The organism is Glaciecola sp. KUL10, assembly GCF_003203515.1.
Classification (GTDB): Bacteria; Pseudomonadota; Gammaproteobacteria; order Enterobacterales; family Alteromonadaceae; genus Glaciecola.
In genome coordinates this window covers 115,344-230,686 of sequence record NZ_BGNG01000005.1, presented here as the reverse complement: position 1 = coordinate 230,686, position 115,343 = coordinate 115,344, and the positions used below count along the sequence as shown (strand labels likewise).

At 42.0% G+C, this 115,343-nt stretch carries 104 protein-coding genes and 5 tRNA genes (1 of these 109 only partly in view); 60 read left to right on the top strand and 49 right to left on the bottom strand.

What is annotated here, in order from left to right; all coding sequences use genetic code 11:
* Both KUL10_RS10635 and KUL10_RS10630 read left to right on the top strand, forming a co-directional pair.
* Positions 1 to 1,287, top strand: partial view of a DUF1566 domain-containing protein gene (locus KUL10_RS10635; RefSeq protein WP_110428907.1) — the 3' portion only. The gene continues 444 nt to the left of window position 1, outside the view; 1,287 of the gene's 1,731 nt are visible here — the last part of the coding sequence; its start codon lies beyond the left edge, outside the window; the stop codon is at positions 1,285 to 1,287.
* Positions 1,284 to 1,823, top strand: a complete 540-nt coding sequence (locus KUL10_RS10630) for a DUF1566 domain-containing protein (RefSeq protein WP_110428906.1) — start codon at positions 1,284 to 1,286, stop codon at positions 1,821 to 1,823. Before KUL10_RS10635 ends, KUL10_RS10630 begins: the two co-directional genes overlap by 4 nt.
* Here KUL10_RS10630 and hemW read toward each other — a convergent pair.
* From hemW to srmB, 3 genes are read right to left on the bottom strand one after another with little or no spacing between them, the layout of a single operon-like run.
* Positions 1,820 to 2,977: a radical SAM family heme chaperone HemW gene (gene hemW, locus KUL10_RS10625; RefSeq protein ID WP_110428905.1), complete on the bottom strand. Its 1,158-nt coding sequence runs from the start codon at positions 2,975 to 2,977 to the stop codon at positions 1,820 to 1,822. The genes KUL10_RS10630 and hemW overlap by 4 nt on opposite strands.
* 15 nt (positions 2,978 to 2,992) lie before the next feature.
* A complete protein-coding gene (gene rdgB / locus KUL10_RS10620) occupies positions 2,993 to 3,595 on the bottom strand; it encodes an RdgB/HAM1 family non-canonical purine NTP pyrophosphatase (protein ID WP_110428904.1) in 603 nt (200 codons plus the stop codon).
* Positions 3,596 to 3,644: 49 nt separating this feature from the next.
* A complete protein-coding gene (gene srmB / locus KUL10_RS10615; protein WP_110429024.1) occupies positions 3,645 to 4,880 on the bottom strand; it encodes an ATP-dependent RNA helicase SrmB in 1,236 nt (411 codons plus the stop codon).
* A gap of 267 nt (positions 4,881 to 5,147) precedes the next feature.
* Between srmB and KUL10_RS10610 the strand changes: the two genes are divergently transcribed.
* Entirely contained in the window at positions 5,148 to 5,804 is a 657-nt protein-coding gene (locus KUL10_RS10610; RefSeq protein WP_110428903.1) for a hypothetical protein, read from the top strand.
* Between the two features lie 50 nt (positions 5,805 to 5,854).
* Here KUL10_RS10610 and KUL10_RS10605 read toward each other — a convergent pair whose 3' ends face one another.
* From KUL10_RS10605 to KUL10_RS10595, 3 genes are read right to left on the bottom strand one after another with little or no spacing between them, the layout of a single operon-like run.
* Positions 5,855 to 7,153 (bottom strand): hypothetical protein, encoded by a 1,299-nt coding sequence (locus tag KUL10_RS10605; RefSeq protein WP_110428902.1) that lies wholly within the window; start codon positions 7,151 to 7,153, stop codon positions 5,855 to 5,857.
* Between the two features lie 27 nt (positions 7,154 to 7,180).
* Positions 7,181 to 10,126: a DUF2339 domain-containing protein gene (locus KUL10_RS10600; protein WP_110428901.1), complete on the bottom strand. Its 2,946-nt coding sequence runs from the start codon at positions 10,124 to 10,126 to the stop codon at positions 7,181 to 7,183.
* Between the two features lie 25 nt (positions 10,127 to 10,151).
* Positions 10,152 to 11,381: a multifunctional CCA addition/repair protein gene (locus KUL10_RS10595; protein ID WP_110428900.1), complete on the bottom strand. Its 1,230-nt coding sequence runs from the start codon at positions 11,379 to 11,381 to the stop codon at positions 10,152 to 10,154.
* Positions 11,382 to 11,586: 205 nt separating this feature from the next.
* On the opposite strand from KUL10_RS10595, the gene KUL10_RS10590 reads away from it, so the two are divergent.
* Both KUL10_RS10590 and KUL10_RS10585 read left to right on the top strand, forming a co-directional pair.
* Positions 11,587 to 12,495 carry an ExeA family protein gene (locus KUL10_RS10590; RefSeq protein ID WP_110428899.1) on the top strand — a complete coding sequence of 303 codons (909 nt, stop codon included), beginning with the start codon at positions 11,587 to 11,589 and terminating at the stop codon, positions 12,493 to 12,495.
* Positions 12,496 to 13,644: a general secretion pathway protein GspB gene (locus KUL10_RS10585; RefSeq protein ID WP_110428898.1), complete on the top strand. Its 1,149-nt coding sequence runs from the start codon at positions 12,496 to 12,498 to the stop codon at positions 13,642 to 13,644.
* On the opposite strand, the gene KUL10_RS10580 is transcribed toward KUL10_RS10585, so the two are convergent.
* The 5 genes from KUL10_RS10580 to leuA form a co-directional block, all read right to left on the bottom strand.
* Entirely contained in the window at positions 13,630 to 14,931 is a 1,302-nt protein-coding gene (locus KUL10_RS10580; protein WP_233499786.1) for an HD domain-containing phosphohydrolase, read from the bottom strand. The two genes, KUL10_RS10585 and KUL10_RS10580, sit on opposite strands and share 15 nt — an antisense overlap.
* 69 nt (positions 14,932 to 15,000) lie before the next feature.
* On the bottom strand, positions 15,001 to 15,600 hold the full coding sequence (leuD, locus tag KUL10_RS10575) for a 3-isopropylmalate dehydratase small subunit (RefSeq protein WP_110428897.1): 600 nt from the start codon (positions 15,598 to 15,600) through the stop codon (positions 15,001 to 15,003).
* Positions 15,600 to 17,036: a 3-isopropylmalate dehydratase large subunit gene (gene leuC / locus KUL10_RS10570; protein WP_110428896.1), complete on the bottom strand. Its 1,437-nt coding sequence runs from the start codon at positions 17,034 to 17,036 to the stop codon at positions 15,600 to 15,602. Before leuC ends, leuD begins: the two co-directional genes overlap by 1 nt.
* An 11-nt stretch (positions 17,037 to 17,047) precedes the next feature.
* A complete protein-coding gene (leuB, locus tag KUL10_RS10565; RefSeq protein WP_110428895.1) occupies positions 17,048 to 18,142 on the bottom strand; it encodes a 3-isopropylmalate dehydrogenase in 1,095 nt (364 codons plus the stop codon).
* A 1-nt stretch (position 18,143) separates the two neighbouring features.
* Positions 18,144 to 19,700: a 2-isopropylmalate synthase gene (gene leuA, locus KUL10_RS10560; RefSeq protein WP_110428894.1), complete on the bottom strand. Its 1,557-nt coding sequence runs from the start codon at positions 19,698 to 19,700 to the stop codon at positions 18,144 to 18,146.
* A 402-nt stretch (positions 19,701 to 20,102) separates the two neighbouring features.
* Between leuA and KUL10_RS10555 the strand changes: the two genes are divergently transcribed.
* Genes KUL10_RS10555 through KUL10_RS10540 form a run of 4 tightly spaced genes read left to right on the top strand, consistent with a single transcriptional unit; the run spans position 20,103 to position 25,588 of the window.
* Positions 20,103 to 20,501 carry a GntR family transcriptional regulator gene (locus KUL10_RS10555; protein ID WP_110428893.1) on the top strand — a complete coding sequence of 133 codons (399 nt, stop codon included), beginning with the start codon at positions 20,103 to 20,105 and terminating at the stop codon, positions 20,499 to 20,501.
* A 2-nt stretch (positions 20,502 to 20,503) separates the two neighbouring features.
* Positions 20,504 to 21,454 (top strand): ABC transporter ATP-binding protein, encoded by a 951-nt coding sequence (locus KUL10_RS10550; protein ID WP_110428892.1) that lies wholly within the window; start codon positions 20,504 to 20,506, stop codon positions 21,452 to 21,454.
* Positions 21,455 to 21,501: 47 nt separating this feature from the next.
* Positions 21,502 to 23,373 (top strand): hypothetical protein, encoded by a 1,872-nt coding sequence (locus tag KUL10_RS10545; RefSeq protein ID WP_110428891.1) that lies wholly within the window; start codon positions 21,502 to 21,504, stop codon positions 23,371 to 23,373.
* A gap of 16 nt (positions 23,374 to 23,389) precedes the next feature.
* The gene (locus KUL10_RS10540) at positions 23,390 to 25,588 is read left to right on the top strand and encodes a S9 family peptidase (RefSeq protein ID WP_110428890.1); all 2,199 of its coding nucleotides are present in this window, start codon (positions 23,390 to 23,392) and stop codon (positions 25,586 to 25,588) included.
* A gap of 170 nt (positions 25,589 to 25,758) precedes the next feature.
* Here the strand turns inward: KUL10_RS10540 and KUL10_RS10535 are convergent, their stop codons facing one another.
* From KUL10_RS10535 to KUL10_RS10525, 3 genes are all read right to left on the bottom strand, one after another.
* Positions 25,759 to 27,978: a malate synthase G gene (locus KUL10_RS10535; protein WP_110428889.1), complete on the bottom strand. Its 2,220-nt coding sequence runs from the start codon at positions 27,976 to 27,978 to the stop codon at positions 25,759 to 25,761.
* Between the two features lie 359 nt (positions 27,979 to 28,337).
* On the bottom strand, positions 28,338 to 29,282 hold the full coding sequence (locus tag KUL10_RS10530; RefSeq protein WP_110429022.1) for a LysR family transcriptional regulator: 945 nt from the start codon (positions 29,280 to 29,282) through the stop codon (positions 28,338 to 28,340).
* Positions 29,283 to 29,595: 313 nt separating this feature from the next.
* A complete protein-coding gene (locus KUL10_RS10525; RefSeq protein ID WP_110428888.1) occupies positions 29,596 to 31,197 on the bottom strand; it encodes an isocitrate lyase in 1,602 nt (533 codons plus the stop codon).
* A 420-nt stretch (positions 31,198 to 31,617) separates the two neighbouring features.
* Between KUL10_RS10525 and KUL10_RS10520 the strand changes: the two genes are divergently transcribed.
* Positions 31,618 to 32,973, top strand: coding sequence for an alkaline phosphatase (locus KUL10_RS10520; protein ID WP_233499785.1), 1,356 nt, complete (start codon positions 31,618 to 31,620; stop codon positions 32,971 to 32,973).
* A 22-nt stretch (positions 32,974 to 32,995) separates the two neighbouring features.
* Complete coding sequence (locus KUL10_RS10515; RefSeq protein WP_110428887.1) at positions 32,996 to 33,424, top strand: DUF2177 family protein; 429 nt, start codon at positions 32,996 to 32,998, stop codon at positions 33,422 to 33,424.
* Between the two features lie 76 nt (positions 33,425 to 33,500).
* Here the strand turns inward: KUL10_RS10515 and KUL10_RS10510 are convergent, their stop codons facing one another.
* The 7 genes from KUL10_RS10510 to KUL10_RS10475 all read right to left on the bottom strand — a co-directional run bounded on the left by KUL10_RS10510 (position 33,501) and on the right by KUL10_RS10475 (position 41,351).
* A complete protein-coding gene (locus KUL10_RS10510; protein WP_110428886.1) occupies positions 33,501 to 34,031 on the bottom strand; it encodes a DUF1569 domain-containing protein in 531 nt (176 codons plus the stop codon).
* Between the two features lie 94 nt (positions 34,032 to 34,125).
* Positions 34,126 to 35,226 carry a lipocalin-like domain-containing protein gene (locus KUL10_RS10505; protein WP_110428885.1) on the bottom strand — a complete coding sequence of 367 codons (1,101 nt, stop codon included), beginning with the start codon at positions 35,224 to 35,226 and terminating at the stop codon, positions 34,126 to 34,128.
* Entirely contained in the window at positions 35,226 to 37,757 is a 2,532-nt protein-coding gene (locus KUL10_RS10500; protein WP_233499784.1) for an FtsX-like permease family protein, read from the bottom strand. Before KUL10_RS10500 ends, KUL10_RS10505 begins: the two co-directional genes overlap by 1 nt.
* Before the next feature lie 15 nt (positions 37,758 to 37,772).
* Complete coding sequence (locus KUL10_RS10495; RefSeq protein WP_110428884.1) at positions 37,773 to 38,477, bottom strand: ABC transporter ATP-binding protein; 705 nt, start codon at positions 38,475 to 38,477, stop codon at positions 37,773 to 37,775.
* Positions 38,478 to 38,494: 17 nt separating this feature from the next.
* Positions 38,495 to 39,247, bottom strand: coding sequence for a VC0807 family protein (locus KUL10_RS10490; RefSeq protein ID WP_233499783.1), 753 nt, complete (start codon positions 39,245 to 39,247; stop codon positions 38,495 to 38,497).
* A 757-nt stretch (positions 39,248 to 40,004) separates the two neighbouring features.
* A complete protein-coding gene (locus KUL10_RS10480) occupies positions 40,005 to 40,682 on the bottom strand; it encodes a hypothetical protein (protein ID WP_110428882.1) in 678 nt (225 codons plus the stop codon).
* 90 nt (positions 40,683 to 40,772) lie between these two features.
* Positions 40,773 to 41,351 carry a flavodoxin family protein gene (locus tag KUL10_RS10475; RefSeq protein ID WP_158525367.1) on the bottom strand — a complete coding sequence of 193 codons (579 nt, stop codon included), beginning with the start codon at positions 41,349 to 41,351 and terminating at the stop codon, positions 40,773 to 40,775.
* A gap of 99 nt (positions 41,352 to 41,450) precedes the next feature.
* Between KUL10_RS10475 and soxR the strand changes: the two genes are divergently transcribed.
* The 3 genes from soxR to KUL10_RS10455 all read left to right on the top strand — a co-directional run bounded on the left by soxR (position 41,451) and on the right by KUL10_RS10455 (position 43,725).
* On the top strand, positions 41,451 to 41,882 hold the full coding sequence (gene soxR / locus KUL10_RS10470) for a redox-sensitive transcriptional activator SoxR (protein WP_110428880.1): 432 nt from the start codon (positions 41,451 to 41,453) through the stop codon (positions 41,880 to 41,882).
* A 750-nt stretch (positions 41,883 to 42,632) separates the two neighbouring features.
* Positions 42,633 to 43,295: a hypothetical protein gene (locus tag KUL10_RS10460; protein WP_110428879.1), complete on the top strand. Its 663-nt coding sequence runs from the start codon at positions 42,633 to 42,635 to the stop codon at positions 43,293 to 43,295.
* Positions 43,285 to 43,725, top strand: a complete 441-nt coding sequence (locus KUL10_RS10455) for a hypothetical protein (RefSeq protein WP_110428878.1) — start codon at positions 43,285 to 43,287, stop codon at positions 43,723 to 43,725. Before KUL10_RS10460 ends, KUL10_RS10455 begins: the two co-directional genes overlap by 11 nt.
* A 338-nt stretch (positions 43,726 to 44,063) precedes the next feature.
* Here KUL10_RS10455 and KUL10_RS10450 read toward each other — a convergent pair whose 3' ends face one another.
* From KUL10_RS10450 to KUL10_RS10390, 13 genes are all read right to left on the bottom strand, one after another.
* A complete protein-coding gene (locus KUL10_RS10450; protein WP_110428877.1) occupies positions 44,064 to 44,555 on the bottom strand; it encodes a hypothetical protein in 492 nt (163 codons plus the stop codon).
* A gap of 570 nt (positions 44,556 to 45,125) precedes the next feature.
* Positions 45,126 to 46,556: an IS1182 family transposase gene (locus tag KUL10_RS10445; RefSeq protein ID WP_110428876.1), complete on the bottom strand. Its 1,431-nt coding sequence runs from the start codon at positions 46,554 to 46,556 to the stop codon at positions 45,126 to 45,128.
* Between the two features lie 194 nt (positions 46,557 to 46,750).
* A complete protein-coding gene (locus KUL10_RS10440) occupies positions 46,751 to 47,371 on the bottom strand; it encodes a LysE family translocator (RefSeq protein WP_110428875.1) in 621 nt (206 codons plus the stop codon).
* Positions 47,372 to 47,415: 44 nt separating this feature from the next.
* A complete protein-coding gene (locus KUL10_RS10435) occupies positions 47,416 to 47,715 on the bottom strand; it encodes a HigA family addiction module antitoxin (RefSeq protein WP_110428874.1) in 300 nt (99 codons plus the stop codon).
* 12 nt (positions 47,716 to 47,727) lie between these two features.
* Positions 47,728 to 48,015, bottom strand: a complete 288-nt coding sequence (locus KUL10_RS10430) for a type II toxin-antitoxin system RelE/ParE family toxin (RefSeq protein WP_146216775.1) — start codon at positions 48,013 to 48,015, stop codon at positions 47,728 to 47,730.
* A gap of 144 nt (positions 48,016 to 48,159) precedes the next feature.
* Entirely contained in the window at positions 48,160 to 48,714 is a 555-nt protein-coding gene (locus KUL10_RS10425; RefSeq protein ID WP_110428872.1) for a rhomboid family intramembrane serine protease, read from the bottom strand.
* Positions 48,715 to 48,750: 36 nt separating this feature from the next.
* Complete coding sequence (locus KUL10_RS10420) at positions 48,751 to 49,944, bottom strand: glutathionylspermidine synthase family protein (RefSeq protein ID WP_110428871.1); 1,194 nt, start codon at positions 49,942 to 49,944, stop codon at positions 48,751 to 48,753.
* Positions 49,945 to 50,550, bottom strand: coding sequence for a DUF1190 domain-containing protein (locus tag KUL10_RS10415; RefSeq protein WP_110428870.1), 606 nt, complete (start codon positions 50,548 to 50,550; stop codon positions 49,945 to 49,947).
* Between the two features lie 13 nt (positions 50,551 to 50,563).
* Positions 50,564 to 50,980 (bottom strand): DUF350 domain-containing protein, encoded by a 417-nt coding sequence (locus tag KUL10_RS10410; RefSeq protein ID WP_110428869.1) that lies wholly within the window; start codon positions 50,978 to 50,980, stop codon positions 50,564 to 50,566.
* A gap of 29 nt (positions 50,981 to 51,009) precedes the next feature.
* Entirely contained in the window at positions 51,010 to 51,660 is a 651-nt protein-coding gene (locus tag KUL10_RS10405) for a YjfK family protein (RefSeq protein ID WP_110428868.1), read from the bottom strand.
* Between the two features lie 47 nt (positions 51,661 to 51,707).
* Positions 51,708 to 52,769 (bottom strand): potassium channel family protein, encoded by a 1,062-nt coding sequence (locus tag KUL10_RS10400; RefSeq protein WP_110428867.1) that lies wholly within the window; start codon positions 52,767 to 52,769, stop codon positions 51,708 to 51,710.
* A gap of 48 nt (positions 52,770 to 52,817) precedes the next feature.
* Positions 52,818 to 53,498 carry a PspA/IM30 family protein gene (locus KUL10_RS10395; RefSeq protein WP_110428866.1) on the bottom strand — a complete coding sequence of 227 codons (681 nt, stop codon included), beginning with the start codon at positions 53,496 to 53,498 and terminating at the stop codon, positions 52,818 to 52,820.
* A 59-nt stretch (positions 53,499 to 53,557) separates the two neighbouring features.
* Complete coding sequence (locus tag KUL10_RS10390; RefSeq protein ID WP_110428865.1) at positions 53,558 to 53,950, bottom strand: YjfI family protein; 393 nt, start codon at positions 53,948 to 53,950, stop codon at positions 53,558 to 53,560.
* Positions 53,951 to 54,222: 272 nt separating this feature from the next.
* Between KUL10_RS10390 and KUL10_RS10385 the strand changes: the two genes are divergently transcribed.
* From KUL10_RS10385 to KUL10_RS10350, 8 genes are all read left to right on the top strand, one after another.
* Positions 54,223 to 54,486, top strand: coding sequence for a DUF6471 domain-containing protein (locus tag KUL10_RS10385; protein WP_110428864.1), 264 nt, complete (start codon positions 54,223 to 54,225; stop codon positions 54,484 to 54,486).
* Positions 54,487 to 54,598: 112 nt separating this feature from the next.
* On the top strand, positions 54,599 to 55,417 hold the full coding sequence (locus KUL10_RS10380) for an HAD family hydrolase (protein WP_110428863.1): 819 nt from the start codon (positions 54,599 to 54,601) through the stop codon (positions 55,415 to 55,417).
* Positions 55,418 to 55,762: 345 nt separating this feature from the next.
* Positions 55,763 to 56,794 carry a tRNA preQ1(34) S-adenosylmethionine ribosyltransferase-isomerase QueA gene (gene queA / locus KUL10_RS10375; RefSeq protein WP_110428862.1) on the top strand — a complete coding sequence of 344 codons (1,032 nt, stop codon included), beginning with the start codon at positions 55,763 to 55,765 and terminating at the stop codon, positions 56,792 to 56,794.
* Positions 56,795 to 56,986: 192 nt separating this feature from the next.
* The gene (tgt, locus tag KUL10_RS10370; RefSeq protein WP_110428861.1) at positions 56,987 to 58,114 is read left to right on the top strand and encodes a tRNA guanosine(34) transglycosylase Tgt; all 1,128 of its coding nucleotides are present in this window, start codon (positions 56,987 to 56,989) and stop codon (positions 58,112 to 58,114) included.
* A 35-nt stretch (positions 58,115 to 58,149) separates the two neighbouring features.
* Positions 58,150 to 58,488: a preprotein translocase subunit YajC gene (yajC, locus tag KUL10_RS10365; protein WP_110428860.1), complete on the top strand. Its 339-nt coding sequence runs from the start codon at positions 58,150 to 58,152 to the stop codon at positions 58,486 to 58,488.
* 49 nt (positions 58,489 to 58,537) lie between these two features.
* Positions 58,538 to 60,382, top strand: coding sequence for a protein translocase subunit SecD (secD, locus tag KUL10_RS10360; protein ID WP_110428859.1), 1,845 nt, complete (start codon positions 58,538 to 58,540; stop codon positions 60,380 to 60,382).
* Positions 60,383 to 60,391: 9 nt separating this feature from the next.
* Positions 60,392 to 61,336 carry a protein translocase subunit SecF gene (gene secF / locus KUL10_RS10355; protein ID WP_110428858.1) on the top strand — a complete coding sequence of 315 codons (945 nt, stop codon included), beginning with the start codon at positions 60,392 to 60,394 and terminating at the stop codon, positions 61,334 to 61,336.
* 368 nt (positions 61,337 to 61,704) lie between these two features.
* Positions 61,705 to 62,187, top strand: a complete 483-nt coding sequence (locus KUL10_RS10350) for a DUF3718 domain-containing protein (protein WP_110428857.1) — start codon at positions 61,705 to 61,707, stop codon at positions 62,185 to 62,187.
* A gap of 129 nt (positions 62,188 to 62,316) precedes the next feature.
* Here the strand turns inward: KUL10_RS10350 and KUL10_RS10345 are convergent, their stop codons facing one another.
* Together KUL10_RS10345 and KUL10_RS10340 are read right to left on the bottom strand one after the other, a co-directional pair.
* A complete protein-coding gene (locus tag KUL10_RS10345) occupies positions 62,317 to 64,086 on the bottom strand; it encodes a polysaccharide lyase family 7 protein (protein ID WP_110428856.1) in 1,770 nt (589 codons plus the stop codon).
* A 314-nt stretch (positions 64,087 to 64,400) separates the two neighbouring features.
* Complete coding sequence (locus KUL10_RS10340; RefSeq protein ID WP_110428855.1) at positions 64,401 to 65,150, bottom strand: class II aldolase/adducin family protein; 750 nt, start codon at positions 65,148 to 65,150, stop codon at positions 64,401 to 64,403.
* Positions 65,151 to 65,234: 84 nt separating this feature from the next.
* Between KUL10_RS10340 and KUL10_RS10335 the strand changes: the two genes are divergently transcribed.
* Complete coding sequence (locus KUL10_RS10335) at positions 65,235 to 65,933, top strand: Crp/Fnr family transcriptional regulator (RefSeq protein ID WP_110428854.1); 699 nt, start codon at positions 65,235 to 65,237, stop codon at positions 65,931 to 65,933.
* Here the strand turns inward: KUL10_RS10335 and KUL10_RS10330 are convergent, their stop codons facing one another.
* Positions 65,934 to 66,770: a crotonase/enoyl-CoA hydratase family protein gene (locus tag KUL10_RS10330; RefSeq protein WP_110428853.1), complete on the bottom strand. Its 837-nt coding sequence runs from the start codon at positions 66,768 to 66,770 to the stop codon at positions 65,934 to 65,936. It lies immediately after the preceding gene.
* 113 nt (positions 66,771 to 66,883) lie between these two features.
* Positions 66,884 to 67,807, bottom strand: a complete 924-nt coding sequence (locus KUL10_RS10325) for a hypothetical protein (RefSeq protein WP_233499782.1) — start codon at positions 67,805 to 67,807, stop codon at positions 66,884 to 66,886.
* A gap of 264 nt (positions 67,808 to 68,071) precedes the next feature.
* Between KUL10_RS10325 and KUL10_RS10320 the strand changes: the two genes are divergently transcribed.
* Complete coding sequence (locus tag KUL10_RS10320; protein ID WP_110428852.1) at positions 68,072 to 69,103, top strand: diguanylate cyclase; 1,032 nt, start codon at positions 68,072 to 68,074, stop codon at positions 69,101 to 69,103.
* A gap of 10 nt (positions 69,104 to 69,113) precedes the next feature.
* Here KUL10_RS10320 and suhB read toward each other — a convergent pair whose 3' ends face one another.
* Positions 69,114 to 69,890: an inositol-1-monophosphatase gene (gene suhB / locus KUL10_RS10315; protein ID WP_110428851.1), complete on the bottom strand. Its 777-nt coding sequence runs from the start codon at positions 69,888 to 69,890 to the stop codon at positions 69,114 to 69,116.
* Between the two features lie 165 nt (positions 69,891 to 70,055).
* Here suhB and trmJ point away from each other — a divergent pair, with 165 nt between their 5' ends.
* The 19 genes from trmJ to der all read left to right on the top strand — a co-directional run bounded on the left by trmJ (position 70,056) and on the right by der (position 88,033).
* Positions 70,056 to 70,847 (top strand): tRNA (cytosine(32)/uridine(32)-2'-O)-methyltransferase TrmJ, encoded by a 792-nt coding sequence (trmJ, locus tag KUL10_RS10310; protein WP_110428850.1) that lies wholly within the window; start codon positions 70,056 to 70,058, stop codon positions 70,845 to 70,847.
* Positions 70,847 to 71,659, top strand: a complete 813-nt coding sequence (cysE, locus tag KUL10_RS10305) for a serine O-acetyltransferase (RefSeq protein ID WP_110428849.1) — start codon at positions 70,847 to 70,849, stop codon at positions 71,657 to 71,659. The genes trmJ and cysE overlap by 1 nt, the downstream gene beginning before the upstream one ends.
* 44 nt (positions 71,660 to 71,703) lie before the next feature.
* Entirely contained in the window at positions 71,704 to 72,096 is a 393-nt protein-coding gene (locus tag KUL10_RS10300) for a DUF4174 domain-containing protein (RefSeq protein WP_158525366.1), read from the top strand.
* A 125-nt stretch (positions 72,097 to 72,221) separates the two neighbouring features.
* Positions 72,222 to 72,710, top strand: coding sequence for a Fe-S cluster assembly transcriptional regulator IscR (gene iscR, locus KUL10_RS10295; protein ID WP_110428847.1), 489 nt, complete (start codon positions 72,222 to 72,224; stop codon positions 72,708 to 72,710).
* Between the two features lie 12 nt (positions 72,711 to 72,722).
* Positions 72,723 to 73,946 (top strand): IscS subfamily cysteine desulfurase, encoded by a 1,224-nt coding sequence (locus KUL10_RS10290; RefSeq protein WP_110428846.1) that lies wholly within the window; start codon positions 72,723 to 72,725, stop codon positions 73,944 to 73,946.
* Positions 73,947 to 74,043: 97 nt separating this feature from the next.
* The gene (iscU, locus tag KUL10_RS10285) at positions 74,044 to 74,424 is read left to right on the top strand and encodes a Fe-S cluster assembly scaffold IscU (protein ID WP_110428845.1); all 381 of its coding nucleotides are present in this window, start codon (positions 74,044 to 74,046) and stop codon (positions 74,422 to 74,424) included.
* Positions 74,425 to 74,461: 37 nt separating this feature from the next.
* Positions 74,462 to 74,785 carry an iron-sulfur cluster assembly protein IscA gene (iscA, locus tag KUL10_RS10280; RefSeq protein ID WP_110428844.1) on the top strand — a complete coding sequence of 108 codons (324 nt, stop codon included), beginning with the start codon at positions 74,462 to 74,464 and terminating at the stop codon, positions 74,783 to 74,785.
* A 110-nt stretch (positions 74,786 to 74,895) separates the two neighbouring features.
* The gene (gene hscB, locus KUL10_RS10275) at positions 74,896 to 75,408 is read left to right on the top strand and encodes a Fe-S protein assembly co-chaperone HscB (RefSeq protein ID WP_110428843.1); all 513 of its coding nucleotides are present in this window, start codon (positions 74,896 to 74,898) and stop codon (positions 75,406 to 75,408) included.
* Positions 75,409 to 75,462: 54 nt separating this feature from the next.
* Positions 75,463 to 77,328 (top strand): Fe-S protein assembly chaperone HscA, encoded by a 1,866-nt coding sequence (gene hscA, locus KUL10_RS10270; protein WP_110428842.1) that lies wholly within the window; start codon positions 75,463 to 75,465, stop codon positions 77,326 to 77,328.
* A 15-nt stretch (positions 77,329 to 77,343) separates the two neighbouring features.
* Positions 77,344 to 77,682, top strand: a complete 339-nt coding sequence (gene fdx / locus KUL10_RS10265) for an ISC system 2Fe-2S type ferredoxin (RefSeq protein ID WP_110428841.1) — start codon at positions 77,344 to 77,346, stop codon at positions 77,680 to 77,682.
* Positions 77,683 to 77,832: 150 nt separating this feature from the next.
* A complete protein-coding gene (gene ndk, locus KUL10_RS10260; protein ID WP_110428840.1) occupies positions 77,833 to 78,264 on the top strand; it encodes a nucleoside-diphosphate kinase in 432 nt (143 codons plus the stop codon).
* Between the two features lie 86 nt (positions 78,265 to 78,350).
* Positions 78,351 to 79,502: a bifunctional tRNA (adenosine(37)-C2)-methyltransferase TrmG/ribosomal RNA large subunit methyltransferase RlmN gene (locus tag KUL10_RS10255; RefSeq protein ID WP_110428839.1), complete on the top strand. Its 1,152-nt coding sequence runs from the start codon at positions 78,351 to 78,353 to the stop codon at positions 79,500 to 79,502.
* Positions 79,503 to 79,615: 113 nt separating this feature from the next.
* Positions 79,616 to 80,815, top strand: coding sequence for a type IV pilus biogenesis/stability protein PilW (gene pilW / locus KUL10_RS10250; protein ID WP_110428838.1), 1,200 nt, complete (start codon positions 79,616 to 79,618; stop codon positions 80,813 to 80,815).
* A complete protein-coding gene (locus KUL10_RS10245; RefSeq protein WP_110428837.1) occupies positions 80,808 to 81,992 on the top strand; it encodes a RodZ domain-containing protein in 1,185 nt (394 codons plus the stop codon). Before pilW ends, KUL10_RS10245 begins: the two co-directional genes overlap by 8 nt.
* Complete coding sequence (gene ispG, locus KUL10_RS10240) at positions 81,992 to 83,107, top strand: flavodoxin-dependent (E)-4-hydroxy-3-methylbut-2-enyl-diphosphate synthase (protein ID WP_110428836.1); 1,116 nt, start codon at positions 81,992 to 81,994, stop codon at positions 83,105 to 83,107. The genes KUL10_RS10245 and ispG overlap by 1 nt, the downstream gene beginning before the upstream one ends.
* Before the next feature lie 106 nt (positions 83,108 to 83,213).
* On the top strand, positions 83,214 to 84,482 hold the full coding sequence (gene hisS, locus KUL10_RS10235) for a histidine--tRNA ligase (protein ID WP_110428835.1): 1,269 nt from the start codon (positions 83,214 to 83,216) through the stop codon (positions 84,480 to 84,482).
* Between the two features lie 82 nt (positions 84,483 to 84,564).
* The gene (locus tag KUL10_RS10230; protein ID WP_110428834.1) at positions 84,565 to 85,215 is read left to right on the top strand and encodes a tetratricopeptide repeat protein; all 651 of its coding nucleotides are present in this window, start codon (positions 84,565 to 84,567) and stop codon (positions 85,213 to 85,215) included.
* Positions 85,205 to 86,425, top strand: coding sequence for an outer membrane protein assembly factor BamB (gene bamB, locus KUL10_RS10225; RefSeq protein ID WP_233499781.1), 1,221 nt, complete (start codon positions 85,205 to 85,207; stop codon positions 86,423 to 86,425). The genes KUL10_RS10230 and bamB overlap by 11 nt, the downstream gene beginning before the upstream one ends.
* A 168-nt stretch (positions 86,426 to 86,593) precedes the next feature.
* Positions 86,594 to 88,033, top strand: a complete 1,440-nt coding sequence (der, locus tag KUL10_RS10220; protein ID WP_110428832.1) for a ribosome biogenesis GTPase Der — start codon at positions 86,594 to 86,596, stop codon at positions 88,031 to 88,033.
* Between the two features lie 71 nt (positions 88,034 to 88,104).
* Here the strand turns inward: der and KUL10_RS10215 are convergent, their stop codons facing one another.
* Both KUL10_RS10215 and xseA read right to left on the bottom strand, forming a co-directional pair.
* On the bottom strand, positions 88,105 to 89,190 hold the full coding sequence (locus tag KUL10_RS10215) for a hypothetical protein (RefSeq protein WP_110428831.1): 1,086 nt from the start codon (positions 89,188 to 89,190) through the stop codon (positions 88,105 to 88,107).
* 175 nt (positions 89,191 to 89,365) lie between these two features.
* Entirely contained in the window at positions 89,366 to 90,715 is a 1,350-nt protein-coding gene (gene xseA / locus KUL10_RS10210) for an exodeoxyribonuclease VII large subunit (protein WP_110429016.1), read from the bottom strand.
* A gap of 104 nt (positions 90,716 to 90,819) precedes the next feature.
* Between xseA and guaB the strand changes: the two genes are divergently transcribed.
* From guaB to KUL10_RS10195, 3 genes are all read left to right on the top strand, one after another.
* On the top strand, positions 90,820 to 92,289 hold the full coding sequence (gene guaB / locus KUL10_RS10205) for an IMP dehydrogenase (protein WP_110428830.1): 1,470 nt from the start codon (positions 90,820 to 90,822) through the stop codon (positions 92,287 to 92,289).
* Positions 92,290 to 92,430: 141 nt separating this feature from the next.
* The gene (gene guaA / locus KUL10_RS10200) at positions 92,431 to 94,008 is read left to right on the top strand and encodes a glutamine-hydrolyzing GMP synthase (protein WP_110428829.1); all 1,578 of its coding nucleotides are present in this window, start codon (positions 92,431 to 92,433) and stop codon (positions 94,006 to 94,008) included.
* A 176-nt stretch (positions 94,009 to 94,184) separates the two neighbouring features.
* The gene (locus KUL10_RS10195; protein ID WP_110428828.1) at positions 94,185 to 96,110 is read left to right on the top strand and encodes a diguanylate cyclase; all 1,926 of its coding nucleotides are present in this window, start codon (positions 94,185 to 94,187) and stop codon (positions 96,108 to 96,110) included.
* A 3-nt stretch (positions 96,111 to 96,113) separates the two neighbouring features.
* Here the strand turns inward: KUL10_RS10195 and KUL10_RS10190 are convergent, their stop codons facing one another.
* The 5 genes from KUL10_RS10190 to tsaA all read right to left on the bottom strand — a co-directional run bounded on the left by KUL10_RS10190 (position 96,114) and on the right by tsaA (position 101,051).
* Positions 96,114 to 96,617, bottom strand: a complete 504-nt coding sequence (locus tag KUL10_RS10190) for an RNA methyltransferase (protein ID WP_110428827.1) — start codon at positions 96,615 to 96,617, stop codon at positions 96,114 to 96,116.
* Positions 96,618 to 97,628 (bottom strand): phospholipase A, encoded by a 1,011-nt coding sequence (locus tag KUL10_RS10185; RefSeq protein ID WP_110428826.1) that lies wholly within the window; start codon positions 97,626 to 97,628, stop codon positions 96,618 to 96,620. It abuts the gene before it with no gap.
* Positions 97,629 to 97,675: 47 nt separating this feature from the next.
* Positions 97,676 to 98,515: an MBL fold metallo-hydrolase gene (locus KUL10_RS10180; RefSeq protein ID WP_110428825.1), complete on the bottom strand. Its 840-nt coding sequence runs from the start codon at positions 98,513 to 98,515 to the stop codon at positions 97,676 to 97,678.
* A complete protein-coding gene (locus KUL10_RS10175) occupies positions 98,512 to 100,218 on the bottom strand; it encodes a proline--tRNA ligase (protein ID WP_110428824.1) in 1,707 nt (568 codons plus the stop codon). Before KUL10_RS10175 ends, KUL10_RS10180 begins: the two co-directional genes overlap by 4 nt.
* A 131-nt stretch (positions 100,219 to 100,349) precedes the next feature.
* Positions 100,350 to 101,051, bottom strand: a complete 702-nt coding sequence (tsaA, locus tag KUL10_RS10170) for a tRNA (N6-threonylcarbamoyladenosine(37)-N6)-methyltransferase TrmO (RefSeq protein WP_110428823.1) — start codon at positions 101,049 to 101,051, stop codon at positions 100,350 to 100,352.
* 173 nt (positions 101,052 to 101,224) lie between these two features.
* Between tsaA and KUL10_RS10165 the strand changes: the two genes are divergently transcribed.
* From KUL10_RS10165 to KUL10_RS10150, 4 genes are read left to right on the top strand one after another with little or no spacing between them, the layout of a single operon-like run.
* Positions 101,225 to 102,217, top strand: coding sequence for an ABC transporter ATP-binding protein (locus KUL10_RS10165; protein ID WP_110428822.1), 993 nt, complete (start codon positions 101,225 to 101,227; stop codon positions 102,215 to 102,217).
* Entirely contained in the window at positions 102,214 to 102,948 is a 735-nt protein-coding gene (locus KUL10_RS10160) for an ABC transporter permease subunit (protein ID WP_110428821.1), read from the top strand. Before KUL10_RS10165 ends, KUL10_RS10160 begins: the two co-directional genes overlap by 4 nt.
* A 5-nt stretch (positions 102,949 to 102,953) precedes the next feature.
* Positions 102,954 to 103,442, top strand: coding sequence for a GldG family protein (locus KUL10_RS18940; RefSeq protein ID WP_110428820.1), 489 nt, complete (start codon positions 102,954 to 102,956; stop codon positions 103,440 to 103,442).
* Entirely contained in the window at positions 103,369 to 104,877 is a 1,509-nt protein-coding gene (locus tag KUL10_RS10150) for a Gldg family protein (RefSeq protein WP_158525365.1), read from the top strand. The genes KUL10_RS18940 and KUL10_RS10150 overlap by 74 nt, the downstream gene beginning before the upstream one ends.
* Here KUL10_RS10150 and KUL10_RS10145 read toward each other — a convergent pair.
* From KUL10_RS10145 to folD, 3 genes are all read right to left on the bottom strand, one after another.
* A complete protein-coding gene (locus KUL10_RS10145) occupies positions 104,874 to 105,542 on the bottom strand; it encodes a GDSL-type esterase/lipase family protein (RefSeq protein WP_110428818.1) in 669 nt (222 codons plus the stop codon). The genes KUL10_RS10150 and KUL10_RS10145 overlap by 4 nt on opposite strands.
* 77 nt (positions 105,543 to 105,619) lie before the next feature.
* On the bottom strand, positions 105,620 to 106,174 hold the full coding sequence (locus tag KUL10_RS10140; protein ID WP_233499780.1) for a DUF1415 family protein: 555 nt from the start codon (positions 106,172 to 106,174) through the stop codon (positions 105,620 to 105,622).
* 17 nt (positions 106,175 to 106,191) lie between these two features.
* Positions 106,192 to 107,046, bottom strand: a complete 855-nt coding sequence (gene folD / locus KUL10_RS10135) for a bifunctional methylenetetrahydrofolate dehydrogenase/methenyltetrahydrofolate cyclohydrolase FolD (protein WP_110428817.1) — start codon at positions 107,044 to 107,046, stop codon at positions 106,192 to 106,194.
* A 285-nt stretch (positions 107,047 to 107,331) separates the two neighbouring features.
* Here folD and KUL10_RS10130 point away from each other — a divergent pair.
* The 10 genes from KUL10_RS10130 (at position 107,332) to lon (ending at position 115,330) form a co-directional block, all read left to right on the top strand.
* A tRNA-Pro gene (locus KUL10_RS10130) sits at positions 107,332 to 107,408 on the top strand.
* A 20-nt stretch (positions 107,409 to 107,428) separates the two neighbouring features.
* Positions 107,429 to 107,505 (top strand) — tRNA-Arg (locus KUL10_RS10125).
* A gap of 48 nt (positions 107,506 to 107,553) precedes the next feature.
* Positions 107,554 to 107,629 (top strand) — tRNA-His (locus KUL10_RS10120).
* Between the two features lie 84 nt (positions 107,630 to 107,713).
* Positions 107,714 to 107,798: transfer RNA gene (locus KUL10_RS10115), tRNA-Leu, on the top strand.
* A gap of 39 nt (positions 107,799 to 107,837) precedes the next feature.
* Positions 107,838 to 107,914 (top strand) — tRNA-Pro (locus tag KUL10_RS10110).
* Positions 107,915 to 108,064: 150 nt separating this feature from the next.
* Positions 108,065 to 108,451 carry a 3-phosphoshikimate 1-carboxyvinyltransferase gene (locus KUL10_RS10105; protein WP_233499779.1) on the top strand — a complete coding sequence of 129 codons (387 nt, stop codon included), beginning with the start codon at positions 108,065 to 108,067 and terminating at the stop codon, positions 108,449 to 108,451.
* A gap of 1,012 nt (positions 108,452 to 109,463) precedes the next feature.
* Positions 109,464 to 110,768, top strand: coding sequence for a trigger factor (gene tig, locus KUL10_RS10100; protein ID WP_110428815.1), 1,305 nt, complete (start codon positions 109,464 to 109,466; stop codon positions 110,766 to 110,768).
* Positions 110,769 to 110,862: 94 nt separating this feature from the next.
* Positions 110,863 to 111,483 carry an ATP-dependent Clp endopeptidase proteolytic subunit ClpP gene (gene clpP / locus KUL10_RS10095; RefSeq protein WP_110428814.1) on the top strand — a complete coding sequence of 207 codons (621 nt, stop codon included), beginning with the start codon at positions 110,863 to 110,865 and terminating at the stop codon, positions 111,481 to 111,483.
* An 83-nt stretch (positions 111,484 to 111,566) separates the two neighbouring features.
* The gene (gene clpX, locus KUL10_RS10090; RefSeq protein WP_110428813.1) at positions 111,567 to 112,844 is read left to right on the top strand and encodes an ATP-dependent protease ATP-binding subunit ClpX; all 1,278 of its coding nucleotides are present in this window, start codon (positions 111,567 to 111,569) and stop codon (positions 112,842 to 112,844) included.
* Between the two features lie 131 nt (positions 112,845 to 112,975).
* On the top strand, positions 112,976 to 115,330 hold the full coding sequence (lon, locus tag KUL10_RS10085; RefSeq protein WP_110428812.1) for an endopeptidase La: 2,355 nt from the start codon (positions 112,976 to 112,978) through the stop codon (positions 115,328 to 115,330).
* Positions 115,331 to 115,343 lie beyond the last annotated feature (13 nt).

Here is a 115,343-nt window from a genome sequence, read left to right as displayed (position 1 = left end):
ACATTTCCAATTTTAAGTGAGATTACCTTAAGTGGAAGCGCAAGCACAGATTCAGATCCTCTTGATAGCGAGCAACCTAGTTTAACTTATCAATGGCAACAAGTGAGTGGCGAATCAGTGCTCAATGATGTAGACACCTCATCTGAAACATTGGTTTTTTCTGTTGGCGTAACGCAGTTTGATTATTCTGTCGTTCTTGAATTAATAGTCACTGATCAAGACGGTGCGACCGATACTACAGAAGTTAGTTTAACCATGCTTCAAGAGAGTAAATCGATACCTTTGGTTAGTATGGGACCTAACCTTGCTGTGTTAAGTGGTGAAAAGATCAATTTAGCTGCTTTTGCTCAAAGCATTGCCCCAAGTGCATCCCCTTTTTCTTTTCAATGGGCAGATGACTTTACAAGTGACATTGATTATCAGGATGCAACCAGCGCACGGACATTTGCTGTCGCACCAGATGTCGATGTGGCTACTGAGGTTATTTTTACTGTTGATGCCCAAGACCAATTTGGTAATGTGGCAACTAACAACATTTCGATGACTGTTTTACCTTTTACATTTGAAACCATCAACGATACCGGTGTCACCCTCGACGGCAGTGGAAATCGAAACACCGAAGCTTACCAAGCCGAGTACCCTGGGCAAGATGGCCATAGAGGAAAAGACACTGTTGCAAAATATGGCGTACTGAGAAAAGCGGGTACTGGCGCAAATGGTTTTGATTTTACTCGGTTAGATGTAAATGGTGCTGAGCTTAACGATGATACTGAGCCTTGGAATTGCGTCAGAGATAACATTACGGGCTTAGTTTGGCAAATCAAGAGCGAAGGCAGCGAAGAGAGCTTGCATAGCGCAGAACAGCAATTTACATGGTTCAGTGACAATGATAACGGTGGCTTTGAGGGAGTAGTTAATCCATCAAGCGATAGTTGTAACCTAGCCAGTGGCAACTGTAATACTCAAGCTTATATCCAAGCTGTTAATGAACAAGGTTTATGCAGCTTTTTTGATTGGCGGGTGCCATCACCTGATGAACTCATGTCGCTTTTGCATTTTGGTAAAACCTCAGCGCCACTCATTGACACCGATTTCTTTTTGAATTTAGAGACTAGTGATAGCAGTCCAATGTGGTTTTGGACGAATCAGCCTAATGCAGACGGTGTTACTGATAGTGGTGCGCAAAGTGTATGGGCAATCGATTTTGCGAGTGGTTTAGATGGTTTTTTAAATAAAGGGCAAACACATCGGTTGATGTTGGTACGCGCAGGGAGGGCAGTCGAATGAATATTGTCAAAACAATAAAATCTGTATTGTTCAGTAGTATGGTCTTAAGCGCCGTGGCTTTCGCAGAACAAGAATGTCTTACAACCGTACTAGAGACCGCTGCTGAAGATGAATTTGAAAAAATTGATGGCGGGCTCGTTTGGCACACCGAAACCAATCTAATTTGGATGCGATGTTCTTTGGGGCAAACCTGGGATGGAAGTGATTGTTTAGGGGAAGCTACCAAGTTCACATGGCAAGAAGCCCTGCAGATCAGCGTGGGCTATGAGTTTCTTGATTCAACTCAGTGGCGTTTACCGAATATTAAAGAATTGGTTTCAATTACGGAAAAATCTTGCGTACGTCCTTCTATCAATGATGGCAATTTCCCACAAACACCACCAGATGACTTTTGGACATCGACGCCTGTCTCAACCGATGGGGTTCGCGCGTGGGGCGTTGCCTTTTTTAATGCGAGTATTTCGCATAAAAGCAAAGAACGTTCGCTACATGTACGCCTTGTTAGAACGGCGCTACCCAGCGAACGAAATGATTAAACGAATGAGTCTAGTAGTGAGTTTAGGTAACGCCTTCCAAGCTCCGTGACTTGCCAGGTCGTGGGGGTTTCTGTAATTAAGCCCTGTTGAATAGCTTTGCTAATCGTTTGGGTATCTTGCTGTCCAAGTGTAGAGTAGGTCAGTCGTTCAAAATCATCTTTTGGACACGCTTCAACTAGACGGAAGCGATTCATGAAAAACTCAAATGTCAGGTCAGCTTTGTCCACAGTGGTCATTTGGTTTAAGTAGGGTTTACTCAAGTCCATATAACCCTTGGGATGTTTGATTTTAACACTACGATTTATTTCGCCAGTGTGCAGGTTAGTTATTTTGCCATGAGCGCCACAGCCGATTCCTAAGTAATCGCCATATCGCCAATAATTGAGGTTGTGTTGACATTGATGCTCAGGTTTCGAATAGCCTGAGATTTCATATTGATGATAGCCCGCTTGACTCAAGAGCGCATGACCTTGTTCTTGAATATCCCATAAAACATCATCGTCGGGTAAAGTAGGAGGCCTAGACGCAAACGAAGTGTTGGGTTCTATTGTAAGCTGGTACCAAGACAAATGAGGCGGTTGCAAACGAATGGCTGTTTTTAAGTCGTGTAATGCAAGGTTAAGGTCTTGTTGCGGTAAGCCATGCATTAGATCCAAGTTGTAGCTCGACAGCCCGATAGTTCCGGCTAACTCAACAGCCCGAAACGCCTGCTGGCTATCATGGATTCGACCCAGCAGGTCAAGGTGCTTTTCAGAAAAGCTTTGTACGCCTACCGAAATACGATTAACCCCAGCTTGGTAAAAGCCCTTAAATTTATCAGCCTCAACAGTGCCTGGGTTAGCTTCCATTGTTATCTCGGCATTTGCTGCAACAGGCAAGCGTCGCTTAATGCCCGCAATTAATGTGCGCATATCTTCAACTGGCAATAAACTAGGCGTGCCACCACCAATAAAAATAGAGCTCACTTCTCTAATATTTCCGCGGTAAGAAATAGTTTTTAAATCAGCACTTAAGTCGTCTAATAAATGCGCTACATATTCTTTACTTGGAATCTCACCTTTTAGATTGTGCGAATTAAAATCACAATACGGGCATTTTTGAACACACCATGGAATGTGAACATAAAGTCCAAGAGGAATGTCATTTATTTGCATGAGAGTGATGGACCGCTAAGCTAACATAGGGAGCATATGTTGCATTAATAATTTAAGCGCTTTACCTCGATGGCTTTGTGCATTTTTCGTATCTTTATCCAATTGAGCTGCGCTCAAGTTCTGTTCGGGCAGCCAAAACACAGGGTCATAGCCAAATCCGCCGGCACCGTGCCTTTGTGTGGCTATTTCGCCATGCCATTCGCCTTGGCAAATAATCGGTGTGGGATCGTCCTTGTGCTGCATAAAAACCAAGACACATAAAAAGCGAGCATTGCGATCTTGTTTGCCTTCAAGCGCGATAAGTAACTTATCAATGTTGTTGGCATCGTCAGAGGGCTCACCAGCATATCTTGATGAATAGATACCAGGCGCTCCACCGAGGGCATCGACCGCTAACCCGCTGTCATCAGCGATACTAGGAAGACCGGTGATGACAGCTGCATTTCTTGCTTTAATTATTGCGTTTTCAACAAAAGTGGTACCCGTTTCGGGCGCATCAGGCACATTAAACGCTGACTGAGGTTTGATATCTATATTGTAGCTATCAAACAGGCTCGCAAACTCAGCGACCTTGCCTTTGTTGCCGGTTGCTAAAACAATTTTACTAAACTGTGTCATTTAAGTTGCCTTTTGCTAATGAGTGTTACCAAGGATATTAACGCTTGTTTTATGACGTTTTCTTTGGTTTTGTTTTTGCTCGTTTTTTTGCTTTTGCTGCTGCTTGTTTTTTGGTTTTAGTTTTTTTCTTCTTTGTAAATGTCGGTGGTTTATTCTTCGGCTTTAAGCTATCGATCACTCTTGCTTTGAAAGGTTCGTTTGTATAGCGGGCGACTTTGCCAACCCAAACAAAATCGTGGGCTTCTATCAACGAAATAGCAACGCCTTTAGCGCCGGCTCTTCCTGTTCTGCCTATGCGATGTACGTACACATCAGCCCCTCGCGGCATATCATAGTTTATAACATGAGAAACATTAGGAACATCAATACCACGTGCGGCGACATCGGTCGCTACCAACACATTGGTTTCGCCAGATTTGAAACTTGCCAATGCTGCATTACGCTTATCTTGCGGCATTTCGCCTTGCAAGTAGCTGACTTTAAACCCTTTACTGTGCAGAAAATCTTTTAGGTTATGTAACCGCTCACGTGTCTTGACAAATGCAATGCATGAAGTGATTGATTCGCTTAAATGGTGAACTAGTAAATCGTTTTTATGGGTGAGATCGTCAGCAAGGTGATACCACTGTAAAATTTTGTTTTTCTCTTTGCGCGACGGGTTAGCCGAAAGGGTTTCTGGCTCTTTTAGTAGCTCTTTTGCAAAGTCTCTGACACCGCGACCTTCTAGCGTTGCCGAAAAAAGCATCGTCTGTTTGCGCCAGCGTGCTTCCCCTGCGATTTGATGAACAATAGATGCGAACCCCATGTCTAACATGCGATCAGCTTCATCTAAGATAAGTGATTCAATATCTCTACAATCAAAGCTTTCTTGTTCGATGTGTTCAAACAGCCGCCCAGGTGTGGCTACCATGATGTCGCAATGACCAGAGAGTGTTTCTCGGTCTGTGCCATAATTAATCCCACCAGTAATCACACCTACAGTTAACTTGGTATATTTGGTGATCGCCCGAGCTTGCTCAGCTACCTGATTAGCAAGCTCTCGGGTGGGAACCAATACTAAAGCACGTGTTGATGTTGCCTCTGTGCGATGGTAATCAAGAAGATATTGGCAAACGGGAAACAAAAAAGCGCCGGTTTTTCCGGTGCCAGTAGGTGCTTCTGCCAATACATCTTTGCCTTCCATTGCATGAGGGATTACCAATGATTGAATACTGGTTGGTTTTTCAAACCCCATATCTGCCGCTGCACGGCATAATTCATCATCTAACTCTAACTGTTCAAACATACGTACTCTGTCTTTGTAAGGAAAAATCAAGCAAATGCTTGAAATCAATGGAGCAGGGTACTTTATTTGCGAATAAATTGCATTCATTGTGATTTAATGTAAGCGCTTGCAAAGTGAGATTGATTTTGTGTAAAGTAAATGTAATCGTTATGTTAGCGATGATTAACTAAAGATTAGCGCTGCTTTTTTACCATGGAGACAACAACTATTGTGTCCATGTATTTCGCAATATATTGTTAGCGTTAACAATTTGATGGATCGAAGAAAATGAACCATAAAACCCTAAAGACTTGTGCAAACAACACGCTGAAAAGTTTGCTTTTATTAACTTCAATTGCGATAAGCAGTGCAAATAGCTATGCCGAAGATCGCAGCAGAGAGATAGATGTTGTTTACAGCAAGTTGATCTCTGCATTGCCTGATGAGGGAACCTTGATGGTCGCTCCCTTTGCCGAGAGCCTGCAAACCTTTGGTGACGATATCAAAGCAAAGTACAACAAAGAAAGCGACGCTTTAGGTGGCGTAGCGCTAGAGATAAAAACGAAACGTGGCAAAAATCCGTGGGATGCCGGTGTCTTTAATCCTTCTGGCGTGGCGATTGAAAAAGGCGACGTGCTGTATATGGCTTTTTTCGCTAAAGCTATTAAACAACCGATGGGCAATAAAACTGCAGTGATCAAAAATGTGGGTGTGCAAAAAGCAAGCGAGCCCTACACGACGATTATTGGTAGAGACTTTGAGCTGACATCAGATTGGCAAAGCTTTGCATTAGCGGGTGTGGCGAGCGATAGCTATGACGCTAATGAAGCTCAAGTCTCGATGCAAATCGCCACGGGGAAACAAGAAATTGCGATAGGTGCAGTATTTTTGTTTAACTTGGGCAAGAACGCTGATCCCACTAATCTGCCGTTTCTCACAAAATAAAGAAAGTCAAAGCTTGGTTGTTTTACCTTTAACAGCCAAGCTAACATGGTTTACTTTCTAAAGGGGATATACCATTCCCTGATTGGTTGCTCGTCTGCGACAAATTGTTTTGTCACCATTAGCGTATATGCACCTGGCGACTTATCGTGTATCGGGATATAGGCCAAAACACCAAATTGTTTAGTAATCGGATGATCATACTTGCGCATTTCCAACTTTAATTCTTCATCGTCTAAAAATATTTGATGGTAGCTTTGATAGCACTGTAGATAAGCATTTTGAATGTGTAAGCCATTTGTTTGTGAGTGTGCTGACTCTTCGTTTAGACCATCACAGTATTGCTTTTGTAGTGGCCTTTCACTTTTATATATTGGAATAAACAACTTCACATAGTTTTCTTGGATAATGTCCGAGGGGATTTCAGGGCTAATCAAGTAGGAAAAATTTTCTCTTTTTTCGTTTTCGCTTGCATACATTCCGTTGTATGTCTTGGTGCTATTAAAAAATATATCAGAATTGATTAAATATAAGATGTGGGTTTTAGTGATTTGACTGATAGAAACAAAGGTACCGACAAGTAAAAATACAATAATTAAAAAAGACAGTGCCTTGTCTTTTTTAAAATTAGTGGTAAACATCATGAAAACTTGCAGAATATTCTTGTGCATTGGGCCGTTTAAAAGCGGCCACGAGAGTTTTACGGCGATGTAGTAGTAATGTTGTACTCTTTCATTATGCTTAAAGCGTTTGAGGTTGGCTATACTCGAAATTAATATTTGAATGACAGAAATTGTTGCAATGATCGCTGCGGGAAAAAGTAAAACCCACCACGCAACAAAGGGCAGCAGCAAGTTGAACGCTAACAAGTATAACGTAGAAAAAATAACCAAGTAGACGAACATGAATAACACAGCAAATGCCGCTGAGAAAATCACACTGCACAATTGATCGACTTTTTGAATGGTGTCCAGCACTCGCGGTAATATTTTTACCAGCTTCTTAGTATAAATCGGTGAAAATAGACTATTGTCGAAATCATAATCTGGGAAAACTGAATTTAGTCCAACCAGCCCCACCCAATATGCACGCAACGAGAAGTGAATCACAAACATAGCGCACAACGTACTGACAGCAATGAGCGCGTAAAAAGTGATCATATATCCAATGTCATATTGATGCATGGGCAACACATTAATAAAGTAATTTGCTAACCAATCGATGATGCTAAAAAGTTGAAATGTACCGAATAGCGCAAGTGCGGATACTAAAAGCTCGGCTTCCCAACTCTCTTCTTTGAGGCGTTCTATCCAAGGCCTTTTTTCGGTTTTGTGAGTTATTTCTTCGTTCATAAATCCATTCAATCAATTGCTAAATAACTATGTTTCACTAGGCGAATGACCTAATGAGTGGCGCAGTATGTCTTTGGTAATGATTTTTTGGTACCAAAAGCTTGCAAACAGAATAAATACGCCTATGCCGATAAACAATACCACCTTTTGCCACAGAATAACTTGTGCTGTATCGATCACCGCAAGCTTCAAAATACCCATTGCAATCAGCACAAAACCATAACGAACTGTTGCAACACGTCTGTTTTTTAAAAACAATACAGCGGTTCCATGCGCTGCCAAGATTGGTGCAATCGCCAGATCGAAATTTAAATAACTTAGATGACCCAACATTAATAAATAAGTAATCACCGCGTAAGAGTGTACTAAGAGATCGGCGTTTTGCTTGTGTTTTTCGATTTGCTTTTTGGCCACTTGATGGAGTGAAGGCAATGATATTTTTTTGATCATAACATAAGCGGCTACTCCCAATATCATGCTCGGATAGATTGCAAAGTGAAGGTATGAGTGTGAACCTTCGCTAAGCAACAGCCAAGAAACTAATGTAGTGAGCACCAATACTATGAGGTGAAAAACAGCGTTTCTGGCAAAAACCTGAAAACGATTAGAATCGACCAGTACCCATAGCGAATAGCTTGTCACCAATAGCATGGCTAAAATTTCGGGTCGCATTAGGTCTAAATTCAGTCCCACGGTATTAGAGAGACTATTCACTATAAATAACCCTAATAAAATTGCCGCAACGTTAACGATTGCGCTTTGGATAAAGTAGTTATGATGCTGATTAGGGACCGGTTTTTTAGCAAAATAATGGGCCGTTGAAGCAATAACTACTAATCCAATCACCGCAACTAAACTGCTAATCAAGAGATTAATTTGATTGTTGTACGCATCAACTAACGTAAGTTTGATGGTCGTTATCAATACTAGCGCAAGGCTCAGTACTCTGCTTTGAATACCTATTAACTTCGAATTGATTAAGTGAGCAATTATTATGCTAAGAAAGGGCGATAACCACAAAACAAGTAAAATATCTTCCTGCAAATGACGAAAGGCGAAACCTATCCAGCAAATTGGCAATAAAAAGTAAAAGGCAAGTCTTGCAGTTTCTGCTATCTCAGACAACCTGCTCATAGGATAGAATTTTCGATAAAAAGCAGACCATAACCATAGCTGAGTAAAGGCTAAACCAAGTGAGAACTGTGCGAACATTGGGAGCAGTGAAAAGTGATAGGTTTGGACTTGATTTGCACCTAGCACTACATAGGCAAGTGGAAATAAAATCAAACTAACAGCCAGTAATTCCAATTGCGAAAGTTTAGTGTGACGCGCCCTAAACATCAATGCAGTTTGCACCGCGATAGCGCTTAAACCCGCCCATTCGTCAAGCCAAATATAGGCACAAGTGAGTAGGATAATCGCAACCCATGCTGATTCGAAAAAGATTAAAACAGGGTCTATTTGTTTTTCGATATAGCTATTGAGCTGATTTGTATTTGTTGCGGAGGCAATTAACCGTTGCCAAATCCCGATCGTGGCACCAATCACGATGACAATTAGCCAACCATCCAAACGCAACAACACGGGCTCGGGAAAGTATGGGAAAATTGCAATTATGCAGTAGGTAATTGCTAGTGCACATAACGCTTGACCGTGATGGATGAGCTTTATCAAGTCATAGCGTAGACTCATGTATATCAACAACAAGCCTTCAATTGCCCATGCGATTCCCCAATACGTAGGGGTCAGTAGAGCAACAATAGTAAGTGCTAGCCAAGCAGCACCAATTATCATGCCTAAATGGGAATAACGATGACGTTCTCGGTACAATATATAGCTTGCTAGTAACGAGATAACGGCGTTGATTAAAAACTGGAAAGCAAGTTCTTCAAAACCAAACTGTTCACTTTGTAACAATAATACAAGGCTTGCGCCAAAGTTGGCTGCTAAAGAGATTAGGAGGCGGCTCTTACTCGTTTCTTCTTTGTATAAAGAAACCATCAGATAGCAGAAGAATAACAAATAAAACGCGTTTATCATCCAAGCTGCCATTTCGACATTGCTATTTGATTCAACCCATCCAAGTGCAATAAAACTGAAGACAAACGTGATATTACTGAGCCAGTAGCCTACGTATCGATGCCCGATCATCAGACTGCTTAAACTGACTAACCAGACTGCGATTAAATAAAAAGTAGGGGCAATGTTACTTGCACCGGCGATCATTGGAATAACAGTAATGCCAACAATCCCCATAACAGCGACGACCTTAGTTTCTAAATACAGGGCTAAATAATGGCAAGCAAACGCTGTAAGGGCATACAAGCTTAAAGTTACAAGCGCAGGTAAGAAAGAATAAACACTGCCTACAAAATAGATAGTAATGAAGCAAAGCAGTAAGCCTAAACTAACGATAGCACTAGCATATTCAGAGTATGTGGTTTTGGCTTTTAGATACAAACCACCTGCAACGACCGCTAGTGCAGTGGTGCCAAGCAGTGCTGATTTTGCATCTGCGGCAAGTTCATCGATTACTAACTGTAATAGATATGCGAAGCCGAACAAAACCAATCCAACACCCGACACAGTCAGAATCGCAATGCCTAGCATGCCACGTGCTTTATAGCTCGAATAGATGTTAACAACAGGGGTGAAGCAATCAAAAACCATTGCTAAAAACTGAGCAATAAGTTGATTAATAAACGAAGAGCTTTTAGATGTAGACTCGGCTGGACTTGAAGCTGAACTTGAAGCTGAACTTGAACCTGAACTTGGTTTCGATGGAAACGGCATGCTTGTAGTAGGTTCAGCATTTACAGGCATTTGTTCGTTTGAGCTTGTTGCTTCTGAAGCCGAGACATCAATACGAGCTTCGAGCTCCGCAATTTTTTTGGAGAGAAGCATGCCTTTTAAAAGCATTTGGTTTTTTAGCTCCTCTAACTCTTCCTTAAGAGACTCGATTTCCTTATTCAATTCCTTCTCCAACTCTATATATAGGTTAGGCGCATCGCAAATAACCTGATTCTTTAATCCTTTGAAGCCTTTGCTCGTCAATTGCTTGTTTAATATCAGCGCCCTTCAGACCTGCACTTACAAATGGTTTGGCCGTTACTTTTTGGCAGCTATTCAATATATTAAGCCATTGTTCACGCTGTGGATATTCAAGCAACGCGAAATTTTTTCGCCCTGCAAAGTCAGCATAACAGGTATCGAGGAGTTGTTTAAATCGTTCAGGTTTGCGCCAAGCGTCAGTTTTATTCAATACATTTAACACTGATTCAGGACTTTGGTCTGACAGCCGATGGACTGCGCTGTGATGACTGCTCACCAATAATGCCAATTCTGCACAATCATTGGGTACTTTCAAGCGTTTGCTTAATTCTTTGATAGGTGGCAAGCCAAGATCATCGTGTCCTCGGTGTGATGGCCATTGGGTTGTATCCGTTAGGCCTTTACCAAAGTCATGTACAAGTGCTGCGAATCTGACACTGAGTTGGTCACTGATTCTACAAGCCTGTTTTAAAACCATCATAGTATGCAGGCCGGTGTCGATTTCGGGGTGCCAACGACTTGGGTTAGGAATGCCCCATAGTTTTTCTAACTCTGGAAACCAGTGACTTAAAGCATCGACTGATTTGAGTATTGAAAAGTAAATATCGGGGTGTTGTTCAAGCAAGCTTCTTGATGTCTCTTTCCAAACACGCTCGGCACTTAAATGAGCGAGCTCACCTGATTGACTGATGGTTTTCATTAAACTTAAGGTTTGATTGGCGACTGCAAAACCGTGGTCTTTATAGCGAGCTGCAAACCGAGCGACTCTAAATACACGCAGGGGATCTTCAATAAATGCGTCTGAAACATGCCGTAAAACACCCCGATTTAAGTCAACTTGACCTTGATATGGGTCGATTATGTTGCCATTTTCGTCCATTGCCATCGCGTTGACCGTTAAGTCTCGTCTCAGCAAATCTTGTTCAAGTGTCACTTCTGAGCTGGCATTGCATTCAAAGCCTTTGTAACCATGTCCGCGTTTTCGTTCGGTGCGTGCCAGCGCATATTCTTCTTTGGTTTTGGGGTGTAAAAATACCGGAAAGTCTGCGCCAACACGGGTGTAGCCTAAATCAAGCATTTGTTGTTCAGTGCCGCCAACGACTACCCAGTCACGTTCGATAATAGGGCGTTTTAATAGCGTGTCTCTGACCGCGCCGCCGACTAAATATACTTTCACTTACACTCCATCTCACGATACGATTTTTGAAGGTGCCGATTTATATTGAGTAAGCCTAAACCTTACGTTGACTTAGTTGTCTATACTGGTTAGTTTAATCGGCATTGCAATACGGCTTGCGGCACAAATGCCGGCTTAGTTACCCGAGCGTTTATACTAACGCCCTTAGAATATTACAGACATAATAATAACAAGTTGCGCGAATATGTACTTATCTTATTTTGGCCTGTCGGATAATCCTTTTTCGATAGCGCCCAATCCCGACTATTTGTTTATGAGTCCGCGCCACCGCGAGGCCTTATCCCATCTGACCTTTGGCTTAAAAGAATCTGGTGGCTTTGTGATGCTAACCGGTGAAGTCGGCACCGGTAAAACCACGGTGTCGCGCAAACTTATGCAAGATTTGTCAGAAGACACTCAAACCGCAGTGATTTTAAACCCTACCTTGTCGGCCTTAGAACTATTGGCAACGGTTTGTGATGAGTTGGGCATTCAATATGATGTGCGTACAAGTAGCTTAAAAACCTACACTGACTTAATCCTAAAGAAATTAGCCAGTAACCACGAAGCGGGCATCAATACTGTACTGATTATCGACGAAGCGCAGCACTTGCTCCCTGAAGTCTTAGAGCAACTGCGCTTACTCACTAATTTAGAAACTAATCGAGAAAAGTTGCTCAAAATCGTATTAATCGGGCAACCTGAATTGCAGCAGCTCTTGCGTCGAAACGAACTTCGTCAGTTGGCTCAACGCGTTACCGCCAGATATCATTTATTGCCCTTAACGGTTGATGAAGTGGGCTTATACGTCGTGCATCGCCTAAGTGTTGCCAATGGGTTACCCCAACTATTTTCAGCCTCAGCCCTTAAAGCTTTGTTTCAAATCAGCGGTGGGATCCCAAGAGTGATTAACCTTCTATGTGATCGCGCATTGACCCTTGCATACTCACTACAAAAGCCGATGGTCGATCATCAAATTATGATGGCCGCAAGTTACCAAGTGTTGGGGCAAGATATTGTTGAGCAACGAAACAGAGATAAACTTAAATGGCCATTTATTGTCAGTTTTGGCATCGCGCTTTTGTTGGGTTTTGTTGTGGGAGTGAATGCGTAAATGCTTAAACAAGTCATTATTGAAGAATTAACGCCAGGCATGATGGTGAGTCGTGTTGTCGAACAAAACGGTGCGGTGAAGATTCGTAAAGTGGGCATGATTCGCAGCCCTGAGATGATAAAAGGCCTCAAAGAAATGGGCGTTTTAAAGCTTGAAGTGGATCTTGAGCAAAGTGTTGGCCTTGAGAGTGATGTCGAATCTGAACAAGCTCTCGTTACTTCGCAACCTACACACAAAGATAAAGAATTAACACCTACTCAGCTATTAATGAATAGTGATAAAGCGGTGGCTTCTGCTGATAGAGGCTTGTCGCAGCAATTTCATCGCTCTATGTTTATGCCCAGTCCCGATACGCTGCCATCTAAATGGCATTTGTATGGGAGAACAGCTTCCATGTTTGTTGGACTAATTGTACTGGGAGGGCTTTTGGGCTTTTCACTCGCTAAAACGCCGAGCTGGTTGGCTGGATTATCAACGCCTACCGAATCGTCAATGCCTATTGCGGCTTTGAGTGATGATAAAAATGAGCTAGAAAATGCTAGTGTACATGATGAAAAACCAGCCGACACCGACGAACTTGAAAACGGGGTTGTCGCTGAAATTGATAGTGAAATTGATAGTGAAGCTACTGGTGAATCAGACAGCGGAGTTGTTAGCAGTGTTGATGAGAGTAACAACGCGACGAATGACGAGCAAGCGCCAATTGTGCTTGGTTATCAGCCAGAAAATGCGCAAGCACTCGTGCGACCAAATCAAGTTGTTGAGCCTGAAGATAGCAATACTCAGGTGGCTGCCGCGCCCGCTATTTCGCCTGAACTTTTAGCTAAGTTTAATGCGGCGATTGCTGAATTAGACAGTGAGAAACAACAAACTGAAGCACAAAGCCCTGCGCAAAATAATGAATATGATGATGTGCCTAGAGTTGATCAACTACCGGTGGCGGTGCTTACCGATTTACCTGCGATGACCTTTAGCGCTCACATGTACGCAAGCTTGCCAGAAAACCGCTGGGTAAGAGTGAATGGCTTGAGAATGGTTGAGGGTGACTATATTGATGATCAGCTTCAGATCGTTAACATTGAACCTCAACGCGTGATTCTTTCATTTCGAGAAAACGTGTTTTCAATGAACGCATTAACTGACTGGTAAAAACGCTTTTTTAAAGAAGCTGGATAGGCTAATAGAGAACTCTTCTGGCCTTATGCCGCTCACTATTTCGATGTCAGTTTGCGCAAGGTCGACACGCTCAATGTCAGTGTGTACGTGCCCTTGAATATGATAAAAAGACATGACGACTGGTTTGAGTGGATCATTGACGTTTCGTTTACTGACTACGGCTAAGCGATCGTTACTAAGCTTCACCAAAGAACCTAATGGGTGTAAGCCTATTGCGTTAATGAATTCCCTAACTAATAGAGTGTTCATCGAGGGATCTGATTGTAGTTTTTTGAGTGCATCCGTTGCATTATCGGAGCATTTGTAAACACGATTAGTGATCATCGCGTCATAACTGTCGACTATCGCTGCCATTTGAGCATAGTCGCTAAGTTGCTGTGCTGTTTTTCCTTTAGGATAACCAGAGCCATCTGCGCGTTCGTGGTGATTTTGAATCACATCGTAAACAATGGGGGGCACGTCAGCAAAACGCTCCACCAATTCGTAGCCTATATCGATGTGGCTTCTAATAACCGTCCAATCAGATGCAGAAAATCCGTCCTGTTTGGTCAGTAATTCAGCTGGAAGTGAAGCCATGCCAATATCCATCAGCAAACCCGCTTGCGTTAAGTCTTCTACTTCCGCTTGTGACATTTTTTTGTAAGTAGCGAACATCGCTAACAGAATCGAGCAGTTAAGTGCGTGTTCTACTAAATAATCATCAGCACCTTTCAACATCATCAAGCAAGCTAAAGATTCACTATTATCAAAAACTGAATCAATAATATCTTGGCTGAGGTGATTCAATTGGTTGAAATCGGGCGTGGCACCACTTCTAAGTTGCTTTACAAAGTCTTTTTGAATGTCTTTCGCTTGATCATACAATGCGCTGGCTTCTTCTAGTTTTTCGGGACAAACCTCACTACTAAAGGGCATATCAGGTACGGCTTGAATACGCTCAGCGGCAGTCTCTTTGGGTTTTTTAATGACTGTTGGTTCTGGCTTAACAGTCGGTTTTGGAGCAATAGTCGGTTCGGGAGAAACGGGTGGCTCAGGTGGAACATACTCGACTTTGCTTTTATTCAAATTAATTTCAATGCGCGTCACGCCTTTGCTTTCCAACACTTTAATGATGTTGTCGCTTTTAACGAGACCACTGCTTTTAACAAGCACATTACCAGTTTGCTCGACGACTCTCTCGACGAACATTCCGACTTTTAATTCTGATAAACTTATTTCTTGCAACATAAAGACGACAAATGCTTCCTGATTGGAACTCATAACAAACACGCCAAAACACTGTCTTACTAGTATTTTGGCTGCTTAACAATCGTATTTATCAGTAGGTAGTTATACCCAAGCTGACCTATTAGCTTCGAACGCAGAAATTTTTTCGTCAAATTCAAGTGTTTGACCAATCGCATCTAATCCTTTAATCAGATTATTTTTGTGATGCTCTGCGATCTCGAATCTAAAAGTGTTATCGGCAATGCTGACAGTTTGTGAAGGTAAATCTATGTCTATTTTTACGCGATTGTTTTTTGCAATAGCATCAAAGACTTGATCCATTTGCGCTGATGGCAAAGTGATGGGTAAGAGTTGATTATTGATGCAGTTTCCGTAAAAAATATCTGCAAAACTAGTTGCAATAATCACCTTGAAACCGAAATCTGCAAGTGCCCATGGCGCGTGCTCTCGACTTGAACCGCAGCCGAAGTTTTCACGAGTGACAAGTATACTAGCGCCCTTGAATTCCGGTTTGTTGAGTGCAAAGTCAGGGTTCGCCTCTTGTTCATGCAGATCTAAGTAGCGCCAATCGTGGAACAGGTGTTTACCGTATCCAGCACGAGTCACACCGGTTAAAAACTGTTTAGGAATAATCTGATCGGTATCCACATTAGCTTGGTCAAGTGGGGCAGCAGTGCCGGTATGTGTTGTGAATCCAGCCATTATGCTTGCTCCTGTAGTGCTCTAACGTCAGTGAATTTTCCAGTAAGTGCAGCAGCAACTGCCATTTCTGGGCTAACTAGATGTGTACGTGCACCTCGGCCTTGTCGACCTTCAAAGTTGCGGTTACTGGTCGATGCACAACGATCACCAGGTTGTAGAATGTCGTCGTTCATGCCTAAGCACATTGAACAGCCCGGAAGGCGCCATTCAAAGCCTGCGTCGATAAATATTTTATCAAGGGCCTCTTCTTCGGCTTGCTGCTTAACGGCAACAGAACCGGGTACAACAATCGCAGTTACATTGCCTTTGACCTTGCCTTTGCTCGCAACCTCGGCAGCTGCACGTAAGTCTTCGATGCGACTATTTGTACAAGAACCGATAAATACATGAGAAACCTCGACTTGATCCCACGTTTGCCCAGACGAGAGGCCCATATATTTCAAGGCTTTGACAGCAGATTCTTTTTCAATTGGATCATCAAAACTATCTGGCGAAGGAATGGCCTGATTGACTGCTACGACTTGACCGGGATTGGTTCCCCATGTGATCTGTGGGGCAATGTCTGCGGCGTTTAAGGTAACAACCGTATCAAATTCTGCATCATCATCTGAATAAAGTGTACGCCAGTATGCGACTGCTTGTTCCCAATGTTCGCCTTTGGGTGCAAACTCTCGTCCCTCTAGATAATCAAAGGTCTTTTGGTCGGGGGCAATCATACCTGCTTTGGCGCCTGCTTCGATACTCATATTACAAATGGTCATGCGCTCTTCCATTGATAGGTCAGAAATCGCTTGCCCGCAGTATTCAATCACATGTCCAGTAGCACCTGCGTGTCCAATGACGCCGATGATCGCGAGTATAATGTCTTTAGCTGTTACACCCACAGGTAGCTTGCCTTGCACATCAATCTTCATGCTTTTCGCTTTTGATTGTTTGAGTGTTTGGGTAGCAAGTACGTGCTCAACTTGAGAGGTACCAATGCCAAAAGCTAAGGCACCAAACGCGCCATGAGTGGCTGTATGTGAATCACCGCACACTACGGTCATACCTGGTTGAATAAGCCCTTGTTGAGGACCAATCACATGCACGATACCTTGGTTTTTATGACCAACAGGATATAGCTCGATATTATGTTTAGCGCAGTTAACCGCTAGGGTTTGCAGTTGCAATTTGTTTTGCGGTCCGCAAGCATCTAATGCTAATGAACGCGTTGAAATACTGTGATCCATGGTACCAAAGGTTAAGTCTGGACGACGCACCATGCGACCGGCTTCATCTAGACCGGCAAATGCTTGTGGAGATGTCACTTCGTGGATCAGGTGACGGTCGATGTATAGCAAGGTGTCTTCACCCAATTGCGCAACAATGTGCGCTTGCCATACTTTATCAAAAAGTGTTTTTGCCGCAGTTTGTTCTGCCGCTTTTCGTTCTGCCATGGTGTGTCTCCTTAGGCTTGGGCGATTAAGTTCGCGATGTAGCTACCTACTTCAGAGGTACTGCTGGCTTTATCTTTGTTGTCTTCGCTGAGTAATTCAGAAGTTAAAATACCGTCTGCTAGGGTTTTTACCACGGCTGCATCGATTGCATCAGCCGCTTCATTTTCGCCTAAACTAAAGCGCAATAACATTGACGCAGAAAGGATTTGAGCGATCGGATTAGCAATGCCTTTGCCTGCGATATCGGGCGCTGAGCCGCCAGCCGGTTCGTACATACCAAATCCATCACCGTTGATACTAGCGCTAGGTAATAGGCCCATTGAACCGGTTAACATGGCGCATTCGTCAGAAATAATATCGCCAAACAGGTTTGAACAAAGCATCACGTCGAATTGTGCAGGGTTGCACAGCAATTGCATGGTCGCGTTATCGATATAAATGTGTTCAAGTGTCACTTGCGGGTAGTCTTTTGCTACTTCTTCAACAACTTCACGCCATAAGCGGCTACAAACCAATACGTTGGCTTTGTCGACTGAAGTGACTTTTTTGCCACGTTTGCTTGCTGCTTCAAATGCGCTGATAGCAATACGTCTAATTTCTTTACGTGAATATCGCATGGTGTCGAAAGCATATTCTTCTTCGCCTTCACCAGACAGACCTTTGGGCTGCCCGAAGTAAATACCTGAAGTAAGTTCACGTACCACAAGCACGTCAACACCGCTGGCAGCGATATCAGCGCGCAAAGGTGATAAATGCGATAAGCCTTCGTATATTTTTGCAGGGCGTAGATTACTGAATAAATCAAAATGGCTGCGCAGGGTTAAAAGCGCGGCGCGCTCTGGGCGTTGCTCTAAAGGTAGGCTGTCCCACTTTGGACCGCCAATCGAACCAAATAAAATTGCGTCGGCTTGTTCACAACCTTTTAAGGTTTGCTCTGGAAGTGCCGTTTGATGATGATCGATTGCGTAACCGCCCACCGGGTAGGTGGTGCGGTTTAAGGTCAGCTCGAACTTTTCACAAACCACATCGAGCACTTTATTAGCCTCATCCATGACTTCTGGCCCAATACCGTCTCCGGGCAATACGGCTAATGTGTAAGCTGACATTTTATACTCCTGATACTTTTACTTGTTGTTTTTGCTCATCTATTTGATCAGCTAAATGTGTGTTGTTTAATACAAAGATTAGTGCGCGTACGCCTGATTCAACGATATCTGTGGCAAGGCCAATACCGTTAAATCGACGACCGTTGTATTCGGCGACAACGCTGACTTGGGCGAGGGCGTCTGCCCCTTCACCTTTTGAATCTAATTTAAAATCGACAATATCGATAGTGTGTCCTTCAAGAACGCGCATGATCGCGTTGTATGCCGCGTCGACTGGACCATTGCCAATAGCTGATTCAGTCTTACTCTCGCCACCTACGCTCAATTGAACGGTGGCACTTGGGATGATATTTCGACCACTTTGGGCCTGAAGGTGCTCAAGTTTGTAGTGGGCATGATCATGCTTTTGTTGATCGAAGAATAAGAGTGCTTCTAGGTCATAATCGAATACTTGGCCTTTTTTGTCTGCCAATTTCAAAAATGATTCGTAGATTGCATCTAAATTGTATTCGTCTTGTTGATAACCTAGTTCACCCAAGCGGTGTTTAATCACATGGCGACCTGAGCGCGATGTTAAGTTGAGGTTGTTTTTATTAATCCCCACGCTTTCAGGTGTCATGATCTCGTAGGTGTTTTGGCCTTTTAATACACCATCTTGGTGAATACCAGACGAATGGCTAAACGCATTTGCGCCAACAATGGCCTTGTTAGACTGAACGGGCATATTACACAAGTTACTGACTAGCTTAGACGCCTTTGAGATTTCTTGAGATTTGATATTTGTGTCTAAACCCAACAAGCCATAGCGTGTTTGCAAAATCATGGCGATTTCTTCAAGTGAGCAGTTACCCGCACGCTCGCCAATACCATTAACCGTACATTCAACTTGCCTTGCACCTTGTTCTACCGCTGCAAGCGAGTTTGCAACGGCTAAGCCCAAGTCATTATGGCAATGTACTGATATGGTTGCTTTATCGATGTTTGGTACACGGTTGAATAAGTTTTTAATGATGCCGCCAAACTCTGTTGGCGTTGTATATCCTACCGTATCTGGAATATTGACCGTTGTTGCACCAGCATTAATAGCCGATTCAACCATTCTGCACAAATAATCAATGTGTGTTCGACCCGCATCTTCACACGAAAATTCGACGTCGTTCGTGTATTTTCGTGCATGTTTAATCGCTTTTACTGCCATTTCGACGACTTCGTCTTGAGACTTTTTAAGCTTAGTATCAACGTGAATATCAGAAGTAGCGATAAAGGTGTGAATTCTAAATTGTTCAGCCACTGACAATGATTGACCACAGGCATCGATGTCTTTTTCTAATGCGCGAGATAAACCACAAACTGTTGCGTTTTTGATCTCACGCGCAATCAATCTAACTGATTCGAAATCACCAGGTGATGATACAGGGAATCCAGCTTCAATAATGTCCACGCCAAGTCGTTCGAGCATCAGTGCGATTTGTAATTTTTCTTTTTGATTCAAACTGGCGGCCAACGCTTGTTCGCCGTCTCGCAAAGTGGTGTCGAAAATTTTGACTTGTTTGCTCATTACTAAGCCCTTTAATTGTGTAGGGTGATTTTACCCTAGTTTAAAACAAAAAAACCCGTGCAATGCACGGGTTCTTAGAGAGTTTTGTTATTTACAATACTTACCCGTGCAAAAATTTTGCGTTAAGTAAGAGCAGCAGGAAAGAAGCGATAGATGAATCACTGAAAATGCGGGTTAATGATGATAAACCTTTCATATATCCTCCAAAAGTTGCTGGTTAATTGTAACTCGTTTGAGAGTAATGGCTAGGGTATTAAATGTAAAGCGCTTTCTTGGAAATTTGTTTTACTTTTTGTGCAATGTAGAAAATAAAAACTTGATTATTTTGCAAACTGTATTTACTGTACTAATACAAATAGTACAGTTGAGCTGTGCTTTTTAAATTATTTAATAGTTGGACTGATGAGCACAATCAATATCCAGATTACAACGGGTGACCCACGGCCTATTTTTAAACAAATAGTCGACGGTATCCGCATGCAAATTGCAGATGGCAGTTTAGTGGAGGGGGCAAAGTTACCAAGCGTCCGAGGCTTGGCTATGCAACTGACGATCAATCCTAATACGGTTGCTAAAGCTTACGGAGAATTGACTGCACAAGGTTTGCTGGAATCACGCCAAGGATTAGGACTATTTGTATCTGAACATCGCCAACAATTAAGTGAGCAAGAGCAAGAAAGTCGTTTACAAAAAGCAATAAACGCTTTTGTCAACGAGGTTGCTTACTTGGATTACACGCAGGCTGAAATCATTAAAGAAACGACGGCGGCCTTACAAAAAATCACAAAGAAAGGAAACTGATCATGTGCTCAGAATTTTGTATTGAAACCCATGACCTAGTAAAAACCTTTGGCGACAAAACTGCCATTAATCACTTAACGCTAGCGATTCCGAATAACGGTATACACGCCATCGTTGGCAGCAACGGTGCGGGCAAATCAACACTTTTTAGGCTGCTATTGGGTGTCGACACACCAAATTCTGGAAGCATCAAAGTATACGGCGAATCCGCGACTAATTTATCACCCACTACACGCGCAAAAGTCGCTTATGTCAACGAAGAACACACCTTACCAACATGGATGAAGATCAACGCTTTACTAAAAATGCAAAAACACTTTTATCCTAAATGGAGCGATACCATTTACAACAATGTCATTGGTTTTTTTGATGTCGATCCAAACCAAAAAATCGCGGGTTTATCAAGGGGCGAAAGAGCTGGCGTTAATCTAGCGATGGTGTTGGCACAACAAGCTAGCACACTTATCTTAGACGAACCCACACTTGGTTTAGATGTTGTGGCAAAACAGTCATTTTTGGAAGCCCTTTTATTTGCTGAAAGAGAGTCAGAATCAACGATTATATATTGCTCTCATCAAATGGAGGAAATTGAGCGTGTGGCCGAAAATCTGATTATATTAGAAAAAGGGCAGTTGACGAATTCAAGTACGCCCGAAGCCTTTGTTGAGCGTATTAAAAGTGTAATGGTTGAGGCCGAACACTTAGGTTTGTCAGCGAGCTCGCTCAAAGCCGAAGTGTTTGAAAAATTACCCGGTTTTATTAATACAAAATCCATTGACGAGTCATACCAATTGACGTTTGTCGACAGGACCCTTGAGCAAATAACAGCTGATTTAAACGCTCGCAGTATCAATATCTCTTTTGCTCAAAATGTGTCACTTAACCAAGCAGTCAATGCGTTTCTCTCGAAGCATCATAGCCGTCCTTCTCAAGCTAAACATACGCCTGCCTAGCCGCCAATTGTGAAGCTATAACGTATAACATAAGGAAAGAATTAGTCATGTTTGAATTAGCGAAAAGCGAATTTTATCGATATCAAAAATGGGCGTGCTTATGGGCTCTTGTAGTTTTAGGTGTTTTCCTTTTTTCACTGCGGTATCAACCCTTCCTATATCCTGATCAAGCAAAAAGTGCGCTTAACAACTTATTGATGTTGGGCGGGAGCTTTATGTTTGGTGCGCTACAAATCGTTTTGCACCGACGCAAGAATCACTGGACATTTTTGATCCACCGCCCATTACCCAGTTCTGGTATTTGCAATGCAATTTTACTGGCCGGAGCCGCGGTCATTTTAATTGCGGTAGGTGCGCCTTGGCTCGTTATGGTAGCGGGTACAGATGTATTCGGTAGCAGTTTAGTTGAGTTTAGGCACTACTCTTACATTGTCTATTTATGCTTAACCGCCTTGATGAGCTATCAGCTCGGTGTACTCATTGTCTTAAATGCGAGTCGTGGGATTGTTTTGTTAGTGGGCTTACTTGTGCTCGTACTTGCGCCGAAAGCTGACAGTCACCTTGCTCAGTTTGCACCTGTGATAGTATTTAATGGCATGCTCTATTATCTAAATAAATTGAGCTTTAAACCTGATCTATCAACGTATTTGCGCGGACCCATTGCACAGTCTTTATTAGCCGTTCCAATGAGTTTTAACCTAGTATATTTATTGATCCTCTCGACAGTCGTTTTTTATCACGGTCCTAAATGGGCGCTTGGCACACACCCTGATACAAACCCAGTAGACGGAAGTCTGTCTTATACCTATAGCTTAAACAAAGACGAACTCGTTTATTATACGCTAGAAAATGCAAAAGTGTTTGCACCAGACCTAGCGAATAGTATTCGTTTGCAAGCAGATGAAAGTAATTATCATTGGATAGCCGCATCTGTGCGCAGTCATCCGCGTTCACACCAGCTACACCTCGATGACACAAGTTACCAATTGGTCGATGAAAAAAACAATATCAATTATCAGTTTTCACATAAGCACATGGTTTTATTAGGCAAACACGCCCTTACTGGAGAGCCCGCTGGTGTAATTGGACAAGATGGCTTTTATCGCTCATTGAGTGAATTTAAGCAAAACAAGGAAAGTGCTGTATTTGACCGCGTTCCTTATTTGATAGAAAACCGTTATGCCGCTTTTGGCAACACGTTGCTTAGTATTAATTTTGAAGACCAAAGCGTGTCTGAGCGATTCCGCTTAAGAGATAATGAGTATCTTCAAAATATGCCTTATTACATGCGGGAAGGTGGGTTTATTTCGCTGTTTACCAATCAGCGTATTATTCTTTTTGATTCGCAGCGTTTTGCCTATGAATACGAAACCTTAGCTCCAAATTTTGCGTTTGATTTACCTGATACAATCGAACTTACGAATATTCTAGGCTTTGAACTAGCGGACGGCTTTGCATTTATTATTAAAGATAAAGGTCACTACAGTGGCGTTGGCGCAAAGACCCACTTAATTCACGTAGATTATGCGCAAAATGAAACGCTTGTTGCAAGTCGTGAATATACCGTCAACAGGCATCCGAATTGGATAGAAGAAATTGATTATATGCTTTCGCCACTGTTGTACGTGATGCGCGCAGAAATCATGAATGCACTTGATGAAGCATTAGCTATACCGAGTGACACAAGCGAGATGACAGTAAACCTGCAAGCCGTGATTGTGCATGTTATTAGCCTGATTTTACTTATTATATTAGGGCGAAAACATGAACTCAACAAAGCGCAGTGGGCTACATGGATCGTGCTCGTGAGCAGCTTGAGTTTTCCTGCGCTGTTAAGTTTTGTGCTCTTGCATCCCTTCAAAGGTGTGTATTTTAAAAAGCCGCAAAGATTGCTGTCTGCTAAACCGCAAGCAGTGTAAGACCTTAGGATTTGTTATGGTATTCACTCTTTTGGCCAATATTTTGGCCTGCTTAGTTGCGCTTGTTCTATTTATCCTGCCTGTTGAAACCTATGCTGATTTGCCGGGTGAACTAGATGGTGAACAGGGCGCTACACATACAGTTATCCAACCAAAACTAGTCAGCAGTATTGCTGAATTTAGTCAGCGCCATTTGCAAATGCCAACGATAGCTTTGGATAGGCTCGAAGCGATTAAAGGCTTTTCTATAAGTGATGTCACTCTTTCTCCTGATGGAAAGTGGATAGCTTTCATCAGTAAAGATAAACGTTCTGGCAAAAATGCAAATGAGCGAATTCCTTCATTGGTATTGATGAACATACAGACGGGAGAAAAAACGACGGCTTTCACTTCTCCTAAAATAAAACAGTTTTTTTGGTCGCAAGATGCAAAGCATATATTTATTCTATCCCCAAAATTCGTGAGTTTGGTCTCGCTGATACCTGAAGAAGTCGAAACCTCTAGCGCGTCTATTAACATCAGCCGAGCAAGGATCATCCATAAGCTCGACTCAAAACATGATGAATACGTGATGGATATTCACAAACAAGCACCTCATGCACTATTGGTCGCGAGCCGTCATCCTAAATCAAAAACATTTACCGTTAGTATGTTGGATCGCTCAGGAATAAAACACGCTATTTACAAAAGCAGACATGCGCTAATCGGCGTCATAAGCGATAACAATGACCCACTCAAGGCTGATTTCATTAAAAGAGTTAACGGTGGAAAAGTTGAGTTAGTGGATGTAAGAAAGCCTGAAAAAGCGGTAATAGCGCATTGTGAATTGCGGGATCCGTGCGCAATGATCGGATTAGAGGAGTCTCAAAGTAAGCAACCTCAATCTCAGCCCCAAGCGCTCGTCGTATTTGGGAGGCTCGGTCAAGACTTGATTGGTCTGTATCGTATTAATGTAGATTCAGATACGTATCCTTTTAGTCGTTTGCACCAAGATCCAAGTGCGTTCTTTGATGCTTATGATGTAAGCCTTAAATTGGGTTTACCCAATACTATCAGCTACCAAACTAAATCTATGCATCACTATGGCTTAAACGCAGCTGCAACTGACGCTTTAACGGAAATCGAAGCACTACTCAAACAAGAAAATCTCAAGCATCCGTTTGCACTCGTTGATAGTTTCTTTTCTATCCAAACGAATGCTGATGCAACATTGTGGTTGTTAAGACAAGAATCACCTCAAAACCCCAGTGTACGGTATTTTTTATATGATGCGACACGCGCGTCTTCACACGATCGCATCAAGGCACTTGATTCCATTTCCTATCAGAGTAAACGAGTTGCGAGCTACAAAAGCACCGTGGATTATGTTGTTTCGGATGGAATGCGCCAGTTTGCTCATATCACGGTGCCAAATGGCTTTGATCTTCAAACGCTTCCGCTAATTGTGATGCCCCATGGTGGTCCTTGGAGCCGGACTGACAATCATTATTCCTTTATTTCGGACTTTTTAGCGAGTCGAGGTTTTGTTGTATACGAACCCAACTTTCGCTCTTCCATCGGGATGGGCTTTCAATATATGGTGTCGGCAAATAAAGACTTTGGTGATGGTATTGTTCAACAAGATATTATTGATGGGTTGAATGCTTTGTTAAGCGCTGGCATTGGAGACCCCAAGCGACTTGCGATTGTGGGGCACTCCTTTGGCGGCTTTTCGGCCTTGTCAGGCCTGAGTTTTACACCTGAACTGTTTAAAATGGCGTTTGCGGGTGCACCACCAACCGACCTTACTTATTCGATAGAATTTTTAGATCGAAAAGACTTTCGAAACCTTTCAGACCGTCGCCAGCAAATGTTTTCTCAACTCGCTGTTGATATTTCTGATGAAAAAGACAAGCAACGACTTAGTGCTCAATCGCCCTTCATGCATTGGGAGAAGGTCAATAAACCAGTGTATGTGTGGGCAGGCGCAAGGGATGACAGAGTTGATATCAAAAAAGTAAAACAATATGTGGCAAAATTGCGAAGCGCTAATACGCCAAAACAAGCACGGTTTCTATTTGTTGACCCAGATGCAGGTCATAGTCCCAATCGTCAATTGTCTATGGAAGCATATTTGTACTTATTAGAGTGGTCACTCAACAAACATTTTGAATCTTTTTTCGATTCGCATCTTAGTAGTGATTTGGATGGCTTTTTGAAAAGCTATGAACGATAAAAAGGGTTTGTTATTGTACAAACGAATGCTTGTTTCATGATTGAAGTCCTTTTCAATAAACGTTAACAATATGCGCGTTTTCTAGGTGGTTTACGAGGTTCCCAATCGAGTTGGGAATGACCTTTCTTCGAGTTGGGAACGACGTTTATTTTAGTTGAACACTCTGTTTATTAACTAGCCTGCTTTCCTGCATGTTGACCAAGTTTATACGAAGCCATTAATGCCTTCATCTCTAAACGGCGTTGGTGTAATAGCGGTTCGGTATAGCCACTTGGTTGTTCTTTACCTAACAATATCAGGTCTCTTGCTGCCTGAAAGCCAATGGATTCGCCGGTATTTGGCGTCATTGGAATATATTCGCTGTCAGCTTTATTTTGTTCGTCAACCAATACCGCCATGCGCGCGAGTGAATCTTCAACTTGAGCTTGTGTAAGTAAACCGTGATGTAGCCAGTTTGCGATATGTTGGCTGGATATACGCAATGTTGCGCGGTCTTCCATTAAACCTACATTGTTGATATCGGGTACTTTTGAGCAGCCAATGCCTTGGTGAACCCAGCGTACAACATAACCTAAGATGCCTTGTACGTTGTTATCTAATTCGTTTTGAAGTTCTTGCTCGTTAAACGCACGTCCGTTTTCTAATAACGGCACCTGCAAAATAGTATCAATATAATCTGTTTGTGACGCGCGCGCTTGAATCTGAGCTTGTACATCAAATACATCAACTTGATGGTAATGCAGGGCATGCAAGGTAGCTGCGGTAGGTGAGGGTACCCAAGCGGTATTGGCACCCGCTTTTGGGTGCGCAATTTTTGCTTCCATCATATTTGCCATTTGGTCTGGAATTGGCCACATACCTTTACCGATTTGTGCTTTACCCGATAAACCAGCGTCTAAACCAGTGCTTACATTGGATGATTCATAAGCACCAATCCACTCGCGTGTTTTAAGCTCTGCTTTTGGCGCAAACGCACCGAGTTGCATAGAGGTATGGATTTCATCGCCCGTGCGGTCTAAAAATCCTGTATTGATAAACACAACACGAGATTTAGCGGCTTCGATACATGCTGACAAATTGATACTGGTACGGCGTTCTTCGTCCATGATCCCCATTTTGATGGTGTAGCGTTCAAGTTTGAGCATATCTTCGATACGTGCAAACAGGGTGTTTGTGAACGCAACTTCTTCTGGGCCATGCATTTTGGGTTTTACGATGTAAATACTGCCTTTTTGGCTGTTGCGAAGCGTATTTTGCTTCAATACATCTTGTTTGCTAATGAGTGACGTGATCACGCCGTCCATGATCCCTTCTGGTATTTCTTGATTGTCTAACAGTATCGCTGGGTTTGTCATTAAATGACCAACATTACGGACAAACATCAGGCTTCTGCCGTTAAGCGAAAGTTTTTCACCTGTTGGAGATTGATATTCACGATCAGGGTTCATGCTACGGGTAATAGTACTGCCGTTTTTATTCATCTGTATCGACAATTCACCTTTAATAAGCCCAAGCCAGTTTTGATACACCAAAGTTTTATCTTCGGCATCGACCGCCGCGACTGAATCTTCACAATCCATAATAGTGGTGAGCGCAGATTCGACATAAACATCTTTAATGTTGGCAGGATCTGTTTTGCCAATCGGGTGCTGGTCGTCAAACTGAATTTCAACATGAAGCTTGTTGTGTTTGAGTAATATTGCTTGAATATTGCCGTTAGCTGATTGAAATCCTATAAAAGCATTTTTATCCATAAGTTCGACAATTTCGCCATTTGTTAGCGTTATCTCTAGGTTTTTATTGTTGATGTTGTAAGCGACGGAATCATGATGAGAGCCGGTGGTGAGAGGTGCGATCACATCTAACCATTTACGCGCTTGGATAATAACTTGTTGGCCACGTTTAGGATTGTACTGCGCCGTTTTCTCTAATTCGCCTTCTTGAGGAATGATATCAGTGCCATATAGTGCATCATATAAACTGCCCCAGCGAGCATTTACAGCATTGAGTGCGTAGCGCGCATTGTTGATAGGCACCACTAGTTGAGGGCCAGCATATTCACTGATTTCTGGATCTATGTTTTGAGTATCGATACTAAAAGTATCAGGTTGCGCTTCTAAATAGCCGATGTCTTTTAAAAATGCTTTGTAATGTTCAAAATCAACGCGCGTTTGTTTGTTGGCAAGGTGGTAATTATCTATTTGAGTTTGCAGGTGGTCACGTTTTTTCAATAGCGCTTGGTTAATTGGGCTCAATTCGATTAATAAAGATTCGAATTCGCTCCAAAACGCGCTTTTTTCTATGCCCGAATCGACGAGTGCTTGATTGGCAATAAATTCATCTAATGTTGAATCAACTTTCAAACGACCGCGTGTGATGTATGTTGCCATGACTGTCTCCCGTTGAACTTAGCGTTTTGTAAATTTGCTGCATATGCAAAAAAGAAACGCTTATTTCTGTAAAATATTGAGCTAGGGTTATCAGTATAATGCCCTAGGCATGTTGTTTTTAATTTATGCTTTGCATTCTTGTCATAAATATCGTGAATGTTATGGTGTCGAAAGGTTTCAGTGTGACTTTCAGTTTTTGATTTTCGAGAGTTTGCTTGTTTTTATCATGTTGTAACGCTGGGATATAAGAGGTAAATAGCGCCCCTTACTTGTAAAGAAGGCTGCTATTGATTTAAACGCCACTTTTATTGGGCACTATTAGTGTTTTCTTCTTGATACAATGGGCAGTGCAAGCAGTGTTAAACATCACCAATCTGATTTGCAACATCACTTATTAGGCGTCTAAGCCAAATATGTCCTGCATCATGGTGCAGAAGTGCGCTCCAAGCCATTTTCAATGCAATGGGTGGAATATCAAAAGGGGTATCAACTACAGCAATATTGGGATCGTCTTTAAAAATTTTGGCAGCTTTAGTCGGTAAGGTGGCAATTAAATTTTGTGTCTTAGTCAATTGAAGTGCAGCATGATAGTGGCGCGTGAATACTCTAATGTCTCGTTGTTTGCCAAGTTTAGTTAACTCAGCGTCAACCCAACCTAATTTTTGCACTTCTGTTGGATCTATTCCGACGCCCACACCAAAACCAGTTTTGCTCACCCAGATATGCTGACCATTTAAATAAGCTTCTAAATCGAAGTTGTGACGTTGAGGATGGTCACTGCCGATGACACACGAAAAACTATCATACCAAACTACTTTTTGATGAAATGACAAGGGTAACTCATCGAAACGGTTAATCGCCATGTCGACCTTTCCTTGTTCAACATCATGAAAAGTCACATCTGATGGCGTAATCAAATCTAGTGTAATATTCGGTGCTAAATCAGCAAGTTGGCCAATCAACTCAAGCAATAGTGTTGACTCAGCATAATCGCTGGTCATTATCCTGAATGTGCGGTGACTTGTTTTAGGATTAAATTCTGTTTCGGGTTGAATAGATGATTCAAGCTTAGCGAGTACGTCGCGGATCACCGGCTGAAGCTCTAATGCTCTTTTTGTGGGTGTCATACCGTCGCTGGTGCGCACAAGAAGTGGATCTTTAAACAAATCTCGCAAACGTTTTAGACCATTGCTCATTGCAGGCTGAGTAATGCTTAGCTGGTTAGCTGCTTTGGTCACACTACCTTCACGCAAGAGAACATCTAAATAAACCAGTAAATTCAAATCAACTTTAGCAATATTCAACGCGCGACTTCCTTCCAAGCTATTCAGGCTGGTGATTATAATCATTAAAAATATAAAAAACAGGTACTTCTTTGGTATTACTTTTTAGCGCTATTGATACATATCAAATAAAATTCAAAGACTTATTGAATTCTTAAGTATTAATTTAATTACTATTTATTTTAAATCCATAAGTTTAATGAATGCGATTTAAGTCTTTGCAATGAAGTGCTTGGGTAAAATACTGGCTTTTGAATGGGGAGAGAAATAAAAAACGCCCCGAAGGGCGCTGAACAAGAGTCATTTAAAAACGATTTCAATGGTGCAATAGTGTTTAAGCGACCACGTCAAATTGATTCATTGTATTATCTTCGCCAGATGCTTTAAGTGCTTGCTCACCAGAGAAGTATTCTTTATGGGTATCCCCTAGATCTGAACCAGCCATCGCTTGGTGTTTCACACACGCAAGTCCTTGACGGAGTTCTTGACGTTGCACACCTTTCACGTAGGCAAGCATGCCTTCATCACCAAAGTATCCTTTAGCTAGATTATCAGTAGACAAGGCTGCAGTATGATAAGTCGGCAGTGTAATTAAGTGATGGAATATGCCCGCTTCTCTAGCTGCGTCTGCTTGGAACGTTCTCACTTTTTCATCAGCCTCAAGTGCTAAATCACTGTCATCATATATTGCAGACATCAATGCGGTGCGGTCGTAGCCACTGGTATCTTTCCCAGCCACCTCCCATGCATCAAACACTTGTTGACGGAAATTAAGTGTCCAGTTAAACGAAGGAGAGTTGTTATAAACCAACTTAGCATTGGGACAAGTCTTTCTGATTTCGTCAACCATTGCACCGATTTGGCCAACGTGCGGCTTTTCAGTTTCAATCCAAAGCAAGTCAGCGCCATTTTGCAGCGATGTGATACAGTCCAATACAACGCGATCAAAGCCTGTGTCATCTTTGAATTTGTACAATCCGTTTGGCAAGCGAACGGGTTTTACTAGTTGCCCGTCTAATTTCATCACTGTATCGCCCTCGGATAAATCACTAATGGAATCCACAGGAGTTGTTTCTAAAAACGCATTGTATTGTGCAGCTAAGTCGCTTTCAGATTGTGATACCGGAATCTTTTGTGTTAAACCTGCACCCAATGAGTCAGTGCGGGCAACGATAACCCCGTCATCAACTCCCAACTCTAAAAATGCATATCTAACAGCATTGATTTTGGCTAAAAAATCTTCATGAGGTACTGTTACCTTGCCGTCCTGGTGACCACATTGTTTTGCATCAGAAACCTGGTTTTCAATCTGGATACAACATGCGCCAGCTTCAATCATTTTTTTAGCTAACAAATAAGTGGCTTCTTCGTTTCCGAAGCCAGCATCGATATCCGCAATGATAGGCACTATATGGGTTTCGAAATTATCGATTTTGCTCTGAATGTCAGCGATGCTCTCGCCTTTTGATTTTGCTTCGTCTAGCTGACTGAAAAGGTTTCCTAATTCTCGAGCATCTGCTTGGCGTAAAAAAGTATAAAGCTCTTCAATTAGTGCGGGAACACTTGTTTTTTCGTGCATAGATTGATCAGGAAGAGGTCCAAACTCCGAACGCAAGGCTGCGACCATCCAACCAGACAAATACAAATAGCTTTTATTAGTTGTACCTTGATGCTTTTTAACCGCTAGCATTTTTTGTTGGCCGATAAAACCATGCCAGCACCCAAGAGACTGCGTGTATTGACTCGAATCACCATCGTAATCAGCCATGTCTTTGCGCATGATACCTGCAGTGTATTTTGCGATATCTAAACCTGTTTTAAAACGATTTTGCGCTTTCATACGCGCTGCGTACTCGGGGCTAATTGCATTCCAAGCAGAACCTTGAGCTGCTTTTAAATCACTGAACTGCTGAATGTCTTGTTGATATTGTGACATAGTTAATTTCCTCTTGTTACTTGCTGTGTGCTTGTAAGACATTTGTAAAGTTAATGTAATGCCTGTTGTCTGATTACAGATTAAGTAAACAAATTTAATAAATAAAGTGTATATAATGCATTTCAGGTATTCATGGCGTGAATGTTATGTTGGTATGGGTTTGATTTTTTGCTGCGGGCGCAGCAATTGCTTGGTTTTGCTTACAATTCATAAACACGCTAAAACTGGGAAATAAAAAATAACGCAATTGTTTAGTGTAAAAAACGTCTTGATAACCATAAAAAATCAATTGATATCGTTTTTGTTTGACGCCTAAATATGAAAATAAAACGTTTGTGTGGCGAACTTAATTTAATATCGCTTTTAGCGGTGTATACTTATGCTTTTAAATTTATCGAAAAGCTATACGGATTGATTTTCATGAATTCTCTCAAAATGTTTTTAAGGCATAAAATTGCCCTTGGTGTTATTGCATGCGGGTTTACCCTATCGGCATGTTCAAGTTCCAATGTGGTAGTCTCAAATACTCAAGCTGAAGCAAATAAGCCGCAAAATATTATTATGGTTGTAGCAGACGGCATGGGGCCAGCCTATACAACTGCCTATCGCTATTTTAAAGACGACCCAAATACCAGTATTATCGAAGAAACTGCACTGGACTCTATTTTGACTGGAACCGCTCGCACTTATCCTGCTTCTGTTTCTGGTTTGGTTACTGATTCAGCAGCTAGCGCAACCTCGCTTGCGGCGGGCGTTAAAACGTATAACGGTGCAATTGGTCTAGACGTCAATAAGAAACCTGTTGAAACAGTTTTACACCGAGCGAAAACGCAAGGGATGAAAACAGGTGTAGCGGTGACATCTCAAATTGTGCATGCTACCCCAGCTGCCTATATCGCTCACAATGAATCAAGACGGAATTACAATCAAATCGCCGACAGCTTCTTAGATGATCGCCTAAACGGCATGCCAAAAGCGGATGTTATGCTCGGTGGCGGTTGGGACTACTTTTTGAGGGAAGATCGAAATTTAGTTGAGGAGTTTAAATCTCTTGGATATCAATATGCTGACTCTTATGAAGCCTTGGATTCACTTGAAACAGGTAAGGCTACACTTGGTCTGTTTGCCAACATGGGTTTGCCACGAGCATTAGATGACAGTTCTCAGACTCGGTTATCAACGTTAACAAAGCATGCGCTAAAGCACTTGGAAAACCCAAATGGTTTTTTCCTGCTTGTTGAAGCAAGTCAGGTCGATTGGGCCGGTCACGGCAATGATATTGCTTCGGCAATGTATGAGATGGCTGACCTAGAGGCGAGTATTCTTTTGTTAAAGGAATATGTTAAAGAAAACCCTGACACCTTGGTCGTTTTGACCGCAGATCATAGTACGGGCGGCTTAACGATTGGTGCAAAAGGTGAGTACCGTTGGTCTCCTGAGTTCTTGCACAATATGACCGCTTCAACAAGTTACATTGCTTCAAAGTTGTTTGAGCAAGATGATCGAGTCGCATTCGTAGAGAGCAAGTTCGGTTTTGAACTCAACACAGATGAACAAAATCGAATTGCGGCGATTGAACAGGGCATGAAGAGTCGTGCCGTCGAGGCCGTATTAAAAACAATTATCGACGAACGTACAAATACTGGATGGACAACTTCTGGTCATACAGGCGTTGATGTGGAAGTATTTGCCTTTGGCAAAGGCGCTGATAACTTCCTAGGCAATATGGATAATATCGATATTGCCTCTAAGATTTTTGATTTGCTAGAGAAGTAATGCATCCTGATGTTTCGTCGCAATGATTAATAAAATTAAACGCCACTTCGGGCAAATTTGTTCTGCGTATCTATTCATTTTGCTATGTTTTGCCTTTTTGGACGCTATTTGGCTCGGTTGGTTAGCCGTGGATAGTTATCAAAGTGAAATGAAAGGAATGTTACGAGATGAGTTTATTACATGGCCGTGGCTCGTCTTTTATTTAATGTATGGTTTTGTGACGATGGTATTGGCCGTAATAGCAAATAAACAAAAGCCTTGGTTTTATGCCAGCTTAGATGGTGCATTACTGGGGCTAGCTGCTTATGGTGCTTATAATCTAACCAACTACAGCATCCTAGAAGGTTTTAGCTTAACGATTATGCTGACAGATTGGATATGGGGGACATTTTTAACAGCTTGTTCAGCCACAGCTGGCTGGTTTGGTTTTTGTCTCTTTAATCAACGGTGAATACAAACGTCGAGCGTATTGTTTTGTAAATAAGGTTAGAATCGGCGTGACTAAGATTAGTTACACCATAAAAAGCTTATAATAACATTTCAAGCATATGATTATTAAGGTGCATCGCATGTGCTTTTTCATAATCAGATTTACTTAACTTTCCGTACGCAAAATGGGGTAGCAATGGGCCATTGTGGGATTGAAAGCGAATAAGCGAAAGCCTGAAAGCTTCAATCGCAGCTTCCACATTTTGGTTCTTACTGATCTGAGGCGCACCTGGGATGGGCTCACTTAAATTGTGTTTCATTTGCCCTTTGGATTTAAATGCATGAAAGGCAATCGCGCCCGCGCTTGCCTTAAAAAAGTCTGATTTATGTTCTGGATACCCGTCTATTGAGTAGTCAACACTTTGTGCGCAGTGCATGAGTGTTTGAGCAAGGTTCCATTCTCCCGTCATATCAGGAAGTATCTTTTCTACGATAACGAGTTTTTCTAGGCTTTTACTAATGCTTAGCGGCTCATTCGCCACTGGAATCAATTGCCAAGCAATGGTAGTTGCCACACCAGTACAAGCAATCCCTATTGCAGATGTTTTCAAAAAGTTTCTTCTATTCACTGGTTATCCGTATCATTGTTGAACGTCTTCAGGGTACAAGAAAAGCAATCAAAATTAAATGCACAGCTTGCTCTACTCAATCATTAGCAAGTTATTAATAGCCCGTGAGTTCCATGAAGCCAATTCCCTTGTGCGAACCTGAGACTTGAATACTGCCCTCGTAGTATGAAAATCTCGCAGGGTTAAATTGGTCATCTTTGGTCGTCTTAGTGATGATGTCAATATTCTTAGAGGGTATCCTCAAAGACCATTCAAGCGGGATAGTTGTACCGTTAACTTTTTCTGATCGAATTGCGTTAATCGAAATTTCATGAGGCAACAATACACGTTGGTCACCATTTTGAGCAATATAAGTACCCGTTGCATAGTCCTGCTGCCCATCAAGCCTCATGACAAATGCCATGAGTTTATCTCCGTTATCTAAATGAATTGAAAACCAATCCCAGCCAACGGTTTGTTGGTCGATCAATTGAGAGGTCCATTCATGATCAAACCATGCATTGCCGCTCACTTCTATTTCGTTGTCTTCGAGCAAAAGCGACCCCGAGACTTTTATAAAAGGCTGACTATAATAATAAGAAGCATGCTGTTGGTTGCCCGATTTAATGCTGTAACCTTGCTCACCGTGAAGCACGTATGCTTGCTGACTATCTAGCATTAAATCAGCACTGGCAGATTGATTTACGTCATCGGTTGAAGCAGCTGAAAAGCGTAGTCGTGATGGAAACATATCATCTATTGGTTGAACATCAGCTTGCCAGAGCCAATCATCAATAAATGCAGTAAACGGTTTGGCGGTGACACCTGCATTCCCAACGCCGCCCTTGGCGAACTTTTCCGTAAACCAATGCTGGTCGCCTGCATGAATAGAGGCATGCCCCATATAAGCTTGCCCGTCGTCCCAATTATTCTCAGCTTGCCCTGTTCTAAATCTAAATAGGGTGAACTGCAAGGCGTATTGGTTGCCCTGGGTGTCTTCTAGATTAGAGGTTAAATACCACCATTCAATGTCAAAATCTGGATGGGCGTAATGGTCTTTGGGAAATGAAATTTGATAGTCTTCAGTGACTTTTTTACCGGATTGCGCGACCAAATTCGGATCGAGCATCGGTTGTTGTGCGCTCACTAGTTTAGCGCTTAACACAATGACTAATAAAGCTATTGATAAAACTAACTTACAGGCATTTCTCGTCATTAGTTCAACAGCCTTATATCTTCAATCAATGGGCGTTTAGCCATGCGAATAATTGGCAGTAAAATAACAAGGCTGACCACGAGCAGGCTAAGCCAATAGACATTTATTAATTTTAACCAATTGATCTGTAGAGGATAGGTCCATTGAAATGCTTGATAATTAATCTCATAGATCAGTACCCAGCTAAGCAAAATGCCAAATGGGGTGGCAAGTGCCAAGGCGACAATGCATAACACTAAATATTGAGAATAAGCTAAGAGCTGATTTTTAAATGTACTCACCCCAAAGCTTCGTAGCAACATCCGCTGAGGTCTCGAATCATCCATCAGCACTATGATTGCACAGGCCAATGATAATGCAGACACCAGTAGAGTCACGATATTTAAGCCATCGGTAATAATAAATGTGCGGTCGAAGGTTTCCATGGATAGGGTTAGCAGTGCTTGGGTTTCTAAAAGTTGGCGTTGTTCTTCGATATCATGACTGCTTAACCATGTTTTAAATTCACTTAGTGTTGAGGGTGTTTTATTTAAGCCATTAATAGCAAAAATTGTACTCTTGAATACTTGCTCTTGATAGCTTTCAAACACATTAAGTGAAAACAGAATTTGTGCACTGGGGTTGCCATAATCATAAATCACACCAAAGATGGTGTAATCGTCAACGAAAGGAAAATTTAAATTAATACTGTCGCCAACTTTCAATCCTTCTCGTATTGAAAATTGCTGATTGATGAAGACACCTTTGCCCAGTTCAAAGTCTTGCCAAACGTCAGTGCGTACCGATTCAAACACCAAAGCTTTTTGCATAGTAGGTGTACTTGGGTAGCTGAATGTAGGTATCTGTTGATTGTTAAATTCAATGCTATGTTCGTAACGAGGTATAATTTGAACACCATCGATCGTAGACTTTTTAAATTCGCCGACTAAATCAATATCGCCGTTGTAATACAAATAATGATCAGAAGCTAATCGCTGAGTTAACCAGTTATCAGTTGCCCCTCTGAAACTATCTACCATCAAGTTCATACCGATGTTACTCGTGGCGGCGATAAAAAATGCGCAGCAGGCAACCTTGGTTTTGGTTGAAAGGCTTAAACTTTGGCTGACACTGACTTTGAGCAGGATAAACCGTTCGGGAACCAATTTAGCGCACAGTGTTAGTACGTATGGGAAAATACCTAATAACACGCCACAACCCGCTAAAATTAGCGCCGCCGTTGCAATTAAAAGCACACTTAGTTGTGCTGAATATGTGAATAATAGGCCCGTAAAAATGATTAATGTAAACGCCAGTCCAACAAAAACTAGCATTTGCTTAAAGGGGTTGCGCCAAGAAATATCGACAATATTTTTTTGAGATAAGCGCTGATTCATTTGTTGAAGCGGGACTAAAAATGCTAATACCAAGCCGACTAAACTGATGCCGTAGACCTTTAAAAACAAGCTAATAAACGAAATGCTGCCAAAGCCCACTTGAACTTGATAAAGCCCTTCAATCGTTGCTTGCACTGCAGGTGAAACCAATAACGCGAGTTGTGCGCCAATAAATACACCAATGAAGCAAGCTAGTGCACCTAAACAGATGATTTCAAGCAGCTGATAACGAATCATCACCCAGCGGCCAATCCCGATTTGCCGGCACACTTTTAACCAAGGCATGCGTTTATTAAGCAATAGTTGTGCGGCATTCAAAACAATAAACAAGCACACCGCGAACATCAAAAGTGCCATGGCCAGCAAGTTTAGGTGAAACGACTTAGTCAACTCGCCTTGATCTGCTTGATTGATAGCCGATAAGGCCAAGTGGGCAGGTAGCAATTCAGTTAAGCGTGAGCGTGCTTGGTTGGATAACTCCCCCACCACAAGTAAGCGACTTAAGTTCGCTTGTGGAAAGGTGGTATAAAACACTGACATATCCATTACAACATCATTCCCTAAAAAGTCAGCTTCTAGGGCAATTAACTTGGGCAGTAACTCCTTTTCAGAGCCAACTAGTTGACCATCATAGTCAGAAGGAAGGTCTAACGATTCGATCAACGTTGGGTGAGCAAATGCGCTGAGTTCGTAGTTGATTAGGTTGTTTGCACCAAAACCAAAGCGCTCTGTACTTGCTTGGCTGTCACCATCTAACATAAGCGATGTGTTAGGCGTCAAGCTTATCAGCGCCGAACTATCGACACCTGTAAAATCGATTGCCCGTAAAGACTTACGCTCATCGTTCAAATAAACATGAGAGCGACGTTGAGCGATGGCAACCACTTGAGTGAAGCCATTTTGCCGCAACATCGAATAATCGGCTTTTGTGAGTGGACTTGCGTTGGTGCGTGCACTGATGTTGTGAGTCACATTGGGCACGAAGTATTGTTGATTACTTGAATAGCTCTGCTTAGCGCTTTGATTAATAATTAACACTGCACTGAGACCGGCGCATGCAACGACTAATGAACTAATCAACATGAAGACAGCAAAACCTTGCGAGCGATAGCTTTGCATTAATATATTCAAGAAAGGGTGTTGAGAAAAGCGCATTAACTGGCTCGTTCTCTATACTACTTTGAGGATTGCGCGTGTTGGGCAGTCTTCAAGTTTGCCTTTTTTAAGGACCATTTTATGTTGTGTTAAGGACGCAACTTCATCGCTATGGGTGACCATAATCAAGCTCGCGTTATTTTGTTTGCAAGTGTTTACTAACAAACGACTGACCTTTTCACTATTCGTAGCATCTAAATTACCAGTGGGTTCGTCGGCTAACACTAACATCGGTTTGTGTGAAAGCGCTCGCGCAATCGCAACACGCTGCTGTTCGCCACCCGACAAGTCTGTTGGCAGTTTATGAATTAATTTTTCAATACCCAACTGCTTAAGTAGCCCCTCGATAAATTCTTCATCAAGGCAATTGTTTAAACGTGCGGGGAGGGCAATATTGTCGTAAACGCTAATACAATCAATTAAATTAAATTTTTGAAAAATCAGTCCAAGCTGGCGTTTTCGGTAGGCATCTGCTTGCTTTTCGGTAAACGTAGAGATGTCATCGTAGTGCGTGTTGCCGTCAGTTTTTAAGAGAATTCGCCCCGAACCTGCTTTATCAAGCGCGCCAATTAAGTGAAGCAGAGTGGACTTTCCAGAGCCAGAAGCGCCAACGATAGACAAGCTATGACCTTGTTCTAGTTTGAAGTCAGCTTGGTCTAAAACCTGTTGAGTTTCACCGGCATCAATATAGCTTTTAGACAGTGACTCAATTACCAGCATTGGGCATCCTTTTGTGTTTATTGATTTAAGAAGTTCTCTACCGATTCACCCGTGACCGACGAGATTTGTTTAAATAAATATACGAGTGCGGTGACCAATAAGACCATGCTAGGAATGACAATTACAGGATAGCTAAGCGCTGTCATCCTACCCAACTCTTCGGTATAAGCAGTTGTGCCAGGTTCGGATACCAAAATCCATTTAGCTAAAAAGTAGTTTAAGCCTGATGATAGGAAAAACGAACTTGCAACGATATAAGATCCGATTTTAATTTTTTCATTGAAGGTTGCTTGTAAGCCTTTTTCTTCAAGTACTGCATTGAGTTTTGGCCAATTGATAAGTTGTTCATTAAGTACAAGCGCTTTTACCAGAGGTTTTTTGGTAAACTGCGTGCCCAGCACAGCAAGTCCAATGGCAAGCGGAATCGCCGCTTCTTTAATAGCAATATATTCTGCGGGAAGTTTAAGCAAACTAATGCCACCAGTTAGCAGAACACTAACAATCCCAAGGACTGAAAAGACATTTACCTTTTTGGTTTTTTGTAGGTCATACAAACCAAAGCAAAGTGGAAAGGCTAATGCTACCGCTATGCTCCACATCGGGCCCAAGTATTCTTCTGAGCTAGCGTAGCTCATAATGATCACTGGCAGCGCTATGTTAAATATGAGGTTTCCAAAAAAACCTTGTTGCTGAGGCGCCTGCTGAGCTTCACCCGCTTCAGCGCTATCGTTCTTTTTATCTTCAACGACGTTATTTTGTTCTTGTTGCATTAATACTACCAACTACTCGATTGAGTCTTGAATAATTTCGATGCGATATTGTACGGTAAATTGCGGATTTGGTGTATTTTTAATGTTCGCAGGTCGTGCTCCTTCGAAGAAACGTCATTCCCTTGAAAAAGGGAACCTCCTTGGAACACCGCAAAGCCTAAAATCAAACACCGCTCTTTGTAAGCCATATTCAGCTTTTGCCAGATAAGCCCTATGCATTCATAAAACCGCTGTTCGCCATCCTTGGCCGCTGCTGCCAATACGTCCTGTATTGGAAGCTTTTATGAATGCATAGGGCTTATCTGACGCGCTGAATGTTCTTTAGTAATGTTTGCTCGATAGTGTGATTCAATGCTTGTTGGTTTTGGAGATTCCTTCATTCGAAGCAATGACAGGTAATGTGGGTATGAACCGAGCATATAGGTAACAAATCAAACTCGCCACATTGGTAAAAGGTGCTATTCCGGTTTTAGTAAAAATGATTGAAGCCTCTTATCGCAGTGCGCTTTTTTAACCAATTGAAAAACAAAGGCTAAATATTCAAATGCGAAGACAGGAGTACAGACCCATTTAATCAGGCGTGTACTTCAAGGATGAAGTGCTTCGAGCCTGCACATGGATGTGCGTTTAGGCGACCCTGATTAAATGGGTCTGTACTCCTGTCGAAAGCATTTGATGCAATGCTAATCAATCCATGTCACCAATTTCGAAAGCTACAACAATGTTAAATCGAAGAAAAATGTGCTAGCAATGACACTTACTCAAGACCTTTCAAATCATCACCCACAACATCCAAGTTCAACAAAGCATCAATCTCAGCCGCTTCATTTTCACTAAACAATTTCTTAAAATTATCAGGCAGCACATTAATCCGCCGCCTAAGACTATCACTGATCGTAGAGTTCGCCCGTTCGAGCTGGTGGACAAATTGCTCGATAGAGATATTAGAATAGGTGAATACCCCTCTTTTGTCTGCCAACGATGGCGCGTTTAAAATATCGTTATGCTCCAAAAACTGTTCATGCTTGAATACAGCTTGTGAACGCCTAAAGTCACTTTGCGTTGAGCGCAACATTGCCGCTTCGGTGATCGCTTTAACTCTCGTGCCGTCTTCGTTTTCCTCCCACGTTACACCGCATAGGCTTATCACATAAGCATCTTTTTGTTCTGCGGTTTCTTTTTGTTTTAACGACTTGCTAGTCGAAGCTTCTAGATCACTTAGCAGTTTTGGAAGTGTTTCAAGATTTAGGTTTTCAAACGTGACTGGGCCATATTCAGTTTCGTAGCTCAGCTTTAGTGTATTAAGCATATAGTAAACTTGCCCAGTGTCTCGCCAGATTGATTGATGCGATTGTTCTTTTTCAATCAAGTTTGGACTGGCATTCTTTTGAGTTAGCCAGTTTATTATGGGTTGTATGATGGAATTTTTTGACACGTTAAATCGAACTTTATCAAATCATAGTGCTTTTTACGCAGCGTTAGCCCCTTAGGATTTCTTCAGTGCCAATGACCTGCCAATTCCTATCTACTTAAACTTAGACAAGCTCCGACTCTGCTCACCTAAAACCGTTTGCAATGAAGCTTCAGTCGAAGTGCTAAACAAACCTACCGCCATTAATTCTAATTGCTCACAAGCCTTATCGTGATCAAAACCTGATTCACATTTTACATGCTCCAATCCAGCGTATTGCCATTTAAAGTAGTTGAATGTGTCCTTAACAACATTTACAAATGCTTTAGGCGGTTGATCGTGGACCGAGGTCAAAAACAAGTAGAAAGACTTTTTGCGCAGCGCTTTGCCTTTGGCTTTAAGGTGAATCAATTCTGTTAAATCAGTGAACCTATCAAAGAATCGTTTAAAAGCGGGTGTCATTGAATACCAATAAACCGGTGATGCAAAAATGATGATGTCTGCGGCAAGCATTTTATCAATGAGCATTTCAAAGTCGTCGTGTTGATTTGTGTGTTGATAGTCATATTCACGCACATCTAAATCATCTAAGTAACATACTTCACTGGGTACTATATTGCTGAAAGCTTGCGTCATTTCAAAGGTATTGCCATTTTTTCTAGCGCTTGAGTATAGGGTAAATACATTTCTCATAGTGTTCTCCATTAAGCGATTCTATTGCTTTGTTTATTAATCTAGTGATAGTTTAAAACCTCAACTTAAGTTGAGGTCAATTGGGTTTTGGGAGAAATAATGGATACACATTTAAAAGTTGGTGACTTGGCTAAGCGCAGTGGAGTAGCCATATCAACACTTCATTTTTACGAAAAAAAAGGATTGATCCAAAGCTATAGAAGTGGCGGTAATCAACGAATTTATGCCCGCTCCATGCTTCGCCGAGTGGCCATCATCAAAGTAGCACAACAGTTGGGAATGCCTTTAAAAGACATCAAAGAGGCAATTTCTGTATTGCCGATGAACAAAACAGCTAGCAATGAAGATTGGAAAAACCTGTCTACGTTTTGGAAAACACAACTCGACAGTCGTATTTTAAAATTGACTAACTTAAGAGACGAGCTATCTAATTGTATTGGCTGTGGATGCTTGTCGATGAATGCCTGTGCATTGCGTAATCCAGATGACGAGCTAGCTGAGTTAGGCAGTGGGGCAACGCTTTTGAAATGAATCGGAGTTGAAAACTTGAGAATCAAAACGGTATTGCTGGTGCCCAACTAGGCAATGTAAATGACCGAGATTACTATGCAAATGGTAGCTTGGCTTCACTATTGGTGTTCAAGGTACCGAATCGGAAGTCGATGGAGAGCTTTCTTCGCCTGCTATGGGCCTATTTTTGATCGCTGGGTTTGGGTTATTGCTATACCGTAAAAAGTAGTGTTTTATTGGGGGATTTTTCAGTTAGTTCTTCCTTTCCCTGTTCCTTCTCAATTCTATCGAAAATAACTTCTATGCTCTTCGTCCCTAGCACTAAAAAAGCACGTTCAGTAGTTGTATCAAAACCCGCGATGTTTTGAGGTGAGCATTCTCAAACATTTCTTTTATAAAACCTCCAACTGCATAGATGGATTTTAATATAAGTAGAATTTGCAATGCACGAATTGATTAAGTTATGAGAGGACGCAAACAATAGCATAACTTAAACTGCAGGATTGTTCGCAAAGGAGACGCTGAGAATAGGAACAAAAGATAGACTTTTGGCAATTTAAATAAGTTTGGTTGGGTCCATTGGCTTGTGTAGAAACCGAATGACTCTGACCTATCCCCAAATTTAACATCATGACATTGATGAAATATCCTAGTATCTTCGACTCAATATTAAGTAAAAAATCATTTTCTTTTCAAAATACGACTAAAGTGTTACTTAGATTTCTTTCAGTTTTTTGTATATCCCAGTAATTCACTAAAGAGGACTACACAATGGAATTCAACCAATTTAATCACTTTGAGTTTGTCAAAGTAGGAACATTCCATCTTGGGAAATCAACATATCAACGAAGAGCTAGTACTTGGCAAAATCCAACGCAGGTAGTGATAAAAAACGAAAAGTTTTTAAATGCAGGCACGTCCGCTTACCTCGTGTGTTTAGGTAACGAATACCGCGATGAACATATTCTTTACGCAGGCGAATACAGCACAACACTGCAAACGCGTTGGCTAGAAAAGTATAATAAACAAGTAAACGAAGACGAACGGTGGGTTTCTTGGCATAGTGACAATCTTGATATCAACTTGAATCGACTTTTGACATGCCTTCGAGACGGAGGAGACTTATCACGAATTGTCTGGAAAGTTACAGGGAAAACTGAAAAAACCAGAGCTAGAAAACGAACGCAACTCAGTGGATGTATCAGCAATATGCTTGATGAAATAGATACGCGCGGTGCAACACCAGAAATTTCGCTATGGGTCATTGTAAATCCGTTGGTCTTACTTCCTCATGTCGGAGAGCTAAATATCAGTTCATCTATAGAAAAATACTTCTTGCTGTCAGATTTAGCACTTCCGTTTAATTCAAGGGGGAGAGGGCGTAGCCCGGGAAATGCACTCACCGTAGAGAAGATAGTCGCTGATGAAAAATGAACGTTATTTCGCCATAGATGAATTGAAGCCTTATTATGCATACGAGATTGATGCTCGTAATGCGCCAATTGGAATCTGGTCGGCTAAGAAGCGTTGCTTTATCATCTGTCGTTTTAAAGTAGGGCCAAATCCTTATTTGCATGTTGAACGCCACTATGATTATTGTCACGACGAATTACAATTATTAGGCACTGCAAAACCAATTCGATTAATTGCTCAGTTACCAAAGTGCCTACGTGAATTACTTATCTCAACTTATGATGAATTTGACCAGCGCAATGTAGAAATCAATTGCAAGACTTCAAAAGCGCTTCTTCTTTACCTTGAATCCTTAGAAAGTAAGATGAATGAAGAGCAGGGCACTAACACACTGGAGGAGCGACGAGAATCTGCAATGTCTTTTTTAAAGCATTTGCAGGGGACCCGGTAATTATCAAAACGACCTGTGCAATTCGCTGAAATTTTTGTAATTGGTTTTGTTAATACTCTTCTGGCCTTCAAACTGGAAACTTTCTTTGCCCTCAGATTCTATTAACACAATACAAGGGCGCGTAAAGTAAACTGCAGGGTGTCTTCTATCCCTGGCTCTGAAAAGTTCGCATTATAGTCATTCAACCAATTTAACTAATCACGCTAAACTGCAATATAAAAGGTGTCTGATCGTGCATCGCGGTCACTGGGCATTCGCCAAATTTGCCCTCACTTAACGCCCCCATCAAAGGCGATTGAACGCTGGCTATACTGAGTGAGGCGCAGCGAGAAAGCGTCCTATGCATTGGTTTGTTCGGTTTTAATCGCCTCTTTGAACAATTCTATAGCCTCATTAGAAGTGTCAACAGTCACCATATCTTTATTGTGGGAATGAACTGTATACCTCACTGTGCTGTCTTCATTTTTTTGAAAAACAGAAAGATATGAAGAACGTTTCCATGATTCGTGCTTGTAAGAAAAATAAAACTCAGCCAATAACTCCCCATTAAGCATTTCGCCTCCAGCTTTAATACCGTTACCTACTTTATTGCTCCGCCAATTTCCCCAGCCCTCGCTATTAGCAATTTCTTCTGCGATACTTTTGACTTTATCGCGTATAGGCTTAACAAACCGCTTTGAATATGATCTGGAATCGAGTTCTTTCAAACCTTCTTTAATAAACGGAATTAATTCTGTCCTTTCCAACCTTTCAGCATTTGAATATAGATTTTCTAATTGCTTCCTATCGTATTTTCCAGATTTAATTCCCTCTACGATCTTGTCAGACAAGTGCTTCTCCTTAAAACCTATTATGACGATCGCCTAGTGACAACGACGCTCTCTCATTACATTTCGACCACATAATTATTTCATATCAATAGTTTACTATCTTTTTAGTGACAAGTCCCAGCAGTTTTTCTCGCACTAATTTACAAGCAACGTATCCGCATTCCTATGTTATTTAGTGATTAAAAACACACGCTTAATAAAGAGTCGATTTAGTAATTACAGATTTAAAATACATGTATAGTAATCACAAGGTCAAAAAAACTTATAAACGCTTATCAATATTCCTCTACGGACCAGTTGTGCATTTTTTCGGGTGAGGTTGTTTGAACATCTCAAGCGCTATTAAATAAAAAAGTGGTCAATTTCCGCTTTGTCTCCAGGCTGTGTGAAAACTGCCAGAACAACAGCGTTTCTCTCTTATTCAGGTAGCATTTAACTTTACAGCTGGCTAATCGTTACTTTTTCTGCAAATACAGATATCTCAAGACTGTTGACTCATATTGCGATTGTAGTGGCGTTTAGCAAGATGTTAGATTTGTTTAGGCATTTTCGAGGATAAAAATGGCGTGATTACGCCTTAATTGCCGATATCAAGCTTGGTACGCCGAATATCGTTATCATTCGTCTCAGATTGTATGCCAATACATGCAGACTCATTTCTGTTTTGACGTTATCCAATCTGCGCATTAAGAAGTGCGTCGATCCCATCCACATTTTGATGCTGCCAAACGGGTGCTCAACCGTTTGTTTGCGCAAAACGGTTATTTCGGGAGTCGCATCCAATGTCGCTTGCATTGTGTCTATCAGTGTTTCGTGTACCCAACGCCTCATGCGTCTAGGGTCACGTTTCGCTGTCGTGCATTTTACTCGAATATTACAATCTCGACAGGCAATATTATTGAAGTAAAGATCTAGTTCTAGACCACTATCAAAGCCACGCATTCGATTTTGTAACTCTTCTCCTGCAGGGCATATATAGACATCTTTTTGTTTGTTGTACCTAAACAGTGATTTGTTAAAAATGCCTTTGCGCTTTGCACCCGATGTATCGATTTGAGGCACAAGCGCCGTTACACCTAAATCATCCAATGATTTAATATCGTTGCGACTAAAATAGCCTTTATCAGCGATGACAGTGATGTCCTGCTTGTTGATCGCTTGTTGTACCTGTTTCGCAATTAGAGTGAGATGTCCTCTGTCGGTCGATTGAACAATGTCATGACTGACTATTAGATGATGCTTGGTATCTACGGCACTTTGCACGTTGTAGCAAACTTGCCTGCTTAGGTGATGTACTTTCATTAAACGAGAATCAGGGTCGGTAAGTGATACTTGCTTGTCTGGGTGTTCTTGAACCGTTTTCTCCATGTCTTTAAGCTCAGCTAATCGTTCTCGTAGCCACCGTAATTTGGAGGATGACGCTTTTTCTTCCGCTTGCTGGCTTCCCTTATCGTGTTTATCCAATCCGTCGAGATACTCTTGAATGCTGTTTTCGATGCGCGAGATATGAAACTTCATTTTGCTAGGCGTGTAGTTTCTAGATTTATTGTTGACCGCTTTAAACTTGCTACCATCGATGGCAATCAATGAGTCAGAGAACATATTCATCTGACGGCATAATTCTATGAATTGTCGGCACACGCCTTTAATCGCTTTGCCGTTGTTCTTTCTAAAATCTGCTATGGTTTTAAAGTCTGGCATGAGGCGCTCAAGCAGCCACATAAGCTCGACATTCCGATGCGACTCTTTTTCTAATCTGCGTGATGATTGAATGCGATTGAGATAGCCGTAAATATATAGCTTAAGTAAGGTTGCAGGATGATAACCTGGACGGCCTGTTTGTTTTGCATATACTCGTTCAAATCCCAGCTCACTCAAATCGATTTCATCAACAAATATATCGATGACACGAACAGGGTTATCTTCAGAGACAAAATCGTCTAGCGCTTCGGGAAAAAGTGTCGTTTGTTGTCGCCCTTGGCCTTTAATGTGATGAGACATAGCAGTGCACTCGTCTTTTGTTCTGCTATCTATTTTACCTTATACAGACATCGTTGAGGCTGACTGACTAGATTGATTGATCATATAAAAATGTCGTTTAGACCAAAAGGTGATCAAAACCGAGTTTTCACACAGCCTGTCTCAAGAGTACCATTCGGTAATACCCAAATATCAGTTTTCAACCTTATCAACACTCACTTAACTTCCGACAAGTCCTTTATCCCCAAAAGACAAGCCGCGCCAATAAAAATGCCTCCAGAAATTTTGTTCAAATACCGCTCAAATTGGTTCAAGTAGCTACTTTTTATATATTCCGCAAACTTCCCGTAAAAAAGTAAAAAGCAACCGTCAATAAATAGATAGGTGACGCTTAAAATGATGAATTGCGGGAACAGGGCTAGTGTTGGATCTAAAAATTGAGGAAAGAGGGCAGCAAAAAATACAACGGCTTTAGGATTTGCTGCAGAGGTAATAAATCCCTGCCAATACAAATTACTAAGCGATTTTTGTGGGCTTTCCGAGAGTGTTTGCTTGTTTGATAAAATCAGCTTCAAACCCACCAACAATAGATAGCCAACGCCTAACCACTTTATGATCACGAGTGCATATTGATGTTGAATTAAGATTGCTGCTAAACCAAAAGAGGCTGCTAACATCTGCAATAAATTTGCGCTTAAATCGCCTACAGCAGTTGAACGAGCGCGCTTATATCCACAACTGATGCTGTTTGAAAGCATCAACAAGTGGCTTGGACCTGGCGTGATCATGAATAAAACGACGGTTGTCGCGTAAATAAGCCATGTATTCAGTTCCAAACGCTTTACCCCTTCGTCTATTTAGCCAATTTAACTATATTTGCCTAGCCATTAACTAACAGTGGCTCTGATTCTATTGGTAACTCTCGGTTGATGTACAAGTCATAAGTTTTTTGAAGATTCATCCAAAAGCCCGCACTGATTCCTGTTGAGGCTTCTAGCTTCATTGCAAGCGGGGCTGTCACTGCTACTTTACCTCGAGTAAAGTTATTTAGATGTGGTCTGTTTATCTTCATTTTTTTAGCCGCATCACTGATAGAGATTTTGTTTGCGTCTAATATTCTCATTTTAAATAAGATGCCTGGATGTTGTGCAGGTAATTTATTACTTCTAATCATACTCATGGTGCAATCGCCTTAGTCATATTCATTTAAGTCAACGGCTTCAGCATTATTTTTCTTGAACAAACAGGTAATATTGCCGATTGTTTCGAACCCATTGACGCTGATTGTCACACTCCATGTATGCTGTTTTATTTTTTCAATCCTAAAACCACCTAGCAATGCTAAATCATTTATATCTTCGGATGCGTCTAGCAAATCGAGTATAGCGATTACCTCATGCACATAGGCTGTTGGTAGGATGGTGATATCACCGCTAGTCCACAACGCTTCTAATGCGTTATGTTTAAAACTTAATATCAAGTTATTATACAACCTGTATCTTGTATGGTTACAGAATACAATTGAGTCGTTTAAATATCAATTGCGAGGACTGAGCATTTTCAAATGATTTAAAAACTTTTGGAACTGAACACTATTACGGTATTTGAATGCAATCTTCCAAAACTAGTGTGCTTTATCCTTAAACCGCCAAGCCAAAAACAAGCCCGCAATAAACCCAAACAAATGGGACTCCCAAGACACGAATGGCCCGCTTGGCAATACCCCCCAGATCATGCCGCCATAGAAAAAGGCGACTGCGAGTGAGATGAGAATCAAGCTGAATTTCTTGCTTAAAAACCCCGCGAGCAGTAGATAGCCAAAATAACCGTAAATGATACCACTGGCACCCACATGGCGGGCCTCTCGAGCAAGCCCCCAAACCATCAGGCCAATAATGATAAATAGCCAAAATGTGACGAGTAAAAAGCGTTTGTAACTAAACTGCATGAGTAAAAACGACAAAACCATCATCGGTAAGAAGTTAGCGCTAAAATGACCTAAGTTTGCATGTAAAAGCGGTGAACTGAAGATATAAGCAAGGTGACCTAAGTCGCGCGGAATGATGCTAAATTGATTCAACCATCTGCCCGTCAGTAGGTTGATGACTTCTATCGCGATAAGTAATAACGCAATAAAAGCGAGGGTTTTGTATTGATTGCTAGGTGTGTCTTTTATCATAAAAATCCTAGTGTTTTAAATGGTGTTAAGTCGCACTTAACCCACAATGACATGCGGTAAGTAGCGCGACATGTCTTGTGTGATCACTGATGTGTCTTCTCGTATCGAAATACCTGCGGCTTGGTCATTGACTAACCATGAACCAATCAATGTATGGTTTTGCGCAAACACCGGCAAGGGATGAAACTGCTGATACACAAAGCCTTCTTCACCATATGGTCCTTGTGAAGCAAGTTGAATTTGCCCGTTTTCAATAATGTCGATATTGGCGCCTTCGCGTGAAAATATTGGTTTTTTCACCCATTTTTGAGCCGCAAATTCTGCTTGATTCATCGATGCGATATCATTTTCAAAAAATGCAGGCAATAAATTGGGGTGATTGGGAAACAATTTCCATAGCATCGGAAGTAAAGCTTTATTAGATAGGATACTTTTCCATATTGGCTCGACCCAATTTTGCTGGTGCTCAGGCGTTTTTTGTATGGCGAAAGCACCGAATTCTTCTCGTTGCATAAACTCCCAAGGATAAAGCTTAAAGCAAGTGGAAATGACTTGGTCTGAAAGGTCAGTTAGTCTGTTTTGTTGGTCTATGCCAATGTCTTCAACAAACACAAAATAATCTGAGATCCCTGCTTCTTTCGCGCAGTCTTGAAGATACTGCACCGTGCCTCGGTCTTCTTCGGTGTCTTTGCAACAAGCGAAGTGCATATACTCAAGATCATAATAATCAGCGATAACTTTAAACTGATTAACAAGCTTCTCTTGCAAGGAATTAAACTGATCGGCTTGTTTAGGAAGGCGACCAGATTGAACGTTACTCTCTAACCAAAGCCATTGCCAAAAGCCCGATTCATATAAACTGGTAGGGGTATCGGCATTGTTTTCTAAGAATTTGGCGGCATTGTTACCATCATAAATAAAGTCAAAACGGGAGTACAAGCTGGGTTCTTTGTTAGTCCATGAGTCTAAAATCGCTTGCCAGTAGTCTTCTGGGATGGCGAACTTATTGAGTAATTCTTCATTTTTACTGACGACATCAACCACTTCTAAGCACATTTGATGTAGCTCTTCGGTAGGTGCCTCTAAGTCTTGTTCAATTTGTTTAAGGGTGAACTGGTAATATGCAGATTCGTCCCAATAAGGCTCGCCATACATCGTATGAAAATGAAATCCATATTCGCGAGCCAGTTGTTGCCAATTATTGCGTTGAGCAATGGGCAGTCGAAGCACTTAGCCTCCCCAGCCTTTACTGCTCTTGCTTCCCCAATTTGATTTTGCACGCACTGAACTACCAAACCCGCCTCGGCTGATTGTGCGTGTAACGGCTGGTTTTTTATCAAATGCACTGTCGCGGACTTTGAGACGTTTGCGTTTGCTATCTCCAAAATCGTAGCCGTCAGCACCAATCCAGTGATAGCGATACGGGCTGTAACGCGAGTAAGACGTAAACATGGGTTGATAGTATGGGCGCGGCGATAAAATGTTGGCGACCATATATCCGGCCATAAATGGCATGAAAAAAGAACCTGATTGCGTTTCTAGTTCTCGGCATTGATTGTTGCCAAACTCGTATTCGCAATCGTATTCTGAGTTGTATTTAGGCGCTGTGCGAGCCGCTTCTCTCAGTGCTTCTTCATATGCAAAGGTACATTGCTGGACGGCGTCGGGGTTTTCGTTTACACAATCTTGAACATCTGAGTAGACAACGGCATCTTGACGCTGTGAACCACAAGCCGCTAAAAATATGCTTGTTATACCTATGGCAATAGGTTTAAGCGCGAATGACTTGCGCATCCTGCTTAAGTCAATGTGTTGGGTACGTTTTTGCTGAGTCATATTAAGGCGCTCCTTAATAAGTCATGCAAGCAGCGTTAAGCATGCCCACAGCGACTGACATCGAACCTAAAATAATGCCTGCAGACACTTCATTATTATTGATACGTTCTGCAATTTTGGGCATGAATGTAAATCTTAGAAGGGCGAACGCAACTAACTGGGCAAGAAGAGCAACCGTGCCCCAGATAGCATAGTCTAAAAAGAATTCTGAATTGGTGATCGCGCCTGATAAGGCAATACTGAAACCGATCATTGCACCACCAAAACCAATGGCGGCCGCTGTGTTTTTATCTTCCTTTACTAGTTTCCATTCGTCATGTGGCGTGACAAATGCGTAGACAATCTTAAACACAAAGAATAATACAATTGACACTAAAAAATATAAGGCAAAGTTACCCAAGCCTGCGATTGAATTGATAACTGCGTCCATGATGTTTCCTTTTTATTTTGTTAAATAGTCTAGCCGTTAATTTGGATATCAGCCGGTGTTAAATTAAATCCAGTACTTATCACTAGGCATCGGTCGTGATTATTACCCACGATTTTTTCTTCTCCTGACACCAATAACGCTTCGACATCATCTTCTGAAATCGAGCGCTCGTAAAGCATAATGAACTGATCAGTTTTTGATACGTCACCATCTTCTTCAAATGTAGTTTCGGTCATCGCCACCGGTGGAGAGGTTTCACCCACTGCATCCCATACGCGATCATAACTATCGCCGTCTAGCTCATAAACTGGCTTTGAAATCCCGTTATTGATGAGGGTTTGCCATTGGGTTTGACTGCCAACGGTTGTGGTGTCATAAAAATACCAAAGTTTGACATCAGTGATATGGTTTTCAGATTCGCCACCATCGGTGACCACCTGCAAAAAGGCATCATCATCGGTGTAAAACCTGAACATGACACCTCCTGAATCAAGATCAACACGTCCGACCGCTTGAATAAGATGCTTTGATGCGGCTTTTTCTACTTTCAACTTGGGTTCGAGCAAGCGTAACTTAAGTGCATCAATTTCAAACGAACCACCCAAGTATAAGCCCATGATTTCAGGGCTTTGAGGCTTGCTCGGCTCTGGTTTTTTAGTTCCAAATAGTTTGCTAAACATGTTTTTTCCTTAAATCCTTATTAGATGCATTAATTCGATAACAAGATTTATGCACCGTCGTTGGCTAAAGAAGACCATTGAATGCCTCGTATACGCGTTTCTGCAATATAAAATAATTTGTCGCCAGCTTTTACAATTTCACTAAAATCAGGATTAACGTTGATATCTTGAGAGTTAGATAGTGATGAATAGCCAATAAACGTCGCGTTGTAGTGTTTTTTGAGACCAATGAAGAGTTTTTCAACGCTAATACTGGCAATAGAAGAGGGAAGGTCGACCGAGAATTGCGCTTGTCCTTCTTTGACGTCCAATAAGTCGTGGTGAAGTAGGCTTGAACCAGGATCAAATGCCGATTTAGCCAACATTTCAACTGCCACACTGGGCGTGCACTCTACTTCAGGACAATGTTGATTAAGTAAGCCAACTAAGCTTTCGTCATCAAAATAGGCAACTTTATGAGCCGTTGGATTGCGCTTGGAGCAATACAGCGCGGTTGTCATGGTCAGATCATCACTGACATTATTAATGAGAATAGTATCAGCAGTGGCAATGCAGGCTCGATCCATGTCATCGTCTTTATTGAACGAATCGACATGCACAAACTCAATATCTGAAGGCAAAGGATTTTCCATATCAACCCTGACACAAAGGACTATCTCTGGATCAGCTTCTAAGGTTTCACGTTCTTTCAGCAATAGCTTTAGTAGCTGTAATGTTCGTTTTTCGTCCCAACCGACAACCAAAATATGGCCAGATACATTTAGCGTCTTCAAACCTCTTGCTCCTTTTTTCCATTGATCGCCAACCCAAGCGGCGATGCGCCCAATGATTAAGGCAAATATACTTAAGCCAGCAGGGATCACCCAAAGTGCGACTATCCATTTGCCCGCTATAGTGGTGGGAGACATGTCGCCATAACCCACTGTTGAACCGGTGACTAACAACCAATATACAAAGTCGGTAAAACCAAGTAGGTCGCTTTCGCCAGCGATAAATAACAAAATCCATGAGCTAAATGAATAAAACAAAAACGCCAGTACAAGGGTGTACCAGCGCATGTCTGAAAAATACTTAAGGCAGAGCTTTTTTATTCTAAGCCAAGGGGTCATTATTGCTTATTCCATGCTTGTCATAAATAAGGATGCCTATTAAAACAATTACTTACCTAAAATGCGAGCAAGTTCGTCGTCAGCGCTTGATGAGCCACCTTTGATGCCTGCACCTGCTAGGCGTTTTTCCAAGTCATCCGAAGACTCGTCTTCCGCTAGCTCTTGTGCGGCTTCTAGCTCTGCGCTGCGCAAAGTTTGTTTTTCTTGAATACGAGACAATGATTCTGTTGCAGTTTTCATTTTACTATTCGCCCCTAAGTGGCTGGATGAAACAGCAACTTGCGCTTTTTGAACCGACTCAGTTGCTTTAACCATATCCACTTGTTGCTCTAAACGTCTAAGGTTGTTTTTAGCTTGTGAGATATTAGCCGCTAACTTTTTCTCAGAACCCGTGAACTGGTCAAGATAGGTTTGTTCAGTTTCTAATTGGCCTCTAAGCTCAGCCACTCGCTTTGCGCAATCAAGTGCTAAATCACGGTCAGTATCTGCTGCCTTTCTAGCGTGTTCTTCGTATTCAGCAATAGACTTATTGAGACCGTCTACTTTTTGCTGAGCAATTTTGCACTTTGCTAAAATTTGCGTGCGAGCGTGATCTGATTTTCTCAATTCGTCTTTAGCTTCTCTGATTTCTTGCTCCAAAATTTTAATCGCTTGACTGTCTACAACCGTCTGAGCTGCCTCAGTTGCTGTACCTTTAATCGCAGTAAATAATTTTTTCCAAACTGACATGGCAATCTCCAATCATCGTTAACTAATTACACTTTTTTTGGGCATCGCTGACGCGAAATTTATGCCTTTAAAAAGCCTTGGTAAGCGTCGATAAACGCTTCAACATTTTGAAATAAGGTTTCTATTTCAATCACAATACTTTCTTGCTTTGATTGCGAACTAAGCGCACCAAAAGCAACATAGTATTGCGACCCCGCAACGTTTGATATTCCAATGGTTGTTAATGGAAATACCATATGTGTGCGCAATATCTCTTCGTTTAACGCGGCGGTGTCCTTAACCTCGTCAATCGAAAACAGCAGAGATTCAACTAATATTTGTTCTCCACTGATTGCTAACCAAGCATCAATGCCATCTTCGTTAGCAATTAATAAACAATCTTCTTCGTGAGTGACCACATAGCCAGATTGTTCAGATATTAGTGTTGCAAGTTGTGAGAGTTCCCACGCCATTCCTTTTCTCCTAAAAATGTGTTTGCCATGTCTTGTTGTTATTTATACAGCACTTTGAATTGACAATGTGCTAGTTTACTTAGTTCAAACAGTGTTCAACGATTTAAATAACATAGTACGCTAATACTATAGAAACAAGACGACATACTTGCTAGTGACTTCAGTATAGTAACGAACAAAAATATAAGTCAACATTTATTTTGTTTAAATAGATAAAATAAGGTATAAATGTAGCTTATTTTTTACGAAAGTGAACAATCGATAGGTGCAAAATGCAGGCGAAAAGTACGCAATGGCGACACTTAGTACAACGCGTTATCAAAGCGGAGTTATCTAAAAAAGGTGTTAAATATCAAGACTTAAGCGATAAGTTATTAGCAATTGGTGTTGAGCAAAGTGCAGACAATCTGCGCAATAAGGTCAACAAAGGTATTTTGGGGGCCGACTTAATGTTACAAATTATGTACGTGTTACAGATCAAGCAGATCCGGTATGAAGATATTTGTGAAATGCTCGAAGATATTGTGGGTGGGTAGGTTACCTTAAACGATCCTGATAAAATCAGAGTTCGTAATACTCGTAATATAACTATCATTGCAAACCTGCTGCAAAATCACTGCACAACCACTAAACAAGAGTGACAAAACAATGGATATGATTTTCTTCGACCTAGATGGAACACTATTAAACGCGCAATCTGAAATTTCTCCTTTCACGCGCGAGACGCTTGGTCTGCTGAAAAAAAATAACATTGCCTACACTGTTGCAACCGGCAGGTCTATGCTCTCTGCAAAAAATATTATTGCAGGACACGACTTTCATCTTCCTCACATTTATAACAACGGTGTCACTGTTTGGGACCCTAGCAACGACTCGCTCAGTTTTGAAAACCTGTTAACGACTGATGAAATAAAAGTCATTACCCATGCTGCCATGACACGCGGCATCACGCCGTTTGTCAATACGGTTGATAAACATCAACATGTTATCTTTCACAGTGAGCCAAAACATCAAGTTGAAAAAGACTTGATTGCAAAGCATTTCAATCGCACTGACGCGAGCCTGCTAGCAATAGAAACCTTACCTGCACACAGCTCTGTTACGAATATAAGTATGATTGGTCAATCAGAAGACATTACTGAAATCTGGAATGAATTAAATCGACACGAACATCTGATTGCCTATTCAGGCCCAGCTCATGAGGGCGGTAATTATAGATGGATGGACGTGCATCATTGTTTGGCAAATAAGGGTTCGGCTGTTGAAGCGCTGACCAAGCAATTTGAAGCGAGTAATATCATTTGTTTTGGCGATAGCGATAACGATATGAGTATGTTTGAGCTAGCAAATGAGGCCTATGCGCCTGCCAATGCGAAGGCTCCTATAAAAGAAAAAGCAAATGCAATCATTGGTCATCACGATGAAGACGGTATTGCGAAGTTTCTACGTGAAAGGTTTAGTTTATAACCAAAGTAAAAACTGCTTTTCAGATTAGTCGTTAAACGTTACATTTCGCGGCAATTTGTAGCGTTGCATGCTTTTATCGAGAAAAAACTAACTAAAAAACGGTTACCCAAATTACATTTCCCCTAAATCGTAGGCAAAAAAAAGCCTAGCAGGCGCTAGGCGAGTAAGGAAGTCATGGGAGAACATCACTTAGTAATTTCGATGAATTTAGATTAGCGCACTAACTGACTTTAATGAACTGAATTAGGGTATAGAGCCTAAGTCTTAGTTATCACAAGATATACCAATTTTGAGCTAAACTTTAATCAAGCCTTTTATTCATCTAGGATCGAGCAAAACTATTTTATGAAACTATCTGACTTTTCTTTTGAATTACCCGAAAAATTGATTGCCAAGCATCCCGCAAAAGAAAGGACGGCGAGCCGAATGCTTTGCTTGAACGTCGATACTGGCGAGGTTGAGCACAAACAATTTGTTGATATTATTGATCTCATTGATGAAGGTGATCTGTTGATATTCAACAATACGCGAGTGATACCTGCACGCTTGTTCGGCCAAAAAGAAACAGGTGGAAAAGTTGAAGTATTGATTGAGCGTGTGCTCGAGGATCAAACAGCGATGGTACATATGCGTTCTAGTAAGTCGCCAAAGTCAGGTGCAATACTGACTTTAGAGGGTGGCTTAAAAGTAGAAGTCATCGGTCGAAAAGAAGCTTTGTTCCACATCAAGTTTATCGCCGAGGGAAATGTATTCGATCTATTGGAGCAATACGGTCATATGCCGTTACCGCCTTATATCGATAGACCTGACGAAGAACAAGACAAAGAACGTTATCAAACGGTGTATAACGAAAAGCCAGGCGCCGTTGCCGCCCCCACGGCAGGCTTGCATTTCGATGAAGCCATCTTACAAACTCTGTCACAAAAAGGTGTACAAACCGCATTTGTCACTTTGCACGTAGGTGCCGGCACCTTTCAGCCAGTACGTGTTGATAATATCGAAGAGCATCAGATGCATGCTGAATATGCTGAAGTTCCTCAGGATGTTGTAGATAAAGTACTGGCAACAAAAAAAGCAGGCAAGCGAGTGATTGCAGTAGGGACAACGTCAGTGCGTTCGCTTGAATCAGCAGCACAAGCATCAAACGAAACCATTGAAGCATTTATGTCAGATACCAATATTTTTATTTATCCTGGTTATGAATTTAAAGTAGTTGATGCAATGATCACAAACTTTCACCTACCCGAATCCACATTAATGATGCTTATCAGCGCGTTTGCTGATCGTGAAAAAGTCATGGCAGCATATGCAGCAGCGATTGAAGAGGAGTATCGCTTTTTCAGCTACGGTGATGCGATGTTTATTCACCACGAATAAGCGGTTTTATTAATTTTGTGTGCTTTTTAGCTACAGCATCTCTGCTTAAATTTGTTATACTTCGCGGCAATTTTTGAAACACGTTTTTGTGCCGAAGCCCGATTGTTAGAGGCACATCTAAAAAGACACTAGGTAAAGCTTTGTTTGGCACGGCATACAAGGCTTTATTCGATACGCTAGCGAAAATAAATAATGAAATTTAATCTGAAAAAAACTGACGGGCGAGCTCGCCGTGGGCAACTCGAATTTGACCGTGGTATTGTTGAAACGCCTGCTTTTATGCCAGTGGGTACTTACGGTACTGTTAAGGGCATGACACCTGAAGAACTCAAAGAGTCTGGTGCTCACATTTGTTTAGGTAACACTTTCCACTTAATGCTGCGCCCAGGCACGAGCATTATCAAACAGCATGGTGATCTGCACGATTTCATGCACTGGGATAAACCAATTCTAACCGACTCTGGTGGTTTTCAAGTGTTCTCCTTAGGCGCAATGCGCAAAATAACCGAAGAAGGCGTGACTTTTAAATCGCCTATCAACGGCGAAAAAATCTTACTAACCCCTGAAAAATCAATGGAAGTACAGCGCGATCTAGGCTCTGATATTGTCATGATTTTCGATGAATGTACGCCTTACCCAGCAACAGAAAAAGAAGCTGAAGATTCAATGCAGCTTTCGTTGCGTTGGGCGCAAAGAAGTAAAGATGCCCACGGTGATAACCCTTCTGCTTTATTTGGAATCATCCAAGGTGGTATGTACGAGCACTTACGCGATGTATCACTTGAGGGCTTAGAAAATATTGGCTTTGACGGCTACGCCATTGGCGGCTTGTCGGTCGGTGAGCCCAAAGAAGACATGATTCGAATCATCAACCATACGGCTCCCAAAATTCCGGAAAACAAGCCAAGGTATTTAATGGGGGTTGGTAAACCTGAAGACCTAGTCGAAGCGGTTAGACGCGGCATTGATATGTTTGATTGCGTAATGCCCACTCGCAATGCGCGCAACGGACATTTGTTTGTGACCGAAGGAATTGTCAAGATACGAAATGCAGTGCACAAGACCGATACGTCGCCTTTGGATGAAAATTGTGACTGTTACACTTGTAAAAACTATTCTCGGTCATATCTACATCACTTAGACAAGTGCAACGAGATACTGGGTTCGCGTTTAAATACCATTCACAATTTACGTTATTATCAACGTGTGATGCAGGGATTACGTGATGCCATTGATGCTGGTGAGCTAGAGACTTTCGTTGAGGAGTTCTATGCACAAAAGGGTAAGCTGATACCAGCACTAGAAGCTATTGACGAATAAAATTAAAACAACAAAAAGTGTAATACGAGGAAACTATGGACTTTTTAATTTCTAGCGCACATGCGCAAACAGCAGGTGGTGGTCAGCCAGGTGGCGAATTTGGCATGTTGATCATGCTTGCAATCTTCGGTCTGATTTTTTACTTCATGCTTTATCGCCCGCAAGCAAAGCGTGTAAAAGAGCACAAAAACCTAGTAACGTCTTTGTCAAAGGGTGATGAAATCCTAACGCAAGGCGGTTTGGTCGGTAAAATTACTAAAGTGTCTGAAGATAAAGACTTTATCGAAGTGGCACTTAACGAAGCTAACAACATCGTTGTGCAAAAGACTGCGGTCAGTGCAGTACTGCCAAAAGGCACAATGAAATCGCTGTAACATTTAAACACAAGCCTCGCCAGTCGAGGCTTTTTAGTAGGTATCCATAGTGTTAAATCAAACGCCTTTTTGGAAATATATTGTAGTGCTATTTGTGGTGGGACTGACCACCTTGTATGCACTGCCAAATTTGTACGGTGAAGATCACGCAGTACAGATTTCAGCTACGCGCAATACCACCGTGACTCAAAACATGACGAGTGACATTCAAGCATCGCTTGAAACTGCGGGTATAGATATCAAACGAGTTGAGTTTGCAGACGAGCGCATCTTAGTGCGCTTAAACGACTCAGACAGCCAATTACAAGCACGTGAGTTTTTGGATAAAAAGTACAAAGACGAATTTGTCGTGGCTATGAACTTAGCGCCTGACACACCCGCTTGGCTAGAAGCCATCAACGCTGCACCCATGAAGCTAGGACTTGACTTGCGCGGTGGCGTTCACTTCTTAATGGAAGTGGATATGAAAAGCGCCACAGATAAAGCTTTAGAAGACTTGGTTGGCGATTTCAGAACACAACTTCGCGAAGAAAAAATCCGTTATCGCTCAGTGCGTCAACTTAGCTCAAGCGTTGAGATCGTATTTAGAGACGACGAAACGCTTGAAAAAGCGCAATTCTTCTTACGCAACACTTACGGTAACCTGAGTTTTACTGAGCGTTCTGACTTGACCTTACGTGCAACTTTCTCAGAAGCCAGATTAGCTGAGATCAGAGACTACGCAGTCAAACAAAACATCACGATTATCCGAAACCGCGTTAACCAATTAGGTGTCGCTGAGCCACTGGTGCAAAAACAAGGTGCAGAACGCATCGTTGTTCAACTGCCAGGTATTCAAGACACAGCAAAAGCAAAAGAAATTTTGAACGCAACTGCTACGCTTGATTTTAGACTACTCGACCAGACTAATGACGTGCGTGATGCAGTAGGTGGTCGCGTACCAGCAGGTTCATCATTGGTATATCATCAAAATGGTCAGCCCTATTTGCTTAAAAACCGCGTTATGCTAACGGGTAATCATATTATTGATGCTAATAGCAGCACAGACGAATACGGTATTCCTCAAGTTAATATTTCTTTAGATTCAAAAGGCGGCACTAAAATGTCGCAAGCCACTAAAGACAATATAGGTAACCCAATGGCAACTGTCTTTATCGAATATAAGGCGACCGACCAGCGTGATGCCGAAGGCAAGCTTGTATTTGAAAAGAAAGAAGAGATTATTTCAGTCGCGACTATTCAGGCGCGCTTGGGTAATTCGTTTAGAATTACTGGTCTAGACTCTCCTAAAGAAGCAAGAGACCTTTCATTGCTATTAAGAGCGGGTGCATTGATTGCGCCTATTCAAATCGTAGAAGAGCGTACTGTTGGACCTAGCTTAGGTAAAGAGAACATTGAATTGGGTATGCAAGCCATCATTTACGGTTTGATCGCAGTGTTGGTGTTCATGCTTATTTATTATCGTGCTTTTGGCATCGTGGCGAATATTGCCTTGGTGGCTAACTTAGTAATGATCGTCGGAATTATGTCCATGATACCTGGTGCAACGCTCACATTACCTGGTATGGCGGGTATCGTGCTGACGGTCGGTATGGCGGTAGATGCCAACGTACTGATATTCGAGCGTATCCGCGAAGAAATTCGAGACGGCCGAAGCCCACAACAAGCCATTCATCATGGGTATGACAATGCATTTTCAACTATTTTAGATGCAAACATCACTACATTCTTAGCAGGCTTAATATTGTTTGCTGTAGGAACTGGCCCAATCAAAGGCTTCTCTATCACCTTAATGATAGGTATTGCCACATCTATGTTTACCGCCATTGTACTTACCCGCGTTGTGGTCAATGCCGTTTGGGGTGGTAAACGTGTCGATAAGTTGGCGATTTAGGAGAACGACATGCAATTTCAACTATTAAAATTAAATAAAACGGTAAAGTTCATGTCGTTGCGAGTGCCTGCATTGGTGCTTTCTACTATCCTGATTTTAGGTTCATTGTTTTCACTCGCCACCAACCAGCTTAATTGGGGTTTGGACTTTACAGGTGGAACCCTGATTGAAGTCGGTTATGAGCAAGGTGCGGATCTTGAACAGATTAGACTGACGCTAGAAGCAGCAGAATTCGGCGATGCGATTGTTCAAAACTTTGGTTCAAGCCAAGATGTACTGATCAGAATCGCACCTCGCGACGGTGTTAAAGCCGAAACGATTGGCGATCAAGTCATGGCTTCATTAAGAGCCGTAGACAGTGACGTCGACCAAAGACGTATCGAGTTTGTTGGACCTAACGTTGGTGAAGAATTAACAGAGCAGGGCGGTTTGGCTATGCTAGTCGCGTTAATCTGTATCCTTATCTATGTGGCAATGCGTTTCGAATACCGTTTTGCACTTGGTTCAGTAGCCGCCCTCGCGCACGATGTGATTTTAACCTTAGGTTTATTCTCAGTACTTCAATTAGAATTTGATTTGACGGTATTAGCGGCGGTGCTAGCGGTTATTGGTTATTCACTTAACGATACCATCGTTGTATCTGACCGTATCCGCGAGAACTTCAGAAAAATCCGTAAAGCGGAGCCAGAAGAAGTCATCAATATTTCGTTAACACAGACGCTTAATAGAACAATCATTACTTCATTGACGACCATCTTGGTATTGCTTGCTTTGTTCTATAAAGGCGGTGCCTTAATCCATGGTTTTGCAACGGCCTTGCTCTTTGGTGTCATTATCGGTACTTATTCTTCAGTATATATTGCAAGCGCAGTTGGGTTGGCGCTGGGCATCAGTAAAGAAGACTTAATGCCGCCAGAGATTGAGAAAGAGGGTGAGGATTTAGAGCCGCTATAAAATTACGGTAGGGTGGTGTTTAGGCCCCCTGTATTTTTCTAACTACTCAAAAACGCATGTATTGTTTACATGCGTTTTTTTATGCCCAACTCTCTTCATCCCAACTTGCCCTGAAATCTAAAAAGTAAAACAAGCCTTTCCTAGCAAAATAAATGTAAACAACAAGCAAACTATGTAAGCAAGTTGAACAAGATTTTCGTTAAGTTCTTTACAAAATGTAAAAATATTACATTTTATTGGTTAAAAAACACTAAAATCGAAAATAAATGAAATAAAATTACAAAAATGGCTTTATTTTTCTTCAAATATGACGATAATAATAATCAGACAGAACGAGATTGTACTTTTATTACATTTTGGAGAGCACCATGAAATTATCTACTTTATCAATCACTGCAGTTTTATCACTTGCTTGTGCAAGCACGTTTGCAAGCGAAGTAGTTTTCAAAGCAGCTAACAATAATATTGCAACACAAGCATGTGTATTAGCAGCTACAGACGGCATGGATGCTGCCAGAAAATTAGTTGAAGCGAATGACATCAACTTCAACCTATTCAAAGCAACGGTCAGTTGTAATGAGTTGTCTCTTACTAAGTTCGCAAAGAACTATGCTAAGCAAGACATTGTTGACTCAGATGAACAAAGCAATAAAACTGAAGTGGTTAAGCTAGTTGCAAAAACACAAACAGCTGAATCTCAGCTTTGCATGGACGCTGTGTTCATGGGTGTTGATAGAGCACGCGCAAAGCACAACATAAAAGGTTCAGTTATTTGTAATGACCAGCCTTTATCTCGCTTTGTAAGCAAATTTAGAAACAAAGAAGTGCGTTTAGCAGCTGCTGAAGACTAAGATTCTACGCGGGATATTGAATCCTTTATAGGTAGTATATAGATAGAGGATTTGAGATAACAAATCAAAAAGGAGCTCTTAAGAGCTCCTTTACTTATATGTATGGGAGTAACTTTTTAAACGTTTTGTTTAATGTGTAATTTCAACATTATAAAAAGTTGCTTGGACATAATCATCAGCATCACCAGTATTATTTTGGTTATAGACACCAGCTTTAAAATACATGTACTGCCCACTTTCATTATAGCCACTATTTGTCATATCGTAAGTCTCAGTCTTATCAGGGTAACCCTCACGTTCAATAGTCACTGACAAAATGTTACCAGTTACATTGATTGTATAGGAAAACACTTCACCTAGGGCGATACCATCTGTTGGGTTAGTCATCGAGCTTGAGCGACTATTTCCATATAGATAGATATAATCTTCATCCAAACCCGTTGATGTTTCTGGCTCGTGTGCAAAGTAAAGTGCGCCCAACTCATTTGACGGTGTTTTATGATAATACAAACGGATGGGTTCATCTTTTGGAGCATGGATTTGACCAATGATAACTCTTCCTCTTTGAGAGCTGCTGCCTGAAGTTGTGACATGGTCAACCTTCAACCTAGCTTTCAAAGTACCGTCAATTGCACCCACGTCAGCTAGAAAGTTACTGTCTTTGTTTGAACTAAATGCCCAGTTGTTTTCTAAGGCTTTCGTGTCGGTTGTGCCAGCCACCATTTCGCGAAGTTCAACACGGGTATAACTTGTGTTTGTTGAGGTTTTATAGCCATCAATTGGACACTTAAAGACCATACCACCATCGCTAGCAGTGTAGAAAAAGTCGCTATCTTGGTAGTTGGTAAGTGATGTGGTTTTTATACTGTCGGCTTTTCCGTTATTGTCGGTATCCGTAGGTACACTTAAATACCAATTGAATAAATCAAAGTTTTGTCCAGGTGCAAGGTTTGGGTTTAATCCGTTACCTGGCGTTTGCCCCGATTTCTTCAAATCTATCCAGTTTATATTAAAGTTACCGCCATTAATTTTTAAACGCAGGGTGTGATTACCGGATGATAAAGTGCCTAAATCTACGTTTGACGTTTCCCAAGATTGCCAGTTACCGGTATTAGTGGCATCAACGTTAGCTTTACTTATTCCATTGACTAGGATCTCTAGATTACCCGCGTCATTTCGCGAAGAGGCAAGGCGAACATCCGCGCTGTACATGCCGCTTTCAGAGACATAAATATCGTATTCAAGCCATTCTCCGTTTGCGGTCCAACCTACATTATATCCGCCACCAACGTCACCAGTATTTTGTAGATCGACGTCATCGCTGCGATAGGCTCTACCTGCATTGCCACTGCTGGTGTCAAAATAACTTACATAGTCTTCTGCTTGGATCTGAGCCGGTACGCTGATCGTACTTCCGGGATTCTGTGCTTCAATAAAATCAACATCGGTAAGACTGTTCCATGTGTTGCTGCTATTACCATAACCAACTATACGAAAGTAACGCGCGCTCTTTGTTTCATTAAAATTAAAGGTCTCAGGTGATGTAGAGTTTCCCGCGCTCACTGTTGAACCTAATACACTTGTCCAAGAGCTTCCATTGACGGATGATTCAACCGCAAAGTACGTGCTGCGCTGATTGCCCTTGAAAAACGCGATTTTTATGCCGTCTAGTTGTACTATTTGACCAAAATCGTAACGAATCCATTGAGAACCATCATTTCCTTTTGCAGACCATCTTGTTTCATAGTTTGGGTCGTTATCGAGTGTATTTGTAGCTACATTGCCATCATCAGCGCTAGCAATTACGCTCGGTGTATTGAGGGCATTCACAGATGTCGAAATAAACATACTGCTTAAAAAGCTATAGATAACAGCTTTTTTTATTTGTGTGTGAGTCATTGTTGTTCCTTGATTACATAGTGTGTTTGTTTTTTGGTTAACCAATTTAAAGTTTCAGTAATAAAAATTGGAATGTAAATTTAATGTTTAAATTTTGTGTAATCAAGTTTATTGTTTGTTAAATTGGTAATATCATGCCTTGGTATAGTTATTTTTATATTAATTTCTGTGTATTTTTGGTCGATATGGCGAGAAAGTGCTAGGTTTTTGTTTCTTTTATTGGTTGACCAATTTTGGGGTTTTGGCTTTTTGAAGTTTAATTTATGATGATGGGCTTGCTGTAAAGGCCCTTTGAAAAGGGCCTTGGAAGGAGTTTATGACTTGTAGTCAGGGCAATCACGATCTAGTTTTCTTAAAATTCCAGGCCACGCCAACGCGCCTCCAGCAGACTTTGTGACTTCATCGGCTTGAGCAAGTATGCCATCTAAAATCATTTTAGGTATGGGCCGAAGTTCAACACCCGTTGACTGCGCTTGGATCTGAATTTCACAGCTTCGTTGCAAAATAAACATTGCCAAAAAGGCATCCGCCACAGTTGGTGCGCATGTAAGCAGACCGTGGTTTCTTAGAATCATAAAGTTAGTCGTTCCTAAGTCAGCTACCAAGCGAGATTTTTCATCAGGGTTAAGAGCAACACCTTCATAATCATGATACGACAGGGAGGCTAATGCGAATAGAGACTGTTGACTGTAAGGTAATAGACCGTTTTCTTGCACCGAAACGGCAATGCCGGCGGTAGTATGTAGGTGTAAAACACATTTAGCATCGTCTCTGGCTTCATGCACAGCACTATGAATGGTGAAGCCAGCAGGATTGATATCAAATTCACTGTCCATCACTTTGTTGCCGTGCAAATCGACTTTGACCAAGCTAGATGCGGTGACTTCTTCGAATAGCATGCCATATGGGTTAATAAGAAAGTGGTGTTCGGGGCCTGGCACTCGAGCCGAAATGTGAGTGAACACTAAATCGTCCCAACCATGGTTAGCCACCATTCGGTAGCAGGCTGCCAAATCAACACGCAATTGCCATTCTTCTGCGCTCACTAACTCTTTCACACTCATAATATTGCACCTTACTAAGTTTAAAAATTTAGTTTACGATAGAATTTTTATAAAAACTGTCGCGCTTGCGACAATGTAAATTAAATGTTATCAAAAAATCAACAACACATAGTTAAATCGACCCCATGGTTCAATTCACTGTCACATGAGGTGCAATCTCATTTTTTAAGTGTACTTAAGCTTATCGAATTAAGTCGGGGCGAAAATTTGTATCGAAAAGGGGACCAAGGCTTAGGCTTTCATTGTGTATTAAGTGGTAGAGTATCAGTTAGCAATGTCGATAAAAATGGCAAAAAGCTCATACTTGCGCAGTTAGAGTCAGGGAGCTGGTTTGGTGAAATCTCTATGTTCGATGGCCTCGGAAGAACACATGACACCGATGCCGATTCAGACTCGACTCTGGCATTTATTCGACGGGATGATTTTCACCAATTACTGCAACAGTTCCCTTCTTCCTATTTATATTTTGCTCAGCTTTTATGTGAAAAAATACGCAGTGCTTTTTCGTACATCGATACTTACTCTACCTTAACGCTTAAGCAGCAGTTAGCCAAAAGGCTGGTTTTGTTAAGTACTAATTTTGGTCAGCAAAAATCGGCATATACGAATGTTGAGGTCAGCGCATCACAAGAATCATTGGCAATGATGATTAATTCATCTCGCCAAACTGTAAATAAGCTACTAAAAGAATTGGAAGCTCAAAGGCTTATAAAAACAATGTATCGTAAAATAACGATAACGGATATCACTGCATTAAAAGCCATATGTGAGTGGAAGGAGTAGCTATTTTTTGCGTAGGGGCTCAAATACGGGGTGGCGTTTTTCCTGCCCTGCCTGCATTGCTTCTTGTACATCTGGCATCTGAAGCATTCCGCTCTGCCAAGTGGCCATGTAATTCAAACTTTCACTTACCTTATTATCGCGAGCGTAATTTAGCATTTCTTTACACCCAGCCACTGCCATCGGGGAATTAATCGCAATGTGTGCAGCGATCTTAAATACACCTTTTAACATTGAATCATGATCGTCAAATACTTGATTGATAAAACCGTGACTAAGTGCTTCATCTGCGCTCATGTTTCGGCCAGTGTATGCAAGTTCACGAACAACGCCTTGCGACATTAAGTGCGGTAAACGTTGAAGTGTCCCAACATCTGCTGTCATTCCTAATGAGGTCTCTTTAATACAAAAGTAAGCATCTTTGGTACTGTATCGACAGTCACAAGCACATAGCATATCGACCGCGCCACCAATGGCACCGCCTTGTACGGCAGCTAAAACAGGTATCCGGCATTCTTCAAGTGCATTGAACGCATCTTGCAGTTTTAGTATGTGGCGTCTAGATGCCTCTGCTCTTCTAGCGGGCTCTCCATTAAATGAAGCACTCATGTTTTTAAATACGGACAAATCCATACCAGCCGAAAAGTGCTTACCGCTGGAGCTCAAAACAATTACTCTTGCGGCAGATTCAGCGTCAATTGCGCTGACACAAGCGGGGAGTTCCTCCCAGAATTCAGTAATCATACTATTAAGTTGTTCTGGTCTTGATAATGTGATGTGCGCAATATTATCTATAACTTCAAGTGTTAAGGTTTTGTAGATTGGGAAGTCTGATGCCATTTTTACCTCGGGAGTTTCACTACATTGTCGATTCTTTGCGTTAGAGTGTAAGTGGACTTTTGATTCAGTTACAAATTTTTGCTAGTGATAATCTTGCATTAACTAAGAGCGGGTTAAAAAAAGCGCACTAAGGATAAATCCCCAAAAGCGGTGTTAATGTGGCGGCCTTCTTGTTCCCAAGCGCGCAATAATACCAATGTTTTTTTATCTTGTGATGTCCACGATACTCCAACCCCGAACGCACTTGCTTTTTCTTCTCCAGACTGCTTTAAACCAATGTTTTTATTGTCGGAACGAATATGGCCTACACCATATTTATACTCAACAAATGCGCTGATATTGTGTTCAAAACTCAGTGATAGTAATGGCCCAAGGTTGGCACTAATAGAAGTGGAATTTAAGCGAGGCACCTCGGGTACGGGCTCACGCAAAAATGGCGCATCGAAAACGATAGACTGTGGGTTTTCCAGCGAAAGTCGTTTAATTGACCACCCACCGACAAGGCTCACAGAATAATCGAAACGATTACTCAAGTGCGGTCGATTTAGAAAAAAGTGTTCAAACAACGAGTCTTTACCCGCAAACGTATATAGATTGTGTTGACCGAAAAGCTCTAACTTCGTTGACTTAGTACTTGTAAAAAAGCGTTTATCTTTAACCCCATCGCTGACTTTTTCTGCTTCAGTATCGAGGCCTTCTAATATCTGATAGTTAAGCGTGATCTTTGCATTTTTTAGCTTGCGATAAGAAAACAACAGATTTTGTGTTTTTGTTTCGATGTCGTTTGCCAGTACATCGACTGCGTATCCAATTTCGATCCCATTAACATCAACAAACAATCCAATTCTTTCGTTATTAATTGGCGTTAGATTAAAAGCAGTTTTATCGTCGTTTTCAGGCGCGAAAATAAGTGAGTGGCTTGTACTGGGTCTAGAAAGCGTTGCTCTAACTGAAGTGATATCGAATTCGAATGCAAAGCTTGATAATGTGCTAAAGATTAAAAAGTTAGTGATCAGGAGTTTAAGTTGTACGGTCATAAGACTTTGTTCTTCGTTAAGACTATGTTGCTTTAATAATAGCTTCTGCAGTTAAATATAAATTCACAAATGCTTAACAAATTAATAGGTGCCCGTGATAAAACCGTGATGAATGATAGGCGCTGCCTAGCGTGTGTTTGATATCCCATTGGCGCTTAATCTTATACATAAGTCTAGTTATCACTTGAATACTGCACAAGGGCTAGTAAAAAGGTTATATTAAGGTGGTCAATTTAGCTTAGGTGAAGGATAAGTGGTCACATTATGCCAGTAGTCAACCAATCTAATGAGGTTAGACATTTACCTGACTCCTGTGTGGAAAATGCTCAGAAAGTATTGGTCGTCGACGACTCCCTCTCTGCTTTGCAACTTTTATCTGCTTTGTTGGGTAAGCAATACACGTTAAGCTTTGCACAGACAATCAGTGATGCTAAACGGCAAGTTGAAATTCATACGCCAGATATTATCTTGCTCGACGTTATGTTGGATAAGGAATACGGCTATGAATTACTAAGTTATCTAAAAAGTAATCCTTATACCCGAACAACGCCAGTGATCATGGTTTCTTCAATGGACCAATCCATTTATAAAAAGAAAGCCTTCGAGCTTGGTTGTGTCGATTATATTACTAAACCTTATGATGTTATTGAGCTTATTTTAAGGATAAAAGCACAGCTAGGCATAGCACGAAAGCTTTTGGATACGATTCAGTTAGCAAGTCAGGATGCATTAACAGGATTGGCGAATCGCAGGCGCTACGATGAACTATTTGCTGCAGAATGGCAACTTTGTTTGCAGTACAAACAGTCTTTGAGTTTAATGGTACTCGATATTGACTATTTTAAACTTTTTAATGACCGATATGGTCATGCAGCGGGTGATAAATGTTTGAAAAAGATTGGCTCCGCTTTGAAGGGCATGGGGGGGCGAAAATATGATTTGGTTGCCAGGTATGGTGGCGAAGAGTTCGTTATATTATTACCTGAATGTTCACCTGATGGATTAATTTCCAAGTCTCAAGACGTTTTGAATGCGGTTCGTGGTTTAAGAATTCAACATGAAGACTCAAAGGCGACATCGTTTGTAACTGTGAGTATTGGTGGCGCTACTGCATATCCCTGTTCCGCACTTGATCCTATTGAGCTTTTTTCTACTGCCGATGAGGCATTATACCGCGTGAAAAGTAATACAAAAAATGGATGTGATGTTGAAAACGTGATTGGCGAAACCGCTGGGAAGTCCAATCAGAGTTTGAGAAATTTGCCCATTGAAAACTTCAATGGGCAACATACTTAGGCCTCGTTTATTACTTTTTTAACTGTTTAACTAGTGCCTGAACCACTCGCGCAGAACCAGCTACAATCTCACCAGAATGCATCGGATCATTTCCGCCTTTAAAATCAGTCACAAGCGCGCCTGCTTCACGTGCGATTAATTCACCTGCAGCGATATCCCAAGGTTTAATGCCTTTTTCCCAATAACCATCAACGCGACCAGCAGCCACATACGCCAAATCGAGCGCAGCAGAACCACCACGGCGAATATCACCCGCTTGACTAAAGATTTCTTTGAAGCTTGCCATATAAATGTCAAGGTAGTCTCTGTCTTTAAACGGAAACGCAGTCGCCAAAACAGTATTAGACAGTTCTTTCGCTTGGCTCGCACGAATGCGTTTGCCATTAAGTTGAGCACCGTTGCCGCGGCTTGCAGTGAACAATTCGCCGCGAATAGGATCGAAAACAACTGCTTGATCTAGACGTCCTTTATATAGAAGCGCAATAGATACACAAAAATGTGGGATACCCTTGATGAAGTTGGTCGTGCCATCAAGTGGATCGATAACCCATTTGAAATCTGCATTACCTTCAACAACGCCGCCTTCTTCACCAACAAACATATGGTCAGGGTAGCTTTGTTGAATTTTACTGATGATGGCTTGTTCTGCTTCCTTGTCGACTTTAGTAACAAAGTCATTTGCGCCTTTTTGTTGAATTTCTAAGTCGTCGATATTTTCGAAACCACGAGCGATAACCGAACCAGCCGAGCGCGCAGCACGCACAGCAATATTGAGCATAGGATGCATAATAAACCACCAAATTTTGAAAAGAACATTAACCCGACGCCGTAAAATACATGCATCGGTCAAAAAACGAGCGCGAGTGTAGCAGAAACACTAGAGCGAGTAAAAACATTCGTGATATTATCTCGCGCTAAATTAACACCAAGGCCATCTGCCAAGGCAATTAACATGCTTGAAAATATTCGCATCGTCCTCGTTAACACTTCACATACTGGCAATATAGGTTCAGCTGCTCGTGCCATGAAAACAATGGGGTTGAGCTCTCTGTACCTCGTTGATCCTGTTTCGCCACCAGATGGAAAAAGCAGTGCCTTAGCAGCAGGTGCGGGTGATGTGTTAGCTGATGCAACGATTGTTTCAAGTCTTGAAGAAGCAGTCGCTGATTGTGGCTTAGTGGTGGGGACATCGGCACGATCAAGAACATTGCCTTGGCCGATGCTCGAGCCTAGAGAGTGCGGTGAAAAACTAGTCGTTGAAGCTAGCAAATATCCCGTTGCATTGGTCTTCGGTCGCGAAAATAACGGTTTGAGCAATGAAGAGTTGCAGCAGTGCCACTTCCATGTGTGCATTCCTGCTAATCCTGAATATAGCTCTTTGAATTTAGCCGCAGCTGTTCAAACTTTGTGTTACGAGATTCGCGTTAACTACCTTGACCAACAGGCGTCACAACAAGCACCGAGCGAGATCCCTGAATATCCGCTAAGTGAAGATTTAGAGCGGTTTTATGTGCATCTAGAGAAAACCTTGTCACAAACCAATTTTATTGTAAAAAATCACCCTGGTATGGTGATGACAAAACTAAGGCGTTTATTCAATCGTGCCCGACCAGAAAGTCAGGAGTTAAATATTTTGCGAGGTATACTCGCTTCAATTGATAAGGTGGCGTTGAAAGGGAATGCGGGTGACAAAAGCCAAATAAACGAGCGAGTAAACCAAGAAATGTCAGGAACTAAAGAATAGTGCTTAGCTACATAAAAGAAGATATAAAAAGCGTATTTAAGCGTGACCCAGCCGCGCGCAATACGCTTGAAGTTCTATTTAACTATCCTGGCTTGCACGCGGTGTGGATACACCGTTTTAGTCATAAATTATGGTCGTTAGGGTTGAAGTGGTTAGCAAGGTTTACTTCTAATTTAGGGAGATTTTTGACCGGAATTGAAATACACCCTGGTGCGACTTTAGGCAGACGCGTGTTCATTGATCACGGCATGGGCGTCGTGATTGGCGAAACGGCTATCGTGGGTGACGATGTGACGCTTTATCACGGAGTAACCTTGGGTGGAACAAGCTGGAAAGCCGGTAAACGGCACCCAACACTGCTCAATAATGTTGTGGTCGGCGCGGGTGCACAAGTGCTTGGGCCGATCGAAATAGGAGAGTCAGCTCGCATTGGATCAAACTCAGTTGTCGTGAAAGATGTGCCTGAAAATGCGACTTGTGTCGGGATCCCCGGTCGCGTTTTACTTCAAAAGCCGGTGGTTGACGAAGCACTTAGCGAGAACCGTAAGAAAATCGCGCAGCAATATGGCTTCGATGCTTATGCTGTATCAGTTGATAACCCAGACCCAGTGGCGAATGCATTGGGTATCATGCTAGAACACGTCCATCAAATGGACAGTAAAGTCGAAGAAATGTGCAAAGTCATTCAGTTATTGGGTGGCGATGTGTGCACTGAGTCTATTCCGAAGCTCAATGTTGCTGATTTTGCTGATACTGGGATCTCTCCAGTCCTAAAAAAGGCGCAAGTCGAAGCGTTTGATCCACATATTTAAGCATGCGCATATCAATCAAATACTTTTTCATACTGATAGCTGTTATGTCCATTGATGCAATGGCTTCATCAGTGGCGACGCTTAATGAATTGAAATGGGAATATCGCGTTTTACTAATTAGAAAACAAAGCGATGATACACTTTTAAAATCTCAACTAACGCAAAATGCTAGCGAGCTAAATGAACGAAAGCTGCTCGTTTTTATAATTGGCGAGAACACAACAAGTATTTATCAGCCAAATAACTCTCATTTTAACGCTATAAATATAGATACATCCGCCCTTAAAACCCGTATGGGCGATAAAAAAGCAATTTTGATTGGCTTGGACGGTGGCACCAAGTCATTTTATGAGTTTGAAAATGGCAGTATTGACCTAAAACAAGTATTTGCAGATGTCGATGGTATGCCAATGCGGAGAGCAGAACTGAGGAATTAGTACTCTTAAGCGTCTTTTTCCACCTATTTACAAATAACCTACTATTTTAGTCAGGTATATACTTGACAAAAATAGTCAAGTATATAAAATCTCGGCATCTTTAGTTCAGTAGAGTGATAGTTTAGATGAAATTGACTTCCAAAGGACGCTACGCTGTTACCGCAATGTTAGACGTTGCGCTGCATTCTCGTCGTGGGCCTGTTTCGCTTGCTGATATCTCTGAACGACAAGAAATATCTTTATCTTATCTCGAACAGTTATTTTCAAGATTGCGCAAACGCGAACTTGTTTCCAGTGTGCGCGGCCCAGGCGGCGGATACCAATTAGGTAAAGATGCTTCGTTAATAGCCATTGGAGAAGTGATCAGAGCGGTTGATGAAACCGTGGACGCCACTCGATGCCAAGGACAGTCAGATTGCCAAGGTGGTGAACGTTGCTTAACGCATTCACTGTGGCAGGATTTGAGCGATCGAATCACACAATTTTTAAATGGCATCACCATTGCTGAACTTATGCAGCAAAACGAAGTAAAAGAAGTAGCGGACAGGCAAGATGATAGCAAACTGAACGCCAAGAATTTAATTAGCGACATTGAAATAAGCATGCAGCTTTAATCGGAGCGAATAATGAGCGATATCCAATTACCCATTTATTTAGATTATTCTTCTACTACACCAGTAGACCCACGTGTCGCAGAAAAAATGAAAGAATGCCTGACCAATGAAGGCAATTTCGGAAATCCTGCATCACGCTCGCACAAATTTGGTTGGGTAGCAGAAGAAGCGGTTGATATAGCGCGTAATCAAATTGCCGAGCTAGTTAATGCCGACCCTCGTGAAATAGTATTCACATCGGGTGCGACTGAATCAAACAACCTTGCTATAAAAGGCGCAGCAACGTTTTACCAAAAACGCGGTAAGCACATCATCACGCTTAAAACAGAGCACAAAGCGGTATTAGACACCACGCGTCAGCTTGAGCGCGAAGGGTTTGAAGTTACTTACATGATGCCAGAGCCAAATGGCTTGGTAGATCTTGCTAAATTAGAAGCTGAAATGCGTGATGACACTGTGCTTGTGAGCATCATGCACGTGAATAACGAAATCGGTGTGATTCAAGACATCGAAGCTATCGGCAAACTATGCCGCGAACGTAAGGTATTATTCCACGTTGATGCAGCGCAAAGTACAGGCAAGGTGCCAATCGATCTTCAAGCCTTACCGGTTGATTTAATGTCATTTTCTGCGCACAAAACTTACGGTCCAAAAGGTATCGGCGCATTATATGTCAGCCGTAAACCTCGCGTTAGAATAGAAGCGCAAATCCACGGCGGCGGTCATGAGCGCGGCATGCGTTCAGGTACCTTAGCAACTCACCAAATTGTGGGTATGGGTGAGGCATTCAGACTTGCTAAAGAAGAAATGGCGACTGAAAACGAGCGCGTTAAAATGTTGCGTGACAAGCTTTGGAATGGCGTGAAAGACATTGAAGCTGTTTACTTAAATGGCGATATGGACAGCCGCGTTGCGCACAACTTAAACATCAGCTTTGCTTACGTTGAAGGTGAGTCATTGATTATGGCCCTTAAAGACATGGCAGTATCATCGGGTTCTGCATGTACATCAGCAAGTTTAGAGCCGTCTTATGTGCTTAGAGCACTTGGCCTCAATGACGAATTAGCACACAGCTCAATTCGTTTTAGTATTGGCCGATTTACAACAGAAGCCGAGATTGACTACGTTATCAATGTGATTCGCAATGCAATCGATAAACTTCGTGAAATGTCACCACTTTGGGATATGTACAAAGAAGGCATCGATTTAGACACAGTTGAGTGGGCTGCGCACTAATTAAGCGAGCGGAGCTAGTTTATCAATACGAATGTATTAGCGGCACTTAGCTAACAAACAGTTTATAATTTATAGAATATTTACCGAGGCAAATAACATGGCTTACAGCGAAAAAGTAATCGACCATTACGAAAACCCAAGAAACGTGGGCGGATTTGATAAAAATGATCCAAGCGTAGCGACTGGCATGGTCGGCGCACCTGCATGTGGTGACGTGATGAAGCTTCAATTAAAAGTCGGTGAAAACGGCATTATTGAAGACGCTAAGTTTAAAACATACGGTTGTGGTTCAGCTATCGCATCAAGCTCTTTGGTCACTGAGTGGGTGAAAGGTAAATCGATCGACGAAGCAACGTCTATTAAAAATACTGACATTGCCGAAGAACTAGCGCTACCACCGGTAAAGATTCACTGCTCAATTTTGGCTGAAGATGCCATCAAAGCAGCAGTTGAAGACTACAAAAGCAAGCACAAGTAAACGCTAGCTTTTGGTCGTTAGATAGGAGAGTTAAAAAGTGGGTATCAAAGTTTCAGATTCAGCAGCTCAGCGGGCTAAGTCATTTTTAGAAAACCGCGGGTCAGGGTTGGGTATTCGCTTAGGTGTAAAAACAACCGGCTGCTCGGGCTTAGCCTACGTACTGGAGTTTGTTGACGATCTCAATGAAGACGACGAAATGTTCACTGACAACGGTGTGAATATCATCATTGACGGTAAGAGCTTGGTATACTTAGACGGTACCGAGTTGGACTTTGCCAAAGAAGGCCTAAACGAAGGTTTTTTGTTTAACAACCCTAACGCCAACGGCGAATGTGGTTGTGGTGAAAGTTTCAACGTTTAAACGGTCGCACATCAGCTAAATTAAAACTGTTCGCAAGGATTCTTACGAACAGTTTTTTTACAATTAGCCCGATGTTTTCTTTATTTTAATGTGCAAAAAAGAGCTTATTAATGAATTATTTTTCATTGTATAACTTACCAGAGCAGTTTGAAGTCGACCTTGATAAGCTCAAGCAAAATTATCAAACCTTGCAAAAAATGACGCACCCAGACCGTTTTGCAAATGCCAGTGATCAGCAAAAGCGCCTTACCATGCAAAAAAATGCACAAGTCAACGATGCATATACGGTATTAAAGTCGCCCATTGCACGCGCCGAGCATTTGCTACAGCTACGTGGGCTTGAGCTTGCGAGTGAGCAAGAAACCGTCGGTAATGTCGAGTTTTTGATGCAGCAAATGGAATGGCGAGAATCGCTTGAAGATGCAAACGATGTGGCGAGTCTTCAATTATTAGCGAAACAAAGCGATGATGATATCCAAGCTCAAACGCAAGCACTGTCCGCCTTGTTAGCGACGCAAACCGATGAAGACAACAAAACAGCCGCTGAAAAACTCAGAGAAATGAAGTTTTTATTTAAGTTTAAATCAGAAATTGAAAGTAAGCTTGATGGGCTAGATGCCTGAACCATTTTTTCAATCAAGCATTAATCAAGCGCAACATAAAGGTAAACCAGTTAAATGGCATTATTGCAAATAGCAGAACCCGGACAAAGTGCAGCCCCTCATCAACGTAAGATAGGTGTGGGTATCGATCTGGGCACTACAAATTCATTAGTTTCGACTGTAAAAAGTGGTGAAGCAAACACCTTGGCTGATGAATTTGGGCAACACCTACTTCCCTCTGTTGTGCAATATTCAAAAGAATCTGTTGTGGTCGGAAGCAAAGCATTAGCCGCCTCTAATACTGACCCTGTCAATACCATTGTGTCAGTAAAACGCTTTATGGGACGGTCGCTTAAAGACGTTACTGCACATTGGCAAAACCTTCCTTATCAGTTTAAAGCAGATTCGCAAAACCCAATATTTCAAACAGCGGGTGGTGACGTTAATCCTGTTCAAGTGTCTTCGCAAATATTAAGTGCTTTAAAAGAACGAGCAGAAGCCAGTCTTGCTGACGAAATAACCGGTGCTGTCATAACAGTACCCGCATACTTCGACGATGCTCAGCGTCAAGGCACAAAAGATGCGGCTCAACTTGCTGGCATCAACGTACTGCGCCTACTAAACGAGCCTACTGCCGCGGCAATTGCATATGGTTTAGATAGCAAAGAAGAAGGTGTGATTGGTGTTTATGACTTAGGCGGCGGGACCTTTGATATCTCAGTTTTGCGCTTAAATAAAGGTGTGTTTGAAGTGCTAGCAACAGGAGGCAACTCTGCCTTAGGCGGCGATGATTTCGATCATGCGCTCGTTGAGTATGTAATTCGCGAACTCAATTTAGATATTGAGATTCAAAAGCGTTACCACCGCGATCTGATGAACGCAGCTAAACAAACAAAACAAAATCTAACTGATGCTGACTCAAGTGCATTTGTAGTCGATTTGTCAGACGGCCAGCAGCTAAATCTAAACATCACAAAAGACACCTTTAATCAAATCATTGAGTCCTTAGTCGCTAGCACCATTGCGGCTTGTAAGCGCACGCTCAAGGATGCAGATGTGACAATTGATGAAGTTAACAATATCGTCATGGTTGGCGGTTCAACGCGCGTGCCAGTAGTCAGAGAAAAAGTCGCGGCGTTTTTTAATAAAACACCGTTAACTTCAATTGACCCAGACAAAGTGGTCGCTGTTGGCGCAGGTATTCAAGCTGATATTTTGGTCGGTAATAATCCTGATAGCGACATGCTGTTGTTGGATGTCTTGCCATTGTCGCTCGGCCTTGAAACGATGGGCGGCCTTGTTGAAAAAATTATCCCTCGCAACACCACCATACCGGTTGCCAAAGCCCAAGAATTTACCACATTTAAAGATGGTCAAACGGCCATGATGGTGCATGTGCTTCAAGGCGAGCGCGAGCTGGTGGATGATTGCCGTTCTCTTGCCAAGTTTAGCTTGCAAGGCCTTCCGCCCATGACAGCAGGCGCTGCCCATATTCGCGTGACTTTTCAAGTAGATGCAGATGGACTACTAAACGTGACTGCGATGGAAAAATCGACGGGTGTGCAAGCTGAAATTCAAGTTAAACCTTCATATGGACTTGAAGAAACTGAAATCATGGAAATGCTCAAATCGAGCATGCAAAACGCGAAACAAGATATGCAAGCGCGCATGCATAAAGAACAACAGGTTGAAGCCAGTCGAGTGCTTGAAGCAATGTATTCAGCGCTAGCAGAAGACGGAAACGAGCTACTAAGCGAAGCCGAAAGAAAAGTCATTGATGACGCACTTAATCAGCTTGCGCAAGATGCACAAAACGCAGATACCGAAACTATTAAAAAGTCGATAGAAAACGTCGACCAGCTTACTCAAGACTTTGCCGCACGACGCATGGATAAATCTATTCAATTAGCTTTATCTGGGCAGTCGGTTGACGACATTTAACGACAGGAAATAAAAATGCCACAAGTAATATTTTTACCGCATGAAGAGCTTTGCCCAGGTGGTGCCGTTTTAGAAGGTGACAAAGGTACTTCTGTGCTCGACCTTGCTTTAAAAAATGGTATTGGCATCGAGCATGCCTGTGAAAAAGTCTGTGCATGTACCACATGTCACGTCATTATCAGAGAAGGCTTTGATTCACTAGACGAATCTGATGAGTTAGAAGATGACTTATTAGACAAAGCATGGGGACTTGAGCCTGACTCTCGCTTAGGCTGCCAAGCAATCATCAAAGATGAAGACTTGGTCGTTGAAATACCCAAGTACACCATTAATCATGCAAGCGAAGACCATTAATTTTAACGTTTGCAATGAGTTGCTTAGGAAAGCCTGTACACGAGTTATTCCAGTACATACCTTTGCAAGCTAAAAAGTGGTGGGAATTTAGCGCTATCTTCCTTATAATCGCGCAAATTTTTTTAAACTCTTTAAATGGAAATATTTAACATGGCTTTAGAGCGTACGTTTTCTATCATCAAACCAGACGCAGTTGCTAAAAATGTGATTGGTGCAATCTACAACCGTTTTGAATCTGCAGGTCTACGTATCGTAGCGTCTAAAATGGTTCACATGAGCAAAGAGCAAGCAGAAGGCTTTTATGCTGAGCACAAAGAGCGTCCATTTTTCGGTGCACTTGTTTCTTTTATGACATCTGGTCCAGTGATGGTTCAAGTGTTAGAAGGCGACAATGCTGTTGTTAAAAATCGTGAAATCATGGGTGCAACAAACCCAGCTGACGCTGCTGCAGGCACTTTGCGTTCAGATTACGCTGATTCAATTGACGAAAACGCAGTACACGGTTCTGACGCACCAGAATCAGCTGCTCGCGAAATCGCATACTTCTTCTCTGATGAAGAAATTTGCCCACGCACTCGTTAATTTAGCGAAGCATTTGAAAAAGGGAGCTTCGGCTCCCTTTTTGCACTTATTGACACCGTAGACTTAAGTAAACCAGAGGCACGCACATGACAGCCGTCGAGATACAACAAACTAGTGAAAGTAAAAAAGTTAATCTTTTAAACTTTGATCGCGAAGGTTTACGCGAGTATTTCGCTTCGATAAACGAAAAGCCGTTTAGAGCTGATCAACTCATGAAATGGATTTATCAAGCCGGTGAATCGGATTTTGAGAAGATGACTAATCTCAATAAAAATCTGCGTGCAAAATTAATCAACAACTGCGTGATTGAAGCGCCTCAGATTTCGCAACATCAACAAGCAAGTGACGGCACAATTAAGTTTGCTTTGCTGCTTGAAGGTGGGCAAGAAGTTGAAACTGTGTGGATCCCAGAAAGTGACCGCGCAACTTTATGTGTGTCTTCGCAAGTAGGTTGTGCCCTAGAGTGCACCTTTTGTTCAACGGCGCAACAAGGCTTTAACCGCAATCTATCGGTCGCTGAAATTATTGGTCAAGTTTGGCGGGTGGCGACATTTATCGGTCTTTCAAAAGATACTTCGCAGCGACCAATTACCAACGTTGTTATGATGGGCATGGGCGAGCCACTGCTGAATCTTAAAAACGTCGTGCCTGCAATGCGCATTATGCTTGATGATTTTGGTTTTGGCTTATCGAAAAGACGCGTGACCTTAAGCACCTCTGGCGTCGTACCTGCGCTAGATATGTTGGGTGACCAAATTGACGTTGCATTGGCGATTTCCTTACATGCGCCGGATGATGAGCTGCGCGATGAAATCGTGCCGGTCAATAAGAAGTACAATATAGAAACATTTTTGGCTGGCGTGCGTCGCTACTTGGCAAAGTCTAGAGCCAACCAAGGCAAAGTAACGGTTGAGTATGTCATGCTCAATAATATTAATGACAGTACCGACCAAGCTCACCAACTCGCAAAAGTACTTAAAGAAACGCCTTGTAAAATAAACTTGATCCCGTTTAATCCTTACCCGGGTTCGCCTTACACTTGTTCAAGTAACTCTAGAATTGACCGCTTTGCTAAGGTCTTAATGGGTTATGGGATCACCGTAGTTGTACGCAAAACACGCGGCGATGATATTGACGCTGCATGTGGTCAATTAGTAGGCGATGTGGTGGATAGAACTAAGCGTTTATTAAAAAAACAACTCAAAGGGCAACCTATTTCAGTCAAGGTTGCGGAGTAATCTAAAAAGCATCTGTAAATAATTAACGAATTTTTGACGAATAATAATGTAAACTCTTGTTATTAATGAGAGTCTTACTAATAATAAGAGAAGACATTATTTAAAGGCTGCACATGTTGAAATTCGGTATTGTTGCATTAATTGCGATTTCGCTTTTATCTGCTTGTTCGTCCTCTACACCAGAACAAAGATTAATTGGTTCAGGAAGCTTTAACGCTCAGGAAGCGTCTAAGACTCGAGTTAGCCTTGGCCTTACTTACTTGCAAAATGGTAATTTCACTCAGGCAAAGTTTAATCTAGATAAGGCACTTGAATTTGCCCCACGATCAGCTGATGCACATTACGCAATGGCTTACTACTATGAACAAGTCGAAGAAATTGAATTAGCAGAAGAATCTTATCAACAAGCCATTGATTACGCACCGAAAAATGCGGATATTCTCAACAGCTATGGCGCATTTTTGTGTAAGCAGAGTAAATATGAAGATGCGAAGTCATTTTTCTTAAAAGCAGTCAATAGTAAAAACTATATCTCAACAGCGGAAACCTATGAAAATCTCGCGATTTGTTCGCAGAGCCAAGGATTAAAAGATGATGCTTTAGACTACTTCCAAAGCGCCTTAAATCATCAACCAACACGCCCTCAATCTCTTTTCTTGCTCGCTAAGCTGCAAACTGAACTAAAGCAATTCGCCGACGCTAAAAAGACACTCTGGAAATTTGAGCGAAATGCTACGGTAACTGCTGAATCTCTTTTTCTCTCATATCAGATTGCAAGAGGAATGAGGGACACTAAAGCCGCTCTAGGTTTTGGTGAGTTGTTAAAGTCAATGTTTCCCAGCCACCAACATACTAAAACGTATATACAAGAAATGGGCAAGTTTCAGCCTGTAGCACAAATTCAGCGTAAGGAACTGACGATAAATCAACCGCAAGCACGTGAGCTTAGCTCTAAGCAGGCTGCTGTCAGCGACAAAGCTTCACTAACATTATCCCCCTTCGCGCAAGCTGAAAATACAATAGATACTAATGGAATGAATAGCGACGAGAGTACGGAAAATAGTACGGAAATAAACGGCACCGCATCTAAGTTACAAGTAGTGCAATCGAGTAGCAAAACTGAAAACAATATAACGACTGAAACAAATAATACCGATTATCACATTGTCAAACCTAAAGAAAACTTGTATCGAATATCGCTTCGATATAACGTTAAGATGAAACGATTGATGGAGTGGAACAATCTAGATGATCCCGCTTCGATTAGAATTGGCATGAAGTTGTGGGTGAAGGACCCAAATAAGAATGACTGACACTAAAACTGACCTAAAAGAAGAAACAGTACACACAGACACGCCAACTCAGGAATCTCCCGGCACGCAATTACGCAAAGCCAGAGAGGCAATGGGCTTAACTCAACAGCAGGTGGCCGACCGTTTGCACTTGCGGTTGAACAATGTTGAGGATATTGAGTCGGACACGCATCAAAAAAGTGTGTCGATCACCTTCACAAAAGGCTATGTGAGAATTTATGCGAAATTGTTAGGGATTCCTGCGGACCCTTTGCTCGAACAATTTGATCAACTTCACAGTGATGAAAAGACGCCCGCTAAACTACAAAGCTTTTCACAGCGAGTAGCTCAAGAGGCACACGATGAACGTTGGATGATGGTCACTTACCTTGTTATCTTCCTCGTCGTTGCGTCGGTGGTTATTTGGTGGTTCCAACAATCAGATAAATCAATAGGCACTCGTCTTGATGAATTTAGCTCTGGCGTGGTTGAACAGGTGAAGAACTTAGGCGGTGAATCATCTGACGTTGGCGAAACAACTGAAATCACGCAGTTACCGACGCCAAGGAATGCCGAGACTCAAAGCGACACAACCGAAACCCCAAGTTTTGAAGAAGATGCAGACGCGAGTGTTGTCACTTTAGACGAAGAAGACTTGATTGACGACACAGTATCTAACGTAGCGGAGCAGGCTGAGTCTCAAGTCGAAGCGAAAGCAGACCTTGCTCAGAGTGCGGTACAAGATGCGGTAGATGCAACTGAAGATAAGCTCTCAAATGACACATCAGAAATAGAGGAGGTAAGCGACTCAATTGCTGATGAAGTTAGTACTCAAACTGAAGACCTTGCTACTGTTGCTGAGGCTATTACCCCTGAAAGCAATGATTCTGAAGCTGCTGTCGCCGAAACGATCATTAGCGACGAAGGCTACAAAATCAACCCAGACGGCACAGTCGATGTCGTATTTACATTTAAAGATGATTGTTGGGTAAGTGTGCGAGACGTAAACAAAGAAACAATGGCCTATGGCGTTAAGAAAAAAGGCCGTATAATGACGGTCAGCGGTATTCCACCGATAAGAGTGATCCTTGGTGCGCCACAAAACGTTGAAATCGACTTTGGTGGGCAGCCTGTCGATATGACAGTTCATCCAGCAGGCCGCTCAGCTAATTTCAAACTTCCAGTAGTAGGTGAATAATGTTTGCAGAGTCTCCAATCAATCGTCGCAAGTCTACACGTATTTATGTAGGTGACGTGCCCATTGGTGATGGTGCGCCCATCGCAGTTCAATCGATGACCAATACTAATACCTGTGATGTTGCCGCAACTGTGGCACAGATCAAGCGTATTCAAGATGTTGGTGGGGACATTGTCAGAGTCTCTGTGCCGACAATGGACGCTGCCGAAGCGTTTAGGCAAATCAAACAGCAAGTCACTATTCCTTTGGTCGCCGATATTCATTTTGATTATCGCATTGCCTTGAAAGTCGCTGAATATGGCGTCGATTGCTTGCGAATTAACCCAGGCAATATTGGCAACATGGAGCGTGTTAAAGCTGTTGTGGATTGTGCAAAAGATAAAAATATTCCTATCAGAATCGGTGTGAATGGCGGTTCACTCGAAAAAGAAATTCAAGAGAAATATAAAGAGCCAACAGCTGAAGCCCTAGTCGAATCAGCGATGCGCCATGTCGATATTTTAGATAAGCTAAATTTTGACCAATTCAAAGTTAGCGTTAAAGCATCAGATGTGTTTTTAGCAGTGGGCTCATATCGTTTGCTAGCCAAGCAAATAGACCAACCTTTGCATTTAGGGATCACCGAAGCAGGGGGCTTACGCTCTGGTTCTGTGAAGAGTTCGGTTGGCTTGGGTATGTTATTAGCTGAAGGTATCGGCGATACTATTCGGATTTCACTTGCCGCCGACCCAGTCGAAGAAATCAAAGTCGGCTTTGATATCTTAAAATCATTGCGTATTCGTTCACGAGGCATCAACTTTATCGCTTGCCCGAGCTGCTCACGCCAAGAATTTGATGTAATTGGTACTGTTAACGCTTTGGAACAGCGCGTCGAAGATATTCTTACTCCAATGGATGTGTCGATCATCGGTTGCGTTGTCAACGGCCCGGGTGAGGCAGAAGTATCTGATTTAGGTTTAACAGGTGCGCGAAATATGTCTGGTTTTTATCTCGACGGCGAGCGTCAACGCGAACGTATTTCAAATGATGATTTAGTTGACCAACTAGAGAAAAAGATTCGCGCAAAAGCTGCCATGCTAGACGATAAAAATAGAATTGAGGTCAAAGAAGCGTAATCGCGAAAAAACCTGCAAGTTAATTTTACCCACAGCTGTAAAGTCACTATAATACTCCGCTGATTTGACCTAACTGCACACGCAAAACAAAAACAAGAGAACATTAGTGGCTAAAAATATTCAAGCGATTAGAGGTATGAACGATTGCCTGCCTAAACAAACACCAGCATGGCAGTTTGTCGAAAAGCACCTTAGGCAAACTATCGCCAGTTATGGTTATCAAGAAATACGCACCCCTATTGTTGAAAGTACCGATTTGTTCAAACGTTCAATCGGGGAAGTCACCGACATTGTTGAAAAAGAAATGTACACCTTTGATGATCGCAATGGTGACAGTTTAACGCTTCGTCCTGAAGGCACAGCGTGTGCGGTAAGAGCGGGCATCCAACACGGTCTCTTATACAATCAACAACAGCGCTTGTGGTATATGGGGCCCATGTTTAGGCATGAGCGTCCACAAAAAGGCCGGTACAGACAATTCCATCAATTTGGTGCTGAGGTATATGGCCTCGCAGGTCCAGACATCGATGTCGAAATGATCATGATAGGCGCGAGATTATGGAAAGCCTTTGGTATTGCAGACAAAGTGACCTTGCAGATTAACTCTTTAGGTTCAAGCGAAGCGCGAGCTGCTTATAAAGAAGTCTTGGTCGAATACCTGAAAGCGCGTTATGAGCAACTCGACGAAGATAGCCAGCGCCGTTTAAGTTCAAACCCTTTGCGTGTATTAGACAGCAAAAACCCTCAAGTTCAAGCCGCGATAGCTGACGCGCCAAAGCTGATTGACCACCTAGATGAAGACTCAAAAGCGCATTTTTCAATAATATGTGAACGATTAGACGCATTGGGTATCCAATATGAGGTTAACTCAAATTTAGTAAGAGGATTGGACTACTACAATCGCACCGTTTTTGAGTGGGTAACTGATTTGCTAGGCGCTCAAGGTACAATATGCGCCGGTGGGCGATACGATGGTCTTGTCAGTCAACTAGGTGGAAGTGAAACGCCATCAGTTGGATTTGCCATGGGAATAGAGCGACTGGTGTTACTTATTGAAGCGATAAATCCAGAAGTAAGTGAACAACCAGGTGCCGATATTTACGTGACTGCACTGGGCGACAAGGCACAGGCATCAGTCATGTCGATTTGTGAAAAATTAAGAACAGCGTTACCTGCACACAAAATACAAATGCACTGCGGTGGTGGAAATTTTAAAAAGCAAATGAAGCGGGCTGATGCGTCTGGTGCATCGATTGCTATTTTGTTGGGTGATGATGAAATTGACAGCGGAATGCTAAGTGTTAAATACCTCCGAGAAGCTAGAGAGCAGGAGAGTATGAGTATTGAAGCACTGGGTAGTATGCTAGCGGTATAAGTTTAATCAGATTTTTTCTGATGAACATCAAAAATTAAAGAGTAAATAGCGATTAATTCGCGCTACAAAATTGAGGATTTCAATGGAAAGGTACGAAACAGAAGAACAACAAGTCGAAGCCATCAAAGCGTTCTGGAAGACCAACGGCACGGCTATAATTTTGGGTGCTGTAATCGGTTTAGGTGGATTGTGGGGATGGCGATACTACAACGATGCTCAACTTGAAAATAAAGCTCAAGCTTCATTCGCGTACAATAAAATCGTTGAAAGTGTTTCTGCAGGTGAAACCCAAACGAATACTCAACTTCAATCGTTTATCAGTGAGCATAACGGCACTGGGTATGCTGCATTAGCCGCATTGATCGCAGCACAACAACTGGTCATTTCGGATGATTTGGAAGCAGCGCAAGCGAGTTTACAAGACGCAATTAATTTAGCAAAAAGTGATGCAATTTCGGATCTCGCTAAGTTGAGGCTTGCTCGAGTTCAAGCTGCTCGGGAGCAGTTTAGTGTTGCTCTAACAACCTTGGATAGTGTGATAAATACTTCATTCAAAGATCAAGTTGAAGAAATCAAAGGTGATATCTATCTTGCTCAAAAAGACTTTGATAGTGCCAAAATCGCCTATGCAAATGTGTTGACAAATAACGAAAATAATAGAGACGTCGCGATTAAAATGAGCAACCTTGCATATGCGGCAACTCAAGTGGTGGGTGATTCGAGTGAAGACTAAACTACTCACGGTGTTTTTTGCTCTGTCGTTGACAGGCTGCAGTACTATATCTGACTGGTTTGCTGATGATGAAGAGCTTCAGGTTCGCCGCCTGCCAGACATGCTAAACGAGTTTGAACCAAAGACTGAGTGGGGGACTACACTTGGTGATGGTGTAGATGAATACTTTTCAAGACTACGTCCTACGGTCGCATATGGGAAAGTGTTTGCTGCCAGCCGAGACGGTATTGTAGCCGCTTTTGAGCCTAAAACAGGTAAGCGCTTGTGGCAACAAGACTTTTCTCTAGATGTTAGCCAGAGCATGATAAGAACGCTGTTGTTTGTTAAAAACAGAGGGGCTTCCGCTCGTATTTCAGGAGGTTTAGTAGCGGCATACGAAACGATATTTTTTGGTACAGAAAACGGTGAAGTTTTTGCGTTAAACCAAGAAACTGGTGAGGTAAAATGGAAGAGCAAGGTTGCAGGTGAAGTATTAGCTGCACCGGCCATTGATGCTGGTATCGTGGTAGTCAATACATCGGCGGGTAACTTAATTGGTTTAGATTCAGATGATGGTAAGCAGTTGTGGAGCAACCAATCTGATGTGCCCCCTTTGTCGCTTCGTGGCGTATCAGCACCAAACGCGAGTAATGGCGGTGCATTAGTCGGTACACCTGGTGGTAAACTCCAAGTCAGTATTCTAGAGTCAGGATTGACTGCATGGGAAGCCCCGATTGCTTCTCCTACTGGAGCCACTGAGCTAGAGCGTATCGTCGATGTGGATTCTTATCCTGTTATCTTTGGCGGCACCATTTATGTTATTTCCTACAATGGTACGCTTGCTGCAGTCGAGCTTCGTTCTGGTCGCGTGATTTGGAGTCGTGAATATGGATCTTATCGCAACCTGACGCTGGCAGGTAATGCATTGTTTGTTGTTGATACCAACAGTAACTTATATGCGGTAGACAGACGAAACGGTGTTGAGTTATGGTCAAATACGGCTTTACGCGGTCGTTCATTAACTGAAGCAACGCCTAGTGGTGATTACATAGTTGCAGGCGACAAATACGGTTTTTTGCACTGGTTTGAACAAGACGAAGGTAAGTTAGTCGCGCGCTATTCAGTTGGAAGCGACGACGAAGAAGATGCTATATTTTCTGCACCGGTCGCTGACGGGGACATGATTTATGTGCAAACCAGGGATGGAGAATTAGTGGCGATTGGTCGTTAACTAGTTTATCCGCACTCGTATAAAACGCCAATGGTGCTAGCCATTGGCGTTTTTATTTTTTTATCAGACTCAATAACGAGTATACTCTAACCTGAGTTTGATCAGACAAGGTGCAGAGCCAACATCTCTCGTGCACTTTGTATCGTTTACAGTATTTTAAGGATAACTATGTTACCTGTCGTTGCACTAGTAGGGCGCCCCAATGTTGGCAAATCTACATTATTTAACCGTTTAACCAATACAAGAGACGCGCTGGTTGCAGATTATCCAGGTCTAACGCGTGATCGTAAGTACGGCCAAGCGAGTTATGAAAAACGACAGTTTATCGTAGTAGATACAGGCGGAATAACCGGAGACGAAGAAGGCATAGACGCAGCAATGGCCGAGCAGTCTTTGCTTGCAATAGACGAAGCGGATGTCGTGTTGTTTTTAGTTGATGCACGCGCTGGTCTTACACCTGCAGATATCGGAATTGCTGAACATTTGCGCAAACAAGACAAAGCGATGTTTTTGGTTGCCAACAAAGTCGATGGTATCGACGCGGACAGCGAAGCAGCTGATTTTTATCGTTTAGGATTTGCTGAAGTACTGCAAATCGCAGCAGCCCATGGTCGCGGTGTCTCACAATTAATGACTCACGTGCTTGAACCGCTTGCAGAAAACTTCCCCGATATGGAAGTTATCGAACCAGAAGATGATTTAGAACAAGACGCCGAACAGCAGCTAAAAGACCTGCAAAGCCGACCGATTAAGCTGGCAATCGTCGGTAAACCTAATGTCGGCAAATCAACACTGACCAATCGTATATTGGGTGAAGATAGAGTCGTTGTTTACGATCAACCCGGCACTACTCGCGATAGTATTTATATACCGATGGAGCGCGATGAACGTGAATACATCTTGATTGATACCGCGGGTGTGCGCAAACGCAAAAAAGTATCAGAAGCGATTGAGAAGTTTTCTATTGTAAAAACCCTGCAAGCCATCGAAGAATCAAATGTTGTATTGTTAATCATTGATGCGCGAGAAGGTATTTCAGACCAAGATTTAAGTCTGTTGGGCTTTGTGCTTAATTCAGGGCGCTCTTTAGTATTGGCTGTCAATAAATGGGATGGCCTTGATTCATACGTCAAAGACGAAATAAAACGCGAACTAGACCGTCGACTAGGTTTTGTTGATTTTGCACGTCTACACTTTATCTCTGCCTTACATGGCACAGGCGTTGGGCACTTATTCGAATCTGTTCAAGAAGCATATAACTCAGCAACTCAGCGTATCAACACCTCAATGCTTACTCAGATCATGGAGATGGCACAAGACGACCATCAACCCCCGTTGATCAGAGGCAGACGCGTTAAAATGAAATACGCCCACGCGGGCGGATACAACCCACCAGTGATTGTTATTCACGGCAACCAAGTCTCTGACTTACCCGATTCTTATAAGCGTTATCTGATGAATTATTATAGAAAAGCGCTTAAGACGATGGGCACGCCAATTAAGATTGAATTCAGAGAGGGCGCGAATCCGTTTGAAGGCAAGCGTAACAAGTTAACACTTGCTCAAGAGCGCAAACGAAAGCGTTTGATGACTTTTCATAAAAAGTAATTTGGTATAAAAAAGAGAAAAAAAACCTAGCAATTGCTAGGTTTTTTCTTTTATTCAGTTAGGTATTCAAATCACAAAGCTGCCGTAACAGCCACTTCAGCTGTATCTTCAGTATTCGACTCATCTGCATATTCTTGTGCAGGTGTGGTCGAAAATGCACGGTCAACATCGCGAAAAGCATTCATAATCTCAGAAGGTGGCGGCACGGCAATGCTGCTCATCACTTCTTGAACCATTACATCAGAGAATTGAGCAGGCATGTTCGCACTGAATTTTATGAATTTGTCTTCTTGAACAAAAATATACTGCGAGGTGTACATTTCTTCAACGCCGTCATCTGCTTGCACCTCAAACACCATACCATTCTCAATACTGCTTATTTCACCAATATTGATAGACTGGATATCTCTATGTTCCGATATAGCTTCAATGACTTGAAGATCTTTCGAAAGCTCAAGGTACATTAGCTCTTGCTGCTTGTCTTGATAGTCATGTTTTACGATTGGATAAACATAAACATCAATAATAGCGCTTGGGAATTGCTCGTGCTCATACCTTACTAAAGTGCCGCGCGTTGGGTCTTGTTGCAACTGCATTTGCTGACGGTAAAATCCAGCAACATTTTCTGGCATGCTAAGCTCGTTGAAGTAATCACTGGCTTCAACTTGTTGAAATAGAAATTGAGGGTGAAGTACATGCTGTGCCTCGATTTCTTCAACTAGCGTTTTCACACTACTTAGCACCGCATCCTCTAAAGACAAACCATTTTGAAGTGTAGTTATTTCAAAAATTGGAATGCCTCTCCAATTGAGTGTGTATTCAATTTGGCTCACATCAGTATCACCGGCATTAAATTTTGCAGATCCAGCTAACAGCTCGTACTCACCGCTTTGAAGTGTTGCTAACAGATGAGCAGGAGTACCATCGTCAGTTAGCCTTTGTTGTTCATCAAGATAACTGACGATAATAGATTCGAATTGAGCTTGTTCAAGAAGATTGAGTTCACAGTTGTCAAAACTAAGACAAGCGTCTTCGATTTCTTCGTTAACGTAGGCGGCGTAAATGGAGTAGTTCGAAGATAATGCGCTAGCACTGAAGCCAAAAAGTGAGGCCAATACTAGCGTTCGACAAGACTGAGCGATTTTTAAAATGTTCATATACTGCTTCCTTACTTCATCATCGTACACAATGGGGAATGCGTCGTTTAATGACGCGAATGCTGTGTAAAATGGCTCCATTCGAATATTATGTTTTAAAAGATGTTATCAAATACGTCAAAGAATTGACACAAATTTAACAGTAAAGTGACACTTTAGTGCTATTTTTTATTTATCAATTTGATTTTACAGCAGTTATTTTTGAAATGACCTCACCATCATGAAATTTCGTGGTTAAAATTTGGTCGTTATTTAGTTGTTTTACACTTTTTACAATGTCTTTTTCAGCAAAACTAATGCTGTAGCCTCTACTCAAGGTCGCGAGCGGGCTGACTGAATTCATCACCTGCGACAAGTTTGCTAAGCGAACTTGACTGCTTTCAAGTTTATCTTTTTGTGCCCTGACAATACGTTCACTCAAACTCGAAAGGCGGTTTTTATGCTCTGCGATGGCTCGTAAAGGAGTTTGGTTTTGCAGTTGAATATGGCGAGTATTTAATTGATTGCTTGCATCTTGAATGCGTCTTTTTATCAGCGTATTTAATTCACCCGTTAGACGGTCGACCGATTGCTGCGCTTGAACGATTTTAGCTTGTGGGTGATTAATACTTAGAGCCGTACTGACTTGCCTGACCAATGAGTGGCGATGTTGAAGAATATTTTTGATGGCGTAGCTGAGTCGGTTTTTTAAGCTCAGCAACTGCTTGCCTGTTTCATCCTGATCCTGACTGACAAGCTCAGCTGCTGCAGAAGGTGTTGGTGCTCTTACATCAGCCACATAATCAGCAATAGTTACATCGACTTCATGGCCTACCGCAGAAATAATCGGGATTGCAGAGTTATAAATTGCATGAGCAACGGGCTCTTCATTAAACGCCCACAGATCTTCTAGCGAACCTCCACCGCGCCCAACGATTAACACATCTACTTCCTTGCGTTGATTAGCAAGTTCAATCTGCTGAACAATATTCCGTGCAGCTAACTCACCTTGCACTAAACTCGGGTAAATCACAACTTCTATACTCGGGTTTCGGCGCGCCATGACAGTTAGAATATCGTGAACCGCTGCGCCTGTTGACGAGGTAACCAAGCCAACACGTGTAATGGTTTTCGGCAATGGCTGCTTATCGTCAACCGAAAACATGCCCATTTGAGAAAGTTGAGCTTTTAGGGCCTCATAAGCCTGCTTTAACTGGCCTTGTCCCTCAGGCTCCATATGCTCAGCAATTAACTGATAGTCCCCACGTGCTTCATAAATACTGAGGTTTGCCCTAACCACTACTTTATCTCCCGCTTTGGGTCTGAATTTCAAATAGCGGTTTGAACCTTTAAACATGGCTGTTTTTACTTGAGCCTTGTTATCTTTGAGTGTGAAGTACCAATGGCCAGATGCGGCAGCGACAAAATTAGAAATTTCACCACTCACCCAGACTTGGCCAATTTCAGATTCTAAGATCTGGCGAGCAAGGCGATTAAGACGAGTGACAGAGACAATTTGTGCTTGTTTGGGAGAGTCGTTAAACATTTTTCTCATTTATTAGTAAATACACTGCAATTGTAGTTTACCTAAATATTAAAAAATACTATAATCGCGCCGCAATTAACCACTACCCATTAGGTGTTACTTGCATGTTACGAATCGCTAAAGAAGCGCTCACGTTTGATGACGTTTTACTCGTTCCTGGTCACTCGACCGTTTTACCTCATACTGCTGACTTAAAGACCAAGTTGACGCGCGGCGTAGGCTTGAACATGCCTTTTATTTCGGCTGCCATGGATACTGTTACCGAGGCTAGACTTGCTATTGCACTTGCTCAAGAGGGCGGTATTGGCTTTATCCATAAAAATATGACAGCAGAGCAGCAAGCCGCACATGTACTAGAAGTTAAAAAGTACGAGAGCGGTGTCGTTTCTGATCCTGTTACGGTGAGTAAAGATGCAACAATAGGGGATACCAAGCACCTGTCTAAAAAGTTAGGCTATTCAGGCTTTCCAGTCGTTGATGGCGAAAACAACTTAATAGGCTTAGTGACTGGACGCGACCTTCGTTTTGAAAACCGTCTAGACCAACCAATCAGCAAAGTCATGACACCAAAAGACAAACTTGTCACGGTGAAAGAAGATACCAACCCTGATATCGTCATGGATTTAATGCACGAGCACCGTATCGAAAAAATCTTAGTGGTAGACGATGCGTTTAAGCTCAAAGGCTTGATAACAGTAAAAGATTTCCAAAAAGCCAAAAGTAAACCCAATGCGTGTAAAGACCAAAAAGGTCGCCTTCGCGTCGGCGCTGCAGTCAGCGTTGGCCCAGGTACAGATGAACGCATCGAATTGCTAGTAGCAGCGGGCGTGGATGTATTACTCATTGATACTTCGCATGGCCACTCACAAGGTGTTATCGACAGAGTTACTGCAGTAAGAGATAAGTATCCAAATCTACAACTTATCGCCGGTAATGTCGCAACTGCTGAAGGTGCTAAAGCGCTAGCTGATGCAGGCGTCGATGCTGTTAAAGTGGGAATTGGTCCTGGCTCTATTTGTACAACGCGTATTGTAACAGGTTGTGGTGTACCACAAATCACCGCTATCGCAGATGCTGTTGAAGCGCTTAAAGAAACGGATGTGCCAGTTATCGCTGACGGCGGTATTCGCTTCTCTGGTGATGTTGCTAAAGCGTTAGCTGCGGGCGCGAGTTGCGTCATGGTAGGCAGCATGCTCGCAGGTACAGAAGAAGCGCCGGGTGAAGTAGAGTTATATCAAGGTCGCTATTACAAATCATACCGCGGCATGGGCTCTCTTGGTGCGATGAACCAGAGCAATGGTTCTTCTGATCGCTACTTCCAAGACAGCAGCAACGCTGAAAAATTAGTCCCTGAAGGTATTGAAGGACGTGTTGCCTATAAAGGCCCAATCGCAAATATCATTCATCAGCAGCTTGGCGGTTTGCGCTCTGCAATGGGGCTGACCGGTTGCGCCACAATTGAAGAGCTTCGCACTAAACCTCAATTTGTCAAAGTCACTGCTGCGGGTATGGGCGAAAGCCATGTGCATGATGTAAGCATTACTAAAGAAGCGCCTAATTACCGCTTAGGCTAATTTTGGGGTCGAAAACGACAACAGTGTATTGTTTAAATCAAGCTATTTTGTTGATTCAAAATAGCTTGATCAATTTTAAAGTCGCTAGTTCAGCGCACCTACTTGTAGGTTTTGCATAATTTTTATAGGTAACTTCAAAACATGTCAGTGAATATTCATAGCCAAAAGATTCTCATTCTCGATTTTGGATCGCAATACACTCAGCTAATTGCGCGTCGCGTGCGTGAACTAGGTGTGTATTGTGAATTGTGGGCTTGGGATGTGACTGAGCAGCAAATTCGCAACTTCAATCCCGACGGTATTATTTTATCTGGCGGGCCAGAGTCGGTTACCGAAGCTGGCTCACCACGAGCACCTCAATATGTATTTAACGCCAATGTACCCGTTTTGGGAATCTGCTACGGTATGCAAACCATGTCGCATCAGTTGGGTGGTGCTGTTCAAGGCTCTGATATTCGTGAATTCGGTTACGCGCAGGTTGAAGTAAATGACGAAAATCGACTGACTAAAGGCTTGCAAGACCTTGTTAACGAGCAAAACAATGCATTGTTGGATGTGTGGATGAGTCATGGTGATAAAGTTATCGAAATTCCAGAGGGCTTCACGACGGTGGCCTCCACACCCAGTTGTCCTCACGCAATCATGGTTAACGAAGACAAAAAATTCTACGGCGTGCAGTTTCATCCAGAAGTAACACACACCAAAAAAGGCTTAGAATTATTATCAAACTTTTGTTTAACGATTTGTGGCCTTGATGCTTTATGGACGCCATCTTCAATCATCGAAGATGCGATAGCGCGTATCAAAGAAAAGGTCGGTGACGAAGAAGTGATTCTCGGTTTATCGGGTGGTGTTGATTCTTCAGTAACAGCCATGTTACTTCATCGAGCAATCGGCACTAACTTAACTTGTGTATTTGTTGATAATGGCTTGTTACGCCTTAACGAAGGTGAGCAAGTGATGGAAATGTTTGGCGATAAGTTTGGCCTTAACATCATCAAAGTCGAAGCAGAACAGCGTTTTCTAGCCGCATTAGCGGGTGAAGAAGAGCCTGAAGCAAAACGCAAAATCATCGGCGGTGAGTTTGTCAAAGTCTTTGATGAAGAGTCACATAAACTCGTCAACGCTAAATGGCTTGCACAAGGCACTATTTACCCAGATGTGATTGAATCGGCAGGGTCTGATACCGGTAAAGCGCATGTGATCAAGTCGCACCACAATGTAGGTGGTCTGCCAGATGATATGAACTTAGGTTTAGTCGAACCTCTACGTGAATTGTTCAAAGACGAAGTCAGACGCATCGGCCTTGAATTGGGCTTACCTTACGATATGCTATATCGCCATCCTTTCCCTGGACCTGGTTTAGGCGTTAGAGTCTTAGGCGAAATCAAAAAAGAGTACTGTGATTTACTGCGTCGCGCCGATGCAATTTTTATCGAAGAATTACATGCAGCAGATTTGTATCACAAGGTCAGCCAAGCCTTTACTGTCTTTTTACCCGTTAAGTCGGTTGGTGTTATGGGCGATATGCGCAAATACGATTGGGTCGTTAGCCTAAGAGCCGTTGAAACCATTGACTTTATGACCGCCCATTGGGCTCATTTGCCTTACGATTTCTTAGGTAAAGTCTCAAATCGTATTATTAATGAAGTAGATGGCATTTCTCGTGTTGTTTACGATATTTCTGGTAAACCGCCGGCTACCATTGAGTGGGAGTAAGTAAACTCGCTCTTTAATATCAAATAGCTCACTGGTGTTAATCCCCTTAGCACCAGTCATTCATGTTAGTTAGTCCATAGCTCAAATGAAGTTACGTAGTTCTTCAACTATTCTATATCCTTGCCGATACCAAGTTATTGTTTAATCTATTAAATGTAGTTTTTCATAATGGTTACATGCAACAGAATCAAACGATAAGTAAGGGGCTTCAAGCCAGAGCCTCAACCTTGGGTAAATTTTCACGCTTATCAGTTTGGATACTGATGGGTTTGCTCGCCCTTGTGTTTTTAATGGTTGTGTCATTATTAAACAGTGATTTAAGAGACGACCAATTACCAAAGATTAAGGCTGGGCATCTTGATATCAGCACGATTAATTTGGCAAGCGAACAGTCTATTCCCTTGGAAGGAGATTGGCATTTTTATTGGAATACGCTAGTTGATGCAAGCCAAGGGTACACCGAGTCAAAAAGCATACAACCTTCTACTTTATATGCGCCTAACAGCTGGACAGCTCAAATTTTTGATGGGGTGAAATTACCCAGTAAGGGTTACGCTACGTACAGAACACGAATAAAGTTAGATCGCCTTTATCAGCATTTGGCAATTAAAATACCGTCGATGGGAACCGCATACAGGCTATATATTGGCGAGTATTTACTCGCTGAAGGTGGCATCGTTTCTGCCGATCCCGATATCGCCAAGTCTCAATACAATCCTGGGATCTTTAACTTTAAGCCACCTGATGAAGAATTTACGATTACTGTGCAAGTGTCTAATCATGAATTCTACTGGGGAGGAATGTGGCATGCACTAAGATTAAGTACACCAGATGTGATTCAAGAAGAGCAGTACCGTAAGACGCTAAAAACAACGTTTATTGTGGCAATCTTTTTTACTATTGCCGCCTTCAACTTTATCCAATTCTCATTGAGAACTGAAAATGTACTTCCATTATTAATTGCTATCAGTTGTTTAATGCTTGCTATGCGAGAATTAGAAGACAGTCAACTTTTGCATTTGGCCAATATAGCCAAATTGGCGTTTGAGACTAACGTAAAAATCAATTTTCTAACTTTTTATGCATCAACGCCAATTTTAGTGAGTTATTTCTATTTTAGTTTTAGGCAAGAATACAATCGTTCAGTAGTCAAATGGATCTCAATTGCGAGTATCACATTGTCTTTGTTCGTGCTTTTTACATCGCCAAGCACGTTCAGCTCAACCATGTTTTACTACCAAATATTTATTATTCCAGCGATGCTTTATGTGTTCTGGGGATTGCTCAAAGCGGTCATCAGAAAAAGGGACAACGCCAATTTACTGATGTTTGGTACCACCTTGTTATTTGCAACCATGTTAAACGATATCTTAAGAAGCTTGGGGATATTGGATACTGTATTGTTAGTTAGTTTTGGGCTTGTTGGCTTTATTATGTGTCAAAATTACTTAACGTACCTTTACTTTATAAATGCAAGCGATGAAAACAAAGTGTTGAGTATGACGCTTGCTAATAAAAATAAATCACTTGAAGAACTCAGTCACTCTCTAGAGGAGCAGGTAAAAGAGAGAACGACAGCGTTGGCGCAAGCGAACGCACGTCTTGAAACTCTTGCGAATGAAGACCCACTCACTCTGCTTCCCAATCGGCGGGGTTTAATGGTGCACATTGAACAAGCGAAAAAAACACTTAGTCGTTCTGGCCAAGCGTTTTGTTTAATTCTGATTGACTTTGATCACTTTAAAAAACTAAACGATGCATTAGGTCATGATGTTGGCGACCTAGTGTTGGAGTCGGGAGGGCGCCTGATGAAAAGCGTTATTAGAGAACAAGATCTGGTCGGTCGTTGGGGCGGTGAAGAGTTTTTGTTATTGATGCCCAATACCGAAATTGACGGGGCTAGTGTGGTTGCCGAAAAACTTCGATCTCAGGTAGAACAAATACTCAGCGAAGAAATAAAAAGTACAGTAACGATTACCTTAGGTATCGCACAGTGTGGGCGCAGTGAAACTATTGAAAGTTGTTTAAAAAGAGCGGACGAAGCCTTATACAAAGGTAAAGAATTAGGGAGAAATCGTGTTGAGTTAAGTGTTTTACATTAACGTTTACAACTTTATATTGTTGTTATTGTCTCTACTATCTCTAATAAGCGCTTTACTCCGGTCATACTCACTTTTTGCCAAACGATCATATAATACGACATTCGCCGTTGCGCCCAGGTTCATGCTGTTGAACGTGGGTATATAAACCACATGCTCGCTTTGCTCAACAATATCGACCGGAACTGACGCATCTTCAGGCCCAAGAATATAATAAGCATTGTCAGGGTGCTCAAAAGCAGGTAGCGGGATGGCCCCTTCAACTAACTCTACGGACACTACTGTTGCTCCTTCGGGTTTGAACGCCAGTAAATCATCAACTCCTACTGTCGGAATAACCTCTCTCATGCGCCTAGTGTCAGCGTTAAAGCCTTTGGCATAGCCAAATCGTTGCCCAGTATAAAAAACTGAACTGACACCATAACAACCCGCTGCACGAAGAATACTCGCAACATTGCTAGCGGACTTTGGGTTAACCAATCCAATACTGACTTTACTTGCTTTGTTCATTTATAGAAACCTTAGTTGAATTCCTAAACCAATGCGTTGTTGGTGGCGGTTGTAGTCAATGAGTGAGTCGCCGTAACCATTGAAATATTGTAATAGCCATTCGTAGCGATCATTAATTGGATACGTTAGGTTGAATTCAATACTGCCTCGATTACTACTGGTTGATAAATTGTTTCTCAACAGAGATAAAAGCCTAAAGTCACCCATATTGAACGCATAACCAAACTCTGCTCTGCCAACGAAATCATTGATGTCGGGGTTGTCATCACCTTCTGGATCTAATAAAAACTCTTTCTCATCTTCAGGCACGCGATACCAAGTCTTAAAATAATAGAGCGAATTGACATCACTAAAAATAAAAGACGCATAAATACGGTTCCAACTACGAGACTTCAAACCATCTTGACCATTTGATTGATGATTAAATCCGATGTGAGCTTGATTAAAACGATAACCGAATAAGTCCCAATCTGCATTCCATTGATAGTATACTTCTGGTTCGTAAATATTTTCTCTAAATGGCTTTGACACGTCACTGTTGTATACCTGCCAAAAAGACCTTAGGGTCAAGCCAAAGTACAAACCGCTTGCGCTTTCATCCTCTATATATATGGGAAGGTTCACGCTAACTTGATATTTAGCCTCAAAGTTGTCGACGTTTTCTTCAGTTAAGCCATCAACACTTAGCGGGTTCGGGTCTTTGACGAACGTAATAGGCAACAGGTAGTTTTGTCTATATTGTGAAATAACAAATGGGTTACTTTTGGCAGAGAGGTTCTGCTTAGCGCGATTATCCAATACTGAATCAGTGGTTTGTATTTCATCACTCGCCTGTTCAACAGTTTGCTCCACTTGCTCTAGTAACACTTGTGGGAGTGATTTCGTATCTTCGACCTGCTTCGTTTGACTCGATGTTTCATTTGAATGGCTTTGGGATACGGCCGAAAACGAAGTAATCAAATATAGCCAAGCCAATACGCTTTTTGAAAAGTATCCATTTTTTATTTTCATTAATTATCCTTAGAATCCTGTGAGTACCAAACAGCAAAGTTACCCAGCTAAGCTAAGACCAAGACCTGATTTTCTTCTGCAGCGAAGCAGGTTAATTCTGCGCCGCCTAATTCAGTAATCAACTGACTGTGCTCAATGATCTCATCTATGTCTGTATCTGTGCGAGTCGGGTCATGACTATACAGTGCCAATTGTTTTGCGTTGCAAGCCATTGCAAGTTTTACCGCTTCTTCCGCAACCGAATGCCCCCAGCCCGACTTGGCAGGCATATCGCTTACTAAATACTGCGCATCATGAACTAGCAAGTCTGCGCCTTTGGCAAAAGCGACAAAATCTAAAAAGTCAGTTGCTTTTGTATAAGGGGGATAGAGTTCGTTATCAGTAATATAAACAAGGGATTTGCCGTTTGCTTCAATTCGGTAGCTACTGCCACCACCGGGGTGATTCATTCTTAAACGCTTGATATGTACCGACCCGATTTCCCATTCGGTGATACTGCTGGCCAAATTATGAACTCTGATCTCTGCTGTTAGCATATCTCGATGAACAGGAAATAGACTACCGGTCATTTGATTTAAAATTGCTTCAGGCTCTTCTAGTTCAGTTAGTCCGGGATATATATTTATTTCTCGTTGTGATTGAAAAATAGGCGCAAAAAACGGAAAGCCTTGAATGTGGTCCCAGTGGTTGTGACTAAGTAACAAATGAATCGGAGTGGTTTTTTTGATTAGACGGGCCCCTAGTGCGCGAATCCCAGTTCCCGAGTCTAAGATAATGTCTTTATCATCAGCGTCTATATGAATACAGGCAGTGTTCCCGCCATATTTTATGAACTCTTTGCCGGGGGAGGGAATTGATCCCCTCACACCGCAAAACGTTATTTTCATAGTGATGAGATATGTTCCAAAACCGCGTCAATATCAAGTAAGGTTTTTTCACCGCTTTGTCTTGATTTGTACTCTACTTGGTTGTTGTCTAGGTTGCGCTCGCCAATCACGATACTATGAGGTATACCCACTAACTCCATATCGTTAAACATAACGCCGGGACGCTCCTTTCTATCATCGAACAATACTTCAACACCCGCTGCTATTAAATCAGCATATAACTTTTCCGCTACCTCCATGATGCGATGTGATTTGTGCATATTCATGGGTATGATCGCAAGCTTAAAAGGCGCAATACTGTCCGGCCACTTAATACCAAATTTATCATGGTTTTGTTCGATTGCTGCCGCAACAATTCGGGTCACACCAATACCGTAGCATCCCATCTGTAATACTTGATGCTTTCCAGATTCGGTTAGCACACCACAATTCATTGCTTTGGAGTACTTGTCACCAAGTTGAAAGATATGACCTACTTCAATACCTTTTGTAATGTTCAGTACGCCTTTTCCATCTGGAGACGGATCGCCTTCGACGACGTTTCTCAAATCGAGCACTTCATAGTTTTTGACGTCGCGATCCCAATTTGCACCCGTATAGTGTTTTTCTTCAATGTTAGCGCCACATATAAAGTTAGTTACAGTCTTAGCACTGCGATCGACCAAAATTGGCACATCTAAATTAACCGGCCCTAGCGAGCCAAAACCACAGTTTAGTAGGGTTTTTACTTCAGCTTCATCGGCCATTTGCAGTGGAGAGGCTACTAATGAATGTTTTTCCGCTTTTATCTCATTCAACTGGTGGTCACCTCGCAATACCAAAGCCACGAGTTCAGACTGCGCATCTTCAGATGCTTTTACAAAAAGAGTCTTAACAGACTGTTTAATATCACAATTAAGTAGCTTAACCATCGCATCGATAGTTTTAGTATTCGGTGTGTCAATAACTGTAAGTTCAGCTTGCTCGCCGCCATTGCCTGGAAGTGGAAGAGCTTCTGCGAGCTCAACGTTTGCTGCGTAATCAGATTGGTCAGAGTGAGCGATATCATCTTCACCTGATTCTGCTAATACGTGAAATTCGTGAGAAACAGCACCGCCAATACTTCCACTATCTGCAATGACAGGGCGATATGCTAAACCAATACGCTCAAAAATATTACAATACGCTTGATGCATAGTGTCGTAAGTCGCTTGTAATGATGTCATATCAGTATGGAAAGAATAAGCGTCTTTCATAATGAACTCGCGGCTTCTCATAATGCCAAAACGAGGGCGTACTTCATCGCGAAACTTCGTTTGGATTTGGTACAAATTTAAGGGTAACTGTTTGTAACTACTCACTTCGTTTTTCACTAAATCAGTAATAACTTCTTCATGTGTAGGGCCAAGTACAAAGTCTCGTTCGTGTCGGTCTTTTATGCGCAATAGTTCTGGGCCATAGTCTTCCCAACGGCCTGATTCTTCCCACAAATCAGCAGGTTGTACTACGGGCATTGATACTTCAATCGCTCCTGCCTTATTCATTTCATCACGCACAATTGCCGCGACTTTGTTTACCACGCGCAAACCAGTTGGCAACCAATTGTACAAACCCGATGCCAATTTTCTAACTAAGCCGGCGCGCAACATAAGTTGATGGCTAATGACCTCTGCTTCCGCTGGTGTTTCTTTTTGAGTGGCAAGTAAATATTGAGACGTGCGCATGATAGATTCTAGTGGCCTATATTTATATAAATCAGCGACTTAAGTTGAGCCTTAAGTAGAAGAATTTGTTTGTTAAAATAATTACCGCGTATTCTATCAATCGCTTGCGTGAGCACAAGTAAAATCAAGTCTTAACTGAGTGTAATACTTTTCACAATAATACCTGTATCGCGCACCCACCATAATATATCCCATTGATAAAGAGTGATATGGTATTGCTTGGGATCATTTTTTAGGTCTTGCTTGTAAGCAGGTCGGGGGTCTTGTTCAAGTATCGATACCAGTAATGCTTTGAAATCAGTTTGAGTTTGGTTAATTTTTTTAATTTGGTGATTCGCAGACTGACTAAAACTAACAAGCTTTAAATCACTGGGTCTTGATGGAGCATATCCGCAAATAGCATCCTTCGCACAGTCTGCGTAATCCAAATAAGGTTTGATATCAAGAATAGGCGTGTTATTGAGTAAATCGACACCACTGACTATTAATTCATTGAGTGTATTTAATCCTTCATTCTTAACAAGTGATAAGCCGAGTGGGTTTGGGCGGTGAGTGGCTCTTGAAGCAAATACACCGACTCGTTCATTTCCACCGAGTCTGGGAGGCCGCACAGTATCGCTCCATTTTTTATTGTGATGCTGATGAAAAACAAAACTCAGCCAAAGATGTGAGAACTTTTCAAGTCCACGACACGCATTAACCACGTTTATGTCTTCACGAAACCTCAGTTTGCCGCGAGCCTGACTCAATCCGATAGACTGTCTAGGAATACCAAACTTTTCATTAAATGGAGTGTCTATCCATGCGATTGGAGATAATTGATAAGCAGTCATTCTTTGTGCGTGTTTGTCGTGGAATATCAAGTTTATATGCTTGAAATTAGCATAAAAAGCACAATATCCAAACGTGTTTGCGAAATGATTAACTCTTTTGTCAGTTTGAACTTATTCACAATCATCTACTAATAAAAGACAGAAGTTCGGATTTATTATTAAAAGGATCTGTAATGATAAGTGTTAACAAATTAAACAAGTTTTTTGATCGACATCATGCCGTTAAAGACCTGAGTTTTAAAATTGAACGAGGCGATGTCGTTGGTTTCTTAGGCCCGAACGGAGCAGGTAAATCAACGACTATGAAAATGCTAACGGGGTTTTTATCGCTCTCTTCGGGGCAGGTGTTAGTCTCTAATTTGGACATAGAAAAAAGCCGTTTAGCTGTGCAAAGAAAAATGGGATATTTGCCCGAGGGGGCCCCCGCCTATGCAGATATGACCGTTTATGAATTTTTGTATTTCATTGCAAAAGTACGAAAAATCGAGCGGTCTAACCGACAACAATCGATCGATAACGTAGTGGCTCAAGTAGATTTGCAAGAGGTACTGAATAAGCCCATTGAGACCCTTTCTAAAGGTTTTAAGCGCCGAGTTGGACTTGCTCAGGCGATACTCCATGATCCTGAAATTTTAATTTTAGATGAACCAACTGATGGTCTAGATCCCAATCAAAAACATCAAGTTAGAAAACTTATCCAAAACTTAGCAAAAGACAAAATAGTCATTATTTCTACGCACATTATGGAAGAAGTGACTGCAGTTTGTAATCGCGTCATCATTATTGCAAATGGTGAGATGAAATTTGATGGCACACCTGAAAGTCTGCGCCAACAATCAAAATGGCATAATGCGGTAACACTTTCGCTGAGTTACGCAGCCGATGTTTCTGGCGTGCTAGAATTAGAAGGGGTAGCAGATTTAAATTACGATAAAAACACGGGGAGGGTAACGGTATTTCCTGAAAATGGAGCGAATATTCTCGCTAAGCTGAGCCAATTTTGTCAACAGACTAAACTACCAGTTGACGCTATATATCCTGAACAAGGCAATTTAGAAGACGTATTTAGATTGGTCACATCAGCAGAATACACATTTAACGCTGACTTAGGTTCGAGTGCCAATTCATCTGCAACGAATGCTTCAACTGAGGAGGAAAAAGCATGAGTGCTACCAGCATCATTTTTAAACGCGAATTTGTTAGTTTCTTCGCAACCCCAGTTGCGTATGTATTTATAGCAATATTCTTGATTATGTCGGGTATTTTTACATTTATGATGGGCAATTTCTTCGAGCGTGGACAAGCAGATTTACTCCCATTCTTCAACTTCCACCCTTGGCTTTACTTGTTTTTGGTACCCGCGATAGCCATGCGTACCTGGTCTGAAGAACGCAAGTCAGGCAGCATCGAATTTCTTATGACCTTGCCGCTGAGCACAGCGCAAATCATGGCGGGTAAATTTCTAGCTGCTTGGGCAGTCCTCGCACTTTGTTTGCTATTAACTTTTCCATTGTGGATAACGGTTAGTTATTTAGGACAGCCAGACCACGGTATTATTTTGGCTGCCTATCTTGGGAGTTGGTTAATGTCAGGGGCATTTTTAGCCGTCGGTATGTGTATGTCAGCCCTAACCAAAAATCAAGTTATAGCCTTCATTCTTGCAATTGTAATGTGTTTCTTGTTGGTGTTGTCTGGCACGAATATTGTTCTTGATGCCTTCCAAACATGGGTGTCTATAGGTGTATTGGATACCATCGCTAGTTTGAGCTTTCTGACGCATTATGATGCGATGGCAAAAGGTATTATCAGTGCAAACGATGTGGTGTATTACGTATTGAGTATCTTGGTTTGGTTAAGCGCAGGTTATCTTGCGATTGAAAGCAAAAAAGCGAGTTAAATACTATGAAAAAATCACTTTCAATCACTCTATTAATTTTCTTATTTATTGGCGCGCTATTATTGAATAATAGCTTTTTAAAGGGCTATCGTGTTGACTTGACAGAAAACAAAGTCTATTCGATATCTCAAGGTAGCTTGTCAGTTATAAACGATATCGAACAACCTATCGAATTGACGCTTTATTTTTCCGATCAAGCGACAAAGGGTATGACTTCATTGCGTAACTACGCAGACCAAGTTGAGAGTCTGTTAAAAGAGTATGAAGTAAGCTCAAATGGAAAGATCAAACTAAATGTGGTGGATCCATTGCCATTCTCAATTCAGGAAGATGAGGCTGCCAGTTTGGGTTTAACCGCAGCGCCCGTTGATGCCAGCGGGAGCACAGCTTATTTCGGGTTGGCAGGACGCCTTATTGATAATGTTAAGACTGAAGGAGATGGGGGGTACTCAAGATTCGTCACAAACGTTTTCAATGACCATTCCGTTTTTTGACCCAAGTAAAGAAGCGTTTTTAGAATATGACATCAGTAAGCTTATCTATCAATTAGGCTCTCCTGAACCTACAAAGCTAACTGTCGTTGCTGATTTACCTATTGCTGGTGGTCAAGATCCCATGACGGGACAGTTTACACCTGCCAATGTAATTTACTCTCAATTAGGTCAGTTCTTTGATGTCACGCTTATCAATAGTTTTGAAGAAGCGTTACCTGAAGAGACGGAATTGCTAATGCTAGTCCATCCAAAAGGTTTAAACGAACAACTACTTTACGAAATCGATCAATTTTTAATGGGGGGTGGGAAAGGTCTATTTTTTGTCGATCCGCATTTTGAATCAGATCAAATGAGTATGATGGGCGGTATAGGTGAAAATGCATCTGATATAAGCTTTCTAGAAAGTTATGGTTTGACGCTTCAAGATAAAAATGTGGTGTTAGACGCGCTAACAGGCCTTGATGTTCGTACTTCTGCTGGCGGCGTTACTCGTCATTTTGGCTTTTTAGGCTTGGGACCTGTACAGATCAATCGAAATGATGTGACGACGGCCGACTTGGAAAGCATCAACGGCGCATCATTTGGTGTATTATCCGTGACACCGGACAGTCAACTTGAACTTGAACCGCTGTTATCAAGTTCCAACGAAAGTGGCGTGCTAGCTTCAAGTGATTATGCGTTGACACGAGAGCCAGAAAACTTAGCTAAGGAATTCCAGAATGCAAAAAAAGCTTACGTATTAGCAGCTAGAGTTTCTGGGGCGGCAAGATCTCATTTTGATTCAAAGCCTATAAAGTCAGTTGAGGTTGAATTAACCGACGAGCAAAGTGATGACAACTCTTCTGAACAGCAAGCTATTGAATCAATTCATATTGCTGAGACAGACAAGCTTAACTTAGTCGTATTTGCAGATGCAGATATGTTTGTTGACCGATTCTGGGTGCAGCAAAGCAATTTCTTTGGTCAAACGGTTTTTACTCCCTTTGCTAACAATGGCGATCTTGTCATCAATATGGCTGAAAATCTTAGCGGCAGCGACGGCTTAATTGGTGTGAGAAGCCGCGGTAAGTTGGCGCGACCGTTCACAACGGTTGAAGCACTTGAGGTGATTGCGGAAGAAAAGTTTAGAGCACAGCAGTTGCGTTTGGAGGAAGAGTTAGCGCAAACAGAACAGCAGCTAAATGAGTTGCAAAGTGCCTCTGAAGACGCATTTACCTTGTCACCCGAGCAAGAAAAGGCAGTCGCTGAATTTAATCAAAAGCGTATTGAAATTCGGCAGTCTTTGCGTGAAGTTCAGTTTCAATTGGATAAAGATATCGATGCGCTTGGTAACAAATTAAAACTGATAAACATTGCAATTGCACCTCTCTTGCTTGTTGGGTTATTGTGGTTGGGTTTTCGCTTTTTAAGAAGAAAATCACCTCAAGTGAGTTAGATATTAGAAAGATGCTTATCAATGATGGGCTGAATATACTCAGCCCATTTTTTATATTGATGACGAGATAAGTGCAAATAGTCAGGCGACACATCTTCATTCAAAATACCGTGTTCATCCAAAAATAAATGCGTTAAATCAACATAGCATACATCAGTATCTTCAACGGTTTCCTCTAGTCTTTTATTCAAGTCATTCACACGAAGACGAAGTCTTGCAGAGGGGCGTTTACTTCTGGGAAATACAGCAAATAAAAGCACCTTTGCGTTAGGGATTTTTTTATTTACCAAATTAATTATTGAAATAATGCCTTTTAGTGTCTCATCGATACTCTCAACCCGATGACCAATATTATTTGTACCAATTAACAAAGCGATAATTTTAGGTGAAATGCCCTCTAGTGCTCCGTTTTCAATACGCCATAGCACATGTTCAGTTCGGTCACCTGCAAATCCTAAATTTAAGGTTTCTATACCTGCGAAGTGTCTTTGCCACTCTTCATACCCCTCGGCTTCCCATGCATGCATGATAGAGTCGCCCAATAAAACGAGTTCTATATTTGAAGATTTATTTTTTGCTTCTAAGAACTTTTCTTTAAATCGGTCCTGCCACCATTTTGCTGTTTGAGGACAAGGTGTGGTCGAAAGTGAGGGGCTAGTGGGCATAGTTTATTAAGGATTCTTCATATTAAGGCTTTGTCGGATGGTGAAAAGACATAATCCTCCAATTGGGCTTATTAAGCCTAGACTTTGTCCAATAGCTTATCAAAAAAATCCTTGCCAAGGCGCTCGCAGTGCTTAATGTTTCGCCCCGGAATGTTTTCCGGATTAGCAAACGACTTTAAAGCTTGACTGATACTTTCTTCGCGAATTATGTGAAAGCAAGGGTAGGGAGCGCGATTACTGTAATGACTCAAAGACTCCTCAGGTTCTCCTTCAAACAAATAATCAGGGTGAAAACTGGCTAATTGAAATTGTCCTTCAAGGCCGTTTTGTGCAAGAGAGCGGTTTGCTTCATCAAGGTGAAATAAGTATTCGTCAAAGTCTTCTAAATGATCTTTGGCAATTAAAATACTCGTTTCGATACCGGTGTCTTCGTGCATTTTATCGATTTGTTCTAGTAAAACATCACATGTTTTTAACGCCGAGCTAGCCGAATAACACTGTAATTGAATGCGCGATAACGCTCGTTCTTTCTTCGCAAACGGGCAAATGTTTTCTTGAATAATAAACTCATCTATCCACTTCCACATTTGAGCTTCGATTACTTCATTAGCCATATCTGATTGATTCTTCAATCTTCGAACTCTTTTGTTTAACTATGGAATTTAACGTAAGCCTCTAAGGTGTTTTCTATAAGGCTAGCAACCGTCATTGGTCCTACTCCACCGGGCACAGGGGTGATCCAATCTGCTCGCTCTTTGGCCGTTTCAAATTCAACATCGCCCGTTAATGAGCCATCTTCTAAGCGATTGATACCAACATCGATAACCACTGCACCTGGTTTAATCCAACTACCTGGAATAAAATGAGGTTTGCCAACTGCCACGACCAACAAATCAGCACGCGAGACATGTTCCTTAAGGCTTTTAGTGAACTTGTGGCAGGTCGTAACGGTGCAACCCGCTAGTAATAATTCAAGCCCCATCGGACGGCCCACAATATTTGATGCGCCGACAATGACGGCATCCATTCCTTTAATTGGCTTTTTAGTTGACTCAATCATCGTCATGATGCCTTTTGGCGTGCATGGGCGTAAAGAAGGAATTCGTTGCGCTAATCGCCCGATATTATACGGGTGGAATCCATCAACATCTTTATGCGGGTGAATGCGCTCTAGGACCTCTTCAGAGTTTAGGCCAGCTGGTAGGGGAAGTTGTACCAAAATACCATCAATTTCTTTATCGTTATTAAGTTGATCAACCAAAGACAATAGCGTTTCTTGATCTGCATCTGCTGGAAGTTCAAATGACTTAGAGACAAAGCCAACTTCATCACACGCTCTTGTTTTGTTAGCAACGTAAACTTTAGATGCTTCATTTTTGCCCACTAGTACAACGGCTAAACCGGGTAATCGTTTATTCGCATCTACGAGTGTTTCGACATATTGAGCTACGTTTGCACGGACAGATTTGGCAATCTTTTTGCCATCGATTAATTGCGCGGTCATAAATATTTATCTTGAAGGTGTTGAAATCAAACTACCTGTAAGTTTACACGCTTAGACATCATAAAAGAATACAAAGCCACAGATATTCTTGAGCTTTGGGTTGCACGAATCATTTAAGTAAATATAAGTAAATTGTGCTGAATGCTTAAATATTGTGACTTAATAGGTGGTATTTTAAACAGCTTAAAAAAACCTTAATTTGATGCTAAAAAGTGTTTGACGAGATTAGGGCAAGTCGGTAATATGCGCCACCCGTAACGGCAGTGAATGTCATTACGGTTTAGTCGGTGAGTGGCGCAGCTTGGTAGCGCACCTGGTTTGGGTCCAGGGGGTCGTAGGTTCGAATCCTATCTCACCGACCACTTGCTTTTTGATTCGATGAGCGTCCGTAGCTCAGCTGGATAGAGCACCCGCCTTCTAAGCGGGTGGTCGCAGGTTCGAATCCTGCCGGACGCGCCATGCGAGTCTAAGCAGGCTAAAGCAAGACAAAGTGAAAAGTAATCAGTGGTGGGCGTAGCTCAGTTGGTAGAGCTCCGGATTGTGATTCCGGCGGTCGTGGGTTCAAACCCCATCGTCCACCCCACTTTTTACAAGTCGTGTTAATCGCTTACCGCTTCCACAGCAGTAAGTGTCCAAGGTCAGGTGAGACCAAAAACACATTGGTTATGCGGGAGTGGTGGAATTGGTAGACACGCTGGATTTAGGTTCCAGTGCTTCACGGCGTGAGAGTTCAAGTCTCTCCTTCCGCACCATCTATTAGCGTTGAGTTCTAAAACGCAATCAAATATCTTCGGTGAGTGGCGCAGCTTGGTAGCGCACCTGGTTTGGGTCCAGGGGGTCGTAGGTTCGAATCCTATCTCACCGACCATTTGTGCTTTCTCTTTTCAGTTATTCAGTTCATGAGTTATCGCCACCTGCATGCAGATGACAGTGGGAATAGATCGGATATAAAAACATATTCAAAAGAAATACTTGCTTACCGATAACATCTTTATACCCACTTTCCGCGCAGACAATTTTGCAAGATTCATTTAAAGAAGGCCTCTTTAAACGCCTACCAAAAGATACTCAAGCATCATTCACCCCTGAACAGATAGACGCATTACGCATTGCGTTTGGCGCTAACAACAAATGGGGTAGGCACCCAGTCGATGTCAGAGGTACATTCAAGTTATGGCGTTGGCGCTACTACTTTGTGATACTCGTTGGACGAAACCGTCGTGAACTATCAAGAAGAGAAAGGCAGATTTCACTGTTCGCAAAAGCAATCGCAGTTTCTTCGTTCCTAACGTTTAGCTTACTCGTCGGCCTGTTAGCCTTGTATCTATTAAAATCAGCGCTTGGGATAGATTTGTTTCCTAACCATTCATTGGGTATTTGGTCTTGGTTTAAAAGTAGTTTTTGAGTCTATTTAATAGCTAGATTGATCAAGCTTTTTAAAAAAAATTCATCACGAAGAAACGTCATTACCACGAAAGTGGTAACCTCCTTGGAGCCCCTTAATCTTCAAACTATCGCATAAGCACTCCGTAAGCAATATTCAGCTTTTACCAGATGAGCCCTTTCCCATTCATAAAACCGCACGAGGGCATCCATGCCGCTTTGGTGCCGCGTCCTTGCGGCACAAATTTTATGAATGGGAAAGGGCTCATCTGGTGCGCTGAATGTTCTTTGGTGATGTGGGCTCTTTAGTTTGATTGAGCTTGCTACTTGAAAATCTAACTACCATTAATGCACAAACGTGGTTAATGCGAAGAAACGTCATTACCACGAAAGTGGTAACCTCCTTGGAACCCTGAAATCTTAAACATCGCATAAGCACTCCGTAAGTAATATTCAGCTTTTACCAGATAGGCCCTTTTCCATTTATAAAAAGCATCGAAGAAACAAAGCCAAACTCTCAAAAGCGAAGGAAGGGGAGCTACCCCAATGTTATCAGGCGTGTACTTCAAGGATGAAGTGCTTCGAGCCCGCACATGGATGTGCGCTTGGGCGATCCTGATAACATTGGGGTAGCTCCCCTTCCGAAAGCTTTTGATGCAATGCTGAACAAAGGGTGTCACAAATGTTAAAGTTGCAAAGTTGCAAAGTTGTATTGAGCAATGAGCTGCTTTCACGAGGTTCCCAATCGAGTTGGGAATGACGTTTCTTCGTTGGTTATTCGCGTTTAGGGCAAAAAAACAAACCAATTAACCGTAAAAATTCAATCACAAACGCAAACAAAGCAAATATTCACAAAAAAGACACAAATAAATGCACGCAAGCTATCGACTCAATACCCCCCTCTCTGTATAATTCCGCGTCCAATTTTAATCAAGAGTGACGAATCATAACGTCGCATCCCCCAATTATTCAGGTTTACCGCCCAATAATTGAATCACGAAAAAGCGCACGAAAGCGCAAGTTGAGGTAGAACAATGCAAGTGTCAGTCGAGACGACTCAAGGTTTAGAACGCCGTCTTACTATTACCGTTTCTGCAGATTCTGTAGATTCAGCCGTGAAACAACGTTTACAACAGTTAGCTAAAACACAGCGTATTAACGGATTTCGCCCAGGGAAAGTGCCAGTAAGCGTAATCAAAAAGCGTTTCGGTGCAGCTGTTCGTCAAGAAGTGGCTGGCGACGTGATGCAACGCAACTTTTATGAGGCAATCATGAAAGAGCAAATCACACCGGCGGGTATGCCTACTTTTGATTTAACAAAAGATGTCGATGGTGAAGACCTAGAGTTCGTAGCAACCTTCGAAGTTTACCCAGAAGTCGAAGTTAAAGGTGTTGAAGAGCTAGAGATCGAAAAAGCAGTAGTAGAAATTACTGACAAAGACCTAGACAACATGATGGAAACGCTTCAAAAGCAACATGCAACATGGAAAGACGTTAAGCGCAAAGCTAAGAAAGACGATAAAGTAGTAATCGATTTTATCGGCACCATTGATGGCGAAGAGTTTGATGGCGGCAAAGCTGAAGACTTCCCACTTGAACTTGGGAAAGGTCGTATGATCCCAGGTTTTGAAAAGCCACTGGTCGGCGCTAAGAAAGGCGAAGAAGTAACTGCTGAGGTAACATTCCCAGAGGATTACCATGCTGAAGCACTGAAGGGCAAAGATGCCGTATTTAACATCACAGTTAAGAACGTAGAGGGCCTAAGCCTTCCTAAACTCAACGACGAGTTTGCAGTGTTATTTGGCGTGCAAGAAGGTGGTGTTGACGCGTTAAAAGCTGAAGTTAAGAAAAACATGCAGCGAGAATTAGATCAAACACTTAAGTCACAGCTTAAAGAAGCAGTGATTGCAGGCTTGATTGAAAAGAATGATATAGAAGTACCGCAAGGACTTATCGACCAAGAAATTAATGTACTTCGCGATCAAGCCAAGCAACGTTTCGAGCAACAAGGCCAAACAGCTGCGATGCCGGAACTTCCAGCTGACTTGTTCCAGGACAACGCCAAGCGTCGCGTAAGCGTTGGACTTCTGTTAGGAGAGATCATCAAAACAGAAGAACTTAAAGCTGACCAAGATAAGGTCGATACATTGATCGAAACAGCTGCATCAGCGTACGAAGATCCTCAGGAAGTTATCGATTATTATAAAGGTAACAACGAACTAATGCAGCAGATGCAAAATCTCGCACTTGAAGAGCAAGCAATTGAAGTTGTTGTTAGCAAAGCGAAAGTGACAGAAGTTGAAAAACCTTTTGACGAAATCATGAATAAAACCGCTTAATATACGCTACAATTATTTGACTTAACCGTCATTCAACTGATTAAATGCTCGGACTATCCGGGCATTTTTTTTATCAAGGCTATTATAAAAAACTATGACAAATAATATGATGGATCCATCGAACGCACTTGTGCCAATGGTTATTGAGCAAACCGCTCGTGGCGAACGCTCATTTGATATTTATTCGCGTTTATTAAAAGAGAACGTAATATTTCTTGTGGGTCAGGTTGAAGACCACATGGCTAATCTTATCGTCGCTCAGATGTTATTTTTAGAAGCTGAAAATCCAGAAAAAGACATTTTTCTTTACATTAATTCTCCGGGCGGCTCAGTCACAGCCGGCATGTCAATTTACGATACCATGAATTTCATTAAGCCTGACGTGAGCACTGTGTGTATTGGCCAGGCAGCGAGTATGGGCGCGTTCTTATTATCCGCGGGGGCTAAGGGAAAACGTTATTGTTTACCAAATTCTAGAGTCATGATTCATCAGCCCTTAGGTGGTTTTCAAGGGCAAGCGTCAGACTTTGAAATTCATGCTAAAGAAATCCTGTCTATTAAAGAGAAATTAAATAGACTAATGGCTGAGCATACTGGACAAGAGTATGAAAAGGTTGCACAAGATACAGATCGTGATAACTTCTTAAGTGCGCAGGAAGCCGCAGATTATGGCTTGATAGACAGTGTAATGACGACTAGACCAGACGCCAAGTAGTCTCTAGCAGTATGTGAGTGGCGGTATTTGAGTAGTATTTAACAGTCCGCCCAAGTTTTAGATAAGTAATAAAAGGCATTTATATGAGTGATGACCATGATAAAGATGGCGACAATAAATTATTGTACTGCTCGTTTTGTGGCAAAAGTCAGCACGAAGTCAGAAAGCTAATCGCGGGACCAAGCGTTTTTATTTGTGATGAATGCGTCGAGTTATGCAACGATATTATACGCGAAGAAATAAAGGAAATATCTCCTAAGCAAAAATCTGATGCTTTGCCAACACCGGCTGAGATTCATGCTCACCTAGACGATTACGTGATCGGTCAAGAACACGCTAAAAAAGTGCTAGCGGTCGCTGTATATAATCACTATAAGCGTTTGAGAAATAACGATGTTCATGAAGGCGTAGAGTTGGGTAAAAGCAATATTTTGCTAATTGGTCCAACAGGGAGTGGTAAAACACTGTTAGCCGAAACCTTGGCACGTTTGCTTGATGTTCCTTTTACAATGGCAGATGCAACCACGTTAACCGAAGCGGGTTATGTGGGTGAAGATGTAGAAAATATCATTCAAAAACTATTACAGAAGTGCGATTACGATCCCGAAAAAGCGCAACGCGGCATTGTTTATATTGATGAAATAGATAAAATTTCGCGTAAATCAGACAACCCATCAATTACGCGTGATGTATCTGGTGAAGGCGTTCAGCAAGCATTACTCAAACTAATCGAAGGTACTATTGCTTCTGTACCACCTCAAGGGGGCAGAAAGCATCCTCAACAAGAGTTTTTGCAAGTTGATACATCCAAGATACTGTTCATCTGTGGTGGAGCGTTTGCAGGCTTAGACAAGGTGATTGAGCAACGCGCAGCTAAAAATACTGGAATAGGTTTTGGTGCAGACGTCAAAGTGAAGTCAGATGCTAAGGCCGTTGGTGAATTATTCAAAGAAGTCGAACCAGAAGACTTGGTTAAGTACGGCTTGATACCAGAATTTATAGGGCGTCTTCCTGTTGTGACAAGCCTAGAAGAGCTAAATGAAGAGGCATTGATTCAAATACTTACTGAACCAAAAAATGCCATTACTAAGCAGTATGGCGCATTGTTTGCCTTAGAAGAAACTGAGTTGGAATTTAGAGATGATGCCCTACATGCGATTGCCGCAAAGGCCATGAGTCGCAAAACAGGTGCGCGTGGTTTGCGTTCAATTGTCGAAGCTGTGCTATTGGATACGATGTACGAGTTGCCGTCTTCACCTGATGTAAGTAAGGTGGTAATCGACGAAACCGTGATAAAAGGTGAATCAAAGCCTTTACTAATATTTGATAACAGCAACGAAAAGAAAGCAGCTTCAGAATAAAAAAAGGCCTGTATAGGCCTTTTTTTATCATTTTCAGATTTACAAAAGATTCAAACTTATTGTAATTATGATTTGAACTTTGACAGCCCATCCCCATATACAACACCATACAGTAGTGACAAGAGAGAATTATGACCACTGAGCAAACAAATCTCAGAACCATGCCAGTATTGGCCTTGCGCGATGTCGTCGTCTATCCGCATATGGTAATCCCCCTTTTTGTTGGACGCGAAAAATCGATTCAGTGTTTAGAATCGGCAATGGAAAACGACAAACAAATATTTTTAGTCGCCCAAAAAGATGCTGGCATCGATGAGCCAGCGCAAAATGATATTTTTAGTGTCGGTACAGTCGCCACGATACTTCAGTTACTTAAATTGCCTGACGGCACCGTTAAGGTGCTTGTAGAAGGAAATGTTCGAGGTGAAATCACAGAGTACCTGAGTGAAGAACCTTTTTTTACGGGTAATATTGCTGTACTAGATGTTGAACAAATAGACGAAACAGAACAAGAGGTACTCATTCGCTCTGCTGTATCGCAATTTGAAGGTTACGTTAAACTAAATAAAAAGATTCCGCCAGAAGTGCTTACGTCGCTCAATGGCATCGAGGATGCCGCTAGGTTGGCGGATACCATGGCTGCGCATATGCAGTTGAAACTCGTTGAAAAGCAGAAAGTTCTTGAGATGAACTCGGTAATAGAGCGGCTTGAATATTTGATGGCGTTGATGGAAGGCGAAATTGATTTGCTACAAGTCGAAAAGAAAATTCGCACCCGCGTCAAAAAGCAAATGGAAAAAAGTCAGCGTGAGTACTACTTGAATGAGCAAATGAAGGCCATTCAAAAAGAGCTTGGCGAGTTGGACGAAAATACACCTGACGAGTTTGAAGCGCTTAGTAAAAAAATTGAAGAGGCAAAAATGCCTGAGGAAGCTCAAGATAAAGCAAAAGCTGAGCTTCAAAAGCTAAAAATGATGTCACCAATGTCTGCTGAGGCAACGGTGGTTCGCAGTTATATTGATTGGCTGACTAACGTGCCTTGGCACAAGCGAAGTGCGGTCAAGAGAGACTTAGGTAAAGCTGAAGCAGTATTGGATAACGACCATTACGGGCTTGAGAAAGTGAAAGAACGTATAGTCGAATACCTTGCAGTTCAACAAAGAGTGAAAAAGCTTAAAGGCCCTATTTTATGTTTAGTTGGTCCACCTGGGGTTGGTAAAACTTCACTTGGGCAATCTATCGCTAAAGCGACAGGTCGCAAGTATGTTCGTATGGCATTAGGTGGTGTGAGAGACGAAGCCGAGATTCGGGGCCATAGACGCACATACATCGGTTCTTTGCCTGGCAAGCTCATTCAGAAAATGTCAAAAGTAGGTGTAAAGAACCCTCTATTTTTGCTCGATGAAATCGACAAAATGTCATCAGATATGCGTGGAGATCCATCATCAGCCCTTTTAGAAGTATTAGACCCTGAGCAAAATTCAAGTTTCAGTGACCATTATTTAGAGGTTGATTACGACTTATCTGACGTTATGTTCGTGGCGACTTCTAATAGTATGGATATTCCGGGCCCTCTTTTAGATAGAATGGAAGTAATCCGTTTATCAGGTTATACAGAAGACGAAAAACTGAACATAGCGACTCGACATTTAATCAGTAAGCAAATTAGTCGAAATGGTTTAAAAGACAAAGAACTACTGATAGAGGATTCAGCGATCATTGGTATCATTCGGTATTACACGCGCGAGGCGGGGGTAAGGAGTCTTGAGCGTGAAATTTCAAAAATTTGCCGTAAGGCAGTTAAGCATATTTTGTTGAATAAAGGCGCTGATACCGTCGTCGTAAATCAAGAAAATTTGAGCGATTACTTGGGCGTACAGCGATTCGACTATGGCAAAGCGGACAGCAACAATCAAATTGGCCAAGTAACGGGGCTAGCGTGGACGCAGGTTGGCGGTGACTTGTTGACTATCGAAACAACGTCAGTGCCAGGAAAAGGAAAAACAACCTTTACCGGTTCACTAGGCGATGTGATGCAAGAGTCAATTAAAACAGCCATGACCGTTGTCAGATCGAGAGCTGACAAGTTACGAATAAATGATGATTTTCATGAGAAACGCGATATTCACGTTCACGTCCCTGAGGGAGCTACTCCGAAGGATGGCCCAAGTGCGGGTATTGGAATGTGCACTGCACTTGTGTCTTCATTAACAGGTAATCCGGTAAAATGTGATGTTGCGATGACAGGAGAAATAACCTTGCGAGGGGAAGTCCTTGCCATTGGCGGCTTAAAAGAAAAGTTACTAGCAGCTCATCGCGGGGGAATTAAAACGGTTGTTATTCCTAAGGATAACGAGCGCGATCTAGAGGAAATACCAAAGAATGTCATCGGTGATTTGTCTATTCATCCGGTTCAATGGATAGATCAAGTCCTCGAAATCGCGCTTGAACAGCCGGTTGAATCTTTTCAAGCCGTTGCTTCGTAATAACTTACGAATC

What these genes read in the sequence shown, in the direction of transcription:
- KUL10_RS10540 (WP_110428890.1), top strand. Translation starts at nt 23,390, where the DNA reads ATGGTATTCACTCTTTTGGCCAATATTTTGGCCTGCTTAGTTGCGCTT.
- KUL10_RS10580 (WP_233499786.1), bottom strand. Translation starts at nt 14,931, where the DNA reads ATGAGTTCCAATCAGGAAGCATTTGTCGTCTTTATGTTGCAAGAAATA.
- tig (WP_110428815.1), top strand. Translation starts at nt 109,464, where the DNA reads ATGCAAGTGTCAGTCGAGACGACTCAAGGTTTAGAACGCCGTCTTACT.
- KUL10_RS10630 (WP_110428906.1), top strand. Translation starts at nt 1,284, where the DNA reads ATGAATATTGTCAAAACAATAAAATCTGTATTGTTCAGTAGTATGGTC.
- ispG (WP_110428836.1), top strand. Translation starts at nt 81,992, where the DNA reads ATGTTTGCAGAGTCTCCAATCAATCGTCGCAAGTCTACACGTATTTAT.
- KUL10_RS10185 (WP_110428826.1), bottom strand. Translation starts at nt 97,628, where the DNA reads ATGAAAATAAAAAATGGATACTTTTCAAAAAGCGTATTGGCTTGGCTA.
- guaB (WP_110428830.1), top strand. Translation starts at nt 90,820, where the DNA reads ATGTTACGAATCGCTAAAGAAGCGCTCACGTTTGATGACGTTTTACTC.
- KUL10_RS10340 (WP_110428855.1), bottom strand. Translation starts at nt 65,150, where the DNA reads ATGAGTGTGAAAGAGTTAGTGAGCGCAGAAGAATGGCAATTGCGTGTT.
- KUL10_RS10460 (WP_110428879.1), top strand. Translation starts at nt 42,633, where the DNA reads ATGGAATTCAACCAATTTAATCACTTTGAGTTTGTCAAAGTAGGAACA.
- srmB (WP_110429024.1), bottom strand. Translation starts at nt 4,880, where the DNA reads ATGTTTGAACAGTTAGAGTTAGATGATGAATTATGCCGTGCAGCGGCA.
- KUL10_RS10415 (WP_110428870.1), bottom strand. Translation starts at nt 50,550, where the DNA reads ATGACTCAGCAAAAACGTACCCAACACATTGACTTAAGCAGGATGCGC.
- leuC (WP_110428896.1), bottom strand. Translation starts at nt 17,036, where the DNA reads ATGGCAGAACGAAAAGCGGCAGAACAAACTGCGGCAAAAACACTTTTT.
- KUL10_RS10255 (WP_110428839.1), top strand. Translation starts at nt 78,351, where the DNA reads ATGACAGCCGTCGAGATACAACAAACTAGTGAAAGTAAAAAAGTTAAT.
- KUL10_RS10380 (WP_110428863.1), top strand. Translation starts at nt 54,599, where the DNA reads ATGGATATGATTTTCTTCGACCTAGATGGAACACTATTAAACGCGCAA.
- KUL10_RS10245 (WP_110428837.1), top strand. Translation starts at nt 80,808, where the DNA reads ATGACTGACACTAAAACTGACCTAAAAGAAGAAACAGTACACACAGAC.
- xseA (WP_110429016.1), bottom strand. Translation starts at nt 90,715, where the DNA reads ATGTTTAACGACTCTCCCAAACAAGCACAAATTGTCTCTGTCACTCGT.
- leuB (WP_110428895.1), bottom strand. Translation starts at nt 18,142, where the DNA reads ATGTCAGCTTACACATTAGCCGTATTGCCCGGAGACGGTATTGGGCCA.
- hemW (WP_110428905.1), bottom strand. Translation starts at nt 2,977, where the DNA reads ATGCAAATAAATGACATTCCTCTTGGACTTTATGTTCACATTCCATGG.
- KUL10_RS10195 (WP_110428828.1), top strand. Translation starts at nt 94,185, where the DNA reads ATGCAACAGAATCAAACGATAAGTAAGGGGCTTCAAGCCAGAGCCTCA.
- yajC (WP_110428860.1), top strand. Translation starts at nt 58,150, where the DNA reads ATGGACTTTTTAATTTCTAGCGCACATGCGCAAACAGCAGGTGGTGGT.
- suhB (WP_110428851.1), bottom strand. Translation starts at nt 69,890, where the DNA reads ATGCATCCTATGCTCAATATTGCTGTGCGTGCTGCGCGCTCGGCTGGT.
- KUL10_RS10230 (WP_110428834.1), top strand. Translation starts at nt 84,565, where the DNA reads ATGGAAAGGTACGAAACAGAAGAACAACAAGTCGAAGCCATCAAAGCG.
- guaA (WP_110428829.1), top strand. Translation starts at nt 92,431, where the DNA reads ATGTCAGTGAATATTCATAGCCAAAAGATTCTCATTCTCGATTTTGGA.
- KUL10_RS10425 (WP_110428872.1), bottom strand. Translation starts at nt 48,714, where the DNA reads ATGATAAAAGACACACCTAGCAATCAATACAAAACCCTCGCTTTTATT.
- KUL10_RS10145 (WP_110428818.1), bottom strand. Translation starts at nt 105,542, where the DNA reads ATGCCCACTAGCCCCTCACTTTCGACCACACCTTGTCCTCAAACAGCA.
- KUL10_RS10455 (WP_110428878.1), top strand. Translation starts at nt 43,285, where the DNA reads ATGAAAAATGAACGTTATTTCGCCATAGATGAATTGAAGCCTTATTAT.
- KUL10_RS10475 (WP_158525367.1), bottom strand. Translation starts at nt 41,351, where the DNA reads ATGAGAAATGTATTTACCCTATACTCAAGCGCTAGAAAAAATGGCAAT.
- leuD (WP_110428897.1), bottom strand. Translation starts at nt 15,600, where the DNA reads ATGGCTGGATTCACAACACATACCGGCACTGCTGCCCCACTTGACCAA.
- tgt (WP_110428861.1), top strand. Translation starts at nt 56,987, where the DNA reads ATGAAATTTAATCTGAAAAAAACTGACGGGCGAGCTCGCCGTGGGCAA.
- KUL10_RS10160 (WP_110428821.1), top strand. Translation starts at nt 102,214, where the DNA reads ATGAGTGCTACCAGCATCATTTTTAAACGCGAATTTGTTAGTTTCTTC.
- KUL10_RS10300 (WP_158525366.1), top strand. Translation starts at nt 71,704, where the DNA reads ATGTCCATTGATGCAATGGCTTCATCAGTGGCGACGCTTAATGAATTG.
- secF (WP_110428858.1), top strand. Translation starts at nt 60,392, where the DNA reads ATGCAATTTCAACTATTAAAATTAAATAAAACGGTAAAGTTCATGTCG.
- KUL10_RS10610 (WP_110428903.1), top strand. Translation starts at nt 5,148, where the DNA reads ATGAACCATAAAACCCTAAAGACTTGTGCAAACAACACGCTGAAAAGT.
- KUL10_RS10350 (WP_110428857.1), top strand. Translation starts at nt 61,705, where the DNA reads ATGAAATTATCTACTTTATCAATCACTGCAGTTTTATCACTTGCTTGT.
- KUL10_RS10325 (WP_233499782.1), bottom strand. Translation starts at nt 67,807, where the DNA reads ATGACCGTACAACTTAAACTCCTGATCACTAACTTTTTAATCTTTAGC.
- KUL10_RS10525 (WP_110428888.1), bottom strand. Translation starts at nt 31,197, where the DNA reads ATGTCACAATATCAACAAGACATTCAGCAGTTCAGTGATTTAAAAGCA.
- trmJ (WP_110428850.1), top strand. Translation starts at nt 70,056, where the DNA reads ATGCTTGAAAATATTCGCATCGTCCTCGTTAACACTTCACATACTGGC.
- KUL10_RS10395 (WP_110428866.1), bottom strand. Translation starts at nt 53,498, where the DNA reads ATGTCAGTTTGGAAAAAATTATTTACTGCGATTAAAGGTACAGCAACT.
- tsaA (WP_110428823.1), bottom strand. Translation starts at nt 101,051, where the DNA reads ATGACTGCTTATCAATTATCTCCAATCGCATGGATAGACACTCCATTT.
- KUL10_RS10520 (WP_233499785.1), top strand. Translation starts at nt 31,618, where the DNA reads ATGAATTCTCTCAAAATGTTTTTAAGGCATAAAATTGCCCTTGGTGTT.
- KUL10_RS10445 (WP_110428876.1), bottom strand. Translation starts at nt 46,556, where the DNA reads ATGTCTCATCACATTAAAGGCCAAGGGCGACAACAAACGACACTTTTT.
- hscB (WP_110428843.1), top strand. Translation starts at nt 74,896, where the DNA reads ATGAATTATTTTTCATTGTATAACTTACCAGAGCAGTTTGAAGTCGAC.
- KUL10_RS10175 (WP_110428824.1), bottom strand. Translation starts at nt 100,218, where the DNA reads ATGCGCACGTCTCAATATTTACTTGCCACTCAAAAAGAAACACCAGCG.
- KUL10_RS10545 (WP_110428891.1), top strand. Translation starts at nt 21,502, where the DNA reads ATGTTTGAATTAGCGAAAAGCGAATTTTATCGATATCAAAAATGGGCG.
- KUL10_RS10535 (WP_110428889.1), bottom strand. Translation starts at nt 27,978, where the DNA reads ATGGCAACATACATCACACGCGGTCGTTTGAAAGTTGATTCAACATTA.
- KUL10_RS18940 (WP_110428820.1), top strand. Translation starts at nt 102,954, where the DNA reads ATGAAAAAATCACTTTCAATCACTCTATTAATTTTCTTATTTATTGGC.
- KUL10_RS10400 (WP_110428867.1), bottom strand. Translation starts at nt 52,769, where the DNA reads ATGACCCCTTGGCTTAGAATAAAAAAGCTCTGCCTTAAGTATTTTTCA.
- ndk (WP_110428840.1), top strand. Translation starts at nt 77,833, where the DNA reads ATGGCTTTAGAGCGTACGTTTTCTATCATCAAACCAGACGCAGTTGCT.
- fdx (WP_110428841.1), top strand. Translation starts at nt 77,344, where the DNA reads ATGCCACAAGTAATATTTTTACCGCATGAAGAGCTTTGCCCAGGTGGT.
- KUL10_RS10605 (WP_110428902.1), bottom strand. Translation starts at nt 7,153, where the DNA reads ATGAACGAAGAAATAACTCACAAAACCGAAAAAAGGCCTTGGATAGAA.
- KUL10_RS10180 (WP_110428825.1), bottom strand. Translation starts at nt 98,515, where the DNA reads ATGAAAATAACGTTTTGCGGTGTGAGGGGATCAATTCCCTCCCCCGGC.
- KUL10_RS10390 (WP_110428865.1), bottom strand. Translation starts at nt 53,950, where the DNA reads ATGGCGTGGGAACTCTCACAACTTGCAACACTAATATCTGAACAATCT.
- KUL10_RS10190 (WP_110428827.1), bottom strand. Translation starts at nt 96,617, where the DNA reads ATGAACAAAGCAAGTAAAGTCAGTATTGGATTGGTTAACCCAAAGTCC.
- KUL10_RS10290 (WP_110428846.1), top strand. Translation starts at nt 72,723, where the DNA reads ATGAGCGATATCCAATTACCCATTTATTTAGATTATTCTTCTACTACA.
- KUL10_RS10320 (WP_110428852.1), top strand. Translation starts at nt 68,072, where the DNA reads ATGCCAGTAGTCAACCAATCTAATGAGGTTAGACATTTACCTGACTCC.
- KUL10_RS10165 (WP_110428822.1), top strand. Translation starts at nt 101,225, where the DNA reads ATGATAAGTGTTAACAAATTAAACAAGTTTTTTGATCGACATCATGCC.
- hscA (WP_110428842.1), top strand. Translation starts at nt 75,463, where the DNA reads ATGGCATTATTGCAAATAGCAGAACCCGGACAAAGTGCAGCCCCTCAT.
- iscU (WP_110428845.1), top strand. Translation starts at nt 74,044, where the DNA reads ATGGCTTACAGCGAAAAAGTAATCGACCATTACGAAAACCCAAGAAAC.
- KUL10_RS10330 (WP_110428853.1), bottom strand. Translation starts at nt 66,770, where the DNA reads ATGGCATCAGACTTCCCAATCTACAAAACCTTAACACTTGAAGTTATA.
- KUL10_RS10410 (WP_110428869.1), bottom strand. Translation starts at nt 50,980, where the DNA reads ATGGACGCAGTTATCAATTCAATCGCAGGCTTGGGTAACTTTGCCTTA.
- KUL10_RS10550 (WP_110428892.1), top strand. Translation starts at nt 20,504, where the DNA reads ATGTGCTCAGAATTTTGTATTGAAACCCATGACCTAGTAAAAACCTTT.
- iscR (WP_110428847.1), top strand. Translation starts at nt 72,222, where the DNA reads ATGAAATTGACTTCCAAAGGACGCTACGCTGTTACCGCAATGTTAGAC.
- pilW (WP_110428838.1), top strand. Translation starts at nt 79,616, where the DNA reads ATGTTGAAATTCGGTATTGTTGCATTAATTGCGATTTCGCTTTTATCT.
- KUL10_RS10490 (WP_233499783.1), bottom strand. Translation starts at nt 39,247, where the DNA reads ATGCAACAAGAACAAAATAACGTCGTTGAAGATAAAAAGAACGATAGC.
- clpX (WP_110428813.1), top strand. Translation starts at nt 111,567, where the DNA reads ATGAGTGATGACCATGATAAAGATGGCGACAATAAATTATTGTACTGC.
- KUL10_RS10500 (WP_233499784.1), bottom strand. Translation starts at nt 37,757, where the DNA reads ATGCGCTTTTCTCAACACCCTTTCTTGAATATATTAATGCAAAGCTAT.
- soxR (WP_110428880.1), top strand. Translation starts at nt 41,451, where the DNA reads ATGGATACACATTTAAAAGTTGGTGACTTGGCTAAGCGCAGTGGAGTA.
- KUL10_RS10585 (WP_110428898.1), top strand. Translation starts at nt 12,496, where the DNA reads ATGCTTAAACAAGTCATTATTGAAGAATTAACGCCAGGCATGATGGTG.
- rdgB (WP_110428904.1), bottom strand. Translation starts at nt 3,595, where the DNA reads ATGACACAGTTTAGTAAAATTGTTTTAGCAACCGGCAACAAAGGCAAG.
- KUL10_RS10215 (WP_110428831.1), bottom strand. Translation starts at nt 89,190, where the DNA reads ATGAACATTTTAAAAATCGCTCAGTCTTGTCGAACGCTAGTATTGGCC.
- KUL10_RS10505 (WP_110428885.1), bottom strand. Translation starts at nt 35,226, where the DNA reads ATGACGAGAAATGCCTGTAAGTTAGTTTTATCAATAGCTTTATTAGTC.
- KUL10_RS10515 (WP_110428887.1), top strand. Translation starts at nt 32,996, where the DNA reads ATGATTAATAAAATTAAACGCCACTTCGGGCAAATTTGTTCTGCGTAT.
- lon (WP_110428812.1), top strand. Translation starts at nt 112,976, where the DNA reads ATGACCACTGAGCAAACAAATCTCAGAACCATGCCAGTATTGGCCTTG.
- KUL10_RS10590 (WP_110428899.1), top strand. Translation starts at nt 11,587, where the DNA reads ATGTACTTATCTTATTTTGGCCTGTCGGATAATCCTTTTTCGATAGCG.
- der (WP_110428832.1), top strand. Translation starts at nt 86,594, where the DNA reads ATGTTACCTGTCGTTGCACTAGTAGGGCGCCCCAATGTTGGCAAATCT.
- KUL10_RS10435 (WP_110428874.1), bottom strand. Translation starts at nt 47,715, where the DNA reads ATGAGTATGATTAGAAGTAATAAATTACCTGCACAACATCCAGGCATC.
- leuA (WP_110428894.1), bottom strand. Translation starts at nt 19,700, where the DNA reads ATGAGCAAACAAGTCAAAATTTTCGACACCACTTTGCGAGACGGCGAA.
- KUL10_RS10345 (WP_110428856.1), bottom strand. Translation starts at nt 64,086, where the DNA reads ATGACTCACACACAAATAAAAAAAGCTGTTATCTATAGCTTTTTAAGC.
- KUL10_RS10495 (WP_110428884.1), bottom strand. Translation starts at nt 38,477, where the DNA reads ATGCTGGTAATTGAGTCACTGTCTAAAAGCTATATTGATGCCGGTGAA.
- queA (WP_110428862.1), top strand. Translation starts at nt 55,763, where the DNA reads ATGAAACTATCTGACTTTTCTTTTGAATTACCCGAAAAATTGATTGCC.
- KUL10_RS10150 (WP_158525365.1), top strand. Translation starts at nt 103,369, where the DNA reads ATGTTAAGACTGAAGGAGATGGGGGGTACTCAAGATTCGTCACAAACG.
- KUL10_RS10385 (WP_110428864.1), top strand. Translation starts at nt 54,223, where the DNA reads ATGCAGGCGAAAAGTACGCAATGGCGACACTTAGTACAACGCGTTATC.
- folD (WP_110428817.1), bottom strand. Translation starts at nt 107,046, where the DNA reads ATGACCGCGCAATTAATCGATGGCAAAAAGATTGCCAAATCTGTCCGT.
- KUL10_RS10555 (WP_110428893.1), top strand. Translation starts at nt 20,103, where the DNA reads ATGAGCACAATCAATATCCAGATTACAACGGGTGACCCACGGCCTATT.
- KUL10_RS10405 (WP_110428868.1), bottom strand. Translation starts at nt 51,660, where the DNA reads ATGTTTAGCAAACTATTTGGAACTAAAAAACCAGAGCCGAGCAAGCCT.
- KUL10_RS10335 (WP_110428854.1), top strand. Translation starts at nt 65,235, where the DNA reads ATGTTATCAAAAAATCAACAACACATAGTTAAATCGACCCCATGGTTC.
- clpP (WP_110428814.1), top strand. Translation starts at nt 110,863, where the DNA reads ATGACAAATAATATGATGGATCCATCGAACGCACTTGTGCCAATGGTT.